Raw genomic sequence first — 115,343 nt, forward strand, 5'->3', positions numbered from 1 at the left:
TGAATATGGAACGGTAATATGATGTGGTAAATCGTCATTGCGAGAAGGCTTTTCAGCCGACGAAGCAATCTTACAACTATCGCTAATGGCGTGTGCATTAAGATTGCTTCGTGCCTCGCAATGACGGACCTTTTTATTAAATCTGTATTGGTAACGGACGATGCGTGGTTGAGATAACGACAACTACTAGAATATTTCTTAAATTTGCAGTCATAAAACCAAAAAACAATGCCTGCAATATCATTTTTTACTGAATCAGTTAGCTATAATCTTCCTCAGAAACTGAAAGTAAAGAAGTGGATTAAAGCTACAATTGAAAAAGAAGGCTTTAAATTGCAGGAACTAAATTTCATTTTTTGTAGCGATGAATATCTTTTAGCCATCAACCAACAATATTTAAACCACGATACCTATACCGATATTATTACTTTCGATAATTCTGAAGAGGAAAAACAGATTGTAAGCGATATTTTCATCAGTATTGAACGTGTTAAAGAAAATGCCAAAACCTTCAAAACAGTGGAATTTGATGAAGTTTGCCGCATTATGATCCATGGAACCCTGCATTTACTGGGTTACAAAGACAAAGGAAAAGCTGCCAAAACCCTGATGACCGAAAAAGAAGATGAATATCTTGGTTATAGAGCGGTAGTTGGATTAGTTTAGCCTACCCTTTTCTTTCCCATGATGTCATTCTGAGGGATAATTTATTTTATAAAAATCAATATAAATGACGGTATTAATCTACGCGTAAAAATCCCTCTATTTACCTTCATTTCGAGCGGAGTGCAACGAAGTCGAGATGACGACTTTTCTATTGGTGTCCTGTCAATGGTAGCGCAGTGAAGAACCCTGAGGCTCTGCGAAGCAAATCTTTTAATTATCGCACCAATTTCATTCTCTAGCTTCTTATTTGAGTTTGCATTCCGTCGTCTGCAGATTCTTCATTGCATTCAGAATGACATAGAATCGCTACAATTTGCTAGTCCAAGTAAATAATACCTATTCCCCGTTATATTTTAATGGCGTTCGTCTAACAGTTAAGGGCGTTCGTCGACAATTAATCTGTACTGGTATAATACACCTGAATTCCCTGCAACATTTTCCGTTAACCAAAGTCTTATATTCAAAAACAACAATTACGTTATGCTGGGATTTATATCCTGGACATTTATCAAGATAAAGTTTAGTTTTAGTTAATGATTGAGACAGCGGCGGAGCGATTCCAGCCGCTGTTTTCTTTTATAGAAACTATTCACTCGTAACAATGAACTACTGAATAGCTAAATTAATGCATCAATATTATGCCATTTTTAACTGGTATTAGCAGTCCTTTAAATTTAGAATATGCCGTTGCAACTAATTTATCCTTACATTTGCACTAATTTTCCTTTATAAATCCGAAATACAAAAAAATTGAGCACACTAATTGCGGCAGAAGGCTTAGGGCATGGTTATCATGACGAATGGCTATTTAAAAATTTAACCTTAGGTATTAACTCTGGTCAGCGCGTGGCGTTGGTTGGAATTAATGGCGCAGGCAAGAGTACACTTTTGAAATTGCTGGCAGAAAGGTTCCCTCCGCTCGAAGGTAAAATTGTAAAAAACAAAGCTGTTAAAATTGGTTTCCTTGATCAGGAGCCACAGTTTACTGAAGGTTTCTCCATCAGTGACCATATATTTTCTTTAGAGAATAAACAACAACAGTTGATTAAGGAATATGAAGAATTAATCGAAAATCCTAATCCAGACGAAAAAACGCTTAACCGTTTATATGAAGAGTTAAGTGAACATAATGCCTGGGAATATGAGCACGAGATTAAAACCATTTTAAACAGGATGGGCATTACTCATCTTCAACAGAAAATATCTACCCTATCTGGTGGACAAAAGAAACGTTTAGCTCTGGCTAAACTTTTAATTGAAGATCCGGAAATTCTTGTGCTTGATGAGCCAACTAACCACTTGGATATTGATACCATTGAATGGCTGGAGAAATTATTAACTACCGGGCAAAAAACGATTTTACTCGTTACGCACGACAGGTACTTTTTGGATAATGTTTGCAATACCATTGTTGAGTTAGATAGAGGTAAGATTTATAACTATAACGGAAATTACGCTTACTTCTTAGAAAAGAAAAGCGAAAGAGAAGCTTTAGACGCGACGGTTTTACATAAGAACCAACAGCTATTAAAGAAAGAATTGGAATGGATGAGGCGCATGCCACAGGCACGTGGAACCAAATCTAACGCCAGAATCAATGCTTTTTATGATTTAGAGGAAAAATCAAAGAAAAAGTCTGATAATCAGAGTATTAACCTCCAAATGAAGATGTCTCGTCAAGGCGGGAAGATCATAGAGGTCGAACACATTGCAAAATCTTTTGATGGACGTCCAATTATAAATGATTTCAGTTATACTTTCAAAAAAGGAGATAGAATTGGTTTAGCAGGAAAAAATGGTACTGGTAAATCCACTTTGCTAAATATCATTACGAGTCAATTAAAGCCAGATGCTGGTAAAGTTGATACTGGGGATACAACTGTTTTTGGTTATTACAAACAAGGTGGTTTAACTTTCGATCCAAAGGAAAGGGTAATTGATATTGTAAAATCGGACGCCGAATACATTAAGATGGCTGACGGTTCAGTAATTACGGCCTCTGCCCTATTAACTCTATTTCTCTTCCCGCCGAAGAAACAACATGGTATGGTTGAGAAATTAAGTGGTGGTGAAAAGAAACGTTTGAACCTGATGAAAGTGCTCATGCAAAATCCGAACTTTTTAATTCTGGATGAACCAACGAACGATCTTGACATAGACACCCTGAACGTTCTTGAAGAATTTTTAGAAAACTTTCCAGGCATATTAATGCTGGTTTCACACGACAGGTACTTGCTCGACAAAATGAGTGATCAACTATTTATCATGGAGGGCGAAGGTGTTGTTAAAATTTATAATGGTAATTATTCAGAGTACCGTTTAAGTTTAGAACAGCCAAAAGCAAAAACAGAAACTAAAAAAGCACCCGCCCCTGCAGCGGAACAAGCACCCGTTAAAGCTGCAAAAAAACTAAGTTTCAAGGAGCAAAAAGAATTAGAAGAGAGCGAAAAAGGCATAGCAGAAACAGAAAAAAAAATAGCATTACTTAATGAAAGTTTAGTTAAAATCGATGCGACCGACTATGTAAAAATCCAGGAAGTTTCCAGCGAAATTAAAACCCTTCAAGGTAAACTTGACGAGTACACCATGCGTTGGCTCGAACTTTCAGAATAAATAATAAAGCAATTCAAACTTAATTTCCACGTTATGTTTCACGTGGAACGTTAATAAAAATTGTAAGTTTATTTGAGTGCAAAATAATACTGGTAGGTCTTTAATTAAGTTCAGACTGACAATGATTAAAAATTATTAAAAGTAAAAGAAGCCCTATGCATGATACTGATCCTATTTCAGCATCTTATAAAAGTTAAAACCAATTGTTCCACGTGGAACAATTAAAGAAATATATTAAAAATGTTTGCAAAATACGATTTGATTGTCGTTGGTGCTGGTCACGCAGGCTGCGAAGCTGCTGCTGCTGCTGCCAATTTAGGATCATCTGTTTTATTAATTACAATGAATATGGGCACCATTGCCCAAATGAGTTGTAACCCTGCTATGGGTGGTGTAGCTAAAGGACAGATTGTTCGCGAGGTGGATGCAATGGGTGGTTACTCAGGTGTCATCTCTGATAAATCGACCATTCAATTTAGAATGCTAAACAAATCTAAGGGTCCTGCTATGTGGAGTCCTAGAGCACAAATTGACAGAATGCGCTTTGCAGAAGAATGGCGTTTAGCATTGGAGCGAACACCTAATCTTGATATATGGCAAGACAGTGTTGTTGGTTTGTTGGTAAGAGAAAATACAGTATATGGTGTTAAGACTTCTTTAGGTATCGAGATAGAAAGTAAAGCAGTAGTACTTACCAATGGAACATTTTTGAATGGTGTAATGCACATCGGAGAAAAGAAATTTGGGGGAGGTAGAACAGCTGAAAGAGCATCAACCGGTATTACCGAACAACTGGTAGAACTAGGTATGGAAGCAGGCAGAATGAAAACTGGTACTCCCCCACGCGTAGATGGAAGAAGTTTGGATTACACTAAAATGGAAGAACAATGGGGTGATGAAAATCCAGGTAAATTCTCCTACACGGATACCGAAGTTTCAACAGATCAACGTTGTTGCTGGATCACTTATACCAATGGAGATGTTCATGAAACTTTAAAAGAAGGTTTCGAAAAATCACCAATGTTCACTGGAAGAATTAAAGGTTTAGGTCCGAGATATTGTCCATCTATTGAAGATAAAATTAATCGTTTTGCTGAGCGCGACAGACATCAGATTTTCGTTGAACCTGAAGGATGGAATACCTGTGAAATTTATGTAAATGGATTTTCAACATCACTTCCGGAAGATGTACAATTTAAAGCACTAAGATTAATACCAGGTTTTGAGCAGGCAAAAATGTTCAGACCCGGTTATGCCATTGAATACGATTTCTTCCCACCTACCCAATTGTCTTTAACATTAGAAACAAAATTGATCAGCAATTTATTTTTAGCCGGACAAATAAATGGAACTACTGGTTATGAAGAGGCGGCTTGCCAAGGTTTCATGGCTGGTATAAATGCACATCAAAAAATCACTGATAAACATGAACTGATCATGAAAAGATCTGACAGTTATATCGGTGTTTTAATTGATGACCTGGTAACGAAAGGAACAGAAGAACCTTATCGCATGTTTACCTCAAGAGCAGAACACCGCTTATTATTGAGGCAAGATAATGCCGATATACGCCTGTCTCCTATCGGACATGAACTGGGTTTAATTTCTGACGAGCGTTTAGAAAAGGTAAACCAGAAAATTGCAAATGCTGATGCTTTGGTCAAGTTTACCAAAAACCAGGGTATAGAAATGAGCGATGCCAATCCAATGCTTGAAAGTTTAGGATCAAGTGTTTTAAATCAAAATGTTAAAATACACAGCCTGGTTGGTAGACCTCATGTTGGTTTGCCCGATCTGATCAAGGTAAGCAAAGCGCTTGCAGAAGCGACAAAAGATTTAGACAATGAGACTATTGAACAAGCCGAAATCAAAATTAAGTATGAAAGCTATTTTGAAAAAGAAAATGAAATTGTAGCGAAGATGCTGAAGATGGAAGACAAAGAAATTAAACCAGATTTCGACTATAATAAAATTGTTTCCATTTCAAAAGAGGCCAGAGAAAAATTATTTAAGATCAAACCACGTACTTTGGGTCAGGCTTCGCGAATTTCTGGCGTTTCACCTTCAGATATATCAGTTTTAATGGTTTATATTAATAAGTAATTGATTATCAATGTTTTAAATAAATTAAAACAGACTTAAAATAAAGCGCTATAAGCTTAAAAAAATATTTTTTAATGTTACGGTTCCAAAAAGTATAAAAATTCGTCAGAACGTTTAAAATATGCCAAATTTAAAAGCTCAATATTTTAACCTTAAAAATTTAGCGGTTGTAACAACCTTGCTCCTATTTTTTGGTTGTGCAAGTATCCAAACACCACAAGGTGGCCCGAAAGATACAAAGCCACCAAAAGTTTTAAGCATGACTCCAAAAAATCAGACGAGGAATTTTAATGCTAAAAAAATTGTGATCGAGTTTGATGAATATTTTAATCTTAAAGATGAGTTTAAAGAATTTTCTATTTCTCCTGATCAGGAAAAACTTCCGGAATTAAAAAAGCGACAAAAAAGATTAGAAATTAACCTTAAGGATTCGTTGGAAAAAAATACGACCTACACCTTAAACTTTGGAAAATCTGTCGCCGATGTTAACGAAGGAAATGTTGTTAAAAATCTGTCTTACGTTTTTTCAACCGGCCCAGAAATTGATTCGTTATCATTAAGTGGTAAGGTAATCAATTCGCTAACTGATGAACCCGAAAAAGAAGCTACCGTATTTATACTACCCATCGAACGCGATACCATTTTCGGAAAAAGACGTCCTTCTATTTACACCACTACAGATAGTGCCGGAATTTATAAACTGAACAACCTAAGAAAGGGCACATATAAAGTGTATGCCATTAAAGAAAGCAGTGGTGGTGGTGATAAAATATACCAGCAGATTTCAGATGAAGTTGGATTTATAAAAGAGCCGGTTATAATTGATAAAAACATTGAGAACATAGATCTGCAGATCTTTAAAGAATTGGCACCAGAATTCCGTGTATTAGACCGGAAACTAAATAATGACGGTAGCATATCGATTATCTTTAATCAGCAGCTTAAAAGCCCTAAAATTACGGTTACCGATCCTCCTGCGGTTGACGTGGGCAAATACGTACACTTCACAAAAAATAATGATACGGCAAAAATATGGTTAAAAGACATGAGTTTTGATTCAGTAAAGGTTGCTATTCAGGATCAAGGCAAGATTTTGCAGACGTTAAATTTTACCAGGGGTAAAAAAGATACTTATACACGCGATGTAACCATAGCAGATAACCTGTTGGGAAGTAAATTAAATCCGTTTCAGCAATTAACGCTTACTTTTCCATTTCCGATGACAGCTGCTGATCCATCCAAGATTACCCTTTTAGAGGATTCTGTAAAAAGAACCAATTTCGAATTGGTAAAAGATAGTGTAGATCAACAGAAATATTACCTGAAATATCCCTGGAAAACTAAAAGAACTTACGACTTAAAACTAGGCGCAGGTGCGTTTACGGCTATATTTAATGCAAAAAATAAAGATTTATCCAAAAAATTTACGCTGGAGAGTTCAGACGCCTACACTACCCTGGTATTAAATGTAACTGTTCCGGATACGTCGAAAAGCTATGTAATTCAATTTCTAAATGAAAAAAAAGATATTATAAAATCTTTTCCGGTCAGTAAAAATACTAAAGTTACTTTTTCTAAATATCCTGCAGGTAAGTATATGCTCAGGGTAATTTACGATCACAATAAAAACGGAATCTGGGATACAGGAAGTGTTAAAGGCGGTTACCAACCCGAAAAAGTTTGGTACTTAAAAGCATTAATGGATTTAAAACCCAATTGGGAACGGGAAGATCCGTTGGTGATACCAGCACCTCCAATTAAGTAAAAAAACCGTCATCTCGACTGAAGCGCAGCGAAATGGAAATATCTACCCATACAGATTTCTCGACTACGTTGCACTCCGCTCTAAATGACGTTTATTACTTGGTAAACCAGCCCGAATACATAACATAGTTATCAGGAAGTTTATTCAACAAAGCCCTTTGCTCATCAGTAATGGGCTTTATTTTTTTTGCAGGCGTACCAGCATATAAATAGCCTGTTTCGCATATGGTATTTTCCAGTACTACAGATCCAGCAGCAATAATACAATACTCTTCTATCATTGCATGGTCCATTACAATAGCGCCCATGCCGATCAACACATTATCCTGAACAGTACAACCATGTACGATTGCATTATGACCGACAGACACTCTATTACCGATGTGTGTAGACGCTTTTAAGTAGGTGGCATGGATTACTGCACCATCTTGTATATTAGATTCATTTCCTATCGTAATCGCATTTACATCGCCTCTAATCACAGCATTAAACCATACTGAACATTTATCACCTATTATTACATCACCAACTATGGTAGCATTCTCTGCAATGAAATTGTCATTTCCAATTTCGGGATATTTATCTTTTACGGGTAGTATTAAAGGCATAATATAATGTAAGATGGTTGATGAAAAATGGACGACGTATTAAAGTCCCCTTAAGGGGATTTACAGGTGTACTAAAAAATAGTATCTACCAATTCCTTAGCATGTTCAGGGTAATCAGTAGTATAATGTAGTCCCCTACTCTCTTTTCTTTGCATGGCAGATTTAATCACCAGATAAGCAGTTTGAATTACATTTCTTAATTCGCAAAGTTTAACCGAAACCTTATTCTTTTTATAAAATTCTTCCGTTTCCTGGTAAATTAAAAACAAACGGCGATGTGCCCTTTCTAAACGGAAATCAGAACGTACAATACCAACATAATCTCCCATAACTTTTTGCAGCTCCCTGAGGTTATGTGTTACCAATACATCTTCATTACTTTGGGTAACCCCTTTAGAGTCCCATTCCGGAATATGATCAGGAATCACATTATTTTTAAAGTTCTCTATAGCATCCTGATAAATGCGGTGTGCAAAAACGGTAGCTTCAAGTAAAGAATTGGAAGCCAATCGGTTAGCACCATGCAAACCAGTTGAAGAACACTCTCCACAGGCATACAAATTTTTAATTGAAGAGCGACCATATTCATCAACCAGGATACCACCACACATATAATGAGATGCAGGAGTAACCGGTATATAATCTTTTGTCATGTCAATCCCTATAGATAAACATTTAGCATATATATTAGGAAAGTGTTTCAGAATATCTTCCTTCTTACGCATCGTAATATCCAGATAAACAAAATCATCGCCTGATTTCTTCATTTCATTGTCTACCGCACGTGCAACAATATCGCGTGGTGCTAAAGATTTACGCTCATCATACTCATGCATAAATTCCTCGCCATTCTTACGTCTTAAAACGCCACCAAAACCCCTCACCGCTTCTGATATTAGGAACGATGGATACTCTCCAGGATGATACAAAGCAGTTGGATGGAACTGAATAAACTCCATATTCCTAACTTTTCCTTTTGCCCGGTAAACCATTGCCATACCATCTCCTGTTGCAATAACCGGATTTGTTGTGGCCGAATACACATGTCCGGCACCACCCGAAGCCATCACAGTCACATTTGCCACAATCTTTTCCACATCGTTAAGCTCTGTGTTAAAGGCATATATACCATAACAGTTAATATCTTCGGTACGTTTATCCACAAACTCACCCAGGTGATGCTGGGTAATTAACTCCAGCGCAAAGTAATGTGTTAATATCTCTATGTTGTTATTCTCATGTATTTCACTTAGCAATACCCGCTCAATCTCATATCCGGTGATATCTTTATAGTGCAAAACACGGTGTTCGGAGTGACCACCTTCTTTAGCTAAATCGTAAAAACCAGCATTGTCTTTATCGAAATTAATACCGTAGTCAATAATCTCCTGAATACGCTGAGGCCCCTCTTTTACAACGATTTCCACAATTTTTTCATCGCATAATCCGTCACCCGCAATCAGTGTATCTTCGATATGTTTTTCAAAAGAATCACCTTTATCCACCACTACTGCAACCCCACCCTGAGCGTATTTTGTATTCGATTCGTCTTCATTCGACTTCGTAACAATTAAAACCTTACCGAACTTTGCAGCTTTAAGTGCAAAACTCAAACCCGCTATACCTGAACCAATTACCAGAAAATCTACTTTTCTCATTAATAAAAACATTTAATTATCCACGATGTTAACAACTAGTTAATAAATGTTAACTCTGTGTCTAAATTATCCTAACAAATAAATTTGAATGTTTAAAGCTACTCTAAAAACACAATTTGCCACAATCTTTTGCGCAATTTTTAAGCAGCTTTATACAAGTAATTAACTTTTTCACCACTTATAAACAATTAACATTCCGGTATTGATAAAAATTGAACCGATTTTCGATAACCCTGAAAATCAAACTTATGATATTATAAAAATGTAATCTAAATGTTAGTAAACGATTAACAACTTATATAAAAGAAAGAATTTTATCAACTTGCCAACATTATTAACACACTAATAAACAAACAAGATTTATTTATTTAAAATAACTTATTAATTATTGAGACGTGGAAAGCTTTATCTTTGACCAACGTCAAAATTCAAAAAAGGAAAATTTTAAAATGAACATAGATGTCTTAGAAGAAATCAACAAAAAAGGTTTCGCAGAAGAAGAAATTGATCCTACACTTGATCTTTTTGCAGAGATTGAGAAATTAAAAAAGGAAAAGAATGCCATCATCCTTGCACATTATTACCAAGAACCTGACATACAGGATATTGCGGACTATATTGGCGATAGTTTAGGCTTATCTCAGGAGGCTGCAAAAACAGATGCAGATGTAATTGTTTTTGCTGGTGTGCATTTTATGGCCGAAACGGCGAAGATTTTATCGCCTAATAAAACGGTTTTATTACCTGATGTAAAGGCAGGTTGCTCATTAGCAGATAGTTGTCCGCCGCATTTATTTAGAAAGTTTAAGGAAAAATATCCGGATCACCTGGTCATCACTTATGTAAACTGCACGGCCGAATTAAAAGCTTTAAGTGATATTGTTTGTACCAGTACGAATGCTGTTCAAATTGTAGAAAGTTTACCTAAAGACCAAAAAATAATATTCGGTCCTGACCGAAATTTAGGCGCTTATGTAGCAAAGAAAACCGGACGCGATTTGGTGTTGTGGAATGGTGCCTGCATGGTACATGAAATTTTCTCACAGGAAAAAATTACAAAACTGAAAGAACGCCATCCGAATGCTAAATTTATTGCGCACCCGGAATGTGAAGAAGTGGTTTTGAAAATGGCTGATTATATTGGTTCAACAACCGGACTTTTAAAATATACGATTACCAATCCCGCTACCGAATTTATTGTAGCTACTGAAAGTGGAATTATCCACCAGATGGAGAAGGCAAATCCAACAAAAACATTTATTCCGGCGCCGCCGAATAACAGCTGTGCCTGCAACGATTGTCCGTACATGAAAAGAAATACTTTAGAAAAACTATATTTATGTATTAAAAATGGTTTGCCAGAAGTAACTGTACCTGAGCATATTATTGAACTTGCCCGTAAACCGATTCAAAGGATGCTGGATATTTCGGCTGAATTGGGGTTGTAACAAGATAAATCGTCATTGCGAGGAGGAACGACGAAGCAATCTTAATGCGTTCGCTGGTAGCGATAGTTGTAAGATTGCTTCGTGCCTCGCAATGACGGAAATAAGTATATGGAAAAAAACAACATTCTTAAAAATTACTCAGGCTTATTATGGCTTTTGGCAGGAATAACTGTTGGAAGCATAGTAGGTTTAATTTTTGGGAAAAGGGTTGAAAGTATAAAGCCATTAGGAGATATATTTTTGAACCTGTTGTTCACTGCTGTTATTCCTTTGGTATTTTTTGCGGTTTCATCTGCCATTGCAAATATAGACAGGACTAAAAAACTGGGGAGATTATTAACCGTAATGGTTTTGGTTTTCCTGGCAACAATACTGATTTCTGCAATTTTAACATTGGCAGCTACATGGCTTTTTCCGATCCATCAACAATTGGGAAGTGCAACAATGCCGACAGAACCTGAAAAAATACAGTCATTTGGCGAGCAAATGACGCAACTTTTAACCGTAAGTGAATTTTTCGAGATCGGAAGCAGGAAAAATATGCTGGCACTGATTATTTTTTCAGTTTTGGTGGGATTTTCTACTTTATACGCGGATAAGGAAGGTGAAGGCTTTAAAAAATTCCTTGTTTCTGGTAATGAAGTGATGAAAAAACTCATTATTTTAATCATGAAACTCGGGCCGATAGGTCTAGGTTCCTATTTTGCCTATCAGGTTGGTGTATTTGGTCCACAGCTTTTTGGAACATACGCAAAAGCTTTAAGTTTGTATTATGGTGTTGGGGCATTCTATTTTATCGTTTTTTTTACTTTATACGCTTTTGTTGCAGGTGGATTTAAAGCTATAAAAGTGTTTTGGAAAAATAATATTGTACCTTCTTTAACTTCTATCGGTACCTGTAGCAGTATTGCCACTATTCCGGCTAATTTAGAAGGGACAACAAAAATGGGAGTGCCTGCTTACATCACCAATGTGACGATTCCTTTGGGATCAACTTTGCATAAAGATGGGTCGAGCATTAGTTCCATTATAAAAATTGCGGTGGTTTTTGCCATTTTCGGTAAAGATTTAGTACATGTGGATACCATTATTTTAGCCTTAGGTATTACGGTTTTGGTGAGTATAGTAGAAGGTGGAATACCAAATGGCGGCTATATTGGAGAATTATTGATGATTTCGGCCTACCAATTGCCACCGGAAGCTTTGCCACCAGCTATGATTATAGGAACTTTGGTTGATCCGATGGCTACTTTGTTGAATGCTACCGGCGATAATGTTGCAGCAATGTTAATTGCCAGGTTTACGGAAGGTAAAAATTGGATGGAAAATAAGGATTTGTCATCCTGACGCAGGAAGGATCTGCTAGCTATGAAACACCAGCTGGCGCAGATAAAGATTCTTCGCTATGCTCAGAATGACAATTGATTTTAAAAAATAAAAATATGGGGCTTCGCCTCTAACTATTGTATATGTTTGAAAATAAAGAGCGTACAGATATTAATGAATTAGGAGAATTTGGGTTAATTAAACACCTGACCACTAATTTCAAAATTAAAAATGATTATTCCGTAAAAGGTGTTGGAGATGATGCAGCCGTTTTAGATGCTAAAGGAAAACAGACTTTAATCTCGACCGATTTATTGTTGGAAGGAATCCATTTCGATTTGGCTTATGTGCCTTTAATGCACCTGGGATATAAAGCAGTGCAGGTAAACTTGAGTGATATTTATGCGATGAACGGAAAGGCAAGCCAGATTACGGTTTCACTGGGTTTGTCGAGCAAATTTCCGCTGGAAGCTGTTGAAGAGATTTACAAGGGAATTGAACTGGCTTGCAACAAATATAACATTGATTTAATCGGTGGCGATACTTCCTCAAGTAAACAAGGTTTGGTTATCAGTATTACCAGTATTGGTTATGCTGATGCAGATAAAGTAGTGTACAGAAATGGCGCTCAGGAACATGATTTATTGTGTGTTTCGGGTGATTTGGGTGGTGCTTATTTAGGGCTGCAAATTTTAGAAAGAGAGAAATTAATTTATCTGGAAAATCCACAGATCCAACCAGATTTAGAAGGTAAAGATTATATCATCGAAAGACAATTGAAACCAGAAGCCAGGATGGATATTGTTGCGCTTTTAGATGAAATGAATATCAAACCAACCTCTATGATCGATGTTTCTGATGGTTTAGCTTCTGAAATTTTGCATTTGGCAGAACAATCTGATAAAGGAATGACCATTTATGAAGAGAAAATTCCTTTAGATCCAATGACTTATGAAACTGCCCGTGAGTTAGGTTTAGATCCAACGGTTTGTGCATTAAGTGGTGGCGAAGATTATGAGTTGTTGTTTACTATCAGTCAGGAAGATTATAAAAAACTGAAACATGATGTAGATATCACCGTAATTGGACATGTTACCGATAAAAACTCGGGCTGCAAAATGGTTTCTAAATCAGAAAAAGTGCATGAGCTAAAAGCCCAGGGCTGGAATGCTTTTAATAAATAGATTTTTGTAAAAAACGATACGTCGTCATCTCGACTGTAGCGTAGCGAAATGGAGAGATCTGCTGATATAGATTTCTCGACTCGTTGCACTCGCTCGAAATGACGACATTGTTCTTTTAAATCCTTTTTTTGGTATAGATTACAGAAATCCGTCGGCTTCGCCTTATAATTATGAAAATTATAAATCTTGCGTTTCGTTAATATCCAAATACTTCGTATCAATCTGTTTAGTAGCTTTTGCACCCAATTTCTTAATCTTTTCTGAAGTATTAGTTAGATTACCTGAACCGACTGATAGTTTATTAATGGCTTTATCATAAGCATCCTGCCCGTTTTTGATGTATTTGCCAATGTTTTCCATGTCGGCAACAAAACCCACAAATTTATCGTACATGCTGCCACTCAAACGGGCAATTTCCATTACGTTGCGGTTCTGGCGTTCCTGTTTCCACATACTGGCAATGGTGCGTAAAGTAGCCAAAAGCGTTGATGGACTCACAATTACTACCCTTCTGTCCCATGCAAAGTTGAAAAGTTCTGCATCTTTTTGAACCGCGATACTGAAAGAAGATTCGATTGGAACAAACAGCAAAACAAAATCCGGAGAATTGATTTTATATAAATCCTGATAGTTTTTAGCAGATAATTCCTGGATGTGATTCTTAATTGAGGCCAGGTGCTGTTTTACATAGCCTTCACGCTCTTCATCGGTGTCTGCTGATACAGAACGCTCATAAGCCACCAAGCTCACCTTAGCGTCAACAACAAGGTGTTTATCATCCGGGAGGTCGATCACCACATCGGGCTGGTAGCGGCTACCTTCTGCGGAGGTATGGGAAGCCTGGATACGGTATTCCTGATCCCTAACTAAACCAGATCGCTCCAGCACCTTTTCCAAAATGATCTCGCCCCAGTTTCCCTGTTTTTTACTGTCGCCTTTTAAAGCTTTGGTTAAATTATTGGCATCTTCCTGGATGAGTTTGCTTTGAGTCTGCAGTTCAGAAATGACACCTTTCAAAATATTCCTTTCGTCAGATTCGGCTTTGTAAACCTTTTCTACTTTATCTTCAAAAGCTTTTATATTTTCTTTTAAAGGATTGAGGATAATATCCAGGTTGGTGCGGTTCTGTTCAATAAATTTGGTGGATTTTTCTTCCAGAATTTTATTGGCAATCAATTCGAAATCTTTATTCAGTTTTTGTTGCGACTGCTCATAACTTAATTTTTGTTCCACTAACTTTTCTTTTTCAGCCAGGTAGAATGATCTGGTGCTTTCCAGCTCACGGTTGGCGTCGGCAAGCCGATCCCGTTCAGCCTGTAATTCATCAATTAAGCGTTGCTGTTCTTCTTTAAGCAAGGCAGTAATGTGATCTTTTTCAGTAGATAAATTAGAAACACGTTCATCAGCTTTCGCTAAACTAATTTTTAAAGCTTCATTTTCACTTTTTATCCGCTCAAAATCTTCTATCGATACAACAGATAGTGCTGCTTGGGGTTTCTTTAGCAATAAAATGACCAGGACAATTAAAATAACAATTAGTAAAGCAATGCCGATAATCTCCATAATGATAAAAATTTTAGCAAAAATGGAGATTTAAAATAGATATACCAAAAAAAATTAGTCAAAATGAATCATAAAAAACGGTAAAATTTTTCTATAATTGGCTATTAGTATTTTATAAATGAACGCTTTAACTGTCCTTATTTCCTGCCCCGATCAAGTTGGTTTGGTTACCAATATTACCCGTGCGCTGGCCGCACATCAACTGAATATTATCGCCATGCGCGAGTTTGTTGATGAAGCAAATAAAGCATTTTTTACAAGGATTGCCTGTAAAGGAAATTTAGAAGATGCGGAAAAATTAAAGGAGAAACTTTTAGAAAATCTTCCTAATGCTGCAGAGGTAAATTTAATTACCAAACAGGAGAAACAGATTGCCGTTCTGGTAACGAAGGAGTACCACTGTTTGGCAGAAATACTGATTAAAAACCAGTTTAAAACTTTAGGTGCCAATGTTAAATGTGTCATTGGCAATTATGAAAGCCTGAGGGATTTTACCGAAAAACTAGGCATTCCTTATTTTTTTGTGGATCATAACAATAAGGATAAAAGTGAATTCGAGGCTGAAGTAAAAACTATTATCAATCGATTTGAGATAGATTATTTGGTGTTAGCTAAATTTATGCGGATTCTTTCAACTGATTTTGTAAAAGACTTTGCTGGTAAAATCATCAATATTCATCATTCCTTTTTACCAGCTTTTATAGGTGCCAATCCCTATCGCCAGGCTTTTGAGCGTGGGGTAAAAATTATCGGGGCTACTGCACATTTTGTTACCGATAACCTGGATGAAGGCCCGATTATTACCCAGCACACCAATCACGTTGACCATAATTTTGGCGTGAAAGAAATGGTAAGGGCAGGTAAAGAAATAGAGAAAAAAGTATTACTGGAGGCTTTGGAACTTATTTTCGAAGACCGCGTTTTTGTAAGTGGTAATAAAACGGTGGTGTTCAAGTAAGTGATAAGCGTTTGTCGGATTGTGAAGCCGCGAAGAGTCGTCATTGCGAGAAGGCTTTTTCAGCCGACGAAGCATTCTTACAAAGATCGCTACTTACAGTTAGCAAGGGGATTGCTTTGTGTGCTTCGTAATGAATACTTTTTTACTCGCTGAGTTAGTGGAGCCTGAAAAATTTGTTAGGCCGGATTTAATTAGAACGAAGATGTAGTGCTTTGGCCTAGCTTGGCAGAAATACAAATTCTACGAAGAAAAATTTTTCTCGTGTTAGATCTCTCCATTCCAATGCGTTCCAGTCGAGATGACGATGTTTTTTAGAAAGATCTTTAACAAAAAACCGAACTCTATGTTCTCTGTGCTTTTTCTCGGTGTTCTCCGTGGTAAAAAATAACTATAATTTTTTCAACAATAAATTCGCCACATCTTCTCCTGTTTGCGAGCCAATAGCAACACCCATGCCGTTACACCTGGTTGCGCAAAATACGTTTGGGCGGATTTCTGCTATGAAAGGTTCCAATACTCTACCAAAAGCCATGATGCCGCTCCAACGGTAATCTATTTCGAAAGTGGTTTTCGGTAAGATTACGGTTTTTAATAGTTTTTCCAAGGCCAGCTGTACGGGTTCGGTTTGTCCGAGTACAGTGGTTTCTTCTGCTTTAAAATCAATGTTGCGGCCGCCACCCAGTAAAATCCGTCCGTTTATATTTCTGAAATAATAATAACCTTTATCGTAATGGAAAGTACCTGCTATCTTTAAATCTTTAATGGGTTTGGTAATTAAAACCTGCCCACGACCCGGAGTAATATCAGCATCAGGTAATAACTCTTTAATAAATGCATTGGTGGTTAATATTAATCTCTTGCAAAAAAAGGTTCCGTTTTTGGTTATTAAATGAGAACCATCTGTTTCCTGAAGCAAACGATCTACCTTGCAGTTATTAAAAATAGAGATCCCGAGTTGTTGTGCATATTGGATTAAAGCAAACATCATTTTGCCGCTGTCTATCTGTGCCTCATATCGGTTTTCTATCAAAGTTTCAATTGATTCGAAACCAAAAGCTTTTATTTTATTATTGCTAATGCAAAAAGCATTGGCTCCAACAATATCATTGATAAGACGATTATAATGTTCAATTTTGGATACACATGTGTCGGCCAAAAAATGGTGTTTATGCTTAAATAATTCGTATCCGCCTAAACATTGGTAATCAATGGTTTTATCGCCCAATAAGTTACGCAGTTTGAGCAGACCTTTCCACCTTCTTTCTATCAGTGAGGTAAGCTGTTCCGGTCCGCAGGTTTCTTCTTGCTCTATGAGTTCAGAAATACTACCAAAGCATGCGAAACCCGCATTTTTTGTACTTGCACCAGCTGGTAAAAGGGCTCGTTCCAGTATCAAAATTTTTAAGGATGGTGCTGATTTTTTAAGGTGGATGGCAGCATTTAAACCCACAATTCCGCTACCAATAATAATGACATCATAATTTAAAAAAGATTCTTTTTCCCAGTATGAAAGATCAATTAACATAATATAAATGTACTGTTTTTTAACACTCAAATAATATGGGAACGCTTTTTGATATAGGCTAAACGAAAAACATACATAAGAAAATGGGAGTTTATTTAATATTAATCATCCCGGTATTATTGCTGAGCATGTTTGTACAATGGCGGTTTAGAAACAAGTTTTCCAAGTATGCCGAGATGCAATTAAGCTCTGGTTTATCGGGCAAGGAAGTAGCAGAAAGAATGCTACATGATAATGGGATATATGACGTGAAAGTGATGAGTACCGAAGGGCAATTAACAGATCATTACAATCCATCAGATAAAACCGTTAATTTAAGTACAGATGTATATTATAGCCGAAGCGTAGCGGCGGCGGCAGTAGCGGCTCACGAATGTGGGCATGCAGTGCAACAGGCGAAATCATATAACTGGTTACAGTTAAGAAGCAGCATGGTGCCGGTAGTAAGCATATCATCTAATCTTTTACAATGGGTATTATTAATTGGAGTATTGTTAATAGGTTTTACCGGAAACCCAATTGTTTTGGCCATTGGTGTAGTAGGTTTAGCATTGGTAACCATATTTAGTATCATTACCTTACCAGTCGAATTTGATGCCAGTAACCGTGCATTGACGTGGCTAAAAAATAACAATGGCGTGATGCAAACACAAGAGGAAAATGCGCAGGCTAAAGACGCGCTCTGGTGGGCAGCCATGACGTATGTAGTAGCAGCTGTTGGTGCATTAGCCAATTTATTATATTACGCATCGATGCTTTTTGGAAGAAGCAGGGATTAAAAAATATCCAATTATGAAAATACAACGCGGCTGGGATTTATATCCCGGCCGTTTTTGGTTATTAAGCTTTTCTCTTTATAATAAATGTTTTTTGGAAAGCAGGTTTTGTGGTTCTTAGGTAGCCTCCGGTCCCGCTCCCGCTTCTGCCGATAGAAAAATATCGGCATCCCGCTTCGATCGGGTTTAAGTGGCACGGTAAGTTGGTACTATTTTGGGTTGCAGGGTGCGGAGGAAGGATTTATACGTAATGCTGTTAAACCTTTGATTATTAGCAGAACCACTGCAATTTAAACCTGATTGCAATGTAAAGCCCGTAAGCGAGGAACGAGTGCGGACTTGAAATGAAAAGCAGGACTAACATTAAAATGAAATGCTGAAATTGCTTTTCTAAAAAATGAATACTGGTTTCGCCCTTTGATTACGCTCAGGGTGACAAAAATAAGGAAATATTAATTTAATTTATAAGGAGCCACCAGCTGAAATTCGGGAATATCGACATCGAATTGTGAACCGTCGATATCACGTTTCATCAAATATCTACCTTTCATGCTGCCCATATCGGTTTTTAAGTTACAACCAGAAACGTACACATGCGTTTCGCCAGGTTGAATGATAGGCTGCAAACCGACAACACCCTCACCTTCTACTTCCCTACGGCTGGAGTTCGAATCGAAAATTAACCATTGACGGCGCATTAACTGCACAGCATAATCAGAAAGGTTGGAAATTTCTACGCGATAAGCGAACATAAAATGCTCGTTGGCCGGATTTGAATATTCTGGCTGGTAAACTGTTTCTACTGAAACTTTAACCCCGTCTGTAATAGCTGTAACCATGATGATAACGAATGTAAGAAAAAACCTTTCAAAAATCAAGCCAGTACTTTAGTGGCATCGTAGTCGGCAAATTTCTCTGCCACTTCTTCTAAAATGCTGTAAATGTTATTGATATCGGGCTCTGCCACCAAACGCATACGGTAAGGTTTAAAATCTGGCAGACCTTTAAAATAGTTTGCATAATGGCGGCGCATTTCGAAAATTCCGGTTTTAGGTCCTTTCCATTCCAGTGATTTATCCAAATGGGTCCGACAAACGTCAATCCTTTCTTCAATAGTTGGTCCGGCAAGGTGTTCGCCGGTTTTGAAGAAGTGTTTTACCTCGCGGAAAATCCATGGGTAACCAATGGCTGCACGACCGATCATAATGCCGTCTACCTCATATTCCATACGCCAGTTGGCCGCTTTTTCTGGACTATCTACATCACCATTGCCAAAAATCGGGATTTTGATGCGTGGATTGCGTTTAATTTCGCGGATAAGCGCCCAATCTGCCTCGCCTTTATATAATTGAGCCCTTGTTCGGCCATGGATGGTAAGTGCCTTGATACCCACATCCTGAAGTCTTTCAGCCACTTCGTAAACATTTTTGGTATTGTCATCCCAGCCTAAGCGGGTTTTCACGGTAACAGGCAAATGCGAAGCTTTAACTACTGCATCAGTCATTTTTACCATTTTATCAATGTCTTGCAGCAAACTGGAGCCTGCGCCTTTGCAAACCACATTTTTTACCGGACAGCCATAATTAATATCCACAAGATCCGGACCTGCGGCAGAAGCAATTTCTGAGGCTTCGCGCATGTGATCGATATCTCCACCAAAAATCTGGATGCCGATCGGTCTTTCGTATTCGAAAATGTCAAGTTTTTGTCTGCTTTTTGCCGCGTCGCGAATTAAGCCTTCCGAAGAAATAAACTCGGTATACATCATGTCAGCCCCGTTTTTTTTGCATACGTAACGGAACGGCGGATCGCTTACATCCTCCATTGGAGCGAGCAATAAGGGGAACTCACCTAAATCTATATTTCCTATCTTAACAGACATTTTCTATCTTCAACGATTAATAAAACATACAAAGGTACAAATAATGAATTTTGTAACACCCATCTGCAAAGGCAGCCACCCACTTTTACAGATATTTTTACTTTGCGTTTACTGGGCCGTCGGTGCGGTAATATGCACATTATTAGGCTTTATAGTAGTTGCAATTGTTTATGGCACCTCTATATTTGGCGAATTTGGATCAATTATGAGTGGCGATCCTAAATTTATCACAGCCTTAAAAATAATCCAGATTTCGAGTTCCATAGGAATGTTTATTTTACCTCCTATTGTTTTAGCATATACAGAAGGACAAAAACCGAATACTTTTTACGGGTTTAACAAACCTAATTTTCTTCCTTTTGTTTTGGTTTTTGCCATTATGGTGGTGAGTATGCCTGTTATGGAATGGGTAGCGGTTGTCAATCAAAAAATGGTACTGCCTGAGTTTTTGAAAGGACTGGAAAACTGGATGAAAATAAAGGAGCAGGAAGCCATGAAAATGACCATTCAACTGATTACGGTGAGGAGTAACTGGGATTTTGTGGTTAACCTGGTGATGATTGCGGTATTGCCTGCTATTGGCGAAGAACTCTTTTTCAGGGCTGGGCTACAAGGTTCGTTGCAAAAAATGTTGGGCAATCATCACATTGCCATTTGGAGTGCAGCCATTATTTTCAGTGCGATCCACTTCCAGTTTTATGGATTTCTGCCGCGCATGCTGCTGGGTGCAGGTTTTGGCTATCTGTATTATTATAGTGGAAGTATCTGGTATGCCATGCTGGCGCACTTTTTAAACAACGCTTATGCAGTTTGTGCTGCTTTTTATATGCAAAAACACCACATGCCTCTTGATAAAGCTGATGAACCGATCGGTTTTCCGTGGTATGGCTATTTAATTAGTGCAATAATTACCATAGCTTTGTTTAAATTTTTTAAAGATAACGCAACACGTGAGCGAAAATTGGGTTAAAGTATATACCACCAGCGATGCCTTTGCGGCAGAGGTATTAAAGCAGGGACTAACAGAAGCTGGCATCCCGGCGGTAACAATAAATAAACAGCTCTCGGCTTATAATATTGGCGAAATAAATGTTTTGGTAAATAAGATCGATTTCGATAAGGCCATAGAATATATCGTTGAAAACGAAATTGAATAACATGTTAAACATCATTCATTTTACATCTCCCATTTTACATTTTTAACATGAAAACTAGGGCAATAACCGCTTTCTTTTTTACCATTGTAATGCTTGGCTCTATCCTTTTGGGGAGTTATACATTTACCCTATTTTACCTTGTTTTAAGTGTTTTATCTTTATTCGAATTTTATAAGTTGATTAAAAATTCTGGCATCAGGCCACACCGGAATATTGGTTTGGTTGCCGGATCTTTGATATTTTTAATGGCTGCAGGTTTACATTACTTAAAATATGATGTGAAATACCTGTTGCTTTGTATTCCTTTGATTTTCTCGGTTTTTATTACCGAACTATATAAGAAAAACAAAATTCCGTTTGCCAATATTTCTTACACTTTTGTGGGTTTTGTTTACGTAACCATCCCTTTTTGTTTTTTTCACGCACTAGGCTTTTTAAAAAATTGGAACGAGTATAACTTTCACTTTCCCCTGGCTTTTTTATTAATGCTTTGGGCAAATGATACGGGGGCCTATCTTTTTGGTGTAAAATACGGTAAACGAAAACTTTTCGAACGCCATTCGCCGAAGAAAAGTTGGGAAGGTTTTTTTGGGGGGATGTTTACCAGCGTGTTGGTTGCTTTTGGCCTTTCATTCTGGTTTACAGAAAGTCCGGCATGGGTATGGGCTGGTATGGCCTTATTAATTGCAAATTTTGGTACACTGGGTGATCTGGTAGAATCGATGCTTAAACGCAGTCTGGATACAAAAGATAGTGGTGGATTATTACCTGGGCATGGCGGTTTGCTAGATCGTTTTGATGGATTGTTATTGGCTGCTCCGGTGGTTTATGCCTATTTGTATCTGATTTTGTATTAAAGGTTTATCTATCATCCTCGTTTGTAACGAGGATGAATGAGATTCACATTTGTAATGTAGTTTTTGTTATTAGCGATACAATCGCTATTCTCGCTAATCCTCGTTATAAACGAGGACTATAATGTGTTCTTATGCTGTAGCCGTTACAACATAATATTCCCTTTCTACCTGCTCGCCTGTTTTGCTTTTTAGCTGTTCGGTTTTTTTAAGGGTATTTTTAATTTTGAAGCCAGCACTTTCCAATAATTCCTGTACTTTTTCTACTTCATAAAGCGTAAAGCCATAAGAAGTAAATGGAAGATTTTGCATAAAGGTTTTATCGGCAAAGCATAAGGCAAGGATGCCGGTTGGTTTTAAAGTGTGCTTAATCTCGTTAAGATATTTACTTGGATTGCCCCAGAAATAGATGGTATTGACGGTAAAAATTTTATCGAACTGATTACTTTCAAAAGGTAGCGTATCACCATCAGTTAGCTCAAAATGGACAATACCTTTATCAACAAAATCCTGATTGATTTTTTCTGCTTCGGCAATAATTGTTTCTGAAATATCGGCGCCATAATATTTTAGATTTTCTGCTTTTGATAATAATTGAGCAATATGCCCACCATTACCATGGCCGATTTCTAAAATGGTATTATTGTTTTGGAGGTTTAATGCATCAATGGCTGAGCTGGTCATTCCAAGATTACTGGCATGCATCATCTCACCTGTTTTAATGCCATGTTCGCCTTCAGGACAACTTAATTGTTTCGCAATATTTTTTAAATCTTCTTCCGAATGTTGATGCTCCATGATCAAATTTAAAGATTTAAACCTGATGATTTTTATACCATCTTAGCTAAAACTTATAACATTATTTGATTACCTGTACCGGTTTTTTGTTTTCATCGATGGCTACAAAAGTAAAATCGCCATGTACGGCCAGTTCCCTTCCTTCGGCATACATCTGCTCAATGTAAATTTCTACATTAACCTTTAAACTGGTATTCCCAACATGGCTTACTTTACCAATAAGCTCTATGATGGTACCCGCTGGGATTGGTTTTTTAAAATCTATCCGATCGCTACTTACCGTTACCATAATCTGACGGCTAAAACGCGTGGCGGTAATAAAAGCAACTTCATCCATTAAATGCATGGCGGTACCGCCAAAAAGCGTATCATAATGGTTGGTTGTATTTGGGAAAACGGCTTTAAAAATACTGGTTTTCGAATTTTCTATTCTTTCTTCTAAGGTCATGGGGTAAATATATGATGAGTAAAAAGCTTTGACAACTTTCTAACCAGAAAGTTGTCAAAGTAAAGATTTGCTTCAGAGAAAATGATCGGCGTCTCCGTGGCAAAAAATGAGGCAAATTAATTTGCCTGAAGATCTGCTGATAGTACTTCTTCCGTTTTACGCATCTCTTTTGCAGCTTCAACCATTTCGATCAATGCTTTTTTTGTTTCGTCCCATCCGCGGGTTTTTAAGCCACAATCAGGGTTTACCCAAAGCTGATCTGAAGGAATAACCGCTTTCGCTTTTTTGAGTAACTGAACCATTTCTTCGCGTTTTGGAACCCTTGGTGAGTGGATATCGTACACACCCGGACCAATTTCGTTTGGATACTTAAAATCGGCAAAAGCATCCAATAACTCCATTTGTGAACGTGAGGTTTCAATGGTGATCACATCAGCGTCCATATCGGCAATATTCTGGATGATATCATTAAACTCAGAATAACACATGTGTGTGTGGATCTGTGTATCGTCTTTTACACCACTAGCCGAAATTTTAAAGGCTTTAACTGCCCAGTTCAGGTATTTTTGCCAATCTGTCTTGCGCAAGGGTAAGCCCTCTCTAATGGCCGGTTCATCAATCTGGATGATTTTAATACCCGCATTTTCCAGGTCGCAAACTTCATCACGGATAGCCAGGGCAATCTGTGCACAAGTTTCTGATCGTGGCTGATCATTCCGCACAAATGACCATTGTAAAATGGTTACCGGACCAGTTAACATACCTTTCATGTATTTCGAAGTAAGCGACTGTGCATAGGCGGTCCACTTCACCGTCATAGGTTCAGGACGCGAAACATCGCCAAAAATGATCGGTGGTTTTACACAGCGCGAGCCATAACTTTGTACCCATCCGTTTTTAGAAAAGGCGAAACCATCCAGTTGCTCACCGAAGTATTCAACCATATCGTTCCGTTCAAACTCACCATGTACGAGTACATCCAGATCGATTTCTTCCTGCCATTTTACCGCGTTTTTGGTTTCCTGGGCAATTAGATTATCATATTCTTCAACAGTAAAAGTTCCGTTTTTAAGCTTAGCTCTCCAGCTTCTTACTTCTGCTGTTTGTGGGAATGATCCAATTGTTGTAGTGGCATAAATGGGTAGATTAAGCTCTTGTTGTTTGATTTTTCTGGCCGAAAAAGGACTCAAACGTTCTGCATCCTGCTCCTTTAAAGCCAAAACGCGCTCTTTTACTGCCGGATTGTGGATGATTTTAGAAACTTTGCGGTTGGCGATCGCAATTTTGTTTTCCTCAAGTTTTTGCAGGGTAGATGCAGGGCTCTCGTTGGTGATCAGTTTTTTTAAGGTAGCTACTTCCGCAATTTTTTGCTTTGCATAGGCCAGCCACTGTTTAATTTCAGCCGATAAATTTTTCTCGTTGGTTTCATTGTCTAAATCAACCGGAGAGTGGATTAATGAGCAGGATGGTGCAATCCACACTTTATCTATTCCTCTTTTTTCTACCACCTGATTAATTATGGATACAGATTTTTCGAAATCATTTTTCCAGATGTTCCTTCCATCTACCAAACCCAAAGAGAGGATGATGTCTTCTTTTAACAACGCTAAAACATCATTTAATTGATTTTCTGCACGCACCAGATCGATATGTAAAACATTAACCGGTAATGAAGTAGTAAGCGCTAAATTATTGCCCAAGCCTTCGAAATAAGTGGCTAAAACAATTTTTAATCTTGGGAAAGCCTTTCTAAGTTCCTTGTAAGCATATTCATAAGCTTTCTTGTCTTTTTCGGTAAGGTCTAAAGTCAAAAATGGTTCATCAAACTGAACATATTCTACATCCAAAGCATCTAAACGGGATAAAATCTCGATATAAACCGGAAGCAGATTTTTGATCAGGTCTATTTTTTCAAAGCCAGTTTCTTTTTCTTTTCCCAGTAAAAGGTAAGAAACCGGACCGATTAGAACAGGTTTGGTGGTAATACCCAATTGTTTTGCCTCGTAAAACTCATCGATAATTTTGGTTGAGAAAAGTTTAAAAGGCTGGTCTTTGTAAAACTCGGGCACAATGTAATGGTAATTGGTATCAAACCATTTGGTCATTTCCATTGCTACCACATCCAATCCCTCTTTCTGATAGCCTCTTGCCATAGCAAAATAGAGATCAAGTTCAGTATTTCCTTTTTTCAGAATCACTTCGTTGTACCTTTTCGGTATTGCCCCAAAGGTTAATGAATGATCAAGAACATGATCATAAAAAGAAAAGTCGTTCGATGGAATGATATCAATTCCAGCTTCTTTTTGAAGGTTCCAATTTTCGTGGCGAATGTTTTTTCCCACCTGAAGTACATTTTTGTACCCAGTTTTATCTGCCCAGTAATTTTCGCAGATTTTCTTTAATTCCCTTTGGCTACCTATTCGCGGATAGCCCAGATTTTGCGTTAGCATCTCTTTTAAAGATTAAGTAAATAAATCGTTTAAAAGCTCAAATCAGTATTTTATACTTTTCTGTTAAAATAAAAAAGGAAAGGTTATGGCACAGCCTGCCCACTCATCAGCAAAAAGCTTAAAGCAAGCATATAAAATTTTAATTTTATTGTGTACAATCAGACCTGACCAATTACTTTATAACGCGAAAGCACCGTCAATTCAATATAGGCAGGTCTCCTGACTTATTCCCGATCTTATCGCCTTCCCATCCCGGTAAAACGGAACAGTGGCATGAATGATAAGACCGTTGTCTTTTTGATAAAGACAGAATTTACAGTTGCGCGACAGCTCGTGATTTGCACACGATTCCCTATTAATCCCGGGTGTAATTCCGGGAACCTGTATCGGTTGATGAAAAATAAAGTTAAGAACTTACATCAAGGCAAATGTATGGATTAGGATTTAAAGATTAAGGTATTTTTGTAAGCATTGATTTTGCCTCCTTCCAATCGATGGTATTTATTTCTTTAACCACAGATGCACACAGATAAACACGGATTTTTTATAAATATTAAGTCTAAAGCATCTTAAATCACTTGTAACAAATTTACAGCAAGCCCTTTTTGGTACAGATTCTCTACTATATTTGATTACCCGACTAAACTTCTTCTTATGATAAAAACCTACTTTAAAGGGCTTTGCATTGCTTTTTTAATGGTAAATAGCTGTGTGGTACTGTCGCAAGAAGTGCCCACGCCAAAATCGCATTTTGGTTTTGATATCGGCGACGATTATCAACTGGCCAATTACACCCAAACAGAAGCCTATTTTAAAAAACTTGCGGTCAGTTCTAATCGGATTAAACTGGTTGATATCGGTAAAACCGAAGAAGGCAGAAGTCAATATATGTTGATTGTTTCTTCTCCTGAAAACCTAAAAAAATTAGACCGCTATAAAGAAATTTCGCAGCAACTGGCTCATGCCGAAATTAGCGCAGAGCAAGCCAAAGTTTTGGCGCAGGAATCTAATATAAAGGACGATATCTGAATGTAAACTTTATTGAGATATGGAACCACTACCCCAAACAATAATGGCTTTTTACTTTGGCCTTACTATAGCCAATTATAAACCGCTTAATTTTGTGTTATGAAAGTAGAAATCTGGTCGGACGTAATGTGTCCGTTTTGCTATATTGGAAAAAGACATTTTGAGCAGGCGATAGAAAAATTGCCCTTCAAAAACGAAATTGAAATAGATTGGAAGAGTTTTCAGCTCAATCCGGAGTATCACAATACCGATAATGAAACAGTGTACGATTACCTTTCGAGAAGTAAAGGAATGCCGGTTGAGCAAGCCAAACAAATGACTAAGCAAGTTGTAGATATGGCTGCAAATGCAGGTTTAACCATTGATTTTGATACCAATATTCCAGCAAATACCTTTAATGCACATCGTTTGATCCATTTGGCAGCAAAACACGGTCTTCAGGATTTAGCGGAAGAAAAACTGTTTGAAGCACATTTTGTAAACAGTAAAAATATCGGCGAAACCGATGTTTTAGTTGATCTTGCTGAAGAAATCGGGTTAAATCGTGCTGAAGCAGAAGAGGTTTTAAAAGGAGATCAATTTAGCGAAGCTGTTCGTTATGATATTTATGAAAGCCAGAATTTAGGTATTAGAGGAGTTCCTTATTTTGTAATGGACCGCAAATATGGGGTTTCCGGTGCTCAGTCTGTTCAGGCTTTTACCGATGCGCTTACCCAGAGTTTTACCGAGTGGAAAGAAACTCAGCCTAAAACCACACTTACCTCATTAAATAAAAATGATGATGCGGTTTGTGATGAGAATGGTTGTGAGATATAGATTTGTTTTACGCTGATCGACGCAGATTTTTTCTGCGAAAATCATTTTGATCTGAGGGGTTCATTATAGAGTAGTCGTCATCTTGATCCGATAGCTATCGGATGGAGCGCAGCGCAATGGAGAGATCTGTCTAGATAGATTTCTCGGCTTCGTTGCACTCCGCTCGAAATGACAGTATATTTTATGGTTTGCCTCCTTTAGTGGGGCATCACCGCTGGTTTTTCAACGGCGTTAACAGATATTCTAATCCATTTACCCGTATTTCAAACATCGTAGCCATTAAATCGCCCAATTTACCCTTCGGGAAACCCTTATCCTTATACCAAAGCAAATAACTTTCTGGGATATTGCAGATCAGGTAACCTTTATATTTTCCGTAAGGCATTTGCATTTTCACTAAATCGAGTAATAGGGTTGGGTCTAACATTTATAATATAAAATCTAAATAATTTTCGTTGTTAATTACAGAAAAGGTGGCTTGAGGATAGTTTTTAGCAAAAAAGCCAGGTATCTTCTTCTTTTGGTTTCCCCATTTGAAATCAGCAGCCAAGATTTCTCCGTTATTAATTTCAATAAGGTCTATTTCCTGCTGGTCATAAGTTCTCCAGAAGTAATAAGTAGAATTTTGCTGTTCGTACTCCATTTTTTTTATGCGCTCACTAAAACAGTAATTTTCCCATAAAATACCCTGATCATTGCGTAATGCTAATAACCTAAAATCATTAACGATTGCATTCCGGATGCCATTATCGTAAAAATACCATTTAGATGATTTTGTAACCTCTTTCCGTAAATTATTGCTGTATCCACCAACTTTATAGATGATAAAAACCTTTGAAAGTAAATCAAGATAACGGTCTACTGTATTTTTGCTAATGCCCAAAGTACGGGAAATTTCATCAATGGAAACTTCCGATCCTACCTGATAAGCAATAAGCTTTAATAATTCCAGCAGTTTCGCGCTATTTTGGATGTTCTCATACATCAAAATGTCTTTTAACAGATATGATTTAACCAGTTCAGTCAAATATTGCGCTTTTTCAGCCAATGAGCTCAAATGAAACAACTCCGGATAAGAACCGAAAATTAATCTTTCTTCAAGGTTTTGGGTAGTTTGCAAGGCATTTTCCTTTTTATCCAATTCAACTTGTGCTATCGGGTAGAGATAATAGGTTAAACTTCTTCCGGTTAAAGGTTCACCTGTTTGGTTCGATAAGTCGAAAGTAGATGACCCACTTGCAATAATGGTGAGGTCTTTGAAAGTATCAATAAGTAACTTTAATATTTTTCCGATTTCGGGGATAACCTGGGCTTCATCAATAATAAGCAGTTTGGCATCACCCAAAACCCTTTTATAATTTGCCGCTGTACGGGTTGACAGCAACACTTGTACATCCTGATCTTCTCCATTTAAAGAAAGATGGTTGATATTGGCATCTTTAATAATGCTTTCTACTAACCAGGTTTTGCCTATCCTCCTTGTGCCGAAAATTAAGATGACCTTATTTTTCCCAATTTTATTGAGGATAATAGGCTTCAAAGATCTTACAATTTGACTTTCCATTTAAGTCAAATATAGTAAAAAACGTTAATTCAGTCAATAGACTGACTCAATTAACGTTAATTCAGTCAACGAACTGACTGAATTAACGTTTTTAGTCGATAAGTTCCAATGTTTCGATTGCTTCTTCAACAGTACTTACATTATCAAAAGCAATCCTTAACGTGTTTTTTACCTCTTTTAAATTACACATACGTGGGTGGTTCTGCGCAAAAGTTAAAATCTTGGTAAAGGTATTCGAATCGAAATAAGCCGATTGTTTATCGCTTAAGAAATATCCGCGTAAACTATTTTTCTTGAAACTGATTTTCTCGAATCCTAGTTTCTTGCCAAACCATTGCAAACGTACTACACTCAACATGGTTTTTACCTGTGGAGGAACTGGCCCGAAACGATCTGCCAGATGTTTTTCAAAAATAGCGAGTTCAGCTTCATTATCTAGTTTAGAAAGCTCTGTATATAAATTGTAACGCTCAGTAATATTGGTGATGTAAGCATCCGGAATGTATAATTCCAGATCGGTGTCTACCTGAGTAAAACCCACAAAAGGACGAGCAGGTTCATTTTCGAATAGGCCTTTAAATTCCGCTTCTTTTAGTTCCTGGATGGCTTCGTCCAAGATCTTGTGGTACATTTCAAAACCAATTTCTGCAATGAAACCACTCTGCTCGGCACCCAATAAATTTCCACTACCGCGGATGTCTAAATCGCGCATGGCCACATTAAAGCCACTGCCAAGATCAGAAAACTCTTCGATTGCGCTTAAACGCTTACGGGCTTCAGAGGTTAAGGTAGATAATGGTGGTGAAAGTAAATAACAGAAAGCCTTTTTATTGCTCCGGCCTACTCTGCCACGCATCTGGTGCAAATCGCTCAAACCAAACATGTGTGCATGGTTGATAATGATGGTATTGGCGTTCGGAATATCTAAACCTGCTTCGATAATGGTAGTGGCCACCAAAACATCTTTTTCGCCATTAATAAAATCGAGCATGACATCTTCCAGTTGATCACCATCTAATTGTCCGTGCGCAATACCAATTCTTGCCTTTGGAACCAGTTTCTGGATCATCCCGCCCAATTGCATCAGGTCATTCACCCGGTTATGGATAAAAAATACCTGTCCGCCACGGTCTAATTCGAACTGAACGGCTTCCTGGATCAATTTATCATTAAAAACATGCAATTCGGTACTTACCGGTTGGCGGTTTGGTGGTGGTGTGCTGATGATAGATAAATCCCTTGCTCCCATTAAAGAAAAATGCAAGGTTCTCGGAATTGGAGTCGCCGTAAGGGTTAAAGTATCAACATTTACCCTAACAGCTTTTAACCTTTCTTTTGCGGTAACGCCAAACTTCTGCTCTTCATCAATAATCATGATGCCGAGATCCTTAAATTTTACATCTTTGCTCAGCAAACGGTGTGTACCGATCAAAATATCAACTTTACCTGCTGCTGCTTCAGCCAAAGTATCTTTAATCTGTTTACTGGTTTTGAAGCGGTTAATGTAATCAACCGTAACCGGAAAATCTTTTAAACGTGAAGAAAAGGTTTTAAAATGCTGTAGGGCTAAAATGGTAGTCGGCACCAATATCGCTGCCTGTTTGCCCTCTGCTACCGCTTTAAATGCTGCGCGTACGGCGATCTCAGTTTTTCCGAAGCCTACATCACCGCAAACCAAACGGTCCATTGGATGTGGCGATTCCATATCCTTTTTCACATCCTGCGTCGCTTTTAACTGATCCGGGGTATCCTCGTAAATAAAAGACGCTTCCAGTTCTGTTTGTAAATAGCTATCTGGCGAAAATGCCGTTCCGGCCTGGGTTTTGCGCAGTGCATAAAGCTTGATCAAATCCCGGGCGATATCTTTAACTTTTTTTTTAGTAGTTTTTTTTAGCTTGTCCCAGGCATCCGTGCCCAGCTTATTCATCTTAGGTACGCCACTTTCCTTGCCGCTGTATTTGGCAATGCGGTTAAGAGAGTTGATGTTTACATAAAGCAGGTCGTTATCTGCATAAATTAAGCGGATCATCTCCTGAGTTTTGCCATTTACCTCAACCTTCTCAAGTCCGGCATATTTGCCGATGCCATGATCAATGTGGGTAACATAATCACCAGATTTCAGTTCCCTTAAATCTTTCAGGGTAATAGCCTGACTTTTCTGATAGCCTTTTTTAAGCTTGTATTTATAGTAACGGTCAAAGATCTGGTGATCGGTGTAAAATGCCGTTTGGATCTGTGGATCAACAAAACCCTCGCGCAACATGCTATTGATTGGCGTAAACTTGGCCGTTTTATCAATATCCTCTAAAATGGCATATAAGCGCTCAATCTGCTTTGGCGAATCGGTAAAAATAAAATTGATAATCCCTGCCTTTTCATTCTCCTTTAGGTTATGGATCAGCAGATTGAAATCCTTATTGAACGATGGCTGTGGTTTGGTTTCAAACTCAAAACGGTTATCTGTTTTATAAAAGAACTGTTTGCCGAATTCTACCAAAGGGAAATCCTGAAGATGATCGCCCAATAATTTCTCATCGCTAAAAGCAAATTTCGGATCAATCCATTCTGGGTTTTTATTCTTATCATCAAGCGAAAGTGCTTTCCAAAGCTCAACCGCTTTTTTATATCCCGCTTTAACAATATCGAGGGTAAACTCAACATCCTTAAACCAAAGCTGGGTGTCCTGATCAATATAATCAAGAATGCTGATGTTACTTTCCGTTAAAAATTTAGCCTGAACGTTGGGCACAATGGTAAGCGACTTAACATCGGCAACTGAAAGCTGACTTTCAATTTCAAAACTTCTGATGCTTTCTACCTCATCGCCAAAAAACTCAATGCGGTAAGGCAAATCAGAAGAGAAAGAAAATATATCTACAATACCCCCACGGATGGAAAATTGGCCCGGTTCGTAAACAAAATCCCTGCGGTCGAAATCGTAATCAATTAAAAACTCGTTGATAAAATCGATGCCCAATTTAGCACCTAAACTAATTTCCAGAGTGTTTTTTTCTAATGCAGAGCGGTCAATCACCTTTTCGGCAATGGCTTCCGGATAAGAAACTACAATTTTTCCGTATTCAGAATCGTGGTTCAGTTCGTTCAATACCTCTGCACGGGCCAATACATTGGCTGTATCTACCTGCGTAAAATCGAAAGATTTGCGGTACGAAGAAGGGAACAATAAAACCTGTTTATCGAGCACGCTTTCCAGGTCCGACTGGAAATAGGCGGCCTCTTCCCTGTCCGGCAAAACGAACATTATGGGTTTGTGTAATAGAAAATAAGAAGAAAGGGCAACAATAGCATCGGCTGAGCCCACCAATCCCTTTAATTGTATCTTTGGGTTTTTGGTCGCATTCAACGCTTTGGTAAATTGAGTTACCCTATCGTCGGTTTTGTATCTGTTTATTAAATCGCGAATGTTCAAGGCACAAAAATAAGCTTATCTTTTAATATTAACCCGCAATTTGTGTAAAGGTTTTTTTAACTATTTTTGGCAGGGTTGCGATGTGAAAATTAAATTGGGATAAGAAATAAGTTCTTGTTGTTAGATTCCATTTCTCGTTTGGTCGAAATATATCCTCCATTCGTCGATTAAGGGCAAATTGATGTAACAAAGGTGGTGTTACAACCTCTAAATTATATAAAAAGTGAAACCATCATGATTTCCAATAACACTAAAAATAAATCATGATAGCTTCATCACCATTGAAAATAAATGATAACTGATGAAATACGTTAAGAGCTTTCCACTAGAACTTTTTTTCTGGATAGCGGCTTTAGTATTACTGGCAACAGCGAATAGCCACGAGCATCATTTTACACTTTGTCCTTTAGCTAATTTAGGTTTTAAGGATTGGTGTCCGGGATGTGGTATAGGCAGGTCAATCAGTCATATTTTACATGGCGAATTTATCGAAAGCTTTTCTGAACACTGGTTTGGGTTTCCGGCACTTTTGACAATAGTTTATAGAATTTACACCTTGATAAAAAATAAAAATAAATTTAAAATTTCAACCACAAATACATAGAAACCATGGATATATTTCAATCACCTCTAATGTCGTTACCAGGTATAACACCAGAGGAATACTCATATTTACAACAAGCAACAACAGGTTTAACTGAAGAGCAGTTGCGTAATTTCCTGATGGTTTACAGCAGCAAAAGAAAAAACCCATCTGACATGTTGATTTTCTGCTTAATCGGGCTATTTGCTGTTCCAGGCTTGCAAAGGTTTATCATCGGACAGATCGGAATGGGTATTTTATACCTTTTAACTGCAGGTTTATGTTTTATCGGATCGATTATTGACGTAGTAAACCACAAAACACTAGCTTTTGAACACAACCAGAAAATGGTTTTCGAAAGCTTGCAGATGGTGAGAATGGGTGGTGGATTTCAACAGGCAGGAAAATTCTAGCAGAATTATTATCTGATATTTAAACCTCGCAGATTTCTGAAACCTGCGAGGTTTTTAATAGTAGAATAACCCTAAGAACCACACGCTTTGTTAAATAAACCTGATAAAGCGTAAAGCCCGGAGCGAGCAACGAGTGAGGACTTGAAGCGATAGCAGGACTTTCACCTCCGAAGCGCACCGCACGCTAATTTCCAAATAACATTTGACCACCTAAGACACTTGAGAACATCTAAGGAAAACGCTTTAACTTATTGCTGTCTCTTTTAGCTTTACAAGTTTTCGAAACCTGCAGGCTTTATTTATATTTATCGAATGAAATTAGCTGAAATTACCAATTATTTAGAAAGCATTGCGCCACTTAATTATCAGGAAGATTATGACAACTCCGGTTTGATTGTGGGCGATCCTAATATGGAAATCCGTGCTGCGCTGGTGGCTTTAGATTGCGTGGAGAAAATTGTAGACGAAGCCATTTCTACAGGCTGTAACCTCATCATTACCCATCATCCGATTGTTTTTAAAGGACTAAAAAAGCTAAACGGCAAAAACTACGTGGAACGTGTAGTGCTGAAAGCCATAAAAAACAATATTGCACTTTATGCCATTCATACCAATTTAGACAGCATCCATACCGGCGTAAATGCGAGGATCTGTGAACGTTTGGGTTTAACAGGCACTAAGGTACTTTCGCCAAAAACCGGACTGTTAAAAAAACTGGTTACTTATTGTCCACAGGCACAGGCTGAACAACTGCGGTCTGCATTGTTTTATGCAGGGGCGGGAAACATTGGCAATTATAGCGAATGCAGTTTCAATGCCGATGGTTTTGGCACCTTTAAAGGTAACGAAGATTCAGACCCTTTTGTGGGTGAAAAAGGTATCCGGCACCGGGAAAATGAAGTAAGGATCGAAATGGTATACCCTACACAGGCCGAGCGCAAAATTTTGCTTGCTTTGTTCGAAAACCATCCTTACGAAGAGGTAGCTTACGATATTTATAAACTCGAAAACAAACATCAACTGGTTGGTTCGGGCATGGTGGGTTGGTTGGAATACGACATGGATGCATACGATTTTTTACACCTGGTAAAAGACAGGATGCAGGCTAAAGTGGTTAGGCATACTGATGTAATTGGCAAAAGGATTAAAAAAGTTGCGGTTTGTGGTGGCTCAGGAAGTTTCCTTTTAAGGGAGGCTATTGCTGCCGGTGCGGATGCTTTTATTACTGCAGATTTTAAATACCACGAGTTTTTCGATGCGGAGGAAAAATTGATCATTGCCGACATCGGACACTTTGAAACTGAACAATTTACCTCAAATTTATTGCTTGAAATTATTCAGAAAAAATTTACTAACTTTGCAATCCGTTTAACGGAGCAAAATACAAACCCCATAAATTACTTGTTTTAATGGAACAAACCGTAGAACAAAAGCTAAAGGCTTTATACGAATTACAAAATATCCACACAAAAATTGATAAGATCCGCCAGGTACGTGGTGAATTACCAATGGAAGTTGCCGATCTTGAGGATGACGTTTTAGGATTAGAAACTAGAATTGCAAAAATCAAAGGTGAACTTGATGATCTTGAAGATTCGATCGTAACCCGTAAAAATACAATTAAAGATGCGCAAGCTGCCATCAAAAGATACGATACTCAATTAAAAGAAGTTAAAAACAACCGTGAATACGATGCTTTAACTAAGGAAATTGAAATTCAAGGTTTAGATATTCAGGTTTCTGAAAAGAAAATTAAAGAACACGGTTTCGAAATCACTTCTAAAACTGAAATCTACGAAGCAGCTAAAGCAGAGTTAGATGGCAGAAAGAAAGATTTGGAAGTTAAAAAAGGCGAATTGGATGTAATTACTGCAGAAACTGAAAAAGAAGAGCAGGATTTACAAAAGAAAGCTGATAAAGCTGAGCCTCAGATCGAAGAGCGTTTATTGGTTGCCTACAAACGTTTACGCAAAAATGCGGTAAATGGTTTAGCGGTAGTAACCATCGATCGCGATTCTTGCTCAGGTTGTTTTAACCAGATTCCACCTCAACGCCAGTTAGATATCCGTCAACGTAAAAAAATTATCGTTTGTGAACACTGCGGTCGTATTTTAGTTGATGAGGCTTTAACACACGAAGTAGCCGAAGGTTAATCCATCACAAAAAAATAATTAAACGTTCCGATCTAATCGGGACGTTTTTTGTTTAGGTCTGTTTTTTTGCTCACACAAAACAACAATAACTTTTTAGCGTTTAATGTAGATATTTGTTAACATGTGAAGCTGTTGCGGCAGCACAGAACCAAACCGAAATAGAATCCCTGATGAATAAAAGCTTCCGTTTTTTTATAACCTCTGCCCTGCTCCTCTCTCCTTTGTTTTCGCTTGCAAACTTCGATTTTAACAACAATTGCCTAAACGCTTACAAGAGCATTTTCGAACTGAAACTCGGTAACGCAAGAGCATATATTTCAACCGAAAAGAAACAGCACCCCAATAATTCTATTATTCCTCTTTTAGAAAATTATGTAGATTATTTTACGGTTTTAACTTCAGAGAGCAAAGCTGATTTTGATCGCTTAAAAGGCAATAAATCTACCCGTTTGGATCAAATAAGTGATGATGATAAAAGTTCGCCATATTACCTGTATGCCCAGGCGGAGATCAATTTGCAATGGGCGCTCATCCGTGGGCGCTTTGGAGAGTATTTTAACGCAGCTATGGAGGTTAAAAAAGCAAACAGTCTTTTGCAGGAGAACAATAAGAAGTTTCCGAATTTTCACTTAAACTTAAAAGGCTTAGGATTGATTAATGCCGTATTGGGTAATCTTCCAGATGGTGCTTTGAAAACGGCGCTTTCAACCTTTGGTATTAAAGGAAATCTGCAGAGTGGGTTAAATATGTTCGAAAAACTAGCCGATAACTTACCAAAGTCATCTTACGAGCCTTTTTATGAAGAAGTAGTGTTTTATTATGCCTATGTATTAACTGATGTGGCACATAGTCCGCACGCCTATGCAAAAACAATGAAATATACAGTAAGAATTGCCGATACCAGTTTATTAAAAAGTTATTTGCAGAGTTATGTGTGCATTAAAAACGGGCATAGCGAAGAAGCCATTGCTATTTTAGCGAAGCGGCCTGAAGGAGGCGTTTATCAGCCTTTTCCTTATTTAGATTATCTGGAGGGGATTGCGCACCTGAACAAACTTGATCTTAATTCAGGGGTGTGTTTTAACCGCTTTTTGCAGACAACCAAGGGTGTTAACTTTGTGAAGGATGCTTACCTCCATTTGGGCTGGATCTCTCTTCTAAAGGGTGATAAAGCAGCTTATACGGCATTTTCAGCTAAAGCAATTAAAAATGGTTATACCTATATGGAAAAAGACAAACAGGCAAAAGCCGAAGCAGCTTCAGGTACGCCAACAGTTGACCTGTTAAAAGCCCGATTATTGTTTGATGGTGGCTATTTAAGCAAGGCCCTGCAGATTCTTGATGATAAGAAGGTTACGGATTATACCAACGATAAAGACAAAACAGAACTGAATTACCGTTTAGGTAGAATTTACGATGATTTAGGGAAAGACGATCAGGCATTAACAGCTTACCAGGAAACAATTAACGAAGGAAAAAACCTGAAGTATTATTTTGCGGCAAATGCTGCGGTGCAGATGGGTAAGGTTTATGAAAGAAGGAAAAATATTGCGAAAGCAAAAGAGGCTTTCAATACTGCTATTGCCATGAAAAATCATGAGTTTGAAAGCAGTATTGAAAGCCAGGCTAGGGCCGGTTTAAAACGGCTGGCAAATTAGAACCGGTGAATAAAAGCATTAATATGCATCCCTGCTCCTACTGAAGCGAAAACAGCTATATCACCAGGTTTAACTTTATAGCCTTTAACTTCACCTTTTAAAACGAGATCCAATAAGGTTGGTACAGTTGCAACCGAGCTGTTCCCCAACCAAGAAATCGTCATTGGAACCAGGTTTTCTGGCACGGTATCTTTACCATATAACTTAAACAAACGTTTCATAATGGCAGTATCCATTTTGCCGTTAGCCTGATGAACAAATACGATATTTATATCTTCAACGCTTAATCCTGCTTTATCAATGGCCTTTTTAATTACCTGAGGTACCTGAACAACTGCAAATTCGTAAAGCTTACGCCCATTCATTTTTAAGTAAAGGTTTCCATTGGTTTCATCAGGATGAGCGCTCTTGCCCATAGTTAATAAATTGCCATAATTTACGGCATGCGTTTCTGTTTTATGTGCCAGTATTCCTCTTTTTTCTTCTGATTCTTCTGCTTCGAAGATTACAGCGCCTGCACCATCTGAAAAGATCATGCTATCACGGTCATGTGGATCGATAATACGGCTTAAGGTTTCTGCACCAATAACCATAACACGTTTCGCATCTCCGCTTTTAATATAGTAATCTGCCTGTATTGCACCCTGAACCCATCCAGGGCAACCAAAAATGATGTCGTAGGCAACGCAGTCTGGATTTTCAATGCCCAGTTGTTGTTTTACCTTTGAAGCTAAAGACGGCAAAATATCAATGCGGTTGCTACCCAAAGGGATATCTCCAAAATTATGACAGAATATAATATAGTCTAAAGTTTCTTTATCAATACCTGCATTTTCAATGGCTTTTTCTGCAGCTTTTGCACCAATGTGATTGCTTAACTGCTCGGCGCAGGCGTAGCGTCTTTCTACGATCTCTGTAATTTCAGAGAATTTATCAATGATCTCTGAATTCTCCTTCTCTAATAGATTTCCATTCTCAAAAAATGTTGAGTTTAAGAATTCATTACCGGAAATAATATTTTGTGGAATATAACTCCCAGTACCGGTAATTACCGTATTTATTGCTTTGCTCATAATTATAATACCGCATACCAAAACGGTATGTAGTATAAAAATATCAATTATATTCGATATTCGAAAATAAATTTAATTTTAGCGCAGCTTATTTTCAAGGGCAAACTTTAATAATCCTGCTTTTCCCGTCACGTTTAGCTTTTGTGCCATATTTTTACGGTGGGTATCAACGGTGTTTAAAGCTATAAATAATTTTTGGGCAATTTGCTGTGAAGAATAGTCTTCGCTGATCAATTTAAGGATTTCCATTTCTCTCGCTGTTAGGTTGTGGCTTTTTTGAAAATGATCTCCATCGTTAAATACCGATGGCTGGACATCAGATTTTATTTTCTGGAAATATTTTTCACCGAGCTGCAAATCTGATATAATTCTAAATAATGTTTCTGCATCGGTATCTTTTTGAACGAAAGCCTTCACCCCTATACTTTCTAATTTTGCTGCTAATTTAACCGTATAGTACATTGATAATACCATAATTTTTACTGAAGGGAATAATTGTCTTACTTTTTCGGCGGCAATTTCTCCATCTAAAACAGGCATATTTAGGTCCAGGATTAAAATATCCGGTATTTGGTGGTTTAAAAGGTGCAGGATTTCCTTTCCGTTTGATGCCATGCCGATTATCTTAAAGTCAGGTTGTTCAGAAAGGATGGCCGATAATCCTTCGGCAAATAGTTTATGATCATCTGCGATCATTAATGTGGTCGGTTTTTGTTCAATTTTGTCCATTATTTCAGCGGGATATCGATAACGATTGTGGTTCCATTTTGATTACTGTCTACCTGAATTTTCCCGTTCAAATAGCTTACCCTCGAGCGTATATTCTGCATACCTAATCCCTTTTTATCCTCTTCCTGACTAAAACCAATACCGTTGTCTTCAGCCATGATATTGATCCTTTCATTAAAAGATAAAATCTGAATAGTCGCTTTTGTTGCGAAAGAGTGTCTGTTGATATTATTTACGAGCTCGTTAACCATACGGTAAATGGTAATTTCCATAGAGCTTTCGATGGGATGTTCTACTTGGTAAACAAATTCGAAAGCAATTTTGCCCGATTGGTTTAAGGCGATGAAGTTTTCTTTCAGGGTTTCAATTAAACCCAGTTGCTCAAAGTTTTTAGGCATTAAATTGTGCGAAATTTCCCTTAAATCGGCACATGCCTTTTCAATCATGCTAATGGTTTGGTCGTAAAATATGCGGTCATTTTCTGTAAGTTTTAAAACTTTGTGCTGAAAAGCGGTGATATTTAGTTTTATAATGGAAAGTGTGCCGCCGAGGTCATCATGAAGATCGCGGGCCAAACGTGTCCGTTCATCTTCCTGTGCATTAAAAATGCCATCGGCCAGGTCTACCTGGTGTTTGCTTTTTTCTTCCAGCAGGATTTCTTTTTCCTTCTTTAAAAAGTTATAGCGTTGTGTTAGTGCAAAAGAAAGGAAAATAATTTCTGCTGTTAAACCTACCACTAAACCATTTGGCTTTAATAAATTAAAGTTGGTGAGTCCTAAAGTGTTAAAAACATAATTAAAAACCCCAAATAACAACATCACGGTTGCAATAAAATAATACCAGCCCAACTTGTAGCCTGATCTTATTCTTTCTACCACACAAATAATAATAATGATTACCGTAAGGAGCGCAAGAAAATTGTTGATGTAAAAAACCGTTTTTTCTAAAATAATAAACGATTTGAAGAGCATAAAAACCGGAATGATCGACATGGCCCAACAGAATCTTTTATAATAGTTTGTAAAGCGGTATAACTTACTGTTTGTGCGATTTTGATTTACAAACAGTTGCATCACCTGGATTAACAGTCCACAGCTCAATGAGGCCATAATTAATCGCATGTAATCCTGGAGACCAGGCAAGTTTGGGTAAAACCATTGAAAGGCCAGGCCCTCTTCTTCCAGGATAAAAATTAGGGTGCAAAAAATGTAAATCGCATAATATAAGTGGATATTATCTCTAACCGAGGCAAACAACAATAGGTTAAAAATCACTGCAAAAACAAAAATGCCTGTGTAAAATCCAAATAAGGTGTGCTGTGGAATTTCTGCCTGAATAATATCAACATCGCGTCCGATAGACATCGGCATATACATATTCTGTCCGCGTTTATCTGCCCACAAATAAAAAGTGGCTTTTTCATGAGGCGAAAGAACTATTGGATAGATGAAGCTCCTGTTACGATAGGGGCGTTGTTTAAAAGGGAAATGATCGCCGGTTAAACCTAGCGGATAAACCTTTCCCCGCTCATCTACTTTAAACAGCTGGAGTTGATTAATGCTTGAGCTCTGCTCCTTAAACATGAGGTGTACAGATTGATTTAAGGTGTTTTTGATATCAAAAGCAACCCAGTAATAAGATTGGGTATAACCTTTACTAAAAACTTTTCCTGCTATTAATGGGGTGAGTTTACCGGCCTGCTTATATTTTATAACAGAATCGATGTTCAGGTTTAAATTTTTGTCCTCATAGAAATACCCATGCTTGCTAATATTGAATTTTTTGGCTGTATCGATTAAAATTGGGTTGCCTTGTTGCGCAAAGCATTGCCCGAATGCAAACAGGAAAAATAAGAATAGGAAAAAAACTTTATTCATTGATGAGAGAATTAGTGGCCTGTGTCGAAACCGATCAATATTTTATAAATATAACACATAAATCAGGTACTAAATATACCGAGTAAAGGGTATATAAACCACTTTGGCTATTGATTACTTTTACATTAAACTAAATGACTAAAAATGAAAAATTTCCTGACGACTATTTTGCTGCTGTTTATATTACAGGTGGCGAATGCACAATCGCATGTTTCGAAGAGTGAATACGCCCGTTACAATTGCAGGTTTGCACCTAAGGGCTGGAATAACGCGGAGGGAAAACTGATGTGCCCTGCCTGTGATAAAGAAAATGAGGATGCCAGGAAAAAGAAAATAGCTGATGATAAAGCAGCTTCTGCTGCACATAATTTAAAAAATGAAAAACTTAAAGCCGAAAATGCAATTGCCTTTAAAAAGAAACAGGCTGAAGTTGCTGCTAAAAATAAGGTAACTGAAGTGCATGTTACGATGGGAAAAGTGCCGGTATCCGGGAATAAAAAACCTGAGTTACCTGTAAAGAAGGGGCCGGTTAAGTTAGGCAAAGATATACAGCTCTATGCAGGTTGGGGAATGGGTATGTTTACCCACAATAGCCGGGCTAATTGTTTTTTAAACGAGAATAAAGATACTGTGCTAAAGAGTAACGATTATTTGGAGGCTTATGCTGTAATGGGCGAAAACAAAAATAATTTTCCAAAGAACATTGGTATAGTGCTTTTAAAGCAAACCAATAAAATATCAAACGGAAGAGAACTGAATATTGCCGATATAGTTGACCTTAAAGGCAAAAGATATTTTAACGACAATACGATAAGTACCATTTTCCACCTGGCTGATGATTATTTTGTGGTGTGCAAAAGTCCGACACTTCCTGAATGGCGCTCTTATGGAAACAATTATACGGGTTATGAAAACGTTGAAATTTACAACTTAAAAACCAAAAAAAGTATAAAACTGGATAAAGATGCTGGCCGATTTGTAAGCATATCCATTTATGTTGGTGGCAGAAAAATGCCGGGCGAACCTGATCTTACACCTTTTCTTTCGCGGGTATATACCAATTATGATGAAGATGTATATTGCCTTGATGCCACTAGAAATATGGTTGTTAGGAAAGTGCTAAAAGCGAACCGGTAGCCGACGCTAAAGTGAAACATATAAAACTGGATATTACAATGAAACATAGAATTATTTTATTGCTCATTTCTATTGTGTTAATTACCAAGGTAAGGGCACAAGATTGTAAGCCGGATTCTACTAAAAGAGAACGCATTACAACAGCTAATATTCCAAACGATTATTCCTGTTATATAGAAATGACCAGAGGTTGGCATAAATATTATGGTTCTGGAGCCTTAATCCATCCCCGGGTAATTATTACTGCAGGGCACAACCTGGCCTATTTTCCATTTGTAAAACGGTTGCCGTTCTTTCTTTTTAGAGGCACAAGAAAAGTCGATTTATATTTCGGATCGATAGATAATAAGACTTTCAAGGCCAAAACATCTTTAAAATTAAAGAAGGGAGAAAACAAATTCTTTAAATCTGCATATTGGATTAATTCTAAAATTAACCGTGACTTTTCAATAATAATTTTACCTGATTCTTCTCTCTTTAAAAAGGTAGGTGGCTGTTATAAATCTATGCCGCTTAAGTCAGATGAATTGCTTGGCGCTGATTTGCACCTTACAGGCTCGCCGGGAGATAAGGATTTATTTGAAATGTGGACGCAGGAAACAAAAAACTTTTCGATTGTTGATGCTTCCTTAAGGTACGATTTGTTCACAATCGTTAGAAATAGCGGTTCGCCAGTATGGGTTAAAAAAGATGGTGCAGTAAGGTTAGCTGGCGTGCATTCGAGGGGTTTTACCGATTGTAATGGAGCAGTTCTAATTAACGCCGAAACCTATGATCAAGTTGTTGAATGGTGCAAGAAATCGGGGATCGTGCTTTAAACACATAAATAAAGTCACTCCTGATTGGATTTAGTTTTTGGTACCAAGACCAATTTGTGGAAAAGCGAATTTGACCGACGGCATACATAGACAAGCCTCCAGGCCTATTACGAGTGGTAGCTAACTAAAATCATCAATTAAAAACACAAAAAGTTCTTTAGGCCCGTGTGCGCCTAAAACCAATGTTTTTTCGATATCGGCAGTTCTGCTAGGGCCTGTAATATTGCTAATCATCGATGGGATCTGATTACCATACTTGTTTTTCAATAACAGAAAAGCGTCTTTAAGATCTAAAACCAACTGACTGGTTTTGGCGATCACAATATGGTGGTGTGGAAAGATGCTGAGCCTTCTTCCTGCAGCACCGCTATTGCTAACCATTACACTTCCGTTACGGGCAACCAATGCTTCGCAAAGGGTAATGCCCACTTCAGCCTGCTCAAAATCCTTATCGGTTTGGTAAAAAGGGAATTCGTATTTGCTTAAAAATTGTTGTAATTCTGGTTCCCAGCAATATATTTTACGCCATTTAAACTTATCGGCTAGCTGCAACATGTTTTCAAAAAAATCGATTCCGTCTTCGCAGAAGATAAAATTACCGGATATAGCCGTAAGCTGTTCGGCAAATAATACCTCCAGCTCATCCGTATTTTTTTTATACAATGCACTTTCTTCTAAATTAGGATATGGGTTTTCGCGCTTCTCTAATAGTGCTTTCCTTATCTTTTTTAGTATTTGTTCTTTTGCTGTCGTATTATCCTTCATATAAAAAAAAGCTACCCTATGATTAAACCAGGGTAGCAAATGTAATAATAGAAATTATTTATTTAAGCCTCAACGGGGGTAATATGTCCCGGTGTGCCACTTTCGCCTTGACTTTCGAATAAACGTTTTCCGAAAATCACTTCTAAATCATCTTTAAATAAAACTTCTTTTTCAATCAGAATATCAGCCAATTGGATCAATTTATCTTTATTTTCTTCCAATAAAGAAATTGCTCTCTGGTATTGACCCTCAATTAATGCCGAAATCTCTTTGTCGATAGTTAAAGCGGTATCTTCTGAATATGGTTTAGAGAAATTATACTCGTTCTGACCAGATGAATCATAATAAGTAATGTTTCCTAATTTTTCGTTCAGGCCATAAATGGTCACCATTGCCCTGGCCTGTTTATTTACTTTTTCTAAATCGCTCAAGGCACCTGTAGAAATGGTATCGAACATCACTTTTTCAGCTGCCCTACCGCCCATAGTTGCACACATTTCATCAAGCATTTGGTGTGGGCGAACAATTAAGCGTTCTTCTGGTAAGTACCAGGCTGCACCTAAGCTCTGTCCACGTGGAACGATAGTAACTTTAACCAATGGCGCCGCATGTTCTAACAACCAGCTTACTGTGGCGTGACCAGCCTCGTGAATCGCAATAGCGCGTTTTTCAGCAGGTGTGATGATTTTGTTTTTCTTTTCTAAACCACCTACAATTCTATCTACAGCATCTAAGAAATCTTGCTTATCAACTGCCGATTTATTTTTCCGGGCAGCAATTAGTGCCGCTTCGTTACAAACATTTGCAATATCTGCGCCTGAGAATCCTGGCGTTTGTTTAGCTAAAAATTCGGTATCAAGCTCTTCTGATTTTTTAAGCGGGGTGATGTGAACTTCGAAAATTTGTTTACGCTCGATAACATCCGGTAAATCAACATAAATCTGTCTGTCAAATCTACCTGCTCTTAATAATGCCTTATCTAAGACATCAGCACGGTTTGTTGCAGCTAAGATAATAACATGTGTATTGGTGCCAAAGCCATCCATTTCAACCAAAAGCTGATTTAAGGTATTTTCGCGTTCGTCATTTCCGCCCATTACACCGTTTTTACCACGGGCACGGCCAATAGCATCAATCTCATCAATAAAGATGATACAAGGAGATTTATCTTTTGCTTGTTTAAACAAGTCGCGAACACGAGATGCGCCTACTCCAACAAACATCTCTACAAAATCAGATCCTGACAGAGAAAAGAACGGAACCTGTGCTTCACCTGCAACTGCTTTAGCCAATAAGGTTTTACCAGTACCGGGCGAACCTACCAATAAGGCACCTTTTGGGATTTTTCCACCCAGATCAGTATATTTTTTAGGGTTTTTAAGGAAATCAACAATTTCCATTACCTCTGTTTTTGCTTCTTCTAAACCTGCAACATCGTTGAAAGTGATATTTACCTGGCTTTCTTTATCAAATAAAGTAGCTTTTGATTTTCCGATACTGAAAATCTGACCGCCACCGCCAGCACCGCCGCCCATTCTGCGCATCATAAAAATCCAGAAACCGATTAAAAGCAATACAGGTAAAATGATGCTTAAAAACCAGCTTGCCAACGGATTGCTGCGGCTGGTTTTCTCTGCAAGAACTCTTGGTTGGTTTGCAGGAAGATCCTTTTGCGAATCGGCAAGTTGTTTATCCAGCCCATCCATCGTTCCGGCATTGAAAAATACAACAGGACTAGCGGCATTATTTACACTAAATGTGCTAGTGCTTTTATATGCATTGTATATTGGTTTTTTTAAGCTATCTTTTTTGATGTACACCTCTACGCGGACCAAATCGTCGGATTTATAAGCAACAACTTTCTGTACGTCACCTTTAAGTAACATCTGTTGTTCAAACTTTTGGTAGGTTACTTCTTTACCGCCATCGGTAGTAAATAAAAACTGTGCTGCAATAATGGCTATGATAATGGCCGCATACACCCAGAAAATATTAAATTTTGATCCTTTTTGTGGTTTTTTAGGGATGTTTGGAATCCTTCTCCCCTGTTTTTCGTTGGTGTTTTGATTATCGTTCATTTGTCTTTGTCAAAATGGTTCTATTAGGTTATGCGCTTTGATAATTTGTGCTTTCTGCATCCCCCCAAAGTTCTTCTATGCCATAAAAGTGGCGCTTTTCTGTTTTAAAAATGTGCACAACCACATCGAAATAATCAAGAATAATCCAATCTGCTGATTCGAAACCTTCTTTATGTCTCGGATCGGCCTGAGTGGCTTTATATATTTCTTTTTCTACACTATCGGCAATAGCTTTTACCTGAGTACCAGAGTTGGCACTTGCTATAATAAAGTAATCAGCCACTGAAGTATGAATATTTCTAAGATCTAACCGCACTATATCTTCTCCTTTTTTCTCTTGTATGCCGTGAACGGCTAACTCTGAAAGGTATGTAGAAAGGGCTACAATTTTCTTTTTTACCATTAAAATGCTTTAATTTTGGAATTACAATATTATAAATTCAACACTTGCAAAATAACACTTTTTCGACACTATTTGTTGGTCAAAATTTAATCAAATTAAAAGAAGTTGATTCTACTAATAACTTTTTAAAAAAGTTGGTGTCAAAATCCGAGCCATTAGCCGAAGGTACTGTAATTATGGCAGACAATCAGTTTGCCGGAAGAGGGCAGCAGGAAAGCATTTGGCAAACCCAGGCAGGTAAAAATATTAGTACAAGTATTTATTTAAAGCCTTCTTTTTTGCCACTAGATAAGCAGTTTTATTTAAATATTGCCGTTAGTTTGGCTGTTAGCGATGCCTTAGCTTGTTTTGTACCGGAGGGGATCAAGGTAAAATGGCCCAATGATATGTATTACCATAATAAGAAATTAGGCGGAATATTAATCGAAAATACACTGACAGGCAATTCTTTTAAATCATCAGTTATTGGCATTGGCTTAAATGTAAATCAATCAGAATTTTCTGAAAGTATCAGTGAGCGTGCGACTTCCGTCATTCAAATTTTACAAAGAGATGTGTCTTTAATGGATATTATGGAGAAAATATTCATTTTTATGGAAAAATACTACTTAATTTTGAGGGCAGGGAAATACAGTATTTTACAAAATGATTACCTTGCGAGGCTATATAACTATCAGGTTTCTGCGTTATATAAATATAACGGCGAGGTTTTTGAAGGAATCATTAAAGGAGTTGAAGACAACGGCAGACTAAACGTTGATACTGAAAAAGGTTTAAAAGTTTTTAACTTTAAAGAAATTGAATTTACACACACAAAATAAACACAAATGAAAAAAATCACCCTGGTGCTTTCGATGGTACTTTTTGCTGTTGCTGGCGCATTCGCTCAAATTGAAAAACCGGTAACATGGGCTTATTCTGCAAAGAAAGTAAGTAAAACCGAAGCTATAATTTATTTAAAGGCCACAATTGATGACAGATGGCATATTTATTCTCAGAATGTGAAAGACGGAGGGCCTGTAAAAACCACGTTTACTTTTACTCCCTCTAAAGACTTCAGTCTTGTAGGTAAAACAATTGAGCCTAAAGCTATTGTTAAATATGAAAGCACTTTTAAAATGAATGTAAGTTATTTTGAAAAAGCGGTAATCTTTCAACAAAAAATTAAACTTAACAAAGCAACTACTGTGGTTAAAGGTGTTGTAGAGTTTATGGTTTGTAACGATAAACAATGTCTTCCGCCAGAAGAAGTTGAGTTTAGTATTCCGGTTAAATAGTTGACATCAAAATATTTGCAAACAGTCCCGGATTTTCGGGACTGTTTCTTTTTAAAGTAAAATCTACGAAGTGTTGTGGTTTAAAAAAAATCGTTTCTAAAATTATTCTTAATTTCACGGATTCAAAACACACACACAAAACACACAAATGAAAAAGGTTTTATTATTGTTGTTAATGGCTACAATGTTTATTGCATTGCCAGCTATTAAGAGTTACTCCCTTGTAACACAAGATACCACAGCAACTGCTCCTCCAGATGATATTGTTTTTACAGAAGTAGGTTCTGCACAGGATAGTGCTGGCAATAAGCAGGTAAAAACGGAAAAAGATACCCTTAAAAAGGATACGGTTAAAAAAGTAGAAAAAGCTACGGTAGCTGGCAAAGATGCGCCAAAACAATCGCTTTGGGTAACCTTTGGTTTAGGCCTTTTGGCCGGTATTGCCGCTTTTTTTCTTCCATGTATTTTTCCGATGGTTCCGCTTACTGTGGGCTTCTTTACCAAAAGAGCCGAAAGCAGGGCAAAAGGAATCAGAAGTGCCATTATTTATGGTTTATCGATCATTGTAATTTATGTAGGTTTAGGCGTAATTATTACCTTGATCTGGGGCGCAAGTGCATTAAATGAAATATCGACCGATGGATTTTTTAATATTTTCATCTTCCTTATTCTGATTGTTTTTGGCGTATCGTTTCTAGGCGCTTTCGAAATTACGCTGCCTAGTTCGTTTGTAAATAAACTGGATGCAAAATCGGATGCTAAAGGTTTAAGCGGAATCTTTTTTATGGCAGCAACCTTGGCGGTAGTTTCCTTTTCTTGTACTGGGCCATTAATTGGAACCTCATTGGTTGCCATTAATACCGATCTGTTAACACCTGTTATCGTTATGTTCGGCTTTTCGTTATCATTGGCGTTAATTTTTACCATGTTTGCTATTTTCCCAAGTTTAATGACGGGGCTACCAAAATCAGGCGGTTGGTTAAACTCAATCAAGGTTTTTCTGGGGTTCTTAGAATTGGGTTTATCATTAAAATTCCTTTCAACAGCAGATTTGGCCTATCACTGGGGAATATTGGACCGTGAGATATTCCTGGCCATCTGGATTGTACTTGCCTTAATTTTGGGTGTTTATTTATTGGGAAAAATTAAGTTTTCTCATGATAGCGAGCTCCCTTATGTTTCAGTGCCAAGATTATTTATTGCAACAGCAACTTTTGTATTTGCCATTTATCTTATTCCGGGCTTATGGGGAGCACCTTTAAAAGCAGTGAGTGCATTGGTGCCGCCTTTATCCACCCAGGATTTTGTAATCGGGCAAGATGGTGGCGGTGGCTCAAGTCCAAGCCAGGCATCTATACATGCTAAAAGGAAATATTCAGAATTCCTGCACATTCCGCATAATATCGACGGGTTCTTCGATTACCAGGAAGCCCTTGCCTATGCTAAAGAGGTAAAAAAACCATTGTTTTTAGATTTCACCGGGCATGGATGTGTAAATTGCAGAGAAATGGAAGCCAGGGTCTGGTCTGACCCAAGAGTGCTTAAAAAATTGAAAGAAGATTATATTGTGGTATCGCTTTATACAGATGATAAAACCAGTTTACCTGAAGCGGAGCAATTTGACTCTAAAATTTTAGGCACAAAAGTGAATACCGTTGGTAAAAAATTCAAACATTTGCAGGCTGAAAGATTTAATACCATTTCGCAACCATATTATGTACTTTTGGGTACTGATGAAAAAGAATTAGTTTCGCCTCCTATTGGAGTAGAATTTGATATAGACAAATATTTGCAATATCTGGATAATGGATTATCAGGATTTGCCAAGAAACAAACAAATGAATAAGATTAAGAATATTGGTGTTTTAACCTCTGGCGGAGATTCGCCAGGCATGAACGCCGCAATTAGGGCCGTAGTTAGGGGCTCTATTTATTATGATATTGAAGTAACAGGATTTATCCGTGGATACGAAGGGCTGATCAACAATGATTTTATCCCTATGGACCGCAAATCTGTAGCGAATATTATCCAGCGCGGAGGAACCATTTTAAAAACTGCACGTAGTGAAGCTTTTAGAACCGTTGAGGGCAGAAAAAAAGCTTATGAAAATCTGAAAGCTAAAGGCATTGATGCTTTAGTGGTAATTGGTGGTGACGGAACATTTACGGGTGCCAATATTTTTTCTAAAGAGTTCGATTTCCCGATTGTAGGTTTACCTGGAACAATTGATAACGATTTGGCAGGTACCGATTTTACCATCGGTTATGATTCTGCCATCAACACTGTTATTGATGCGGTAGATAGGATCAGGGACACGGCTGAATCGCACGATAGATTATTCATCGTGGAAGTGATGGGTCGCGACTCCGGGCTAATTGCTTTAAGAAGTGGAATTGGTGTGGGCGCAGAGGCTATCATGATTCCAGAGGCAAACATGAACGCTGATGATATTTTACATAAATTAGAGCATAGCCGTAAAGATAAAGCCTCGAAAATTATTATTGTTGCTGAAGGCGATGATACAGGCGGTGCATTTAAAGTTGGCGAAATTTTACAGGAAAAATATCCCCATTACGATACCAAGGTTTCAGTTCTGGGGCACATTCAGCGTGGGGGTAAACCTACCTGTATGGACCGGGTGCTGGCGAGCCGTTTAGGTGTTGCTGCTGTAGAAGGGTTAATTAATGGCGAAAGTGGTGTAATGGCCGGCCAGGTAAACCGCGAAATTATCTTTACTCCTTTCGATCATGCCATTAAACACATTAATGCCGAGAAAGTGAGCGCCAAATGGCTTAAACTCATTGATATACTTTCGTTTTAATCGAAAACAAGGATATAAAAAGAAAAGTCTTTCCCGCACCGGAAAGACTTTCTTGTTTTTGCTTAGTTTTCGCAATAAGCAATTTCTTAATCTGCTAAAATAACAGCAGTACCATTGGCACTCACCATGAGCATGCTACCTCCGCTGCCTACAGTTTCATAATCTAAATCTACGCCAACAATTGCATTTGCACCTAATGCGGCTGCGTACTGCTGCATTTCGTTAACAGCTGTATCTTTTCCCTCTCTTAAAACGCGCTCGTAAGAACTCGATCTGCCTCCTACTATATCTGTTATTCCAGCAAATAAATCTTTAAAAATATTTGCGCCAATAATGGTTTCTCCGGTTACTAAACCGATATATTTTATAATTTTTCTGCCCTCAACCGTAGGCGTTGTAGTTACTAACATCGTTTCAGTTTTTTTATCATTAGAACAAATTTTTTAAAAAATGTTACAATTTTCAGAAAAGCTTTGTTAGGTGTTTGTCCCGCTAAATGTAAGGGCGCTAAGTGTTTCTAAAAAATAAATTTATGAAATCTTTGCTGCTTTTGCATCAATATTAAAAATCCTTGTTTATGAACACATCTAAAGCTTTACTCGTCCTCCCATTATTATTGATTGCCTTTTTTGCTCATGCACAAATGCCGGTGTTAAAAGTACAACAAGCCGAAACTGCAGAATAGAAAGAGGCTGTTGGTAAACAGCAAAGAAAAGTAATTGTATTGTCGCTCACAATTGAGAGTCGCGGGGGAAACCTGGTAGGTGAATTTAATTTTTAGGATTATATTGATTAGTTGCATTCATATTATTATAGCAACAAACCCGCTACCTCTTCCCAGGTATTTACACGTTCGTATTCCGTTATGAGCAAATTGTGGGGCGAAGAAAATAATAACGGTCGACCGTTGAAATTTACAAAGTTTTTAATACGGTCATCAATGATGATGTCAACATTCACAATTTTATTTCCGCAAAACATAATGTGCTGCCAATCAATGAAAGGAAAATGTTCGGACATCCAATCGTATTTGTCGATCAATGAGTTGCGGAACTCCATTGCTGCCGAAACAATGTACACATCATATTTTTCCTGTAAGGCTTTAATTACCCTTTGGCTATCTGCAATAACTTCAAGGTCGCGAAAAAAGCCAGGTTCATTGATATATTCGAACCATTTTTGGTTAACATCCTGTGGAACGTGGTGGTAAATCTCGTTTCCTGCGTCAATCTTTAAATCAAGCGGAACATTAAAATCCCGGTTATATAATTTAATAAATTTTCCAACGGCATCGGCAATCACCTCGTCCATATCAATCGCAATTCTTTCCATTCTGTACCTGCAAATATTTTGGCGCAAATATCCTGAAAACAAAGAAATTAAACTATGTTTTTAATTTACAGTATTTTAGTTATCTTTGCAGCCCCGCAGCATGAAGCTCCGGGAACTATGTTGAATACATAAATACAAAAAGAAATGGCAACTAAAATCAGATTGCAAAGATTCGGTAAAAAAGGAAAACCTTTTTTCCACGTTGTGGTAGCAGATTCCCGCTCTCCACGTGATGGTAAATTTATTGAGCGTTTAGGTTCTTACAACCCAAATACCAATCCTGCTACCATCGAAATTAACTTCGAAAAAACTTTAGCTTGGGTTAACAGTGGTGCACAACCAACTGATACTGCTCGTGCTATCCTTTCTTACAAAGGTGTTTTATACAAAAAACACTTAGAAGGTGGTGTTAAAAAAGGAGCTTTAACTCAAGAACAGGCAGATGAAAAATTTGCAGCTTGGTTAGATGCTAAAGCGGGTAAAATTTCTGGTAAAACAGAAGGTTTAGCTACTTCTAAAGCAGATGCGCGTAAAGCAGCATTAGCAGCAGAAGCTAAGAAAAAAGAAGATAAAGCAGCAGCTATCGCAGCTAAAAATGCACCAGTTGCAGAAGAGGTTGTTGAAGAAGAAGCTCCAGCTGTTGAGGCTGAAGCAACTGAAGAAGCTCCTGCAGCAGAAGCTACTAAAGAAGAAGGAGCAGAATAATTTTAATTATTTTGTCTCATAAAATAGCGTTCCGGATATTCGGAACGCTATTTTTTTAACTAAAAATGTCATCCTGAGGCACGAAGGATCTGATAATGATGAAACAGATCCTTCGTGCCTCAGGATGACAATGTAATAATATGAAACACGAAGAAGCATTTTATATAGGTTACGTTACTAAAACGAGGGGTTTAAAGGGAGAAGTTCAGGTATTTTTCGAATTTGATGAATACGAACAACTCGAATTTGATGTGGTATTTGCCGATATGAATGGTAAGCTTGTTCCCTATTTTGTGGCTTCGGCAAAATTACAAGCCAATAAAACTGGTTATTTTAATTTTGATGATGCTGATCATATCGATAAAGTGCAGCCGCTACTAAAAAAGAAACTGTACCTGCCCCTGTCGCAAATGCCAGAACGCGAAGAAGGAGAATTTTTCTATACCGACTTTAAAGGTTATTTAGCAATAGATGAAACTTTGGGTGAACTAGGCGAAATTTTGGAAGTAAACGAATACCCACAACAATTTGTGGCTACAGTGATGTACAAAGAAACCGAAATCTTGTTCCCTTTAAATGAAGATTTTATTGTAGAATACGATGAGGATGAAAAAACACTAACCCTCGATTTACCCGAAGGTTTGCTTGATATTTATCTGGAAAGCTAAAAGGTCAAAAAATATTTTCTGATTTTTTACTGCTCCTAAGTCCGTTTGTAAAATAAAACAATCTTTTAGTAAAATTGATTAAAATATTTAATTCGGGTTTTTAGGTAGCCTATAAGTGCCATATAATCAGGCAAATATGTTTAGTTGACCGCCTTGTCCTTAAAATGACCTGCGTTTTTGAAAAGAGCGTAGAAAAAGTATTTGAGCTAGGAGAAGGTGATTAACAGTATATGTTTTTTGAAGAAAAATTATTAATTTAGATTTCATTCTAATCAAATTAACATGCTCAAAAGAACATTAAAAATCGCCATGGTTTTTCTCGCCGTGCTTACAATCATTTCCTGTAAAACCGTACAACAGGCAAATTTGAAAGAAATTAAACCCTTTGTTGGTATCTGGAACGATACCAGTAATCCGGGGTGCAAAATCGTTTTTAAAGCGGATGGAAGTTTTTACAATATCGCCAAAGAAGGTGGCGTGCAAATCATCACACATAGCGGCACATTTAAAATTTTATCCGGCAACATGTATGTGTTAAATATTTCTGATGCAAGGCCCGATGCTACTTACGATCTTAAAGGCAGGCAATATGCAAACTATTATACCTTTGGCAATGACCAAAAAACGATGAAAGTAAGCGGCGTTGTTGATGGAAGGAGCGGTAGGAAGCCGTTGCAGTGGGCGAGCGATCTGGTAAAGGTTAATACCTTGGATTAATATTTACAAAAATGAGTTGCTATAAGAGCTAAAGTTGATTCTGAACATAGCAAAATTCGACTTCGGGCTAAAGACTTCGGACTAAAGACTTACCTTTGCGTTATGCGTTTCGATATTATAACAGTTCTGCCCGCTTTATTAGAAAGCCCGTTTGCCCATTCTATTTTGCAACGTGCACAAAAAAAAGGCATTGCCGAAATCGTGGTACATAACCTGCGGGATTACGCCACTAATAAACAAAAAAGTGTAGATGATTATCAATATGGCGGAGGAAGCGGTATGGTGATGAGTATCGAACCCTTTGCAGCGTGTATAGAAAAACTTCAGACTGAGCGCGATTACGATGAAATTATTTTCATGAGTCCCGATGGTGTTACTTTAAATCAAAGTACAGCCAACGAGCTTTCTATTAAAAATAACATCATTATTTTATGTGGCCATTACAAAGGCATAGATCAGCGTATACGCGATATCTTTGTGACGAGGGAGATTTCTGTAGGTGATTATGTTTTAAGCGGCGGGGAGCTTCCTGCTGCGATTGTGGTAGATGCTGTGGTGCGTTTAATCCCTGGTGTTTTAAATGATGAGACTTCTGCCCTGTCTGATAGTTTTCAGGGAGAATTGCTTGATGCGCCAGTTTACACACGGCCGGCAGATTGGCGTGGACATAAAGTGCCAGATGTTTTATTAAGTGGCCACGAGGCAAAAGTGAATGAGTGGAGACACGAACAGGCCTTAGAGCGGACTAAAACGCGCCGTCCTGACCTTTTGGAATAGAAGCATTTAACGCAATCGAATGTGGAATTCATAAAGAATGTGGAAAAAATTAAATTAGGTTTTTTTTTATCAAAAATAATCCCTAATATTGCAATCCGATTTTCACGGGATGAAATATCGATTTAATAGCTTAAAATCATGGATTTAGTAAAATTTGTTGAAGAGCAGGCCATCGCGAAAAAAGATTTTCCTGCGTTCAAGTCTGGCGATACAGTGAGCGTACACTATAAAATTCGCGAAGGTAATAAGGAACGTATCCAAATTTACCAAGGTGTTGTGATACAACGTAACAGTGCAGGTGCTAACGAAACCTTTACCGTTCGTAAAATGAGCAACGGTATTGGGGTTGAGCGTATTTTTCCTATCAATTCTCCAAACATTGAGAAGGTAGAAGTAAATAGCTATGGTAAAGTTCGTAGAGCGAAATTGTTCTATTTACGTGCTTTAACTGGTAAAGCTGCTCGTATCAAATCTTTGAGAAAATAATATTCTTTATTATAAGATATAGCCTTCACGATTAATTTCGTGGAGGTTTTTTTGTTTATACCTTTGTTAAATGTTAGATTCTGCTTTTTTCGACCAGGTTTTTTGGGGCAATACTGTAAAAGCCTATTTTCTTTTAGGTGGCATTCTTTTTTTTGGCCTAATATTCAAAAGGATTGTATCAAAACTTTTAAGTAAACTGCTGTTTAGGCTCTTTAAAAATTTCTCTAATCAATCTCATGACGAAGCATTTGTTGGGCTTTTACTTAAGCCGATAGAGGTTTTTATTCTTTTAACTACACTTTATCTTTCCATTAACCAGTTAAAACACCCGTTAGAGGTAGCTGTATTCCATTATAGTAAACTAATCGGTAAGGTTAAAGAATTGATACCGGTAACCATTGGCGATTGTATCGACCGGATATTTTTGTTTGGGATCATCCTATCTGTTTTTTGGATTATTTTAAGGATAATCGATTTCATTAGTCACGTTTGGTTATATAAAGCATCGCTTACTGATAATAAATCTGACGACCAACTGGTGCCCTTTTTAAAAGAGCTGTTGAAAACGGTTGTAATCTTTATTGGTTTTTTTACCCTGCTGGGTTTTGTTTTCGAGGTTAATGTATTGACGCTGATAACCGGATTGGGTATTGGTGGTATTGCTATTGCATTGGCGGCTAAAGAGAGCTTAGAAAACTTAATAGGTTCGTTCACCATCTTTTTAGATAAACCTTTTACCGTTGGCGACCTGGTGAAGGTTGATGGTGTGGAAGGCACTGTAGAAAAGGTTGGTTTCAGAAGCACAAGGATCAGAACTTCCGAAAAAACCATGGCTACCCTACCGAATAGGGGCATGATAGATGGGGTTTTAGAAAATCTTTCATTGAGAAATTCACGTAAAGTATCATTTGTGATTGGACTTACATACGAAACCAGTTCCGATTCGCTAAGAAAAATTATAACCGAAATTGAAAGTTACATCAATAATCATGAGGGTACCAGCGATGATGGAAATGCCTCTTTTAAAAGCTTTGGCGATTCTGGTTTGAATGTTGAAGTTAATTATTTTGTAACGGTACTTAATTATTCCGAATTCCTTAAAATCAGGCAGGAAATCAACCTGGAGATTATGGATATTGTGATCCGTAATAAATCTGATTTCGCTTACCCAACACAACGTTTAATTAGCGACAGGCCCCTTGGCAATGCCACAGAAAAAGAAGTGGGTAATGATGCTACAGATTAGTTCTGATCCCGTGGTTTTTGTCTCCACAAACCACTGCGTAAATTAAAGAAATTGCGATACAGAAGATGTAATGGATAAGGAAAAAAAGTTGCTTTTTTTTGGAAAGCAAAGCCTGTGGAACTATTAAAGTTTGTTCCTGCTATTCACTACAAGTCCTCTCCCGATGAAAAATCGGGATCCGGGCTTTCCGTTGCTATCAGGTTTAAGTGGATTCTTTAGTGTTTCAAAATTCTTTTACTTCCTGCGGTCTGTGTCCTCACATAACACCGCGTTAATCAAGTGGTCGTAAAAACAAAAATCCGGGTTAGCATTAACTAAACCGGATTTTTTATAAACATTATATCCTTAGCTTAAAGTTGCCAATGTGGTGATTCCGCCTTTTACAACCTGGTTAAGTTCTACGTTAACTTTGGTGCCTACGGGAAGAAAAACATCTACCCTTGATCCGAATTTGATAAAACCGAACTGTTCAGTTTGTATCACCTGGTCGCCTTCTTTTACATACCATACAATTCTGCGTGCTAAGGCACCTGCAATTTGACGGAACAATACCGGTGTGCCGTTTTTATGCTCGACAACAGTGGTTGTACGTTCATTTTCGGTAGATGATTTTGGATTCCACGCTGCAAGATATTTTCCCGGGTGATATTTGAAGAATTTTACCACTCCCGAAATTGGATTACGGTTAATGTGAACATTTACTGGCGACATAAAAATCGAAACCTGTAAACGTTTATCTTTAAAATATTCTCCTTCTTCAGTTTCTTCAATTACCACTACTTTACCATCTGCAGGGCAAATAACCAGGTTATCGCCTGAAGAAAAGCTGCGGCTCGGATTGCGGAAAAACTGCAGTACAATAATGAATAATACAGCTGAAAAAATATAAATGAACCAGCGCAGCCAGGTAATATCGTGGTATTTATAATCAACAACCGCGTTGATTACGAAGATAAATAATATGCTTAAGGCAATGGTGGTGTAACCTTCTTTATGTATGGTCATTGTGCTAAAAATTATTGGGCAAAGGTGCAAAAAATATATTAATCCAATCTAAAAATTATGCCCCGGTTGCCCTGTAAATATCAGTAAGGTTTCTGCCAAGTCCGTTATAATCCAGTCCGTAACCTACCACAAACTCGTTAGGAATTTCAAAACCAAGGTATTCCAGCTCTTCAATTTGATATTTTAGCGCACTTGGCTTAAGTAAAAGAGAAGCTACTTTAACCGATGCCGGATTTTTTTCTTTTATCGTTTTTAAAATATGCGTTAAGGTTAAGCCCGTATCAACAATGTCTTCTACAATAACAATATCTCTGCCCTCGATGTTATCCGGCAATCCGATCAGCTCTTTTACATTCCCTGAACTTGCTGTTCCTTCGTAGGAAGCTACACGCATAAAAGCAACTTCGCAAGGCACATTAATCTCTTTGATCAAATCAGCCATAAATAAAAAACTGCCATTCAGCACGCCGATAAATAAGGGGCATTTGCCTTCATAATCAACGTTCATCTGAATGCCCATCAAACGGATTCGTTTGTTTAAGGTATCATTTTCTAAAAATATCTCGAACTCCTTATCCTCTACTTTTATTTTGTGCATGCCGCTATGGGATGGTTAATTGTATAAATGTTAATTGTTTTATCGTTTGGCTGAACTGTGAACTGCCAATTGTCAACTGAAAACGGGCTACTACTGCTGCGCCTTTTCCAATTCTTTTTGTCTTCTTCGTTCTTCCCTGCGCTCCTGCCTCAACTGCTTTTTAGTTTTGGTGGTATCAGCAGGCGCGGTGGTCTGTTTATTTGTCGTAGTGTCTTTTTTAGCTCCACTACCAAAAAGGCGGTCGAAGAAACTTTTATTTTTATCGTGTACAATTACAACCGGTAATCCATCTCCATCATCGTCAAACGCAGAGGTATCAACCACAGCCGTGTCAGGTGCTAAGTAACGACGGAGTCCTTCTCTCAGGCGAACATTATAAAAGCCATAACCAGAGGTATCGCCAGGTGTTAATCCTTTTCTGGCCATAATATTACCCATAAACCTGAAGTAGTTGAACATATAGGGTTTCAGGCTACCATCGGCCATAAATTTATACATAGAAGCTTTCGGTTTAGGTACAATACTGGCCAGGAATAGTCCATCGCCAATAGTTAAATCCGCAGGTTGTTTTCCAAAATAGTATCGTGATGCTTCCCCTATCCCATAAATATTCTGTCCCAATTCCATGATGTTGAAGTATACCTCCAGCATGCGCTGTTTGCTAATCAGGTGGTTATGTTCAATAAGCCAAACAATCAAAATCTCCTCGGCTTTACGGGCCAAAGTTTTCTGACGGCTTAAATAAACATTTTTAACCAGTTGCATACTGATGGTACTACCACCACGCTTAAATTTCTTTTCTTTAAAATTTACGGCGATTGATTTGCGAATCGATTCTTCAACAAAACCATTGTGCGTAAAAAACGAAGGATCTTCCGCAGTTAAAACGGCATTGATAAAATTCTTTGAAATGGCTGATAATGGCGTGAAATTAGGGTTTGATGGTCCAATGGTAATATCACGCATCGGTTTGCCGTATTCGTAAGGTGTATATACAAAAGTATTGTTGATTTTTTGCAGGTTGGTTTTTCCCCACTGCACAATTTTGAAATTAACTGGTGTTAGTGTAGAATTGAAACGCACACTATCAGGCACTTTGGTGTCCAGGTAAAAGTTAAGGTTATATTTAACCTTGCCTTGTACTTTAAGTCCCTCAAGCGATTCGAACAAGCCTTGTGGAAATGCATCTAAAATCCCTTGCGCATCCTGCTCTTCAGCATTTAGCTTTAGCTCATATATTTTATTCTTTCCTAAGGTATATTTAACAAAAGGATGGATCTGTGCATTTTTTAAATAAGCTGTTGAGGTACTGTCCAAAGCAATGTAATTGGGGCCAACTAAAATATCGGCGTCTAGTTTTGCACTTTGGATAATAATATCGTTTGAAGCAATACGGTGTTGATTAATCAACATGTTTTTAACTGACCATGAGCCAGATATCTTATAATCATCGCCACTATATTTGGCATTTTTTAACTCAGTTTGCAAGGTATCGAAGCTAAGCTTGGCATGTAGTTTACTATTGAGGTAGGGCAATTCCAGCTTTTTTCCATCAGCATATGCTATAAAGTTTAACTTTTTACTTCCCGGATTAACATAACCATTAACGTGCCAGGTAGATTCGTTGTTGTTCACTTCAATGGTCGATTTTAAATCGCCGCCATCTATCGTTGCAGTGGTTGCAAAACTCAACCTGGCCGTATCGTGATCATTTAACCTAAAAACCATGTTTTTTACATCCATATCGTCAGGGATTTTATATAAAACCTGATTTAAAATGTTACTGGCTATTTCTGATAAATTGGCTTTCCGGTTGGTTTGAGTGCTGTCTTTTTTCTTCCGTTTTAAGATGAAATCGATATTTGTAGTCGAATCTTTAAGTACGACATTAACAAAACCGTCTTTCAGGTTTACTTCCGAAAGTTTTACGTTACCGAATATTAATGGAAAAAGTTTAACACTAACACTCAGCTCATTAATATTTGAAAGGGTATCGCGCTCTTTAGGAACAACAGTAATATTAGTCATTTTAACCGTGCTGAGTCCGGTGAAACCTACTGATCCGATTTTAACCTCCAGGTCATAATCTTTATTAGCCTTGGCAATTGCTTTAGCGACCATTTTTTTAAGAAGCGCCTCCCTTTTGCTATAAGCTACCGCTCCCAGAGCAATACAAACAACTAAAAAAACACCTAAAACCCAGGCTCCGATTTTTAAATATTTTTTGGGGATCTTAATTTTTGGTATTTGCATATAGTCGTTAAAATGGTTAATTGCTTAAACGTAACAATTAAATGTTTATTTCGTGTTAAAATTACAGTTAAAAAGCCTAAATAAAAGTATTTGTGGCTATGTTTTGTTAATTTTGAATTTAAATTAATACCATGCAGATTAGCCCGCAACAAGTTTTAGATGCGCTTAAAAATGTTGAAGATCCCGATCTTAAAAAAGATCTGGTTACTTTAAACATGATTAAAGATTTACAGATTACAGATAACCTGGTCAATTTTACCTTGGAGCTTACTACACCGGCATGTCCGATGAAGGAGATGCTGAAAAATGCCTGTACAAATGCCATCAAACATTTTGTATCGCAAACGGCAGAGGTGGTGATCAATGTAACTTCAAGGGTTACTCAACCCAGCAATTCATCATCGTTAGATAACATCAAAAACATTATTTTGGTTTCATCTGGAAAAGGGGGAGTTGGTAAATCTACTGTGGCGAGCAATCTGGCAGTTGTATTGGCTAAAGATGGCGCTAAAGTTGGCCTTATCGATGCAGATATTTATGGTCCATCGGTACCAACCATGTTCGATCTGGTTGATGCCAAGCCTGGTGCCGAAGAAACCGCTGATGGTAAAACGAAAATTTTACCAATTGAAAAATACGGGATAAAGTTATTATCCTTGGGTTTTTTTGCAGATCCGGGACAACCCGTGCCATGGCGTGGACCAATGGCATCTAACGCAGTAAAACAATTGTTTAATGATACCAACTGGGGGGAACTGGATTATCTGATCGTAGATCTTCCTCCGGGAACGGGCGATATCCACATCACCATTACGCAAAGTTTCCCAATTTCAGGGGCTGTTGTGGTTACTACACCTCAACAGGTTGCACTGGCTGATACACACAAAGGTTTGGCCATGTTCAGGATGCCGGGAATTAATATCCCGATTTTAGGGGTTATAGAAAACATGTCGTATTTTACACCAGCAGAATTGCCGGAGAACAAATATTATATTTTCGGAAAAGGTGGCGGTACCGAACTTGCAGCGCGTTTTGACGTGCCGTTTTTAGGAGAGATTCCGATTATTCAAAGCATTTCGGAGGCTGGAGATCAGGGGAAACCTGTAGCATTAAATCAAAACCCGTTATTGGATGTTGTATTTGGAGATATTGCCAGTAAAATTGCGCAGCAAATATCCATCAATAACGCGCAAATGGTGAATTGCTAAAAAATTACTATTTTTATAAATTAAAATATATATAATGAATTTAACAGAACAAGTAGAACAGGCATTGGAAACTATCAGGCCGTATTTAAAGGCTGACGGAGGTGATGTTTCTGTTGAAGAAATTACATCTGAAGGAACAGTGAAGCTTAAGCTTTTGGGCAATTGCGGTTCTTGCCCGATGAGTTTCATGACTATGAAATCTGGGATTGAACAAGCGATTATGAAAGCTGTTCCACAGATCACTTCGGTAGTTGCCGTTAACATGGCAGAGCAAGATTAAGCTTTAACACTATTTAACAAGGAAGTTTTATTAATAAAATTACTTTTGTCTTAATGAGATATTGTATTGTCCTGATTTGCTTAATTTTTTCTGTAACCGCTTTTGCGCAACAAAAGCCGGAACAGGATAAACTCATCCAATTTTCAGGAATTATTACCGATATCGACAGTTCAAATGTGATACCTTACGTAACCATCACCAATCTTTCTGCCAAGAGTAAAAGGGTTGGTGCAGATTATAGAGGATATTTTACCTTTATTGTTAATCCTGGCGATACGATCTTGTTTACGGCCATTGGTTACAAGAAGTTTTCAACGGTGATTCCGGAAAGTACACCAGATAGCAAGTATACGATTATGGTTAAATTGAAAGCTAATGTGATCGATTTACCATCGGTGCGTGTTTTCCCATGGGCTACAACAGAAGAATTTACCCGTGAGTTTTTATCGATGAAACTTGCGGATGATGATATGGCCATTGCTAAAAAGAACCTTTCACGTTCGTCAATTGATGGCTTGATTCAAACGCTACCACGTGATGGACAGGAAATCGGCAGTCAGAATTACCGCTATAATTTTGATAGGATGATCAATAAAAACATGGTTCAAACCAATCCACTACTTAATCCTTTCGCCTGGGGTAAGCTGATGCAGCAAATTTTTGATGGTGATAAGAGCCGGACGAATTAGTTTCATCGTGCCGTCATCTCGACTGAAGCGAAGCAAAATGGAGAGATCTATTTAGTTAGATTTAGCTTCGTTGAGCAATCTTGGTTCTAAACTACGTTGCACCCCGCTCAAAATGACGACTGCGGTAATTGCAGAAATAAAAAAGGGAAAACGTTTCCATTTTCCCTCTCACATCTTCCATTTTAAGCCTATCTTTTTTTGCTCTTATTCGGAAACTTCATTTTGTAATCTGTTTTGATATTTCCTTTTGAAATCGCATCCAGTTTGCTTTTAAGCATGGTTTTACGCAATACACTTACTTTATCAGTAAAGAGTTTACCTTCAATATGGTCGTATTCGTGCTGGATTACACGTGCAGGCATTCCATCAACATCATCAGTATGCTCTACCCAGTTTTCGTCGAAATAGGTAATCTTGATATTTGGCTTGCGCATAATGTTTTCGCGGATATCAGGAATACTTAAACAACCTTCGTTAAAACTCCAGGCTTCGCCTGTTTCTTCTAAAATTCTGGCATTGATAAATACTTTTTTATAGCCTGGATTGCCGTCTTCATCTTCTCCGGTATCCACAATAAACAAACGGATCGGTAAACCAATCTGAGGTGCAGCAAGACCCACCCCATTGGCGTAATACATGGTGTCGAACATATCGCTGATTAATTGTTTTAATTCGGGATAATCTTTATCGATATCGGTACCCACCTTTTTTAAAACCGGATCGCCGTAAGCTACTATTGGTAATTTCATTGTATTATATTTTTTCAGACCGCAGTCTGAGCTTGTTAATTGTCGCAAGTTTTGTCATTCTGAATGCAATGAAGAATCTCTAACATGGCAGTTCGGGTGAAAACAAGTTGCTACTGAATTTATTGTAATTGCTTATCGGGATGAGATAATCGTACCTCAGTATGACAGCAATTCTTTACAAAAATAACAATTATTCCTCTATTGGGCAGAAAGTAAAGATATTCAGTTGCTCAATATCTAAAATTTCATGGGTAACATCGGCCATTTGTGTGGTGGTAACGGCATTAATTTTCTCAAAAACGGTTTCTAACGAATCTATTTTATCATGATCGATCAGACTTTTCGCCATAGAAATGATTAAACCGATCCTGTTTTCTTCCCCTAAAGCAATCTGTCCGATAAATTTGTTTTTGGCTTTTTGCAACTGCAGCTCATTTAAAGGTTTCTCTTTAAGTTTCTTGATCTCCTTAAAGATTAAAGAGAGTGCTTTTGTTTGTTTTTCTTTATCTGTTCCGAAATAAATGGAAAAAATACCTGTATCACTCAAAGGCGAAAAATTGGATTCGATGGTATAAGCAATCCCGTATTTCTCCCTGATCTGTAGATTTAAAACAGAGCTCATTCCATTACCACCAAAGTAATTGTTGAGCAGCATTAAAGGAACTTTTTGCGACTGATAGGTAGAATAGGCCTGTGTACCCAAAATACAATGCGCCTGCATAATTGGTTTGTAAATGGTGGTATTGCTCTGCGGAAGTATGCCTGGCTTAATTCTTTTTTTAACCGGATTATTCTCTTCAACATCAGCAAAATACTTGCTTCCTTTATTTACAACGCTGTTTAAAGTATAATTTCCTAAAACAGCCACCACAATTTCGTTGGTGCGATAATTGGCTTTTCTGAAATTGATGACATCCTCACGGCTAAAGTTTTGAACAGATTCTATCGTACCCAAAATATTGTTTCCCAATGCATGCCCGGCGAAAAGCATATCTTCGAAATCATCATTAATAGCTTCTTCCGGCTGATCTAAATAAGATGAAATTTCATCCAGAATTACACCTTTTTCTTTAACCATTTCTTCTTCAGGAAAAGTAGAATGGAAGATAATGTCGTTAAAGAGATCTAAAGTTCTATCTAAATAGGGATTTAAAAAAGAAGCATGTACGCAGGTATATTCTTTAGTCGTATATGCATTTAAGTCTGCCCCAACGCTCTCCAAGCGGTTTAGAATCTGGTTGGTGCTTCGTTTTTCGGTACGCTTAAAGATCAGATGCTCAATAAAATGTGCTAAACCTGCTTTGCTTTCAGGCTCGTCCCGCGATCCTGTATTAACGATAATGCATGCATGAGATATGGCAGAGGCCGCAGGCACATGCAATATGCGTATGCCATTTGGCAAAGTGTGAACATTGTATTCCATTAATGGGCAAAGATAAGGCTAATTGCTTATAAAGACTCGGTATCCGGGTATTGCAATTGTAAGGCGGAAATCAATTTATCTTTAGTTGGTCTTTTTAGGACTAGAAAAGCAAAATTAGCTAGACCAAAAATTAAAAAGAAAGCGTTCTGCGTGATAAAAAAGCCTACGATATTAAAAAGTGCCCCACCTTCTAAAAGTGCTGCGCTGATGATAAATGCACTTTGGTACATGTTGATCTTAGTATCAGCAGTAGCAGATTTATCAATTTTAGAAATTAAATTTCTGTAGAAGAAAATGCTTCCCGAGATGGTAATCAGCCCCGTAATCGGAAATATCGGGTTAAAGGGCGCGGTGGTTTGTGGATTGGCATCAAAAAATATGATTTCGCGGTTAAGGAAAATGGTGACCAACGCGAAGAGTAAAACGCCTGAGCATAGTGCAAGGTGGATGATTTGGAGTGTTTTTAGTTTGGTGTTCATTGTGGGGTGAAATATAATTTATTAATGGTTTAAAAAGATCCGTCATCTCGGCTGCGTTGCACTCCGCTCGAAATGACGGATTTAGGGAAATTTATTTAGTTATTCCCTCTAACGAGAATAAAAATGCCCAGCGTAAGGAAACATCTTTTAAATAATCAAAACGGCCAGAGGCACCGCCATGGCCAAATTCCATGTTGGTTTTAAGCAACAGCACATTTTTGTCAGTTTTTGTGGCCCTTAATTTAGCTACCCATTTTGCCGGTTCGAAATATTGCACCTGGCTATCGTGTAAACCTGTGGTAACCAATATATTTGGGTAAGCTTTTTTCTCTACGTTTTCGTAAGGCGAATAGCTTTTCATATAATTGTAAGCCGCTTTTTGTTTTGGATTTCCCCACTCATCAAATTCGTTTGTGGTAAGTGGAATGCTTTCATCCAGCATAGTATTAATTACATCCACAAAAGGAACATCAGCAATAAGACCGTTCCATAAATCGGGTGCCATGTTGGCTACAGCCCCCATTAATAAACCGCCAGCACTTCCACCATGGGCATATAAATGGCCTTTTGAGGTATATTTCTGATCCATTAAATATTCTCCTGCAGCAATAAAATCGGTGAAGGTGTTTTCCTTTTTCATTAGTTTTCCGTCTTCGTACCATTGACGGCCCATTTCCTGTCCACCACGGATATTGGCGATGGCAAATACAAAGCCTCTATTCAACAAACTCAAACGTGGCGAAGAGAAATAAACATCCGAATTTGAGCCATAAGAACCATAACCATAAAGTAACAGAGGTGATTTTCCATTCTTTTCGAAGCCCTTTTTATAAACCAGGGCAATTGGCACTTTGGTGCCATCTTTAGCAGTGGCAAAAACACGCTCAGTAACATAATCTTTCGGATTATAGCCGCCCAGAACTTCCTGTTGTTTCATTAGTTTCTGGTCTTTTTTTACCAGATCGTAATCGTAGGTAGAGTTTGGAGTAGTTAATGAGGTATAAGCATAACGCAATGTGGTGCTGTTGTATTCGGGATTTGAGCCTACGCCAGCATCATAAACTGGTTCATCAAATTTGATATAATAATCGCTTTTATCTTTTTTAAGCACGCGCAACTCCGTTAATCCGTTTTTACGTTCAGATAAAACAGTAAAATCTTTAAATTCTTCAACACTTTCCAATAAAACATCTGCACGGTGCGGAATCACCTCTTTCCAGTTTTCTTTTTCGGTTTTATCCAGCGGACATTCCATTAAACGGAAATTCTTAGCGTTCCAGTTGGTTAAGATCAAAAATTTGCCATCAACGGGCATTACATTATACAATACATCTTTTGATCGGGCTGCAAAAACTTTAAAAGGACTTTCAGGATGGTCGGCATCTACTATTTTATATTCCGAAGTAAGCGTTCCCTGCGAAGCGATAAAAATATACTTTCCGTTTTTCGATTTGCCTACACCGATATAGTTGGTGTTATCTTTCTCATCGTAAACTACCGCATCTGTTTTGGCATCTGAACCGAGTACATGTTTTTTAATTTTTTCACTCAGTAACGTAACAGGATTTTTTGAGGTGTAAAAGAACGTTTTATTATCATTGGCCCATGCCACCCCACCTTCTGTATTGATAATGGCATCTTTTAACATTTCGCCAGTCTCTAAATTTTTAATGTTAATGGTGTACTGACGGCGCGAAACCTGATCAACACCAAAAGCCAAAAGTTTATTATCGGGACTAACACTAAATCCGGCGGCGCTGTAATAGGAATGGCCTTTTGCCAGCTGATCTACATCCAGCAAGATTTCTTCCGCTGCAGATAAACTTCCTTTTTTACGGCAGTATTTAAAGTATTGCTGTCCATCCTCAGTTCTTGAGTAATAGTAGTAGCCATTTCTAAAAACTGGAACCGATTCGTCTTTTTCTTTGATCCGACCTTTCATTTCCTTAAATAAATCAGCCTGAAATTGATCGGTACCCTTCATCATGGTATCCAGATAAGCATTTTCGGCTTTTAAATAATCGACAACTTTCGTACTGTCTGGTCCTTTTTTAAAGTAATCGATCATCCAATAATAATTATCTACTACGGTATCGCCGTGTATAACTCTTTGGTGCGGAATAATTTCCGCTATGGGCGCCTTTGCGTCAGGCCACGTTATTGCTTTCATTTCTTTCTTTTGAGGGTGATTACAAGCCGTAATTGCACTAAGCAATATAAGGCAGGGTAAGATACATTTCATAGCGGGTTGATTTCGGTTCAATTGCAATTTAATAATTTAGTTCAATAGTTCATTAGCCATTGGTTGATTAGTGGCGTGATGGTTAATTGTAAAAGAGATTGTTTAATTGTTGAATGGTTAGATTGTTATCTTTAAAATGTTGTGGAGGGTTAATCAGTTAATTGTTTAAATCGGTTAATTGACTCCAAACGCTCAACCCAAACTCATTTCCATTTTCGTAAAAATCCATCAAGCCTATAGATAATCATCCGAATTAGAAAAATTGATGTTAAATTGCTACATCCAAACGGTTTGAAATCATAATGAAATTAGGGTACAAAAAGATAGTTGTTAAAGTTGGTTCGAATGTAATTACGCAGGCGAACGGTTTGCCGGATGAGGCAAGGATCAAACACCTTGTAAATCAACTGGCAGATATTAAAAAGCAGGGTATTGAAGTAATTTTGGTTTCTTCAGGTGCGGTGGCATCGGGAAGAAGTTTGATTAAAGTATCAGAAAAACATGATGCTGTAACTACCCGACAACTATTGGCAGCCATTGGTCAGGTTAAACTGATCAATACCTACTCCAATTTCTTTGCATCACATGCTATACAATGTGCGCAGGTTTTGGTTACGAAGGAAGATTTCCGCGACCGGGCACATTATTTAAACATGAAAAACTGTTTGCAGATTTTGCTTCAGAACGAGGTAATTCCTGTGGTGAACGAAAACGATGTAGTTTCGGTTACTGAGCTGATGTTCACCGATAACGATGAACTGGCAGGGTTAATTGCTTCGATGTTAAATGCAGATGCCCTGATTATTCTGTCAAATGTAAACGGCATCTACAACGGTGATCCGAAAGTTGAGGGTTCAGCTGTTATTGAGGAAATTAATGGTTCTGTTGCCAACCTGGCTTCTTTTATACAAACCGGAAAATCGCAGTTTGGCCGGGGTGGAATGATCACAAAATCGACCATGGCACAAAAAGTGGCTAAACTGGGTATAACGGTTCATATTGCCAATGGAACGAAAGACGATGTGCTGACTTCTCTATTAAACAATCAACTGGTGCATACGCGCTTTGTTCCCGAGAAAAGCAAATCAGGCAAGAAAAAATGGATTGCCCATTCCGAAACAGCAGCAACCGGTGTGGTAAAGCTAAACGATGGTGCCAAAACGGTATTAACTTCCGGTAAAGCAACCAGTTTATTGCCCGTAGGAATTATCGAAATCCAAACAGACTTTTTAAAAGGTGATATTATTAAAATTATCGACGAAAAAAATAACCTGATCGGTTTGGGAATAGCAGAATATGGTTCTGATAAAGCCAGAGAAAGAATCGGGCAAAAGAAACAGAAAGCACTGGTGCACTACGATTATTTTTACTCAGCTATTTAAAGGTTTAACCACGGAGCACACAGAGAAAAAATCACAGAGTGGCACAGAGTTGATTAAATTCTCTCTTTTTCCTCGGTGTAAAACTCGGTAACCTCTGTGGTAGAAAAAGAAAAAAATGGATTACAAACAATACTTCGAAAAAGCAAAACAGGCTAGTCGTACTTTGATTAGCCTTGGCAAAGAAAAAACAAATGCCGTTCTAACAGATCTAGCTGAGGCTTTAGTGACCAATGCAGCCGAAATCCTTACTGAAAACGCTAGAGATTTAGCAAAAATGCCTATCGAAGATCCCAAATATGACAGATTAAAATTAAGCGCCGCACGTATCGCAGATATTGCAAACGATCTTAGAAATGTTGCAGGCTTAAACAGTCCATTGGGTAAAATTCTTTCAGATAAAGCGCTGGAAAATCAGCTACACATCCAAAAGGTTAGTGTGCCTTTGGGTGTTGTGGGGGTAATTTATGAAGCGCGGCCAAATGTTACTGCAGATGTGTTTTCGCTTTGTTTTAAAACAGGGAATGTTGCGGTATTAAAAGGTGGCAGCGATGCTGAATTTTCTAATTTGGCGATTGCAAAAGTGATACATCAGGTGTTGGATAATCATAAAATAAATCGTGATGTTTTAACCTTATTGCCTGCAGAGAGAACTGCAACCGAAGCTTTATTAAATGCTCGGGGTTTTGTAGATGTACTGATTCCGAGGGGAAGTCAATCGTTGATTAATTACGTCCGCGAAAACAGTAAAATCCCAGTTATCGAAACCGGAGCAGGCATTGTACATACTTATTTTGATGAATCGGGCGATTTAGAGAAAGGTAAGGCAATTATTTTCAATGCCAAAACAAGAAGGGTAAGTGTATGTAATTCTTTAGATTGTGTGTTAATTAACGAAAATAGACTGAATGATCTACCTGCACTTTTATCCCCTCTTGCAGATGGAAATGTAGAATTATACGCTGATGAGAAAAGCTATGCAATATTAAAATCTTCTTATCCAGCTCACTTACTAAACCTAGCCACGCCTGAACATTTTGGTACAGAGTTTTTATCGTTAAAACTTGCCGTTAAGGTTGTCGCGGATTTAGCAGAAGCATTGAATCACATTGCTGATTATAGCTCGAAACATAGTGAAGCCATTATTTCTGAAGATGCAGAAAATATTGCCCAATTTTTAAATGAAGTAGATGCCGCTGCGGTATATGCCAATGCCTCTACAGGTTTTACCGATGGCGCTCAATTTGGTCTCGGTGCCGAAATCGGTATCAGCACGCAAAAACTTCATGCCCGTGGACCAATGGGTTTGGAAGAATTAACGAGTTATAAATGGGTGGTAAGAGGTGATGGGCAAGTGAGGAGGTAATATTATTGTCATTCTGAGCGCAGCGAAGAATCTTTTTTTGGCTGATAGTTCATGGTTTTTTAGCCACAACGGCCATCAACTATGAGCCAAAGGACCATGGGCTATTAACCCAATGACCAACTGAACTAAAGTTCAAAAACCTCTCCCCTTTCAGGCACCGCCACATTAAAACCTTCTTCCTGCAAGGCCAGCGATAAACTTTGCAGGCTTTTATCTTCACCATGAACAAGAAAAACTTTTTTAGGCTGACCGGTTTGTTTAATTGTTTTTACTAAATCGTTATGGTCGCCGTGGCCGCTTAACAGATCGGTTTGGCGTATGGTGGCGTAAACCATCATCTCCCGGTCTTTAATGCGTACGATGGGTGCTCCGCTTAATAACTTATACCCAAGCGTTCCTTTTGCGCAGTAACCAATAAAAAGGATGGTACAATAATAGTTCTGAATGTTATAATACAGGTGATCCTGAATCCTTCCGCCTTCTAACATGCCGGCAGAGGAAATAATGATACAGGGATCGAAATAATTAGAAACATCTTTACTTTCTTTCATGGTTTGAACGTAAGCCAGGTGCTCAAATTCAAACTCATCACCCATGGTCTGGTAAAAATCTTTTGCCTCCTGATTCACCAGGTTATGGTGTTTGCGGTAAACCTCCGTGGCTTGAATCGCCATTGGGCTGTCTACAAAAATCTGAACAGGTGGCAACAATTTTTTGGTGAATATCTGGTTTAAGGCAAATACCAGCGATTGGGTCCGGCCAATACTAAATGCCGGAATAATCAACCGTCCAGGACTTTTGATACAAGCTTCTGTAATTTCCTGAACCAATCTTTCTTCCAGTGTTTGGTCTTTGGTGTGCATTCTGCCTCCATAAGTGGCTTCGCTTACCAAATAGTCAACCTCTGGTAAGGGTTCTGGATTCACCAATACCGGATAGTTCTCCCTGCCGATATCGCCTGTAAAAGCAATTTTTTTCTCTATACCGTGATCGTTTATGGTTAAAATAGCTGCGGCAGCACCCAGTAAATGTCCAACAGGAACAAAGGTTAAGCTAATACCCCCATTAATCTTAAAAGGTTTATTAAAAGCAATGGTTACAAAACGATCGATCGTATCCATTACATGTTTGTGCAGGTACAACGGTTTTGGACCGCTAAAATTGCCACGTTTTGTACGGGGTTTTCTGCCTGCTTTTCTTAAAAAAAGTTCAACAGAATCGAATAATAATATAGAAGTTAAATCCGCAGTTGGTGGTGTACAAAGTACCTGACCATCAAAACCCAATCGAACCAATGTAGGCAGATTACCTGAGTGATCGATATGCGCATGAGTTAAAATTACCAGGTTTATACTCGCCGGATCGAAAGGGAATTGTTGGTTTTCTTCCTGGTAGGTTTCCTTCTCGTAATCTAATCCGCAATCTATCAGTATTTTATAATGCCCAATTTCGAGCAGGTGCATACTTCCTGTTACTTGTTGTGCTGCGCCCCAAAACGTTAACTTCATCTTCTTATCTATCGCGTAAAATCTTTAGCCGTAAAGTAGTATAAATGATGGGATTTTTAAACAATCATGCGTAATTTTTTAATTATCATTTGCCATAGAGGTCATAGAGAAAGAACACAGCGCACACAGATAGTAATTCCTTTACGATGTTAAATCAGACCTCTACCTTTCCTGAATTTGGTCTTATTTATAGTTGATTAACTTCTCTGAATTTAAGACTCTTTGATATTTCACTTTTTGCCTCTTCCGAAAAATCTTCTAAATCAGCTGTAGTAATGGTTTTATCTACAAGCATAGCAATCACCGTATCAAAAAAACACGAATTTCTCATGCCGTCGTATCTTCTGGCGATGTGTTTATCGAAATTTGTTACAGCCGTGAAAATTTTATAATAATCGGCTTTGTTGTCTTCAGGTTGTTGTGTTTTCCATTGGTCTAAAATTTCAGAAAATGCCTGCATTTCTTTTTTTAGTTCCCGTTGTAAAGCTATCTCGAATAATTTCGGGCAACTTTGTTATCTGCTTTTGAAAAATCCATAATGTAAATTTATGCCATAAAGATAAGAATGTCATTATATGTAACTGGCTTACCCAAAGAAAAGATTTTTTATCTTTGAAGAAAAATATCCACCATGCAAGAACCTTTCGACATCGAAATCGGCCCGGTTAATTATTCAGTTTTTCCGGAAGGAAATGATTCATATACCATTTTTAAAGATGGAAGAGAATATATTCAGATTCAAAAAGACACTTCATCGATCTGGTTGAAAATGGATTATAAAACAGAACTTCCCATTTTTGAGGAAGACGAAGAAGTGAATGCAATTGGCCAGGCAATTGAAAAATACGTACCTGAAGAAGATGATGAAGAAGAGCTATAATAAGCAATCCTCAACAAGGTTTGGCTATACCAGTCCGTGTTGAGGATTTAAATTTAGGCAAGAAGCTTTAATAATTCTTCTGCAACTTTTTCTGATGAGGCTGGATTTTGTCCGGTAATCAATAAGCCATCAACTACAGCATAGGGATTCCAATCAGCTATCTTGCTGTAATGGCCACCATTTTTTATCAACATATCCTCTACCAAGAAAGGCACTACGTTTGTTAATTGTACAGCTTCTTCTTCGGTATTGGTAAACCCGGTTACATTTTTTCCGTTCACCAGGTATTCACCATTTATCTTTACATCCTTAAGCACTCCCGGAGCATGACATACAAAAGCAACAGGCTTTTGGGCGGTATAGAATTCGGTAATGAGCTGTTGTGAAGTTGCGCTTTCTGCTAAATCCCAAAGTGGTCCGTGGCCACCAGGATAGAAAACTGCATCATAATCATCCATCACGATATCGGCCAATGGTGTGGTATTTTTTAATTTGGCCAAAAGAGCAGTGTCTTTATCCATTCTTTTCGTCGTTTCGGTTTGAAAAGAAGGATCTTCACTTTTAGGGTCTATCGGTGGCTGACCACCTTTTGGTGAGGCCAATACAATATCAATACCTTTGTCGGCTAAGGCATAATATGGCGCTGCCAATTCTTCTGACCAAAAACCTGTTTTTAAACCTGTATTTCCTAATTCGTCGTGGCTTGTAAGCACGAATAAAACTTTCTTATTCATATTTTTTATGCTAAGTGTATCACAAAATTAGTGCTGTTGATTAAGATAGCAAAGGACTTCAATCACAAATTTAATGTGAGCAGAATCACACTTTTGTGGAAAGCCTGCTTAAGGTTTCTCTGGAAATGCCCAGATATGCTGCGATTATTGTTTTTGAAACCCTTTGCATCAATTGCGGATACTGTTGAGCGAGTTGTTCAAAGCGCTCTTTCGGGCTTGTGGTTAAAAGTGATAAAATCCTTTGCTGTAAAGCTACATAGCCCAAACTGTTTTTTATCCTGAAAAAATGCTCCATTTTGTGGCTTTCGCGGCAAAGCTGATCTAAATTATCTTTGCTGATGGAGAGTAGTTCGGAGTTTTCCAGGCAGCTGATGTTGGTAATCGATTTAGTATGACCATAAAAAGCCCTGAAATCAGAAAGCCACCAGTTTTCCATGGCAAACTGGATAATATACTCTTTACCATTGGCATCTGTAAATGTGGCCTTTAATAAACCTTTAACTACAAAATAAATGTGATTGACAAATTCGTCTTCCTGGATCAGGTACTGGTGTTTTTTAAGCGTTTTAGGTTTGAAATGTGCTGCTATATGCTCAAACTCCTGATCGGTGAGGGAAACAATTTCTTCGAGGTGTGTTTTTAATTCAAAACTCATGCTATAAATTTAATTAAATAAGCATGAAATTTATTTTTTGATAGAATGATTAAGGGAAAAAAAAAGCCCGACTTACTAATCGGGCCTTGTGTCTTTTAAATGGTTTACCTAGTGCAATTTGCTGTCCAGGTTTGCCCATCTTTCGAAACCAACATTTTAAGGTTACTGGCATCAATACTGATACCGGTTAAACCCGATCCAATACTTACATAACTGTTGTCTCCTGTTTTTTCAAACTTTACACCTGTAATGTCAGGAATGCCGTTACCAAAGTAAAAATTATACGTTTCGCCAACTTTGCTTACGGTTACTTTACCATCGCTACTGTTAGTTGTAGTCTCTCCGCTACGATAGGAAACGGTTCCTTTGTAAGTACCCACGAAGAAATCCCGATCTGCAGGATCAGTATCTTTTTTACATGATACCATTACGGTTAATGCTATTAAAAGCATACTGAAAATTTGAACTGTCTTTTTCATCTCTTTCACTTTTTTAATTTTAAATAGGTCATAAATGTAACAGTGTTATGACAACGACTGTGCCAAAGCGTCGTGCCTATTGGCTGAATAAGGCTTTAAAATATATTAAAATGAAATTATTTTTCAATTTAAAATGTTGTTATACAGTGCTTTGATGAATTTTGAAAAAGAAAGAAAATGAAAGTATTTTAAACGTTGGTCAGGGAGTTGCATTAAAATTTTAACATGGTAAAACTGTTCAGTTTAAAAGAACCTATTCAATTTCGCTATTGATAAAGTCTAACATTTTAACTTTTTATTTTACTCTTGTCTTTTAGCGAATCAGCTAAATATGGTGCTCAGGATGGCTATCGTTTTTGAAAATAGGATTACAAGCAAAAATAATGTTAAGGTACTTTATGTTATTCTTTGGTATAGTTTGATGGACCATTAATATTAACTTTTTCGCCTAAAAAATGAGGTTTTCTACCTATCATCAAGTCGATTGTTGATTTTACAACAGCAAAATACTCTCTAAAGGAAGCGTATTTGAAACCCTGGTATGTTCCCTGGTCAGCAACAAAACCGTAAGACTTAATCCCCAGTTTATCGCCAATATTGATACACCTGTTTAGGTGATATTTTTGCGATACCAGGATCGCAGTATCTATATCGAAAATAAATTTTGATCTGTACAGCGTAGAGTAGCTATCAAAACCAGCGTAATCAAGATAAATTTTATTGGTATCAACACCATGTTCATAGCAGTAAAGTTTCATTACTGTTAATTCGTCGTGTGCATCACTCCCATTATCTCCTGACAACAGAATTTTATCGATTTTATTGTTTTTATAAAGTTTTATGCCAGCATCAAGTCTGTCTTTTAAATATTTACTGGGTTTATTGCCATTTATCCCAGCACCGAAAATAATGGCCACTTTAGTTTTTGGTATATCTTGTTCATTCGAATAAATCGCCGGATTAGTCTGGTGTTTTATGAGCAAGTTTACACTTAATACTACCATAACACCCAAAATAAAGGCATAGAAGAGCAGCTTAATAATTTTTTTGATGTTCATTGTTTATCTCTTTGATCTGTGGTTTTGAATTATTGTTTTTTTAAGATCATGGAAATTTTTTTATCCAGATCTAAATCGTCGGTATCATCGAAAGGTTTGCCAATTTTATATGGTATGTGCTTTTTATTAAGTTTATACAACTGATAATAATTAGTACCTGTTAAACCATAACTCACAATCACTTTGTATTTTTTGTTGTAGCTGGGGTTAACAACATTGTCGAAATCTTTGACCTTGGTTAAGGTATGGTTTTTGGGATTAACAAGGTAAAGATTGTAAAAAGAATTTCCTCCCCTTCCACCTGTATCTTCGAAAATTAACAGATCTTTTATCCCGTCGTTGTTATAGTCTTCGTAAGTGATATTATCAGTAATGTGGCGCATTTCTATGTTTTCTTTCCAAAAGATTTTATCGGTTTTTATGCCTCTTTTACCAAAATAGATATTGGCATGGGATAATTCTCCAGAAAGTTCTTTTTCAGTAGTTAAATGCTGTATAGCGAGTACATAGTCTTTATTTTTAAAAGGATAAATGTATTGCCAAATTCCTGTTGCGGTTGGCTGATTGAATACTTTTTGGGCAAACGAATGACTGGAAATAAATATAAAGCATAGAAAAAATATCCTGTTCATGTTTGGTATCTTGCAATAGATTTATGTTAAATTTCTGAAAGTTTTTCGGCAAGTTCTTCCGTCATTTCATCAAGTGTAAACAATCTGCCCCAATTAAACTTTTTCCATACCGTTTTTGGTTTGTTGGTTTTGTCGCTAAACATATTGCCGCCAGAGGTCTCACTTTTTCTTCGTGTAGAGAAATTAAGGCTGGTAGTGCTTTCTTCTCCTGAAGATCGGCTATAGCCCCCCGTTTTAAAGCCGATTAGTTCCATTTTTTGATTTTGGAACCTGAATGTATAACCGACATTACTCACCCCGTAAGAACCACAGCTTGACCAGTATTGATAACTTAAAATCAGTACTCCGTTTTTTATGCTGATGGCACCAGTTTCCTGTAAAGGATCGGCGAGACAAGTGCTCTCTATGTCATTTTCAGTTGGGATAAAATTGGTGTTTTGAGCCAGTAAGCTGTAATTCCCGGATGTTTTTATAAATACCAAAAGCATACGGGGATTCACATTCAGTGTGTCACGGCCCGTACCGTCATTTTTGATGATATTTTTTGGATTGGTATTCTGAATAATAATCGCTTCATCAGGTAAATGATCTTTATTTAAATCGCCTTTGGCCTGATAAATTACTTTCCATCCTTTTGGAACAAAGGCATTTGCATCAGTGCCTGTTTTTGGGATTTGAGGATGATCTGCCTGTGCATATAGCTGAATAGAAATCAGCGAAAACAGGATGAATAAACTATTTTTCATGGTCGATTTATTTATAATCAATAATAGAAATATTTGTTGTTGGCCGGAAATTTTATTTTAACATCATTTTTGAAGAACCGGCACTTTAGCCTGCCCAGCCATCCCTGTCCAAACTTCTGTAATTAATCGATTCTGCTAAGTGTTCCATTTCTACGTTTTCACTTCCATCTAAATCGGCAATGGTCCGGGCAACTTTCAAAATCCGGTCGTAGGCACGGGCAGAAAGACCTAATTTTTCCATGGCTGATTTCAGGAGAATGTTTCCTTCGTCACTAATCTGACACACTTTGCGAACCATTTTCGGACTCATTTGGGCGTTGCAATGCAGATCTTCTCTATCTGCAAAACGTAGGTCCTGAATTTCCCGCGCTTTAATTACGCGTTCCCTGATAAAGTTGCTTCTTTCTGTTTCTGCAGTAGAGGCTAATTCTGTAAAGTTAACGGGTGTTACTTCTACATGAAGATCTATCCTGTCTAAAAGCGGTCCAGATATTTTACTCAGGTATTTTTGCACCACACCAGGTGCGCAAACACAATCTTTCTCCGGGTGATTGTAAAAACCACAGGGGCAGGGGTTCATTGAGGCCACCAACATAAAGCTGGCTGGATATTCTACCGAAAACCTTGCCCTTGCAATCGCTACTTTTCGGTCCTCTAAAGGTTGACGCATTACCTCTAAAACGGTTCGTTTAAATTCAGGTAGTTCATCTAAAAATAAAACACCATTGTGTGCTAGTGATATTTCTCCGGGTTGTGGATTGATTCCGCCGCCTACCAGGGCGACATCGCTAATCGTATGGTGTGGTGAGCGGTACGGACGGCTTGTCATTAATGCATCGCTTGCAGAGAGTTTTCCGGCAACAGAATGGATTTTCGTGGTTTCTAAAGCTTCGTTTAAATTTAATGGGGGTAATATAGTGGGCAGGCGCTTGGCCAACATCGTTTTGCCTGCACCTGGCGGCCCTATTAAAATAACATTGTGACCGCCTGCAGCCGCAATTTCCAATGCTCTTTTAATATTTTCCTGGCCTTTAACGTCGGCAAAATCGTGTTCATAATTATTGATGTTTTTTAAGAATTCTTCTTTAGTATTCACTTTAACCTGTTCCAGGGCTTCGCTTTTATTAAAGAAAGCAATTACCTGAGCCAGGTTTTCTACGCCATAGGCCACTAGATCGTTTACAATGGCTGCTTCACGAACGTTTTGCTTCGGTAAGATGAATCCTTTAAAACCTTCCTGTTGTGCTTGTATAGCAATTGGTAAAGCTCCTTTTATGGGCTGTATGCTTCCGTCTAAAGAAAGTTCGCCCATAATAAAATAATCTTCTAATTCGTCGGCTGGGATTTGGCCTGAAGCCGCTAAAATGCCGATGGCAATTGGCAGATCGTATGAGGAGCCTTCTTTTTTCATGTCGGCAGGTGCCAGGTTTACCACTATTTTCTGTTTAGGCATGCGAAAACCTGAAACATTAATGGCGCTGGCCACCCTTTGCAAACTTTCTTTTACCGCATTATCGGGCAGGCCTACCATATAGTATTTGGTACCCGCGCTAATATTCACTTCTATTGTTATGGTTAGTGCATTTACGCCATAAACAGCACTCCCGTATGTTTTTACAAGCATTAAATTTTAATTAAAATAAACTCGGATGTAAATTATTCGGGATGAATATTAATTCTAATATACAGATTGTTTGGATAAACATCAAGTTTTAGTGTCTATTAGTTATAAGCGAATTGTTTTCACCAACCGCTGTTAAATAAACCTGATTGGACGAATGCCGATTCCTTCTATCGGCAGCAGGGAAAGCAGGGCTGAAACCCCCTATGGAAAGCTGAACATTCATTTCCAAAACCTATAAAACCTGAGTTCGATTAATAATGTGCTTTAATTTGGGTTATTTGGCGCCTTGCATGAACGGTCGTCACCCTGAACTTGTTTCAGGGTCTTTATAACAAGGCGGTTTAACAGAAAAGATGCTGAATAAATTCAGCATGACGAAACGGCTAGCCAATTCGTCCTAATAAAGTACATTAATTTTTAAACATTAATCGAACTCAGGTTATAAAACAAAAAATCCCGACCATTAATGATCGGGATTTATATTTTCACGAAGAATAAGACCTTACGCCCTCTACCCTAAACCTTTTAAACTACCTGCCAAATGGCATTTTAGGCATACCTTTCATCATCGCCGCTGCGGCTGCAGGGTTAGAAAACTGCTTCATCATTTTACGCATATCTTCAAACTGTTTAATCAGCTTGGTTACTTCTTCTACCTTACTTCCCGAACCTTTTGCAATACGTAAACGGCGACTTTGCTGAATGCTATCCGGGTTTTCTTTCTCAAACGGTGTCATTGAATTGATGATGGCTTCGATTGATTTAAAAGCATCATCCTGGATATCTACATTCTTCATCATTTTGCCCACACCGGGAATCATACCCATCAAATCTTTCATGTTACCCATTTTCTTGATCTGCTGAATCTGGTTGTAGAAATCGTTGAAATCAAATTTGTTCTTACGGATTTTCTTTTGCAATTCTGCAGCTTCTTTCTCATCGAACTGCATTTGTGCACGTTCAACAAGCGAAACCACATCACCCATACCCAAAATACGCGATGCCATACGATCTGGATAGAAAACATCCAGTGCTTCCATTTTCTCGCCGGTACCAATAAATTTAATAGGCTTGTTTACTACCGATTTAATGGAAAGGGCCGCACCACCACGGGTATCACCATCCAGTTTGGTTAAAACAACACCTGTAAAATCTAAACGGTCGTTAAATACTTTGGCTGTATTTACCGCATCCTGACCAGTCATCGAATCCACTACGAATAAAATCTCGTGTGGTTGAGTTTTAGCCTTAACTTCAGATATTTCGTTCATTAAAGATTCGTCGATCGCTAAACGACCTGCGGTATCGATAATGATTACGTTATTTCCATTTTGTTTACCGTGCGCAATACCTTCTAAAGCTATGCCAACAGGGTCGTTTGATGCACGGTTTGCGTAAACTGATACACCAACAGAAGTTCCTAAAACCTCCAATTGATCTACAGCCGCCGGGCGGTACATATCGCCTGCTACCAATAAAGGTTTTTTGCCCTTGCCTTTTAAGTGCAAGGCCAATTTACCTGCAAAAGTAGTTTTACCCGCACCGTTTAAACCTGCAATTAAGATAATGGTAGGGTTTGCTTTAGTATCTAACTCTGTAACTTCGCCACCCATTAAGGCTGCAAGTTCATCGTTCATTATTTTGGTAAGCAGTTGGCCCGGAGAAACGGCAGTAAGTACGTTTTGCCCCAAAGCTTTTTGCCTCACATCATCAGTAAATGTTTTTGCTGTTTTATAGTTAACATCGGCATCTAATAATGCTTTGCGGATTTCTTTCATGGTTTCTGCCACGTTGATTTCCGTAATACTGCCTTGTCCTTTTAATACTTTAAACGCTCTGTCTAGCTTGTCCTGTAAATTATCAAACATCTTTTTTTAAGCTAAAAGCTTTGTGCCAAAGGGCAAAAAGCTACTTGTTTTTAATAAAAGGCAAATGTATCAAATTTTGCTTGTAAATCGCTGCACCTCAAAGTCAAAAATCTTTTTTTGAAAATGAGCAGTTTGGTTTTCATGGGTACTGTACTCCCGCCATTTGCTTCAATCTTTTTGTGCCTCAGCATTACAGCTAAGGTTTGTGAGCGGTGCAACAAAAAGTATTTCCGTTTCTGTCGGGTTTAAGCACAATGGTTTCCTGCCAGGAGGAAAGGAAATAACGGACAAAAATATTGTATTGAATAACAATGAAGTTTAAATCGTTGAGTGACTTAAATTTTATGTTTTTTTCATTTGGTGCAACATTCTGGTTAAGGCATGGTCTTATATCTAACTAACCTAAACGAATGAAACGCTGTATCATCCTTCTTTTTATATTTTCTTTTGCTTTTTCTCAGGCTCAGGATATTTCGAAACAGCGCCAACTGGAAGCGAAAAGAACGCTGCAAAGCCCCAAAATAGATGGTGTTTTAGATGATGAATGTTGGAATAGTGTTCCCATTGCTACTGATTTTATTCAGATCAGGCCAAATCCGGGAAAGATAGAAACCCATGACCGGCGTACCGAAATGAAAGTGCTTTACGACGATGTGGCTGTTTACGTCTATGCGCGGATGTACGATCATCCTGATAGTGTCTCGCACGAATTGGTTTCGAGGGATAATATTGGTAACGCCGATTTTATTTCGATTATTGTTGATCCTTTTTATGATAAAATGAACGGAAACGGGTTTTTCGTTACCGCTGCCGGTGTGCAGTTTGACGCTAAATACTCGCAGGTTGGTGATGAAGATGCAAACTGGAACGCGGTGTGGGAAAGTGCCGTTAAATTGGATGATAAAGGCTGGACCTGTGAAATGAAAATTCCCTATTCGGCCCTTCGTTTTTCCAGTAAAGATATTCAGCGCTGGGGGTTGAACTTTAGCCGCAGGATCCAGCGGAGCAATACGCAAACCTTTTGGAATTTCGTCGACCCGAAAGTAAATGGCTTTATTAACCAGGAAGGTCTTTGGACAGGGATAAAAGATATTAAGCCGCCATTAAGATTATCTTTTTCGCCTTATATTTCGGCTTATGTAAACCATTATCCGGTTAATTTGCCAGGGGTAAAAAACACCACTTCGCGGTTTAATGGCGGGATGGATGTAAAATACGGGATCAACAACAGTTTTACCCTCGATATGACGCTGGTACCCGATTTCGGTCAGGTGCAATCTGATAACCGGATCCTGAACCTTACCCCTTTTGAAGTAAAATTTAACGAAAACCGCCAGTTTTTTACCGAAGGAACAGAGCTTTTTAATAAGGGGGATCTTTTTTATTCGAAACGGATTGGGTCTATTCCGTCCTATTCCGATTATAGTGGCGTGGGCAGCGATAAAATTGTGAAGGATCAGAAGGAAGCTAAGGTGCTGAACGCTACAAAAATATCTGGACGGACGGCGAAAGGCCTGGGTATCGGGATTTTTAATGCGGTTACCAATGGCATGGAAACCGAAGTGGAAGATGCTCAGAGGAACGTGCGTATGGTAGAAACCCAACCGCTTACCAATTACAACATTCTGGTTTTCGATCAGTCGTTAAAAAACAACAGCTCGGCAACATTTATTAATACGAACGTTTTAAGGCAGGGTTCGGCTTATGATGCCAATGTAACTGCTTTACTGTTTAACCTGAACAATAAGGGCAATAAATACTTTGTTAATGGCGCAGGTAAAATGAGCTCTTTACGGGGTAAAGAAACCAATACCGGGTATAGTTATGGGCTTAAGTTTGGTAAACAGAGCGGTAATTTCCTCTGGAGCTATTCTCAGCAATACGCCGATGATAAATTCGATCCGTCTGATTTAGGCTTTTTTACCAATAACAATTTTTTAGATCAGGTGGCGGAATTCCATTATAATGTTTATAAACCCAGCAGTTGGTACAATCAGTTATTAAGTTACTTTAATGTTTTATACTCGCGTAGAGCTACACCAGGCAGCTTCCAAACTTTTTCAGTAGAAGGCGGACCTTATGTTCAATTTAAAAATCTTTGGTCGGCAGAAGTAAACGGGATCTATACCGCTGCAAAAAACGATTTCTACGAATCGAGAAACGGACAGGTATATAAAGCCCCCGAAAGCTATAGTTTCGTGTTGTATGTTAATCCCAATCGTGCAAAAGCTTATAACTTTGGTGGAAATTTCCGTTACAGAGAACAGGAACTTTTTAAGGGCAAAGAATATAATTTTTACTTTTTCCAAAACCTGCGGATAAATGATAAAATTGCTTTTGGTTTAGATCTTAATTTTAACCCGAATTATAATTATGTAAATTGGGTAACGGCACAGGGTGATAAAGCTATTTTCTCTAAATACGACCGCAGAACGGTAGAAAACTCTTTCGATGCCAAATATACTTTTACCAATTTAATGGGATTTACGGTGGTGTTGAGGCACTATTGGAGCGACAGAAGAAATAAAGAATTTTACCTGCTTAAACCCGATGGCAATTTAAGTGACTACACCGGAGCGCCGCTAAATGGATTGGACAGAAATTACAATGTATTTAACATTGACTTAATTTACACCTGGCAGTTCTCGCCCGGCAGCACTTTATCTGTTTCCTATAAAGATGCGGCAGAAACTTACGACACTTATTACACACAGCGTTACAATAAAAACCTGAGCGGAATTTTAAACGCCCCTCAAAATAACAGCCTTTCTGTTAAGGTTTTGTATTATGTAGATTATCTGGACTTTAAGAAAAAAAGGAAAAAGGTTTAAACTCCTTTTCGTCATGCTGAATTTATTTCAGCATCTTTCTTGCAGTTAGGACCCTGAAATAAATTACCTTCGGTGAGCTCGGTTTACTACGTAGCTTTCCGCTGCGCTACAGGTCAGGGTGACGATCACTTTTAGGCTAATAACTAACCTAACGCGCTTTTCCTGGGCTTATGCCAAATTTCTTGCTAAAGGCATTACTGAAATGCTGTACTGAAGAATAACCTAGTTCATCAGAAATGCTTTTGATGTCCTTGCTGCTATCTGCCAGTAGTTCTTTGGCCTTCAGGAGTTTGTAATCACTCAAATAACCAAAAACAGTATTTTTAAAGACTTCTTTAAAGCCATGTTTTAGCTTAAATTCGTTTATGCCTGCGGTTTTGGCCAGTTCGATTAAAGATGGCGGATGATTTGCATTGGCCAGCAGGTATTCCCTGGCATAATAGATTCTTTCTTTATCATAAGCGGATTTTAGGGCCGGTCTTTCAGTCTTTTTAGCCGCTTCTTCAAAAGCCTGGGCCTGTAGTGCCAGCAGTTCCAAACATTTAGACTGAAGAAACAATAATTTTAATCCACCTGTAAAGTTGCAGTTCATAATATCATTAATGCAGCTATGCATGGCCAGGGTAATGGGCAGGTTTTCTGATGAAATTTCTACCGAACGGCTGTTCATGATGTTTTCGGCAAAATTCTTTAACAGGTTGCTGCTTTCGCAGGTTAAATCAATAAAACGTGCTCTTTCGAAATTTACTTCAAAAAATTTATGCGGACCTCCTACATCAAACTCTGCCGTCCCGTCAAAATCAGGACTATAAATAATGTTGTGCTCGTTTGCTTTAATATCCTGGCGTTTATTGGTGAGGTAATTTTCCATAATACCCCCGCCGGTGAGGGCAAAGTGGAGCTCTACCACATCAGGTTCATCAAAAGCTTTGATGCGCAGGCGGCTCTGTTTCACGAGCATATCACCGTAAACAATATAAATACCCGAAAAAGCGATCTCCACAATCTCTGCATCGCCAAAGGGAAAGCTGTATTTGTCCCTTCTTTCGGTTACTAGTGCCTGATTAAATTCGTTATTGTCGAACTTGTTGCCAACAGTATAGTATTTATCGTCACCATCGTAAATGTTTAAGGCCATAAAAATCCTTTTGATATAAACTTTAATCCTTTTGGCATAAAAAGATTCGTTTGTCAGACGATTATTTTTGTTCAAAGTTACTAAACAAAAGAATACGATGGCTAAATTACCTTCATGGCTGGCCGACACAATGGAAAAAGTGATCAGCAATAAAATATATCAAGTAGAAGTTGCAGAAACCAAAATGTTAAGCAGCAACTTAAAGAGCGTTACCTTTAAAGGCGATTTTTTCGATGCTAAATTTATTCCCGGAATGGAGGTACTGTTTCGGGTTAACGCCAACGAGTACAGACATTATACATTATCAGGCTTTGATGAAGCACACGAAACCTGTGAGGTGATTTTTTACCTGAACAGGCAAGGCCCCGGTCATCACCTGGCCGTAAACATTCAAAAAGGAGACCGTTTAAAACTGATTGTAGACCGGGCAAAGGTAAAATACAATGAAGCATCCAATCAGCATTTCTTTTTTGGCGATGAAACCAGCCTTGGTTTGTACGAATCGTTAGGTAAAAAGGTAATTGATGAAGATGTAGAATATTTTGGCGTGTTGGAACTTCAGGAAGAAAACCTGCATTCGGTTAAACACCTTAAATTATTGATCGATACCGTACCATCTGACCTGAACGCCCCTGCTAAAAATGCCATCAACTGGATGGAAAATATGCATCCGCTATGTTGGGAAATGTGGCAAAATGCTACGTTTTATTTAACAGGCAGGGCGAAATCTGTACAACAGTTTAAACGTTACCTAAAACAAAGGGGCGTAAGCTTTAGGCAGATTATTACCATGCCTTACTGGGAAATGGGTAAGGTTGGCGGGTAAACCTACCTTGGGAAGGTAAAACCAAAACCAAGGGCCAGCGTTTGGTTGGCCTGTATTTTATTGGTGCCTGTATCCTTATCGAACAGGATTACGCCAGTTAAACTTGTGTTCATAAAACGATTGATTTTTGCCGTTAATGCAACATCTAACCGGTGATCAATATTGCTCATCTTAAAATCCTGATACGGAATGAACATCTGATAACGTGCTTTAAGATTTGTATTGGTAAATATATCCTTATCAATTGCACTTACAATCTGAAAAGCCAGTTCATTACGTACTTTTTTGCCATAATCTACCCCAAAAACACTTGCTTTTGGTGGATTGGCATTATTAGCCGGGTCAAGAAAAAGCTTTTCGTCCAATACAAAAGTTTGGCGTGCGGTACCGGTACCTATACGGGTAGAAAAATATTTAACCGGTTTATACTCGAAACCGATAGATTCTGTTAAATAACCAGGACCCATAAATTTAGAGATCAGTGTGGCGGTTTCCTGTCCGTTTACCACACTATAAGAATAACCGTTATCGAATTGGGATTCAAAACTTAAGGATCCGAAGAAGAACCAGCTTTTTGATAATTGAAAAGAGGCTTTATTATCCCAAAAAATACGGTCGTTGGTTTTCTTTTGCAGCTGATCTTTGTTCTTTATCTTACCATATTGCAAAACAAGTTCGCTTACATAGCTATAACTATCTTTGTTGTATTCTGCTTTCCAGTTTAACAAACCGCCAACGGCTACCGAGTTGGTACCACCACCTTTCCAGTTGTTACTGAATTGAGCCTGGTTAATGTTGATGCCAATGTTGGTTCTTGTTTTCCAGTAATTAATCTTGGCGTTTACAACCAAGGGCTTAATTTTTACAGGCTCAAAGTTTAATGGCCCTTGCCTGCTTGGCAACGGACTACGTTTTAACTTTATATTCAGGTCTTTAGTATTGATCGGAATAGTATCAATTTCCTGTGCATATAATTTTGTAGAGCAGAAACTTAGAATCAGGACGATGGCAGCTAAACAGTTCTTCATTACCTACAAAGAAAAAGAAAAATTTTAGAGATAAAAAGCATTTAACAAAATGATTGCCAGAACAACAATTAAAGCTAGAGTAGAAGTTGCAGTTTCACATCTTTTTGATCCAACCATACCAATTGCCATTTTTCAGGTAATATAAGTCGGTTTCATAATCGTAAGCCTCTTTCTCAAAAACAATGTTCCGATAGGCGAGATCGTGGTTCTTGTATCTGAAAAGGTTGATCAGATAATTAAGCAGGTATAAGATATAAAAGGGGAATAGGAGTAATTCTAGCTGTTGGCGCAAATGGATTTTCTCGTGGTTAATCATCTCCGGGTCGTTTTTAAGCTTTGCCGATTTTAAAAGAATAAATGGAAAGATTGCCATACCGGCTGCCGGAAGTTTTTTAACGATCAGGATGGGCGCTTTCACAGCTTATCGATTGTTATTTTGGGCAATGCTGGCAATTGTAGTGCCCTGGGATTTAACCTGTAGCTTTTATAAGCATTCCTGATAAAAAGGTTAAAGGAATAATCTGTTGCATCTAATACAAATTGATAGGTAGGGCGATACTGCTGCATAAAATCTGTCAGTTCAGCATCCTTTATACCCAATACCTGGCTAACCAGACTGGCACTGAAACGATAATCGATCAGGTCTTCACGATAATCTTTTTCCAGGATTTTTTGAAGGTGACGGGCATTTCTTCCTTGCTTGCTTAACAGGTTGTAAATGGCATCTATGCCTAAACCAACACCACCGTTGCCTAAATTCAATAAATCTTTACTACTTCCCTTCATGGTTTGGTAGCGGTATTCCTGTACATTTTTTTCGTATTGCTGCTGCGGGCTCAATCTTTTTTGTTGAATTACGACATCACGCAGTCTGATGCCGAGCGATCTGAGTTGAAAATACGCGGCCGTTTGTCCTTTAAAAACAATAGTATCAACACCATAGCCTGATAAAGCTGCAACTAAAGTATCACCAGGTAAAGCAGAGGTGCTAAACTCGCCTTTAGTATTGTTGTATAAACCATCACCCGTACGGATGTTGTAGATATAAACCTTTGCCAAACGTTGCTTGGTTTCTTTATCAATAACTATTCCCTGCACAGGTTTATTCTGTGCATGAAGCCACGTAGAGAAGCCGAAAACAAGTATAAAGGGAATAAAAAATTTCATTAAGCTACAAAACTACAAATATCTTGATGGCTATGTTTGTACTTAACATTATTTAACCTTAAGTGTTTGGCCCAGCTTAATGGCGTCGGTACTCATTTCGTTGAGCATTTTTAACTGATCGACCGTTAAATTAAAACGTTTTGCAATATTGTATAGCGTATCTCCTTTAACAACGGTATAAGTGCCATCGGCAATAATCGGTTTGGCGCCTGCGGGTGGCGTTTCTACTGGTGTAAACTTAGCCTTCTCTTGAGGAATATTCTGATTGATTTCTGAAAAGACACGATCTTCCCGTGCAATCTTCTGCTTTTCGCTTTCTGATTGATCATACTGGTAAAGCTGGTATTTTTCGATGGTGTTGATCAACAGATCAGGATATTTCGGATTGGTTGCATAACCCGCTGTTTTTAATCCCTGTGCCCAGCTTTTGTAATCGTTTTTATCCAATTGAAAAAGAAAACTGTAACGCTTGCGTTTTAAAAAATCAGAATGATCCCTGAAAGATTCGCGGGCATCTTTATACACCCTAAAACAGTCGTTTTTCTGGTCATCATCACGAAAATAATTTTTCCCCTTCCAATCTGATGTGCATTTAATGCCAAAATGATTGTTCGCATACTTTGCCAGATCGCTATTTCCACTGCCAGATTCTAAAATTCCCTGCGCCAAAGTAATACTCGCAGGAATACCGTTTGCATTCATTTCTTCTACTGCTACGCCTTTAAACTCATCAATATAACTTATGGTATTGTAACTTTTGTACGAATTGTTATTGGCTTTGTTGGCCGCTTTTTCGATCTGTTTGTTGTTTTTAGAAAATTTACGTGTACCGCAAGAACTAAAAAGAATAAGGGTTGCTGCGATTAGAAGGTAATGATGGTATGAACGCATATAGGGTTAATTGTTTAATCGGTTAACTGTAAATTAGACTTAGGACTCATGACTACGGACTTAAGACTAAAACTTAATCTTCTGTCCTGGTTTTAAGTTTGCTTTTTTTATTCCGTTTTTCTGCATCAGTTTTTTTACTGTTGTACCTTTCTTTTTGGCAATTATACTTAGGTTATCGCCAGATTTAACGGTGTATATTTTTGCTGTTCTTCTGTTTTTTGCGCGGTGACGAACAGGTGTTGCATACACGGGCTCTTTGTACCCTTCTGGCCGCTCGTCATATTGATAGAGTTCGTATTTTTTAATTAAGCCAATCACCTGGCTGGCCCAGCTTCTGCTACTGGCGTAACCACAGCGACGGATACCGTAAGCCCAACCTTTGTAATCGTACTGATCGTATTTTGCAAAAAGATTGTTAAAAGGCTCGCGGGTTTCCATAATTTCTACAAAATGGCTGTAAGATTCATCCGCATTTAAATAATCGCGGTACGAAGAGCGAATTTCTGCATTGTTGTTAGGTCCTTTTACACCAAAATGGTTATTAAGGTGCTGCGCAATTTTACTGTTTCCTGCTGCCGATTCATGTATGGCAACGGCTAAAATAACGCTTGCCGGAATTTTATGATCATGCATTAAACCCTGCGCGTATGCTACGTGCTCGGCGATATATTCTTCTGTGTCTTGCGCTTTTGCAATAATCCCTGTTAAAAGGAACATACAAAAAGTAAAGATTTTCTTCATTTCTTTTTTGGTTAATAGACCATGGTTTAATGGTTGATAGCTCTGGCTTAGAAGGCCATGAACCATTAACTATGTGCCCATCATCAGTTCTTCCTAATCACAAACAAACCATCCCGAACAGGTAAGATCAGTTTCTCAACCCGTTCATCTTCAGCTATTTTATCATTAAAACTAGTAATATTTCTGGTGTCTTTATCCTGTTTCTCCTGCAGTACTTTTCCACTCCATAATACATTATCCACAATGATAATTCCGCCCGGGCGAACGCGATCAAAAATGAGATCATAATAGGTGCCGTTGTTTTTCTTATCAGCATCGATAAAAACAATGTCGAAAATTTCACCTAAACTTGCTATTGTAGTGGTAGCGTCGCCAAGGATGTAATTAATCTGATCGTTATATGCTGATTTGGCGAAGTTTCGGCGAACCATATCTTCCAGTTCCTCATTAATATCCAGGGTATATAATAGGCCATCTTTTGTTAATCCTTCAGCAAGGCATAAGGTGGCATAACCGGTAAAAGTGCCGATTTCTAAAATCCTTTTCGGGGAAATCATTTTGCTAAGCATGCTCAACACCCGGCCCTGGTAATGACCTGAGAGCATCCGTGGCATTAAAACTTTAAGATTGGTTTCGCGGTCTATCTGTTGAAGCAGTTCGCTTTCAGCCTCGCAATAAGCAATTAGTAAATCCTGTAAATCGTCGTTTATTAGGCTCATTTGTTGGTTATAAACGGTTACTTTCCATAAAATATTGTAAAATGATGGTTGCGGCAATGGTATCAACCCTGTCTTTATCCCTTCTATCCATCTTTTTTAAGCCGCTTTGCATAATGGCCTGGTGGGCCATTTTAGAGGTAAAACGCTCATCAACCCAATGCCTGGGGATATCGGGGAATGATTTTTTCAACAGCGTAGCAAAACCTTTCACATGTTGTGCCGAATCAGATGGAGAACCATCCATTTGTTTAGGGTCGCCAAGCACAAAGGCCTCAACCTGCTCGGTAAGCATGTATTTTTTAACATATTCGATCACATCTTTGGGATGTACTGTATCCAGGCCTGTTGCAATAATCTGCAAGGGATCGGTTACTGCAATGCCGATGCGTTTTGTTCCATAATCAAATGCGAGGATCCTTGCCATAAGTTAAGCGTTGGGTGTTTGGCGCAAAGCGTTTACCACCGTTAAAAAAATAAAAGCCAAAGGTAAGGTTTTTGAAATAATGGATATAAAAAGGGAGATGATATGTCTCGATACATCGTCATCTCGACCGTAGTGGAGAGATCTTTTAAATTTATTTAATAACTTGGTTCAAAGATCTCTCCATTCCGCTGTGCTTCAGTCGAGATGACGATCTTTCTATTTGAATGTGACAAATCCGATTCGAATTAACTTTGATTCAGTCTATTTATGGATGTAAATTAGCATTTCAAAAGTAAGAACGTGATGACGAATGTGTGAATCTCATATCTATTTCTTATTTTGCACCAAATGCAGTTTAAAGAAATCATCGGACAGGAAAGAGTAAAGCAACAACTGGTGCAAACGGTTAAGGAAAACCGCATTAGCCATGCGCAACTATTTTTGTCGCCTGCTGGTTCGGGGGCTTTGCCTTTGGCCATAGCCTATGCGCAATACATCAATTGCCTTAATAAAGGTGAAAATGATAGCTGCGGCGAATGTTCGAGCTGTAGAAAATACGAACGCCTTATCCACCCCGATCTGCATTTCTCCTATCCGTTTTTTGCTTCTGCCAGTGTAAAAACGGCTGTAGATGTGTTGGAAGAATGGCGGGGCATGTTAATGCATGATCCTTATTTTGATATGGATATCTGGCGCTCTAAACTCGATGCAGCCAATAAACAGGCTAATATCAACATTGCCGAATGCCACGATATTATTAAAAAACTAAGTTATAAAGCCTTTGAGGCAGAGACTAAAGTTTTAATTATGTGGTTGCCTGAATATTTGGATAAAGCTGGAAATGCCTTATTGAAATTAATTGAAGAACCGCCTGCAAATACTTTATTTATTTTAATCGCTCAAAGTCAGGATCAGATTTTAACCACTATTTTATCCAGAACACAAATTGTAAAAATTCCGAAGCTTTCATCAGAAGAGGTAACCGGATATTTGTTGAATGCAAGTGGATTAACTGAACATCAGGCTATTGACTATTCCTTTTTGGCTGACGGAAATTTAATTGAAGCCAAGGCGCTGGCAGCAGATACGCAAAGCGACAGTTCTGGTACGTTTACGGCCTGGTTAAGAATGGGATTTGGCAATAAAGTGCCCGATTTGATCGATTTTACCGACGAGGCAGCTAAGTGGGGAAGAGAAAACCAGAAGAATTTTTTAAAATATGGCGTAAATTATTTACGCGAATGCTGTTTAATTTTAAGTGGTGCTGAAGAATTGGTGAAATTACCCCCACTGACCTTTGAAACCGCAAAAAAACTCAGCACACACGTGCTTACCTTGCCTATGGCAGAGGCCATAATTGGCGAACTGGAAAAGGCACATTACCACATTGAAAGAAACGCAAACCCGAAAATTCTGTTTTTAGATGTATCTTTACAATTGGTAAAAATTATCAAGTTTAAAACGCTCCCTGCGGGGACTCAATATATATACAATTAATATGGGATGTGGAAGTTGTTCAACAGGTGGTGGTTGCACCCCTAATGGATGCAAGAGTAATGGCTCATGTGGCACCGGTGGTTGCCAAACAATGGAAGTTCACGATTGGCTGTCTAATTTGGATATGCCTTCTAATTATAAACCTTTTCAGGTTACCGAAATTAAATTTAAAGGCTCACGTAAAGAGTTTTTCCTCAATAACGATAACATTTATCTGGAAATTGGAGAGCTTGTTGCCGTTGAAGGGCCAACCGGTGGTTTTGATGTAGGGCACGTTTCGCTTACTGGCGAACTCGTAAGGATCCAGATGAAACGCCGTAAAACGGCACTCGATCAGGTAACCAAAAAAATCTACCGTAAAGCTACTGAAGCTGATGTAGAGAAATGGAATGCCGCCAAAGGGATGGAATGGGAAACCATGCACAAAGCCCGTAAACTGGCATTGGATCTACGTTTGCAGATGAAAATCAGTGATGTAGATTATCAGGCCGATAAAACCAAAGCGACTTTCTTTTATACGGCTGATGGACGTGTGGATTTCCGCGAACTGATTAAAAAAATGGCCGAGAGTTTCCGTATCCGGATTGAAATGCGCCAAATCGGGATGCGCCAGGAAGCTGGCCGCTTAGGCGGAATTGGCTCTTGCGGTCGCGAATTATGCTGTTCTACCTGGTTAACCAACTTCAAAACCGTATCTACAGCTGCGGCTCGATATCAAAATTTATCATTAAATACTTTAAAGCTTGCGGGGCAGTGCGGTAAATTAAAATGCTGCTTAAACTATGAGCTGGATACCTATCTGGATGCTTTAAAAGATATTCCCGATAGAATTGAAAACCTGGATACTGAGGCTGGTTATGCCCGTCACCAGAAAACCGATATTTTCAAAAAAATCATGTGGTTCAGTTATCAGGGTGATGAAAACTGGATCCCGGTGAAAGCTGTGCGCGTAAAAGAGATCATGGCGATGAACAAGGCAGGTAAAAAAGCGCCTAACTTAAAAGAAGAAGCCGTTCAGATTGCCGCGCCGGTTGTGGTAGAAAAGTCTTTCGATTACGAAAACGTAGTTGGTCAGGATAGTTTAACCCGCCTGGATGAGCGTTCTCGCGGCAAAAATAACCAGAGTAAGAACAACAACCAGAAAAATAACCGCAACAATAACCAAAATAGAAGAGAAAGAGTACCTGCTGGCGATAAGAATGCTGCGCCTAATAAGCAACAGCAACCTCTGCAAGGCGGCCAGAAGAACCAGCAAGGCGGGAAACCACAGCAACAGGCAGTACCAAAACCACAGCATGTTAATGGGCCGAAACCTCAAAATAATAAACCAAAACCACAGCAGCTACAAGCGCAAAAGCCTGTAGTAAAAGCTGAAGGAAATGTAGCTGCAGAGGGTGTTAAGCCAGAACAGAGCAAAAATAAGAATAGAAATAACCGTAGGAAAAATAATAACCGCCGAAACAACAATAATGGCTCAGAAAATAAACCTGCTGCTGAATAAAAAGCTGATAATTTCGATTGGCTTTTTATTAATGGTTACCCTATTTATGGGCTGTATGGCCAGCGTAATCGACAGCAATGTTGAGATTGCCGATCGCCGATGGACTTACCGCAACCATATTTCGACAACATTTGAAATAAAAGACAATACCAAAGCCTATAATATTTACTTCAAGTTTAGGCATACCGCAGATTATAAATATGCCAATATATTTATTCTGGCCCATTTTAAAGACGGTAAAAAGGTAATAACCAGGCGTTATCAGTATAAACTCGCTAAAAATGACGGTGAATGGCTGGGCAGCGGTTCAGGAAATGTATTCAGTTATACCTTACCCATGCTTACCAACTATCATTTTCCAGGAAATGGCAAGTTTGAAATCGAAATTGAGCAGAATATGCGTGATAATCCACTCTTAGAGGTAAGTGATGTTGGTTTGTTTGTTGGTTTAGCACAATAAGTGTTTATTTTCTAGTATGGGAATTAATTTTCGCAATATTTTGATCTTTTGTCTTTAATTATCTACAGAAAAGATGTATTCTTTTAGTATTTTGCTCTTTATCAGCTAGTTGATTTTTAAAATTTTGTAATAAAATTGTTATTATTGTTTATAAACCTATAAACTATGATAAAAATATTATTCAAAAACTCCCTAATCCTCCTCTTATTGTTCGTTTCCAATCATTTGCTTGCCCAAGGCTTAAAGGGTAAGGTTACGGATTCTGCAGGATTAGCTATTCCAGGCGCTACTGTTCAGGTAGTTGGTTCAAAAATTGGAACATCATCTGATGGAAACGGGCTATATGCCTTAAAATTTCCTTCTGCCGGAGCTTATAAAGTCCGGATTTCTTTTACTGGTTATCAAACTTCGGAAGTAGCTGTTCAAATTGATAACACTGTTAAAACGATGGATTTTGCGCTGCAGGATACAAAAGAATTATTAAGTGATGTCGTTGTGGTAGGATCAAGATCGACGCCGAGAACGAACATCGAAAGCGTGGTTCCGGTTGATCTGATTTCAACAAAAGACGTTAAGGTATTTGCGCAGACTGATTTGACGCAGATTTTGAATTTCGTAGCGCCATCTTTTAGCTCTAACCGGCAAACCGTTTCTGATGGTACCGATCACATCGATCCTGCATCTTTACGCGGTTTAGGCCCCGATCAGGTTTTGGTGCTGGTAAACGGAAAACGTAGGCATACCACAGCCCTTGTAAACATTAATGGTACTTTCGGCCGTGGTTCTGTTGGAACGGATTTAAACTCCATTCCTGTTTCAGCGATTGAACGTATTGAGGTGCTACGCGACGGTGCTGCGGCGCAGTATGGTTCGGATGCCATTGCAGGGGTAATCAACATTGTATTAAAAAAGGTAACACCATATAGTTTCTCTACCTCTTTTGGTCAGTCTTCTTCAAATGCCCTCGGCCGCGATTTTAGCGATGGCAGAACTTTTCAGGTTGATTTTAGCAAAGGCTGGGCATTTAAGAACGATAAAGGTTTCATCAATTTTGCGGCCCAATATCTTCAGCGCGGATATACCAACCGTGGCGGTTTAGATACCCGCCCGCTATTGTATTCTGCAAGTCCAACTAAAGGTTCTACAGAAACAGAAGCCGCTTTTCAAGCCCGTTTTGCCAGTTTAAAAGCCGCTGATGATGCCAGGGCGGCTGCAAATGGTTTAGATAGAAACAATATGCGTGTGGGTAATTCCGACTCCAAAAATGGTGGTGGATTTTTAAATGGCCAGTTCAATTTTGGGAAAACTACCCAGTTGTATTATGCCGCAGGTTTTACGCATAAAACAGGAAGTGCGGCGGGTTTTTACCGCTTGCCAACGCAAACTACCCAAATAGATTTGTCGATCTACCCTAATGGATTTTTACCATTTATCGATACCAAAATCAATGATTATTCTTTTTCTGCTGGTTTAAGAGGTAAATTGGGTACATGGGATTATGACCTTAGCAATACCAGCGGCGAAAATACAATAGCGTTTAATATTAACAATACGGTTAATGCTTCCCTGCCCACAGGAACAAGTCCTACTTCATTTTATGCCGGCGAATTGCTATTCAGACAGAACACCAGTAACCTCGATTTAAACAAAAAACACACTTTTGACGGTGGATTTTTAACTTCATTAAACACTGCTTTTGGGGGAGAATTTAGGGTAGATAACTACCAGATCAAAGAAGGCGAGCTTTTATCTTATTCAAATGGCGGAAGATTGATCGGAACGTCGCCTACTGCATCAGGTGCGCAGGTATTTCCGGGTTTTAAACCCAGTAATGCATTAGATAAATCGAGGCACAACGTTGGTGCTTATGCCGATTTTGAAGCTGAATTTGGAACGAGGGTAACTTTAGGTGCTGCGGGCCGTTACGAAAATTACAGTGATTTCGGTTCTAACTTCTCCTATAAATTTACGGGTAAGGTTAAGCTTTTTGGTGATGTTTCCATCCGTGGAGCTTATTCCACTGGATTTAGGGCACCATCTTTACACCAACAATATTTTAATAACGAGAGTACGCAATTTGTAGGTACCAATGCCACACAGGTTTTAACCGTAAATAATGCAAATCCTATTGTTGCCCAGTTTGGTGTTGGCGCATTAAAACCTGAAATTTCTAAATCGGGAAGTTTAGGTTTGGCAGGCAAAATCGCCAAAACCTTTACTTTTACCATCGATGCTTATAACATTGATATCAGCGACCGGATTGTTTTCTCCAGTCAATATGCCCGCGAACGTTCTGCTGGTGTTTTAGTGCCAACCGGTGTGGTGAACCAGATTTTAAATACAGTAGACCCAGCGGCACAGATTAACAGTGTACAGTTTTTTACCAATGCCATTACCACAAATACCGCAGGGATAGATGTGGTGTTAACCAACAGGTTCAATTTGGGGGCAAAAAGTAGCTTAATTTTAAGTGTTGCCGGAAATGTAAATAAAACCGTGGTAAGAGGCATTCAGGGATCCGATAAAATTGAAAGCGATCCTACATTAAAGGCTAAGCTTTTCGATCGTTTGGAACGCTCCCGTTTCGAAAGTTCCGTGCCTAAAAACAAATTAAATATTACCGCAACCTATAATGTAAGTAAATTATCGTTCGTAGCAAGAACAGTCCGTTTTGGAGAGGTTACTTATTTAAACGCCATCGATCCAAATATTCCTGCCAATGGTTTACCAACCCAGTTGGATCAAACTTTTGCCCCTAAATGGGTAACTGATTTCTCTGTAAGTTATGCTGCAAGCAAAACCTGGTCGGTAACCGTAGGGGCAAATAATATTTTCGATGTTTATCCCGATAAATTATATATCGATCCAAGGAATAATGAAAATAACCTTAGCGGTGTTTCTACCAGTAATTATTCAGGTGGATTAGACAATACTTCAAATGGCAGGTTCTTGTATCCAAGGGCTGTTAGCCAGTTTGGTTTTAGTGGTAGGTATGTATATGGCAAAATTGCCTGTACTTTTTAAGGATATTTAAATTAGTCAGCTGTCTCGAATAAATATAATTATTCTAGTGAAAAATTATATTTAGACGTATCGTCATTCCAAACTTGATTGAGAATCTTAATGCTAATGGAAACGCGCATTAAGATTCCCGCATTCGCGAGAATGACGTAAGGTGAATAGAGTTTCGATAAGAATACGATTCAATTCGAGACAGCTTTTTTTCAATATCGAAGACCTACAAATACTGAAGCAAACGCTCCAGTTGCATTCCCCTTGATCCTTTTAACAATACTAAATGATCCTGAACAGGGTTTTCCTGTAAATATGCTGCTGCTTCGACCGGACTTTCGAAAAATGTGCCCTTGAAATTGTCTTTAAATGAATAGAAATCCTTCCCGATAAAAATTAGCTGATCTAAACCACTTTCATTAGCCTGTTTCGCAATAAGTTCATGCTGGCCATGAGATTCTGGCCCAAGCTCAAACATATCGCCCAAAATGGCAGTCTTTTTATTAGCCGATAATACAGCGATATTTTTCAGTGCTGCGGTCATGCTGCTTGGATTGGCGTTGTAAAAATCGCAGATGACTGTATTTTTTTCAGTTTTGGTGAGTTGCGAACGATTGTTTTTTGGTTGATAGTTCGATAAACCAGTATTGATTTCTTCAGGACTCATGTCAAAGAAGTCGCCTATACAGATTGCTGCCAGTATATTTTCAAAATTATAACTGCCTGTTAAGTTGGTTTTTACTGATGATGAAACCTCATGATTGGTCCAGTCTACTTCAATAAAAGGGTCGCTGCTTTTTAATGTACCTTTAATGGTATTGCCGTTCTCTGTCCCGTAATAAATCAGTTTGTTTAATCCTGCAGCAGTGCTCATTTCAAGTAAGTGCGGATTGTCTCTATTGATAAAAGTGTAACCATTGGTTTCTTTTAAATAGGCATAAAGCTCGGCTTTACCCTTTTTTACGCCCTCAAACCCACCGAAGCCATCTAAATGTGCCATGCCTATATTGGTAATAATGCCATGGGTAGGCTGAGCAATGGTACAAAGTAGTTCTATTTCCTTTTGATGGTTTGCGCCCATTTCAATTACCGCAACCTGAACCTCATCGGTAATGGATAAGATAGATAATGGAACACCAATATGATTATTCAGGTTGCCAAAGGTTGCAAAGGTTTTGTATCGTTCGGCTAAAACAGCATTTACCAGTTCTTTGCTCGTGGTTTTTCCATTGCTACCTGTTAAGCCAATAACTGGAATGTTAAGTTGTTTGCGGTGATGGCGAGCGAGGTCTTGCAAAGTGCCTAATACATCTTCTACTAATAAGCATTGGCTGTTCGTTGCATACTTTTCTTCATCTACAACTGCATAAGCTGCTCCCTTTTCAATAGCTTGAGAAGCGAATTCATTGGCATTAAAAAGATCTCCTTTTAAGGCAAAAAAGATACAACCAGGTGTGATGTTTCTTGTATCAGTAGAAATAACAGGGTTTTCTTGATAGTAATCGTATAATCTTTCAGTTGTGATCATGCCTATGGTAAAAAATATGATGTAAAATTAAGCTTTCGCATTAACAAAAAACAAAATTAGTACATTAGGTAAAATTATTACCTATGAAAAGACTCTTAACGTTCTGCCTGATCTCCTTGAATTCCATTTTTTTTGTACATGCCCAGCTAAAATCTCCCGACGATTTTTTAGGTTACCCTCTAGGCTCGCACTTTACCCCACACCATAAAGTAGCTGAGTATTTTAGGCAAACTGCTGCGGCTTCTGCTAAAAACATGAAGCTGATAGAATATGGTAAAACCAATGAGGGCAGGCCGTTAATGGTGGCAGTTATTTCTTCGCCAGAAAACATAACGAAACTGGAACAGGTCAGGAACAACAATTTAATTCTGGCAACCGGTGCCAATAATAATAGTGCTGATTTGACAAGTCAGCCTGCTATACTTTGGTTAAGTTATAATGTGCATGGTAATGAGGCAAACTCTACTGAAACCGCCATGAAGATGCTTTATACCTTAGTTTCGGGTAATAATAAACCTGCCGTTGATTGGTTAAAAAATACAGTTGTAGTGATTGACCCTTGTTTAAACCCAGATGGAAGAGATCGTTATGTGAATTATTTTAATAGTGTGGTAGGTAAAACACCCAATTCCGACCCGTTATCAAGAGAGCATATCGAGCCGTGGCCAGGCGGCAGACCAAACCATTATTATTTCGATTTAAACCGCGACTGGGCCTGGCAAACACAAATTGAGAGCCAGCAAAGGTTGGCCTTATATAACCAATGGATGCCACAGGTACATGTCGATTTTCATGAGCAAAGCTATAATGAACCTTACTATTTTGCGCCAGCGGCAGAGCCTGTTCATCAGGACATTACATCATGGCAAAAAAGTTTCCAGGTGGTGGTAGGTAAAAACAATGCCAAATACTTTGATGCCGAAGGCTGGCAATATTTCACCAAAGAACGTTTCGATCTGCTTTACCCCTCTTATGGCGATACTTATCCTTTATATAATGGATCAATAGGTATGACCTATGAGCAAGGTGGAATCAGAGCCGGATTATCAGTGGTAACCAACGATGGTGATACGTTAACCTTAAAAGACCGTATCGCACATCACTTTACAACAGGAATGTCGACGCTTGAAGTAACTTCCTTAAACCATAATAAATTACTAGCGGAGTACAAAAAGTATTTCCAGCAGGAATTAGCCAGTAGTCCGGGTGTTTATAAAAGTTATATTATAAAAGCGACTAATTTATCACGCTTAAAAAAACTGGCTGAACTGTTAACCAAAAATAAAATCGAATTTGCCTTTGGTGGCGATAAAGTTGGAAGAGGGTACGATTATGATACCCAAAAGGAAGAAAGTTTTACCATTGCCCGCAATGATTTAATCGTTAACATTCAGCAGCCAAGAGCAGTTTTGGCTAACGTTTTATTAGAGCCACAAACCTTTGTAACCGATTCTAATACTTATGATATTACGGCCTGGGCCCTGCCCTATGTGTACGGGTTAAAGGGTTATGCCAGTAAAGAAAGTATTAAAGGGAAATATTCTGCTATTGAAGATCCTAAAATAATCAATAATGAGCTTGACAAACCTTTAGCCTGGTTGTTTAGTTGGGGAACAAGCGAAGATGTTCAGGTTTTAACAGCGTTGCAGAAAGAAAATATAAAAGTGAGGCAGGCTGATCAGCCATTTGCTGTAAATGGTAAAGACTATCCTGCAGGAACCCTAATTGTGTTGAGGGCTGAAAACGAAAGACTGGTAAGAGGAATTAAAGATAAGGTTGCATCTATCTCCAAAACTTTGAACATACCAATACAAGCTGTTAGCAGTGGTTTTGTAGAAAAAGGAAAAGATTTTGGCTCTAATGTTTACCCTTTGTTAAAGCAGCCTAAAATTGCAATTGTGTCTGGTATGGAGGTTTCTTCTCTCGCTTTTGGTGAGGCCTGGTTTTTTCTTGAGCACGATTTAAACCTTTCTCCAAGTATTATTAATGCTAAGGATCTGAATAACCTGGATATTAATAAGGTAAATACCTTGATTTTGCCTGATGGAAGTTACAGCCCTTTTATAGGTGAGGGTTTAAACGCATGGTTAAATAAGGGCGGGAGGTTGATTTTGATGGAAGATGCCATCGAAAGTGTATTAGAGAAAAAAGGTTTTGATATTAAAAAGAAGGAGGCTGTTGTAAAAAAGGATGAAAAGCCAGAGGCAAACAAACTGCTTTTCAAGGATAAAGACAAAGACGATTTCGAAACGGCAATACCTGGTGCAATTTATCGGATCAATCTCGATGCAAGTCACCCTTTTTCTTATGGCCTGGGTAAAGCCTATTATAGCTTAAAAACAGACCGTAAGATCTACGAGCCTTTTGTTAAAGGTTGGAATGTAGGGTTAATTAACGAAAAAAGCTTATTGGCTGGTGTTGTAGGTAAAAAAGCAAGGGAAGAGCTTAAAACTGGTCTTTTAATCGGGGTACAAGATTTCGGACGTGGCCAGGTAGTTTATTTGGCTAACGATCCTCTTTTCAGGAATTTTTGGGAAGGCGGTAAGACACTTTTTGGAAATGTCCTGTTTTGTAGTTATTAGTGCATGCAGCATGTCGCCTGTTTAAATTTTTTTAACAAATATGAATTGCCTTTTGCTGTCACACTGAAGGATAATTTATTTTGTAAAAATCAATATAAATGGACATGAGAATTTTTTAACGGGCTGTAAACTGTGAGGAATCGTCATCCGATAGCTATCGGATGCGAGAAGGCTTTTTCAGCCGTCGAAGCAATCTTACAACGATCGCTACTAGCGTGCGCATTAAGATTGCTTGGTTCCTCGAAATGACGATTTTCTATTGGAGTCTGTCAACGATAGCGTAGTCGATTGCTTTATTAATGTATGGAATGGTCTTCGACTACACTCAGACTAACATGCGAAATAAATTTTATTTAATTTTAAATAGGCTCTTAGTAATGTCCTTTTAGTCAGATTAAGAGCAATCCTGTAAATTATAGAAAGTTTTTAACAACATTTCCTGTCCTGCTGCTATCTTTTTGGAATGTAAGATCAAGAAGTCTATGCAGTAAGTTTCCAATCCCCTCCGGTGATAACAAACGGTATCGGCTATGTTGGCGACATCGGCGTCCAGACTGGAGAAATATCATATCGGTTTCTTTTTGTTCCGTTGTGAAGCTTTGAGGTAGCTGATAATCTCCGCGCAGGCAATGGCTTTTAAACCTAATTACCATTTCTGTTTTGATTCCCTGTTAAACGTTATCTTGTTCAAATTCACACCCGCAGATAACGGCTGATGTGTCACGAAAATAATATCTTCTAAAAGATGCTCTTTAGCTCGGCCTATCCTCGGATCGGTTAGCGATGAAAAATATTTAATTGTAATTTCGATTGGTTTTTTATTGAAGCAAAACCTATTTAAGCTTTTATATAAAACCTTTTTCAACTGATCATCTATTTAGATGCATTTTTCCTGGAGTTTTTTTTGACTTTTCTAATATTGTAGCAGGATTTCTGTTTGATGCGAATAAAGTATCGGTATTTTTTGCCTTTTTTTCTGTTTATTGTTTGAGGTGTATGTGTTTTTGTTTTTATTGGTTAATTTAAATATGTTTTTTCATTGTTTTTTTAATTTTAGTATTTAAAAAATGCATTTTATTTATTTAAATTATATGAATTATTGGTTTTGGTGTGTTTCTTATTGAGTAATTAGTAAAATTATCACTTGTTATTGGTTTTATTGTTAGTTGTTTGGTGTTTTTTTGTTAAAATTTGTTAAAAAAAATTTTTTAACCTGAATTTTAACACTAGATTAGGCGAATCAATAACTAAACTATTTCTTAATTATGAAAAAACTTTTACCGAGTTTGTTCATCTGTATGCTTTTTGCACTATCGGCATTGGCACAGGATCGAACTATTACCGGAACAGTTACGTCTTCAGAAGACAAACTGCCAATCCCTGGAGTAAGTGTGAAAATTCAGGGAGCCACAGGGGGCACCTCAACCAGCGCTGACGGAAAGTTCTCCATTAAAGTCGCATCAGACGCTAAAATTATTGTATTTTCCTCAATCGGGTTTACAACTCAATCCAAACCAATTGGAAGTTCAAATGTAATCAATGCTATTTTGTCTTCAGATGCTAATGCTTTGGATGAAGTTGTGGTAACTGCTTTGGGCCAGGTTAGGAAGAAAAATACCTTGTCTTATGCGGCGCAGCAGGTAAAAGGCGAAGAACTTACGCTAACACGCTCATCAAACGCAGTGTCTGCGCTATCAGGTAAAGTATCTGGTTTGCAGATTATTCAAGGTAATGCAATTGGTGGATCAACCAATGTCGTAATCAGAGGGAGTAAGTCTTTAACAGGAAATAATCAGGCACTATTTGTAGTGGATGGTGTTCCGGTCGACAATTCAAACAATAATTCTACTAACCAGACAACAGGAAGGGGTGGTTACGATTATGGAAATGCGGCAGCGGATATCAATCCTGACGATATTGAATCGGTTAACGTGCTTAAGGGAGCTGCAGCAAGTGCGCTTTATGGCTCGAGAGGGGCGAATGGTGTAATTATGATTACTACAAAAAGCAGGAAGAGTAAAGGTATGGGGATAACGATTAATAGTGGTTTAACCGTCGGAACAATTGACAAATCAACTTTTCCGGAGTATCAAACGGAATATGGTGCCGGGTATTCAAGCGGATACGAAAGCGGAGATGGCTTCTTATTGATTGATGTTCAGGGTAACGGTGTTAAGGAAAAGGTCGTTCCTACTTCTGAAGATGCATCTTATGGGGCTAAATTTGATCCAAACCTGCTTGTATATCAATGGGATGCCTTTGATCCATACTCTCCTAATTATAAGAAAAAAACGCCTTGGGTTGCTGCCGCAAACAATCCATCAACATTTTATGAAACGGCAATTTCTAATAACAATAATATATTATTTAGTGGCGCATCCGATAAAGGGACAATCAAACTGGGTTATACCAGAAGTGATGACCGGGGAACGTTACCTAATAGTAAAATCATTAAAAATATATTGAATTTTGGTTCTACATACCAAATTACCGATCGGTTAACCGCATCGGCACTTGCAAATTACTCAAAAGTTGAGGGTTTGGGTAGATATGGGTCGGGATATAGTGGGTTAAATGTGAACCAAAATTTTAGGCAATGGTATCAAACCAATGTTGATATGATGGCTCAAAAGGATGCTTACTTTAGAAATAAGCAAAATGTTACATGGAATTGGTCTGACCCTTCTACGCCTGAAGGCCTGGTTCCTAAATATACTGATAATTATTATTGGACAAGGTACCAGAATTATCAAAATGATACCAGGAGCAGGATTTTTGGGAATGCGTCTTTAAATTATAAGGCAACTGACTGGCTAAATATTCTCGGACGTGTTTCCTTAGATACTTACAATGAATTTCAGGAAGAAAGGGTTGCCGTAGGAAGTCAGGGAGCAGCTTCTTATGCCCGCACAGACAGGTCTGTAAGCGAAACAAATTTTGACCTTATCGCAAACTTTGATAAAAATGTAACGAAGAACCTTAACTTGAAAGCATTGATTGGTGGTAATATCAGAAAGAATTTATTGAACAGTGTTTTTTCTACCACAAATGGTGGGCTAATTGTACCAGGGCTTTATAGTATTTCTAATTCTGTTGGTGCCGTAGCAGCCCCTGTAGAAAAATATGAGCCTAGAGAAGTTGACGGATTTTTTGGTGGAGCTACCCTGACCTATAATGAATTTTTAACCTTAGATGGTACTTTTAGAAGAGATAAATCTTCTACACTTCCAGGAGTCGGAAATGCATACAATTATTATTCGGTTGCGGGCAGCTGGTTGTTCTCTCAGCAGCTAAAGGATAAGGTTGACTGGATATCATCAGGAAAACTACGTGTAAACTATGCTACAGTTGGAAACGACGCACCTTTTGGTAGTATCAAAAATGTTTATACCTCTCAAAATCTATTTGGATCAAGCATTTTATTTGCATATCCTTTTACTACAAATAATCCTTCATTAAAACCCGAAAAAACAGAAAGCAGTGAGATTGGTTTAGAAATGGCTTTTTTGAATAACCGTATTGGTTTTGATGCTTCATATTACCTGACAAAATCAAAAAATCAAATTATACCAGTTGCGGTTTCTGCTGCAACAGGATTCACCAATACCTATGTTAATGCTGGTGTGATAAGAAATAATGGTGTCGAGGTTTCATTGTATGGTTCTCCAATCAAAACACAAGATTTTTCCTGGAACATTAATATCAATTGGACAAAAAACAACAGTAAGGTTTTGGAATTGTATAATGACAGTAAAAATTTGCAGTTAGGTAGTTTTCAGGCTGGTATAAGTGTTAATGCTACTTTAGGTCAGCCATACGGAACCATTCAGGGCAAGGATTATGTCTATAACGCAAACGGACAAAAAGTTATTGGTGCAGATGGATATTATAAAATAACAACAAGTACAACGAATGTTATCGGTAATATTAATCCAAAATGGATTGGCGGTATTTATAATAGTTTTAAATATAAAAACGTATCCTTAGGATTCTTAATCGACATCCGTTCTGGTGGCAATGTTTGGTCATTAGACCAGTTTTATGCTACCTATACTGGTATTTTGCCAAATACCGTTGGCTTAAACGATCTGGGTAATCCGGTAAGGAATCCGGTAACCAATGGTGGAAATAGCGGAGGCGTTATTTTAGATGGTGTAACAGAAAACGGTCAGGTTAATACTAAACGTGTCGTGATAGATGCCAATTCTCCTACCCTTCCGCAATCCGCATTCTCATACGATGCCAGTTATGTAAAATTAAGAGAAGCTACATTAACCTACTCTTTTCCAAAAGCCATGATTTCAAAATGGGGACCTGTTAAAGGGATTGATCTTTCTGTTTTTGGAAGAAATTTATGGATTATACATAAAAATCTCCCTTATTCAGATCCGGAAGAGAATTTGTCTTCTGGAAATGTGCAAGGGATACAAAGTGGTGCATATCCAACAACCAGGACAATAGGGATAAATGCAAAGCTATCATTCTAATTAAATCTACAATAAAATGAAAAAATCAATCATATTTTTTGCAATGCTCGTTTCTTTTACAGCTTGTAAGAAGAATATTACATCACTTAATATTGATACCAAAAAGCCAACAGAGGTTCCTGCTGCGACTTTGTTTTCATTCGCAACCAAATCTTACAGCGATGTTGTTACGAGTGCTAGTGTTAACAACAACGTTTTCAGATTCACTACAAGTCATTGGGCAATGGTAACGTATCAGGATGAAGCCCAGTACGACTTCGGTACCAGAAATATTCCTCAGGCATGGTGGACTACGATGTATAGGGAAGTACTCCAAAATTTAACTCAATCATCAACCATTATAAAGGCCAATGTTACGTTAAACGCCGGTATAAAATCGAATCAACTGGCAATTATTGATATTATGCAAGTGCTGGCCTTCAGTACTCTGGTTAATACTTTTGGCAATGTGCCTTATAGCCAGTCGCTAGATCAACAAAATCTTTTTCCGAAATATGATGATGCAAAGACGATTTCGTTAGATCTATTAAAAAGGTTAAATACCGACATTGCCCAACTCAACACGGCTAGTGCAGGATTTTCTGCAAGTGAGGACCTTATTTTTCAAGGGGATATTTCAAAATGGATAAAATTTGGTAACTCTTTACGGATGCAACAAGCTTTAATTTTAGCAGATGCAGATAATACAATTGCCAAAACTGCTGTCGAAGCATCAGATGCAGGTGCAATTTCTGCAGATGCGGATAATGCAACTTTTAAATATCTGGCAGGTGCACCAAACCAAAACCCACTTTTTGTTGATATTGTAACAGGTGGGCGTGGTGACTACGTGGCCGCAAAAGATTTGGTAGACAAATTGTTAGTGCTGGCAGACCCTCGTTTGCCACAGTATTTTAGTACCAATGCAAACGGCGATTATGTTGGTGGTATAGTTGGGCAGGTGAATACCATATCTGCTTTTTCTAAACCAGGACCTAAAGTTTATGCTCCTGATGCGCAAACCTTGCTGATGGATTATGTAGAAACTGAATTTAATAGAGCAGAAGCCGCTGAAAGAGGATATGCTGTTAGCGGTAATGCAGAAACGCATTATAATAATGCGATTACGGCATCAATTTTATATTGGGGAGGCACTGCTACAGAAGCATCCACTTATCTGGCAAATCCACTGGTTTCTTATGCAACGGCATCTGGTACCTGGAGAGAAAAAATAGGTGTCCAAAAATGGATCGCTCTTTATAACAGGCCTTTTAATGGCTGGACAGAATTAAGAAGACTGGATTTTCCAAAAATTACTGCACCTGTAGGCGCTAAATCTGGTTTTCCTAACAGGCTTACCTATCCAAGTAATGAACAGCAATTAAATGGCAGTAATTATAGTCAGGCCTCCGGTGCAATTGGAGGAGACATTGTAACCACAAAGTTGTTCTGGGATAAGTTTTAGAAATGGAATGGCGTTTTGACATCAGAAATGCAATTTAAAAGGTTTCGTTATATCACATCTATTTTAGAAACACTTTTCATGATTTTTTTAAGACGCTAAAGGGCTGTCTGATCTTTTCGGACAGCCCCTTGTTTGTTTTGGTGCCCCATGAAGAAAATTCTCCTGCAGCCCATTCTGGATTTGGCTAACATTTTATTAGAACTTTGTGGCAAATTTTTACGCTTATGATATATAATATTAGGCTCCGCCCATGTGTGCGGAATAAATGGTGAAAGAAGATTTCGAAAGCGTAAAACTGGATTTAAATTGGTAAAAGGCATAATAAGAGCTTAAAACCTGGCCTTTCGATGTATAAGATTTCGACCTGGCCCGGTCGTTTATTTGGCTAGCACCCGTCGGTCAGAGACTTGTGCGGGAAGGTGGAAACATGATTTGAGATCTAATTTTTGTTTGTGAGTAGTCATTTTCAATCACTTAAGCCTAAAATAATCACTAAAATAATACAATCTTATCTTTTTGATTACCAGTTAAATACAATTGCTTAAAGTAGGTGTGTTAAAAAATGTTAAAAATGTCTTGACTTGAGTAACAGCAAAGACTAAATTTACCGAACATTTAACTAACCTATTTAAAACGATGAAAAAACTTCTACAGAGTTTGTTCATGCTGATGCTGTGTGCAATTTCCGCGACAGCACAGGAGCGAACAATCACAGGAACGGTTACGGCGCAAGACGACAAACTGCCCATTCCTGGAGTCAGCATTAAAGTACTGGGAACAACATTAGGAACATCTACTGATCCCAGTGGAAAGTACACATTAAAAGTTCCATCTACAGCAAAATCAATAGAATTTTCATCTATTGGTTTTACAACTCAAACACGCGAGATAGGCTCTCAAACCGTGATCAATGTAGCCTTATCATCAGATTCTAAACAACTTGGAGAAGTAGTGGTTACTGCATTAGGGGTTTCTAGGGAAAAGAAAACCCTGGGTTACTCTTCTACACAAGTAGGAACCGATGAAATTAACCGGGGAGCACCAACCAATGCGGTTGCAGGCTTGCAGGGTAAAGTTGCAGGGGTAGATATTTCTACTACTTCAGGTTCTCCGGGTGGATCAAGTAAGGTAATTTTAAGAGGGTTTTCGTCCGTGGGCGGAAATAATCAACCACTTTATGTAATTGATGGGGTTCCAATCAATAACTCAAGGCCGGGCGGAACTTCTGCGCCAGGTACAGTTGGAGATATCTCTGAGAACTACGATTTTGGAAACGGTGCTAATGATATCAATCCAAATGATATTGAAACTATCAGTATCCTTAAAGGTGCGGCAGCAAGTTCATTGTATGGGTCCAGAGCATCAAATGGTGTAATTTTGATCACCACTAAAAAGGGTAAGGCCGGTGCTTTGAAAATTGATCTTAGTTCTTCAGCTTCTTTTACCAATGTTGCTATTGTTCCTAGTATTCAGGATCAATACGGACAAGGTTGGAGCAAACAGAACTGGTTAGCTGAAAACGGGAGCTGGGGGCCGAAGTTGGATGGTATGACCAGGCCCTGGGGACCAATTGTTGACGGCGATCAGGAAACAAAACCATTTGTAGCTGTTAAGGATAACTTTCGTGATGCATTTGATACTGGTCAGGAGTTTAATAACAGTTTAGCGCTTAGTGGTGGTAATGAAACATCTACTTTTCACCTTTCCTATGGTAATATTTATAGTAATGGTATTCTTCCGGGAGCTAACGATACCTATAAACGTAATAACTTCTCGCTTAGCGGATCAACAAAGTACAAGGGGTTAACAGTATCTGGTTCTGCCAATTACGTTGGTAAAAATACCAGGGCAGTTCAAACGGGGCAGGCAGTATCTGGTATCGGATCCTCGTTTTATGAAGATTTATTACAGATTCCTGTAGATTATCCGTTTACAAATTTTAAAGATTACAATAATAAATTCTACAACGTAGATAATTATTTTTCTCCTTTCTCTCAAAATCCATACTACTCCGTTTACGAGAATGGCTCTCGTTTCAAAAGCGACCGCTTTTATGGAAACGTAGATTTAAAATATAAGGCAACAGATTGGTTATCGTTCCAGTTCCAGCAAGGAGCAGATTTAACCAATAACGCGAGTAAGTTTTGGAATGCGAAAAACAACCCTGCTATTGGCAGCTGGGCCGGTGGTGGAAACGATGAAGGTTACACCAGGCAAGAAAGCGTGGGTAATGTAATCGAAGGATCAGAAAGATATTTTGAATACGATTCGAAATTAAATGCCCTTTTTACTAAGAAGTTCGGAAACGATTTTGATATTAATGGCTTAATTGGTGTTAACTATAACGATAGGGGCTACCGTTCAGTATATACTGGCGTAGAGAATTTAGCTATCCCAGGGTTTTATCAGATTAACAATAGTGCAAACGATCCGACCAGTACAAGTGCGGAGAACGAAAGAAGATTGTTTGGCGCATATGCTTCGGCAACACTAGGCTATAAAAATTATGCTTTTTTAACGTTAAATGCCAGAAATGATTGGAGTTCTACACTTCCGGCGGATAACAGAAGTTTCTTTTATCCAGGTGCTAACTTAGCTGTAGTTCTTTCAGACGCATTAGATTTATCTAGCGCTAAAATTAGCTTTTTGAAAGTTAGAGCTGCGGTTGGTCAAACCGGTAGTGATACAGATCCTTACCGTATTTTCAATACTTTATCCCGAACAAGTGCTGCATTAGGCTTTGGTAACATCATCTTCCCGATTGCCGGCGTTCCAGGTTACTCTGTATCCGACATATTAAACAACCCGGATCTTAAACCTGAGATCAGTACCGAAACAGAATTTGGTGGAGAGATCAGATTCTTCAACAACCGTTTAGGTCTGGATGTTTCGTATTATAACCGTGTAACTAAAGATCAGATCATCCCGGTTGTAACTGCACCGTCGTCAGGTGTAACCTCTAGGATTGTAAATTTTGGTAAGATTCGTAACCGTGGGGTGGAAATTGCATTAACAGGTACACCGGTTAAAAATGAGAACTTTACCTGGGATATTGGCTACACCTTTACCAGAAACCGTAACGTGGTACTAGAACTTCCTGATGGATTGGATAAATTGGTATTGAACACAGCATATGATGCTCAGTTTGTGGCAAGAGTTGGCCAGCCATTAGGTGTGCTAGAGGCACCGGTTCCAAAATACGATCCACAAGGAAGGATTGTTGTTGGTAGTAATGGATTCCCATTGCTTGCAGACAATAACGGAAGTTATGGAACCTCACAACGTGATTTCATTATGGGCTTAACCAACTCTTTTAAATTTAAAGAATTTACCTTAGGTTTTACTTTGGATTATCGCAAAGGCGGTGTGTTTTATTCAGGAACAGCAGATTTGCTAAATTTTGTGGGTAATGATATCAAGACCTTATATAACGACAGAAGAACCTTTATTATTCCTAATTCAGTTGTACAGGTTAATAACCCTGGTGGTGGCATAAGTTATGTAGAAAATACAACCCCTATTTCAGAAGGAAACGTAAATGCATTATATTATACCAATAACGGTAAAGCGGTTGCTTATCAAAACAGAATTTTAGATAAAACCTTCTTAAAAGTTAGGGATATTACTTTATCTTACTCATTGCCAAAATCGATAGCTCAAAAAATCAGAGCAGATAGAGCTACGCTAACTGTTTATGGCCGTAACCTGATTACCTGGTTGCCAAAAGAGAACAGGACTATCGATCCAGAGGTTTCTAACTTTGGTAATGATTTAACCAGTGAGTTTGGAGAATTCAGAACAGGACCATCTGTTCGTAATGTTGGTCTTTCTTTAAACTTAACCTTTTAATCGCATCTAAGTATGAAAAATATAATAAGAAAAACGCAAGTTTTAGCTTTTTCAACTTTGTTAATTGTTGCGGGTTGCAAAAAACTCGACATTAACCAAAGTCCGAATAACCCTCCTGTTGAATCTGCTACGGTTGAGACCCTGTTTCCCTCTGCAGTCATTTCAACTGTTTCCAGAACAGGTGGAGACCTTTCAATTATTGGGGGTATATGGGCGCAATATTGGACGCAAAATAATAATTCAAGTCAGTTCCGTACTGTCGATTCTTACGATGTGCAGGCAACATCTAATTTCATTAACGGACCTTACTCTGAATTATTTGCAGGTGCTTTAACCGATTATCAATTGGGTATTACCAAATCGGTTGCTGCACAGGATTGGAGGTATAATCTCATGAATACGGTGATGAAAGCTTATACATACGAGGTATTAGTCGATTTGTTCGATAAAGTTCCTTATTCAGAGGCGCTTAAAGGGGGGGCAAATCTTCAGCCTAAATTTGACGACGGTTATACTATTTATACTTCACTAATTGCTGAAATTGATGCAGCACTTGCCAGAGATTATAAGACAGCGCCGCTTACCGATGCGCAGATTAAAACAGATTTTGTTTTCGGAAAAAAGGGTACATCTGCTAATGTTATGGCGAGTTGGGAAAAATTTGCAAATACATTAAAATTAAAAATGTATTTAAGAATGGTTAATGCCAAACCTGATGAAGCACAAGCCGGAATATTAAAGCTTTACCAGGATGGGGCTAAATTTCTTGATGAAGATGCAAAAGTAGATATATTTACAGATGTGCCTAATAAAAGTAATCCTTTTTATGAGTATAATTTCAGAAGGTTAAATACCCCTGACAACCTGAAAGCGAGTATTACGTTTACTTCTTGGTTAAATCAGAATCAAGATCCACGCGCTGAAGTGTATTATGGAGAACCTAATCCTGTTCCTTCGATTAATCAAGGGGATTATCTTGGTGGTTCAGCACATCCAGAATATAACGATGCCGTTAACGTAGTCGTTAATGCGACAGATGCAGTTCCGCTTATCTCTCTGGATGAAAGTTATTTTATGCAGGCAGAAGCACGTTTGCGCTATTTTGGTGGTGCCGGAGCTGAAAATCTTTATAACGAAGGGGTTAAAACAGCATTTAGTAAACTTGGTCTAGATGGTGCTGCTCTGCTATCAACAACATATGCTTATCCTGCATCAGCTGATAAGGAAGTAAATCTGGAAGCGATTATCGTTCAGAAATGGGCATCCTTATTTGGTTCACATGCTTTAGAGGCTTTCTTTGAGCAGAACAGAACAGGCTATCCTAAAACCAGCACGGTTTATTCAACAGATGCAGGTTATACCCCGGGTCAATTGGTTTATACGCCAAACGGCGTAACAGGTGCAGGCAATTTTCCAAGGAGATTTGTTTATCCTGATTTTGAGAAAAGCAGAAACGCTAATACCCCTGCGCAGGTTCCTATCTATACAAAAGTTTGGTGGGGTAAATAATTGGTTTAACAATAAATAGATATCATGAAAAAGATTAATATAATATTCATTTTTATTGCACTGATTACAGTTGCAATAAGTGCTTGTAAAAAAGATCCGGAACCTGGAGGCACTGCAGTCCAGGATATGGCTGGCGACTGGCACGTTAAAGTAAACGAGACAGGCGCTTATTCTACCTTGTTAACTTTTAATACTTCAGAGAATACACCTAATGTAATGTGGGTACAGGGTACAGGATTAAAATCTGGGGCAACAGTTTTATCTATTAAGGGAAAAACCGGGGTAGATTATCCAAATAAGCTTTTCTCTGGAGCAAACATTGCTAATATAGCTACAACTAGCGGAAGACCAGATAGTTTCTCCATTTTAAATGGAAAAATTATTCCTAATGGTACCAAAGGCCCTGTTTCTAAAAGTCCAACAGATTCGATTTACTTTGAATTAAATGTAAGCGGAACAGTATATAAGGTAAGTGGTTATCATAAAACAGGATTTTTGGAAGATCTTCCTTAAATAATATGTTATTATAAGCTCGTTAATGAGCTTATTATATAAAAGAGATCTCCATTTAGGAGGTCTCTTTTTGTTTGTATCAAGAGTTACGCGGTTTAGATAACAATGATTTTTTGGCACAGTTTTTTTAGATTTGGATAATAGTGCTTACGCCCTATTAAGCGTTAATTTCTGCCTATTTAGGGGTAAAATATGATTGTAATTACCAACAATCTTCAATAGTGTGTAGAAAATTTCCCCAAAAAGGACTTTTTAATCAGACAATATTATTGTCAAAATAAAGTCATTATGCGCTTAATTTGTTAAATTTTGTTAAATTAGTTCTTAGCTATATTATATTAGCGGTTCAAATAAATAATCATTAACTAATTTAAATTTCATGAAAAAACTTCTACAAAGTTTGTTCATACTTTTGTTTCTTGCATCTACTGCAATAGCTCAAGACAGAACAATTACTGGTACAGTTACTTCGCAGGATGACAAATTACCCATCCCAGGTGTAACAGTAAAAGTTAAAGGTGCATCAGCTGGCACCGTAACAGATTCAAATGGTAAATATTCTGTAAGTGTTCCCTCAGGATCAAATATACTCGAATTTAGCTATATTGGATATGTAACTAAAGAGCAGGTGATCTCTGCAAATGCTGTAATTAACATTACTTTATCAGCCGATGCTAAAACACTAACCGATGTTGTTGTTGTTGGTTATGGTACTACAACCAAACAGGCATTTACGGGTTCGGCGAAAACAATTAGTGCTGATCAACTGGGAAATAAACGAGCCTCAAATTTATCACAGGCATTAGCAGGTGAAGTTTCTGGTGTTCGTGTTATTACACAAAGTGGCCAACCAGGTACCGAAGCTAAAGTTCGTATCAGAGGTATCGGTTCTGTATCAGGAAATCGCGATCCCTTGTACGTTGTGGATGGTGTTCCGTTTTATGGAAGTTTAAATTCCGTTAATATCAATGATATAGAATCAACTACGGTTTTAAAAGATGCTGCTGCAACTGCTATTTATGGTTCAAGAGGTTCAAATGGAGTAATACTCATTACGACCAGATCAGGAAGGGGCAAAAGCGCATTTATCGAGGGTGATGTCAATTTCGGTACAAACATGGCTCTATTGCCACGTTACGATGTAATTAAATCTCCTGAGGAATTTATCGGTCTGGCATGGGAAGGTTTATATAATCAAGGTAGAGGTTTAGCGACTCCTTTAACAGATGCTGCAGCTATAACTTATGCAAATGCCAGAATTTTCGGTCCAACAGGTGGTGGTTTACCTGCAGCCTCTAACATTTGGAATTCTACCGGCGCCAACTTAATTGATCCGGCTACAAGGCAGGTAAGATCTGGTATAACCAGGAAATTTGATCCTGAAAACTGGGAAGATTATGCATTTCAAAATTCATCCCGTACAGAAGCAAATGTGAGGATTGGTGGTAGCTCTGATAAAACAAGCTACTTTACTTCATTAGGTTATCTAGATGATATTGGTTATTCCATCAAATCAAACTACAAGCGCTTAAACGCCCGGTTAAATCTAACTCACGAAGTTAAGCCGTGGTTGGTTGGCGGTATGAATTTAGGTTATACAAATTCCAAAAGAAATTTCGGTGGTCAGACATCAGATTCTGGAAGCATTTTCTGGTTTGTAGATAACATTCCTCCAATTTATCCATTATTTTTAAGAGATACGAAAGGTGCCATTGTGCAAGATCCAATCTTCGGTGGTAACCAATATGATTATGGAAATGCAGGTAGAAGATTTGGTTCGTTAACCAATGCAATCGCCGATACACAGTACAACACTGATAGAGATGATAGAAATGAATTAAACGGAAACGTTTCTTTAACAGCAAAAATCATCCCTGGTTTAACTTTCGAGAATACATTTGGATTACAATACTACAATAACGAAAGTGTAAGCAGAACTAATAAATATTATGGATCTGCCGCTTCTCAAGGTGGTTCTATTTATTTAGAAAATACCAGTTTAATGTCTTATAATCTTTTAAATTTAGTAAGATATAAGAAAACTTTCGGAGAAAATAGTTTGGAAGCTTTAGCAGCGCATGAAGTAACTGACTGGAAACTGAAAACATTACAAGCTTCAAGATACAACTTGGTTTTAAATGATTCAGAAGATTTAAATAACGGTACAGTAACCAATCCAAGTAACTCTTACAGTGAGCAATATAAACTGGAAAGTTATTTTGGACAAATTAATTACGATTATCAAAAGAAATATTTCTTATCAGGAAGTTTGAGAAGAGATGGTTCGTCTAGATTTAAAACAAATAGATGGGGAACTTTCGGTTCTGTAGGTGCGGCTTGGTTAGTGTCGAGCGAAGAATTTATGAAATCTCAAAATATCTTCAGTTCCTTGAAATTAAAAGCAAGTTATGGTTTAATTGGCGATCAAGGCGGTGTTGGATACTATCCAGGATATAATACTTTCAATATTGATAACGTGAACGATCAACCAGGTCTTTCTATTGATTTGGTGGGAAATCCGGATTTAACCTGGGAAACTTCTAAAATGTTCCAAACAGGTATTGAATTTAATTTAGGTACTTATTTAACAGGTTCTGTTGATTATTACTTGAAAAATACTGATGATTTGATTTTTGACAGAAGAATAGGTCCATCAAGCGGATATGCTATTGTTAAGGTTAATGGCGGTTCATTGAGGAACCAGGGTTTAGAGTTTGATTTAACTGGCCATATTTTTAAAAAGAAAGATTTTTATTTAGATCTGGGAATTAACGGCGAAATTTTCTCAAACAAAATGACTGCAATGCCAATTGATCCATCAACTGGCTTACAAAAACCAATTGATGTTCAAGGTAACTATGCTTGGTCAGTCGGCCACTCCATTTATGATTTCTATGTACGTAAATATACAGGCGTAGATGCTGCTGATGGAAGATCAACCTGGGAAGCTTATTATTTAGATGCTAATAACAACGGTGTGCCAGATGGTGGTTTGTTAGAAAAT

Annotated in this window: 97 protein-coding genes and 1 riboswitch (2 of these 98 running past the window's edge); of the genes, 51 read left to right on the top strand and 46 right to left on the bottom strand. The window is 38.1% G+C overall.

Annotated features, from left to right (window positions below; genetic code table 11):
• The 5 genes from BCL90_RS17565 to BCL90_RS17585 form a co-directional block, all read left to right on the top strand.
• Positions 1-17, top strand: partial view of a DUF4175 family protein gene (locus BCL90_RS17565; protein WP_121285332.1) — the end only. It extends 3,301 nt beyond the left edge of the window; only the last 17 of its 3,318 coding nucleotides appear in the window; its start codon lies beyond the left edge, outside the window; the stop codon is at positions 15-17.
• 211 nt (positions 18-228) lie between these two features.
• Positions 229-666 (top strand): rRNA maturation RNase YbeY, encoded by a 438-nt coding sequence (gene ybeY / locus BCL90_RS17570; RefSeq protein WP_121285334.1) that lies wholly within the window; start codon positions 229-231, stop codon positions 664-666.
• 750 nt (positions 667-1,416) lie between these two features.
• Positions 1,417-3,279, top strand: coding sequence for an ABC-F family ATP-binding cassette domain-containing protein (locus tag BCL90_RS17575; protein WP_121285336.1), 1,863 nt, complete (start codon positions 1,417-1,419; stop codon positions 3,277-3,279).
• A 240-nt stretch (positions 3,280-3,519) separates the two neighbouring features.
• A complete protein-coding gene (mnmG, locus tag BCL90_RS17580) occupies positions 3,520-5,382 on the top strand; it encodes a tRNA uridine-5-carboxymethylaminomethyl(34) synthesis enzyme MnmG (RefSeq protein ID WP_121285338.1) in 1,863 nt (620 codons plus the stop codon).
• 121 nt (positions 5,383-5,503) lie between these two features.
• The gene (locus BCL90_RS17585; RefSeq protein ID WP_121285340.1) at positions 5,504-7,147 is read left to right on the top strand and encodes an Ig-like domain-containing protein; all 1,644 of its coding nucleotides are present in this window, start codon (positions 5,504-5,506) and stop codon (positions 7,145-7,147) included.
• Positions 7,148-7,241: 94 nt separating this feature from the next.
• On the opposite strand, the gene BCL90_RS17590 is transcribed toward BCL90_RS17585, so the two are convergent.
• Together BCL90_RS17590 and nadB are read right to left on the bottom strand one after the other, a co-directional pair.
• Positions 7,242-7,754: a gamma carbonic anhydrase family protein gene (locus BCL90_RS17590; RefSeq protein WP_121285342.1), complete on the bottom strand. Its 513-nt coding sequence runs from the start codon at positions 7,752-7,754 to the stop codon at positions 7,242-7,244.
• Between the two features lie 71 nt (positions 7,755-7,825).
• Positions 7,826-9,412 carry an L-aspartate oxidase gene (nadB, locus tag BCL90_RS17595; RefSeq protein ID WP_121286180.1) on the bottom strand — a complete coding sequence of 529 codons (1,587 nt, stop codon included), beginning with the start codon at positions 9,410-9,412 and terminating at the stop codon, positions 7,826-7,828.
• A 407-nt stretch (positions 9,413-9,819) separates the two neighbouring features.
• Between nadB and nadA the strand changes: the two genes are divergently transcribed.
• The 3 genes from nadA to thiL all read left to right on the top strand — a co-directional run bounded on the left by nadA (position 9,820) and on the right by thiL (position 13,370).
• Entirely contained in the window at positions 9,820-10,860 is a 1,041-nt protein-coding gene (nadA, locus tag BCL90_RS17600; protein WP_394341713.1) for a quinolinate synthase NadA, read from the top strand.
• Positions 10,861-10,968: 108 nt separating this feature from the next.
• Positions 10,969-12,207 (top strand): dicarboxylate/amino acid:cation symporter, encoded by a 1,239-nt coding sequence (locus BCL90_RS17605; protein ID WP_121285343.1) that lies wholly within the window; start codon positions 10,969-10,971, stop codon positions 12,205-12,207.
• A gap of 122 nt (positions 12,208-12,329) precedes the next feature.
• Positions 12,330-13,370: a thiamine-phosphate kinase gene (gene thiL / locus BCL90_RS17610; protein WP_121285346.1), complete on the top strand. Its 1,041-nt coding sequence runs from the start codon at positions 12,330-12,332 to the stop codon at positions 13,368-13,370.
• Between the two features lie 177 nt (positions 13,371-13,547).
• Here the strand turns inward: thiL and rmuC are convergent, their stop codons facing one another.
• Entirely contained in the window at positions 13,548-14,933 is a 1,386-nt protein-coding gene (rmuC, locus tag BCL90_RS17615) for a DNA recombination protein RmuC (protein ID WP_121285348.1), read from the bottom strand.
• Between the two features lie 118 nt (positions 14,934-15,051).
• On the opposite strand from rmuC, the gene purU reads away from it, so the two are divergent.
• A complete protein-coding gene (purU, locus tag BCL90_RS17620; RefSeq protein WP_121285350.1) occupies positions 15,052-15,891 on the top strand; it encodes a formyltetrahydrofolate deformylase in 840 nt (279 codons plus the stop codon).
• 388 nt (positions 15,892-16,279) lie between these two features.
• On the opposite strand, the gene BCL90_RS17625 is transcribed toward purU, so the two are convergent.
• Complete coding sequence (locus tag BCL90_RS17625) at positions 16,280-17,416, bottom strand: NAD(P)/FAD-dependent oxidoreductase (RefSeq protein ID WP_208529773.1); 1,137 nt, start codon at positions 17,414-17,416, stop codon at positions 16,280-16,282.
• Between the two features lie 83 nt (positions 17,417-17,499).
• Between BCL90_RS17625 and BCL90_RS17630 the strand changes: the two genes are divergently transcribed.
• A complete protein-coding gene (locus BCL90_RS17630) occupies positions 17,500-18,195 on the top strand; it encodes a zinc metallopeptidase (protein WP_121285352.1) in 696 nt (231 codons plus the stop codon).
• A 449-nt stretch (positions 18,196-18,644) separates the two neighbouring features.
• Here BCL90_RS17630 and apaG read toward each other — a convergent pair whose 3' ends face one another.
• Together apaG and dusB are read right to left on the bottom strand one after the other, a co-directional pair.
• Entirely contained in the window at positions 18,645-19,031 is a 387-nt protein-coding gene (gene apaG, locus BCL90_RS17635) for a Co2+/Mg2+ efflux protein ApaG (RefSeq protein WP_121286186.1), read from the bottom strand.
• A gap of 35 nt (positions 19,032-19,066) precedes the next feature.
• On the bottom strand, positions 19,067-20,074 hold the full coding sequence (gene dusB / locus BCL90_RS17640; RefSeq protein WP_121285354.1) for a tRNA dihydrouridine synthase DusB: 1,008 nt from the start codon (positions 20,072-20,074) through the stop codon (positions 19,067-19,069).
• Positions 20,075-20,117: 43 nt separating this feature from the next.
• Here dusB and BCL90_RS17645 point away from each other — a divergent pair, with 43 nt between their 5' ends.
• From BCL90_RS17645 to BCL90_RS17655, 3 genes are read left to right on the top strand one after another with little or no spacing between them, the layout of a single operon-like run.
• Positions 20,118-21,044, top strand: coding sequence for a CPBP family intramembrane glutamic endopeptidase (locus tag BCL90_RS17645; protein WP_121285356.1), 927 nt, complete (start codon positions 20,118-20,120; stop codon positions 21,042-21,044).
• On the top strand, positions 21,025-21,231 hold the full coding sequence (locus BCL90_RS17650; protein ID WP_166792092.1) for a putative signal transducing protein: 207 nt from the start codon (positions 21,025-21,027) through the stop codon (positions 21,229-21,231). The genes BCL90_RS17645 and BCL90_RS17650 overlap by 20 nt, the downstream gene beginning before the upstream one ends.
• A 47-nt stretch (positions 21,232-21,278) precedes the next feature.
• Complete coding sequence (locus BCL90_RS17655) at positions 21,279-22,088, top strand: phosphatidate cytidylyltransferase (RefSeq protein ID WP_121285360.1); 810 nt, start codon at positions 21,279-21,281, stop codon at positions 22,086-22,088.
• 129 nt (positions 22,089-22,217) lie between these two features.
• Here the strand turns inward: BCL90_RS17655 and BCL90_RS17660 are convergent, their stop codons facing one another.
• The 3 genes from BCL90_RS17660 to metE form a co-directional block, all read right to left on the bottom strand.
• On the bottom strand, positions 22,218-22,883 hold the full coding sequence (locus BCL90_RS17660) for a class I SAM-dependent methyltransferase (RefSeq protein WP_121285362.1): 666 nt from the start codon (positions 22,881-22,883) through the stop codon (positions 22,218-22,220).
• A 61-nt stretch (positions 22,884-22,944) separates the two neighbouring features.
• A complete protein-coding gene (locus tag BCL90_RS17665; RefSeq protein WP_121285364.1) occupies positions 22,945-23,331 on the bottom strand; it encodes an acyl-CoA thioesterase in 387 nt (128 codons plus the stop codon).
• A 116-nt stretch (positions 23,332-23,447) separates the two neighbouring features.
• Positions 23,448-25,781, bottom strand: coding sequence for a 5-methyltetrahydropteroyltriglutamate--homocysteine S-methyltransferase (gene metE / locus BCL90_RS17670; protein WP_121285366.1), 2,334 nt, complete (start codon positions 25,779-25,781; stop codon positions 23,448-23,450).
• A 192-nt stretch (positions 25,782-25,973) separates the two neighbouring features.
• Positions 25,974-26,181: riboswitch (cobalamin riboswitch) on the bottom strand.
• Between the two features lie 254 nt (positions 26,182-26,435).
• Between metE and BCL90_RS17675 the strand changes: the two genes are divergently transcribed.
• Both BCL90_RS17675 and BCL90_RS17680 read left to right on the top strand, forming a co-directional pair.
• Entirely contained in the window at positions 26,436-26,810 is a 375-nt protein-coding gene (locus BCL90_RS17675) for a M14 family zinc carboxypeptidase (RefSeq protein WP_121285368.1), read from the top strand.
• Positions 26,811-26,909: 99 nt separating this feature from the next.
• Positions 26,910-27,626 carry a DsbA family oxidoreductase gene (locus BCL90_RS17680; RefSeq protein WP_121285370.1) on the top strand — a complete coding sequence of 239 codons (717 nt, stop codon included), beginning with the start codon at positions 26,910-26,912 and terminating at the stop codon, positions 27,624-27,626.
• Positions 27,627-27,834: 208 nt separating this feature from the next.
• Here the strand turns inward: BCL90_RS17680 and BCL90_RS17685 are convergent, their stop codons facing one another.
• The 3 genes from BCL90_RS17685 to mfd all read right to left on the bottom strand — a co-directional run bounded on the left by BCL90_RS17685 (position 27,835) and on the right by mfd (position 32,620).
• A complete protein-coding gene (locus BCL90_RS17685) occupies positions 27,835-28,053 on the bottom strand; it encodes a DUF3820 family protein (protein WP_025141651.1) in 219 nt (72 codons plus the stop codon).
• Positions 28,054-29,190, bottom strand: a complete 1,137-nt coding sequence (locus tag BCL90_RS17690) for an ATP-binding protein (RefSeq protein WP_121285372.1) — start codon at positions 29,188-29,190, stop codon at positions 28,054-28,056.
• 91 nt (positions 29,191-29,281) lie between these two features.
• Positions 29,282-32,620, bottom strand: coding sequence for a transcription-repair coupling factor (mfd, locus tag BCL90_RS17695; protein WP_121285374.1), 3,339 nt, complete (start codon positions 32,618-32,620; stop codon positions 29,282-29,284).
• Positions 32,621-32,921: 301 nt separating this feature from the next.
• On the opposite strand from mfd, the gene BCL90_RS17700 reads away from it, so the two are divergent.
• The 5 genes from BCL90_RS17700 (at position 32,922) to BCL90_RS17720 (ending at position 37,427) form a co-directional block, all read left to right on the top strand.
• Positions 32,922-33,224 (top strand): DUF2752 domain-containing protein, encoded by a 303-nt coding sequence (locus BCL90_RS17700; RefSeq protein ID WP_121285376.1) that lies wholly within the window; start codon positions 32,922-32,924, stop codon positions 33,222-33,224.
• A 5-nt stretch (positions 33,225-33,229) separates the two neighbouring features.
• A complete protein-coding gene (locus BCL90_RS17705) occupies positions 33,230-33,616 on the top strand; it encodes a TM2 domain-containing protein (RefSeq protein WP_090497432.1) in 387 nt (128 codons plus the stop codon).
• Between the two features lie 312 nt (positions 33,617-33,928).
• Positions 33,929-35,026 (top strand): Nif3-like dinuclear metal center hexameric protein, encoded by a 1,098-nt coding sequence (locus BCL90_RS17710; protein WP_121285378.1) that lies wholly within the window; start codon positions 33,929-33,931, stop codon positions 35,024-35,026.
• Complete coding sequence (locus BCL90_RS17715; RefSeq protein ID WP_121285379.1) at positions 35,026-35,769, top strand: zinc ribbon domain-containing protein; 744 nt, start codon at positions 35,026-35,028, stop codon at positions 35,767-35,769. Before BCL90_RS17710 ends, BCL90_RS17715 begins: the two co-directional genes overlap by 1 nt.
• Before the next feature lie 113 nt (positions 35,770-35,882).
• Positions 35,883-37,427, top strand: coding sequence for a YfgM family protein (locus tag BCL90_RS17720; protein WP_244094979.1), 1,545 nt, complete (start codon positions 35,883-35,885; stop codon positions 37,425-37,427).
• Here the strand turns inward: BCL90_RS17720 and BCL90_RS17725 are convergent.
• The 3 genes from BCL90_RS17725 to BCL90_RS17735 form a co-directional block, all read right to left on the bottom strand.
• On the bottom strand, positions 37,424-38,500 hold the full coding sequence (locus tag BCL90_RS17725) for a 3-oxoacyl-ACP synthase III family protein (RefSeq protein ID WP_121285381.1): 1,077 nt from the start codon (positions 38,498-38,500) through the stop codon (positions 37,424-37,426). The genes BCL90_RS17720 and BCL90_RS17725 overlap by 4 nt on opposite strands.
• 78 nt (positions 38,501-38,578) lie before the next feature.
• Positions 38,579-39,229 (bottom strand): response regulator transcription factor, encoded by a 651-nt coding sequence (locus BCL90_RS17730; RefSeq protein ID WP_121285383.1) that lies wholly within the window; start codon positions 39,227-39,229, stop codon positions 38,579-38,581.
• The gene (locus BCL90_RS17735) at positions 39,229-41,106 is read right to left on the bottom strand and encodes a sensor histidine kinase (RefSeq protein WP_121285385.1); all 1,878 of its coding nucleotides are present in this window, start codon (positions 41,104-41,106) and stop codon (positions 39,229-39,231) included. Before BCL90_RS17735 ends, BCL90_RS17730 begins: the two co-directional genes overlap by 1 nt.
• A gap of 144 nt (positions 41,107-41,250) precedes the next feature.
• On the opposite strand from BCL90_RS17735, the gene BCL90_RS17740 reads away from it, so the two are divergent.
• The gene (locus tag BCL90_RS17740) at positions 41,251-42,243 is read left to right on the top strand and encodes a hypothetical protein (RefSeq protein WP_121285387.1); all 993 of its coding nucleotides are present in this window, start codon (positions 41,251-41,253) and stop codon (positions 42,241-42,243) included.
• Between the two features lie 38 nt (positions 42,244-42,281).
• On the top strand, positions 42,282-43,061 hold the full coding sequence (locus BCL90_RS17745) for a trypsin-like serine peptidase (protein WP_121285389.1): 780 nt from the start codon (positions 42,282-42,284) through the stop codon (positions 43,059-43,061).
• 120 nt (positions 43,062-43,181) lie between these two features.
• Here the strand turns inward: BCL90_RS17745 and BCL90_RS17750 are convergent, their stop codons facing one another.
• From BCL90_RS17750 to rsfS, 3 genes are all read right to left on the bottom strand, one after another.
• Positions 43,182-43,826, bottom strand: a complete 645-nt coding sequence (locus tag BCL90_RS17750) for a LutC/YkgG family protein (RefSeq protein WP_121285391.1) — start codon at positions 43,824-43,826, stop codon at positions 43,182-43,184.
• A gap of 62 nt (positions 43,827-43,888) precedes the next feature.
• A complete protein-coding gene (gene ftsH, locus BCL90_RS17755) occupies positions 43,889-45,904 on the bottom strand; it encodes an ATP-dependent zinc metalloprotease FtsH (RefSeq protein WP_121285393.1) in 2,016 nt (671 codons plus the stop codon).
• Positions 45,905-45,932: 28 nt separating this feature from the next.
• Complete coding sequence (gene rsfS, locus BCL90_RS17760) at positions 45,933-46,307, bottom strand: ribosome silencing factor (RefSeq protein ID WP_057930976.1); 375 nt, start codon at positions 46,305-46,307, stop codon at positions 45,933-45,935.
• Positions 46,308-46,351: 44 nt separating this feature from the next.
• Here rsfS and BCL90_RS17765 point away from each other — a divergent pair, with 44 nt between their 5' ends.
• The 4 genes from BCL90_RS17765 to pfkA all read left to right on the top strand — a co-directional run bounded on the left by BCL90_RS17765 (position 46,352) and on the right by pfkA (position 50,406).
• Positions 46,352-47,128, top strand: coding sequence for a biotin--[acetyl-CoA-carboxylase] ligase (locus BCL90_RS17765; protein ID WP_121285395.1), 777 nt, complete (start codon positions 46,352-46,354; stop codon positions 47,126-47,128).
• A 6-nt stretch (positions 47,129-47,134) separates the two neighbouring features.
• The gene (locus BCL90_RS17770; RefSeq protein ID WP_121285397.1) at positions 47,135-47,584 is read left to right on the top strand and encodes a protein-disulfide reductase DsbD domain-containing protein; all 450 of its coding nucleotides are present in this window, start codon (positions 47,135-47,137) and stop codon (positions 47,582-47,584) included.
• Between the two features lie 148 nt (positions 47,585-47,732).
• Positions 47,733-49,430: a protein-disulfide reductase DsbD family protein gene (locus BCL90_RS17775; RefSeq protein ID WP_121285399.1), complete on the top strand. Its 1,698-nt coding sequence runs from the start codon at positions 47,733-47,735 to the stop codon at positions 49,428-49,430.
• The gene (pfkA, locus tag BCL90_RS17780) at positions 49,423-50,406 is read left to right on the top strand and encodes a 6-phosphofructokinase (protein ID WP_121286192.1); all 984 of its coding nucleotides are present in this window, start codon (positions 49,423-49,425) and stop codon (positions 50,404-50,406) included. The genes BCL90_RS17775 and pfkA overlap by 8 nt, the downstream gene beginning before the upstream one ends.
• An 86-nt stretch (positions 50,407-50,492) precedes the next feature.
• Here the strand turns inward: pfkA and BCL90_RS17785 are convergent, their stop codons facing one another.
• Together BCL90_RS17785 and BCL90_RS17790 are read right to left on the bottom strand one after the other, a co-directional pair.
• Positions 50,493-50,816, bottom strand: coding sequence for a heavy metal-binding domain-containing protein (locus BCL90_RS17785; RefSeq protein WP_090497467.1), 324 nt, complete (start codon positions 50,814-50,816; stop codon positions 50,493-50,495).
• Positions 50,817-51,216: 400 nt separating this feature from the next.
• Positions 51,217-51,738: a 5' nucleotidase, NT5C type gene (locus BCL90_RS17790; RefSeq protein WP_166792091.1), complete on the bottom strand. Its 522-nt coding sequence runs from the start codon at positions 51,736-51,738 to the stop codon at positions 51,217-51,219.
• Between the two features lie 144 nt (positions 51,739-51,882).
• On the opposite strand from BCL90_RS17790, the gene BCL90_RS17795 reads away from it, so the two are divergent.
• The 6 genes from BCL90_RS17795 (at position 51,883) to BCL90_RS17820 (ending at position 56,337) form a co-directional block, all read left to right on the top strand.
• Positions 51,883-52,443, top strand: coding sequence for a 30S ribosomal protein S16 (locus tag BCL90_RS17795; protein WP_121285401.1), 561 nt, complete (start codon positions 51,883-51,885; stop codon positions 52,441-52,443).
• Between the two features lie 140 nt (positions 52,444-52,583).
• Complete coding sequence (gene rimM / locus BCL90_RS17800; protein ID WP_121285403.1) at positions 52,584-53,111, top strand: ribosome maturation factor RimM; 528 nt, start codon at positions 52,584-52,586, stop codon at positions 53,109-53,111.
• Between the two features lie 282 nt (positions 53,112-53,393).
• Entirely contained in the window at positions 53,394-53,828 is a 435-nt protein-coding gene (locus BCL90_RS17805; protein WP_121285405.1) for a hypothetical protein, read from the top strand.
• 102 nt (positions 53,829-53,930) lie between these two features.
• Positions 53,931-54,605 carry a tRNA (guanosine(37)-N1)-methyltransferase TrmD gene (gene trmD / locus BCL90_RS17810; protein WP_121285407.1) on the top strand — a complete coding sequence of 225 codons (675 nt, stop codon included), beginning with the start codon at positions 53,931-53,933 and terminating at the stop codon, positions 54,603-54,605.
• A gap of 138 nt (positions 54,606-54,743) precedes the next feature.
• Positions 54,744-55,091, top strand: a complete 348-nt coding sequence (gene rplS / locus BCL90_RS17815; protein WP_121285409.1) for a 50S ribosomal protein L19 — start codon at positions 54,744-54,746, stop codon at positions 55,089-55,091.
• Between the two features lie 70 nt (positions 55,092-55,161).
• Complete coding sequence (locus BCL90_RS17820; protein WP_121285411.1) at positions 55,162-56,337, top strand: mechanosensitive ion channel family protein; 1,176 nt, start codon at positions 55,162-55,164, stop codon at positions 56,335-56,337.
• 345 nt (positions 56,338-56,682) lie between these two features.
• On the opposite strand, the gene BCL90_RS17825 is transcribed toward BCL90_RS17820, so the two are convergent.
• The 3 genes from BCL90_RS17825 to BCL90_RS17835 form a co-directional block, all read right to left on the bottom strand.
• Positions 56,683-57,342: a phosphatidylserine decarboxylase family protein gene (locus tag BCL90_RS17825; protein WP_121285413.1), complete on the bottom strand. Its 660-nt coding sequence runs from the start codon at positions 57,340-57,342 to the stop codon at positions 56,683-56,685.
• Positions 57,343-57,397: 55 nt separating this feature from the next.
• Positions 57,398-57,940: a hypoxanthine phosphoribosyltransferase gene (hpt, locus tag BCL90_RS17830; RefSeq protein ID WP_121285415.1), complete on the bottom strand. Its 543-nt coding sequence runs from the start codon at positions 57,938-57,940 to the stop codon at positions 57,398-57,400.
• Positions 57,941-58,030: 90 nt separating this feature from the next.
• Positions 58,031-60,193, bottom strand: a complete 2,163-nt coding sequence (locus tag BCL90_RS17835) for a transglycosylase domain-containing protein (RefSeq protein ID WP_121285417.1) — start codon at positions 60,191-60,193, stop codon at positions 58,031-58,033.
• A 131-nt stretch (positions 60,194-60,324) separates the two neighbouring features.
• On the opposite strand from BCL90_RS17835, the gene BCL90_RS17840 reads away from it, so the two are divergent.
• Genes BCL90_RS17840 through BCL90_RS17850 form a run of 3 tightly spaced genes read left to right on the top strand, consistent with a single transcriptional unit; the run spans position 60,325 to position 62,370 of the window.
• A complete protein-coding gene (locus tag BCL90_RS17840) occupies positions 60,325-61,401 on the top strand; it encodes an Mrp/NBP35 family ATP-binding protein (RefSeq protein WP_121285419.1) in 1,077 nt (358 codons plus the stop codon).
• 34 nt (positions 61,402-61,435) lie between these two features.
• Positions 61,436-61,681, top strand: coding sequence for a NifU family protein (locus BCL90_RS17845; protein ID WP_029274884.1), 246 nt, complete (start codon positions 61,436-61,438; stop codon positions 61,679-61,681).
• A 53-nt stretch (positions 61,682-61,734) separates the two neighbouring features.
• Entirely contained in the window at positions 61,735-62,370 is a 636-nt protein-coding gene (locus BCL90_RS17850; RefSeq protein ID WP_121285421.1) for a peptidase associated/transthyretin-like domain-containing protein, read from the top strand.
• A 188-nt stretch (positions 62,371-62,558) separates the two neighbouring features.
• Here BCL90_RS17850 and def read toward each other — a convergent pair whose 3' ends face one another.
• The 4 genes from def to BCL90_RS17870 form a co-directional block, all read right to left on the bottom strand.
• A complete protein-coding gene (def, locus tag BCL90_RS17855) occupies positions 62,559-63,119 on the bottom strand; it encodes a peptide deformylase (protein ID WP_121285423.1) in 561 nt (186 codons plus the stop codon).
• Between the two features lie 190 nt (positions 63,120-63,309).
• Positions 63,310-64,542, bottom strand: coding sequence for a M16 family metallopeptidase (locus BCL90_RS17860; protein ID WP_121285425.1), 1,233 nt, complete (start codon positions 64,540-64,542; stop codon positions 63,310-63,312).
• A gap of 26 nt (positions 64,543-64,568) precedes the next feature.
• Positions 64,569-65,021 (bottom strand): hypothetical protein, encoded by a 453-nt coding sequence (locus BCL90_RS17865; RefSeq protein ID WP_121285427.1) that lies wholly within the window; start codon positions 65,019-65,021, stop codon positions 64,569-64,571.
• 91 nt (positions 65,022-65,112) lie between these two features.
• On the bottom strand, positions 65,113-67,191 hold the full coding sequence (locus BCL90_RS17870) for a S9 family peptidase (protein WP_317126838.1): 2,079 nt from the start codon (positions 67,189-67,191) through the stop codon (positions 65,113-65,115).
• 374 nt (positions 67,192-67,565) lie between these two features.
• Between BCL90_RS17870 and proB the strand changes: the two genes are divergently transcribed.
• Both proB and BCL90_RS17880 read left to right on the top strand, forming a co-directional pair.
• Entirely contained in the window at positions 67,566-68,645 is a 1,080-nt protein-coding gene (proB, locus tag BCL90_RS17875) for a glutamate 5-kinase (protein WP_121285431.1), read from the top strand.
• A gap of 115 nt (positions 68,646-68,760) precedes the next feature.
• Entirely contained in the window at positions 68,761-70,008 is a 1,248-nt protein-coding gene (locus BCL90_RS17880; protein ID WP_121285433.1) for a glutamate-5-semialdehyde dehydrogenase, read from the top strand.
• Positions 70,009-70,133: 125 nt separating this feature from the next.
• Here the strand turns inward: BCL90_RS17880 and BCL90_RS17885 are convergent, their stop codons facing one another.
• On the bottom strand, positions 70,134-71,516 hold the full coding sequence (locus tag BCL90_RS17885; protein ID WP_121285435.1) for an MBL fold metallo-hydrolase RNA specificity domain-containing protein: 1,383 nt from the start codon (positions 71,514-71,516) through the stop codon (positions 70,134-70,136).
• A 187-nt stretch (positions 71,517-71,703) separates the two neighbouring features.
• Positions 71,704-71,976, bottom strand: coding sequence for a hypothetical protein (locus tag BCL90_RS17890; protein ID WP_121285437.1), 273 nt, complete (start codon positions 71,974-71,976; stop codon positions 71,704-71,706).
• A 171-nt stretch (positions 71,977-72,147) separates the two neighbouring features.
• Between BCL90_RS17890 and BCL90_RS17895 the strand changes: the two genes are divergently transcribed.
• Complete coding sequence (locus BCL90_RS17895) at positions 72,148-72,396, top strand: hypothetical protein (RefSeq protein ID WP_121285439.1); 249 nt, start codon at positions 72,148-72,150, stop codon at positions 72,394-72,396.
• 53 nt (positions 72,397-72,449) lie between these two features.
• Here the strand turns inward: BCL90_RS17895 and BCL90_RS17900 are convergent, their stop codons facing one another.
• The 8 genes from BCL90_RS17900 to ffh form a co-directional block, all read right to left on the bottom strand.
• Positions 72,450-73,130, bottom strand: a complete 681-nt coding sequence (locus tag BCL90_RS17900; protein ID WP_121285441.1) for a type 1 glutamine amidotransferase domain-containing protein — start codon at positions 73,128-73,130, stop codon at positions 72,450-72,452.
• Between the two features lie 85 nt (positions 73,131-73,215).
• A complete protein-coding gene (locus BCL90_RS17905; protein WP_121285443.1) occupies positions 73,216-73,785 on the bottom strand; it encodes a Crp/Fnr family transcriptional regulator in 570 nt (189 codons plus the stop codon).
• Positions 73,786-73,889: 104 nt separating this feature from the next.
• Positions 73,890-74,264, bottom strand: coding sequence for a hypothetical protein (locus BCL90_RS17910; protein ID WP_121285445.1), 375 nt, complete (start codon positions 74,262-74,264; stop codon positions 73,890-73,892).
• Between the two features lie 401 nt (positions 74,265-74,665).
• Positions 74,666-75,322 carry a SanA/YdcF family protein gene (locus BCL90_RS17915; RefSeq protein ID WP_208529772.1) on the bottom strand — a complete coding sequence of 219 codons (657 nt, stop codon included), beginning with the start codon at positions 75,320-75,322 and terminating at the stop codon, positions 74,666-74,668.
• A gap of 29 nt (positions 75,323-75,351) precedes the next feature.
• Entirely contained in the window at positions 75,352-75,954 is a 603-nt protein-coding gene (locus BCL90_RS17920) for an XAC2610-related protein (protein WP_121285446.1), read from the bottom strand.
• 26 nt (positions 75,955-75,980) lie between these two features.
• The gene (locus BCL90_RS17925) at positions 75,981-76,700 is read right to left on the bottom strand and encodes a hypothetical protein (protein ID WP_121285448.1); all 720 of its coding nucleotides are present in this window, start codon (positions 76,698-76,700) and stop codon (positions 75,981-75,983) included.
• Positions 76,701-76,785: 85 nt separating this feature from the next.
• Positions 76,786-78,324, bottom strand: a complete 1,539-nt coding sequence (locus tag BCL90_RS17930) for a YifB family Mg chelatase-like AAA ATPase (RefSeq protein WP_121285450.1) — start codon at positions 78,322-78,324, stop codon at positions 76,786-76,788.
• Between the two features lie 530 nt (positions 78,325-78,854).
• Positions 78,855-80,192: a signal recognition particle protein gene (gene ffh / locus BCL90_RS17935; protein WP_121285452.1), complete on the bottom strand. Its 1,338-nt coding sequence runs from the start codon at positions 80,190-80,192 to the stop codon at positions 78,855-78,857.
• Positions 80,193-80,602: 410 nt separating this feature from the next.
• Here ffh and BCL90_RS17940 point away from each other — a divergent pair, with 410 nt between their 5' ends.
• Complete coding sequence (locus tag BCL90_RS17940) at positions 80,603-83,023, top strand: DUF5916 domain-containing protein (RefSeq protein WP_121285454.1); 2,421 nt, start codon at positions 80,603-80,605, stop codon at positions 83,021-83,023.
• A gap of 148 nt (positions 83,024-83,171) precedes the next feature.
• On the opposite strand, the gene BCL90_RS17945 is transcribed toward BCL90_RS17940, so the two are convergent.
• Positions 83,172-84,161 carry a helix-turn-helix domain-containing protein gene (locus BCL90_RS17945; protein WP_134380363.1) on the bottom strand — a complete coding sequence of 330 codons (990 nt, stop codon included), beginning with the start codon at positions 84,159-84,161 and terminating at the stop codon, positions 83,172-83,174.
• A gap of 97 nt (positions 84,162-84,258) precedes the next feature.
• Here BCL90_RS17945 and BCL90_RS17950 point away from each other — a divergent pair, with 97 nt between their 5' ends.
• Positions 84,259-84,987 (top strand): SIP domain-containing protein, encoded by a 729-nt coding sequence (locus tag BCL90_RS17950; RefSeq protein WP_121285458.1) that lies wholly within the window; start codon positions 84,259-84,261, stop codon positions 84,985-84,987.
• Positions 84,988-84,989: 2 nt separating this feature from the next.
• Here BCL90_RS17950 and BCL90_RS17955 read toward each other — a convergent pair whose 3' ends face one another.
• The 7 genes from BCL90_RS17955 to ruvX all read right to left on the bottom strand — a co-directional run bounded on the left by BCL90_RS17955 (position 84,990) and on the right by ruvX (position 89,957).
• Complete coding sequence (locus BCL90_RS17955) at positions 84,990-86,015, bottom strand: DUF3078 domain-containing protein (protein ID WP_121285460.1); 1,026 nt, start codon at positions 86,013-86,015, stop codon at positions 84,990-84,992.
• Between the two features lie 94 nt (positions 86,016-86,109).
• Positions 86,110-86,433 carry a hypothetical protein gene (locus BCL90_RS17960; protein WP_208529771.1) on the bottom strand — a complete coding sequence of 108 codons (324 nt, stop codon included), beginning with the start codon at positions 86,431-86,433 and terminating at the stop codon, positions 86,110-86,112.
• A complete protein-coding gene (locus BCL90_RS17965) occupies positions 86,430-87,182 on the bottom strand; it encodes a hypothetical protein (protein ID WP_121285462.1) in 753 nt (250 codons plus the stop codon). The genes BCL90_RS17960 and BCL90_RS17965 overlap by 4 nt, the downstream gene beginning before the upstream one ends.
• A gap of 48 nt (positions 87,183-87,230) precedes the next feature.
• Positions 87,231-88,073 (bottom strand): glucosaminidase domain-containing protein, encoded by an 843-nt coding sequence (locus BCL90_RS17970; protein ID WP_121285464.1) that lies wholly within the window; start codon positions 88,071-88,073, stop codon positions 87,231-87,233.
• A gap of 66 nt (positions 88,074-88,139) precedes the next feature.
• Positions 88,140-88,814 carry a glucosaminidase domain and LysM peptidoglycan-binding domain-containing protein gene (locus tag BCL90_RS17975; RefSeq protein WP_121286204.1) on the bottom strand — a complete coding sequence of 225 codons (675 nt, stop codon included), beginning with the start codon at positions 88,812-88,814 and terminating at the stop codon, positions 88,140-88,142.
• An 83-nt stretch (positions 88,815-88,897) separates the two neighbouring features.
• Positions 88,898-89,533 (bottom strand): O-methyltransferase, encoded by a 636-nt coding sequence (locus tag BCL90_RS17980; protein WP_121285466.1) that lies wholly within the window; start codon positions 89,531-89,533, stop codon positions 88,898-88,900.
• Positions 89,534-89,540: 7 nt separating this feature from the next.
• Positions 89,541-89,957, bottom strand: a complete 417-nt coding sequence (ruvX, locus tag BCL90_RS17985) for a Holliday junction resolvase RuvX (protein WP_121285468.1) — start codon at positions 89,955-89,957, stop codon at positions 89,541-89,543.
• Positions 89,958-90,305: 348 nt separating this feature from the next.
• Here ruvX and BCL90_RS17990 point away from each other — a divergent pair, with 348 nt between their 5' ends.
• The 4 genes from BCL90_RS17990 to BCL90_RS18005 all read left to right on the top strand — a co-directional run bounded on the left by BCL90_RS17990 (position 90,306) and on the right by BCL90_RS18005 (position 96,439).
• Positions 90,306-91,454 (top strand): DNA polymerase III subunit, encoded by a 1,149-nt coding sequence (locus BCL90_RS17990; RefSeq protein ID WP_121285469.1) that lies wholly within the window; start codon positions 90,306-90,308, stop codon positions 91,452-91,454.
• A 1-nt stretch (position 91,455) separates the two neighbouring features.
• Entirely contained in the window at positions 91,456-92,955 is a 1,500-nt protein-coding gene (locus tag BCL90_RS17995) for a PSP1 domain-containing protein (protein ID WP_121285471.1), read from the top strand.
• The gene (locus BCL90_RS18000) at positions 92,924-93,415 is read left to right on the top strand and encodes a gliding motility lipoprotein GldH (RefSeq protein ID WP_121285473.1); all 492 of its coding nucleotides are present in this window, start codon (positions 92,924-92,926) and stop codon (positions 93,413-93,415) included. The genes BCL90_RS17995 and BCL90_RS18000 overlap by 32 nt, the downstream gene beginning before the upstream one ends.
• A gap of 165 nt (positions 93,416-93,580) precedes the next feature.
• Positions 93,581-96,439: a TonB-dependent receptor gene (locus BCL90_RS18005; RefSeq protein ID WP_121285475.1), complete on the top strand. Its 2,859-nt coding sequence runs from the start codon at positions 93,581-93,583 to the stop codon at positions 96,437-96,439.
• Between the two features lie 214 nt (positions 96,440-96,653).
• On the opposite strand, the gene BCL90_RS18010 is transcribed toward BCL90_RS18005, so the two are convergent.
• Entirely contained in the window at positions 96,654-97,955 is a 1,302-nt protein-coding gene (locus BCL90_RS18010; protein ID WP_208529770.1) for a UDP-N-acetylmuramoyl-tripeptide--D-alanyl-D-alanine ligase, read from the bottom strand.
• 83 nt (positions 97,956-98,038) lie between these two features.
• Here BCL90_RS18010 and BCL90_RS18015 point away from each other — a divergent pair, with 83 nt between their 5' ends.
• The 7 genes from BCL90_RS18015 to BCL90_RS18045 all read left to right on the top strand — a co-directional run.
• On the top strand, positions 98,039-100,537 hold the full coding sequence (locus BCL90_RS18015; RefSeq protein WP_121285477.1) for a M14 family metallopeptidase: 2,499 nt from the start codon (positions 98,039-98,041) through the stop codon (positions 100,535-100,537).
• Between the two features lie 1,265 nt (positions 100,538-101,802).
• Positions 101,803-105,024, top strand: a complete 3,222-nt coding sequence (locus BCL90_RS18020; RefSeq protein ID WP_121285479.1) for a SusC/RagA family TonB-linked outer membrane protein — start codon at positions 101,803-101,805, stop codon at positions 105,022-105,024.
• 16 nt (positions 105,025-105,040) lie between these two features.
• A complete protein-coding gene (locus tag BCL90_RS18025; protein ID WP_121285481.1) occupies positions 105,041-106,468 on the top strand; it encodes a SusD/RagB family nutrient-binding outer membrane lipoprotein in 1,428 nt (475 codons plus the stop codon).
• A gap of 636 nt (positions 106,469-107,104) precedes the next feature.
• A complete protein-coding gene (locus BCL90_RS18030) occupies positions 107,105-110,317 on the top strand; it encodes a SusC/RagA family TonB-linked outer membrane protein (protein WP_121285483.1) in 3,213 nt (1,070 codons plus the stop codon).
• Positions 110,318-110,329: 12 nt separating this feature from the next.
• Positions 110,330-111,826 (top strand): SusD/RagB family nutrient-binding outer membrane lipoprotein, encoded by a 1,497-nt coding sequence (locus tag BCL90_RS18035; protein ID WP_121285485.1) that lies wholly within the window; start codon positions 110,330-110,332, stop codon positions 111,824-111,826.
• A 24-nt stretch (positions 111,827-111,850) separates the two neighbouring features.
• Entirely contained in the window at positions 111,851-112,339 is a 489-nt protein-coding gene (locus tag BCL90_RS18040) for a lipid-binding protein (protein WP_121285487.1), read from the top strand.
• Positions 112,340-112,718: 379 nt separating this feature from the next.
• Positions 112,719-115,343 carry the 5' portion of a SusC/RagA family TonB-linked outer membrane protein gene (locus BCL90_RS18045; protein WP_121285489.1) on the top strand. The gene runs 645 nt beyond the window's last position, so the window shows 2,625 of its 3,270 coding nt (coding positions 1-2,625); its start codon is at positions 112,719-112,721; its stop codon lies beyond the right edge, outside the window.

This window comes from Pedobacter alluvionis, assembly GCF_003664035.1.
Taxonomy (GTDB): Bacteria; Bacteroidota; Bacteroidia; order Sphingobacteriales; family Sphingobacteriaceae; genus Pedobacter; species Pedobacter alluvionis.

Bases quoted from the DNA above. Each gene is read 5' to 3' on its own strand.
- ybeY (WP_121285334.1), top strand. From the start codon at position 229: ATGCCTGCAATATCATTTTTTACTGAATCAGTTAGCTATAATCTTCCT.
- mnmG (WP_121285338.1), top strand. From the start codon at position 3,520: ATGTTTGCAAAATACGATTTGATTGTCGTTGGTGCTGGTCACGCAGGC.
- BCL90_RS17585 (WP_121285340.1), top strand. From the start codon at position 5,504: ATGCCAAATTTAAAAGCTCAATATTTTAACCTTAAAAATTTAGCGGTT.
- BCL90_RS17590 (WP_121285342.1), bottom strand. From the start codon at position 7,754: ATGCCTTTAATACTACCCGTAAAAGATAAATATCCCGAAATTGGAAAT.
- nadB (WP_121286180.1), bottom strand. From the start codon at position 9,412: ATGAGAAAAGTAGATTTTCTGGTAATTGGTTCAGGTATAGCGGGTTTG.
- BCL90_RS17605 (WP_121285343.1), top strand. From the start codon at position 10,969: ATGGAAAAAAACAACATTCTTAAAAATTACTCAGGCTTATTATGGCTT.
- thiL (WP_121285346.1), top strand. From the start codon at position 12,330: ATGTTTGAAAATAAAGAGCGTACAGATATTAATGAATTAGGAGAATTT.
- rmuC (WP_121285348.1), bottom strand. From the start codon at position 14,933: ATGGAGATTATCGGCATTGCTTTACTAATTGTTATTTTAATTGTCCTG.
- purU (WP_121285350.1), top strand. From the start codon at position 15,052: ATGAACGCTTTAACTGTCCTTATTTCCTGCCCCGATCAAGTTGGTTTG.
- BCL90_RS17625 (WP_208529773.1), bottom strand. From the start codon at position 17,416: ATGTTAATTGATCTTTCATACTGGGAAAAAGAATCTTTTTTAAATTAT.
- BCL90_RS17630 (WP_121285352.1), top strand. From the start codon at position 17,500: ATGGGAGTTTATTTAATATTAATCATCCCGGTATTATTGCTGAGCATG.
- apaG (WP_121286186.1), bottom strand. From the start codon at position 19,031: ATGGTTACAGCTATTACAGACGGGGTTAAAGTTTCAGTAGAAACAGTT.
- dusB (WP_121285354.1), bottom strand. From the start codon at position 20,074: ATGTCTGTTAAGATAGGAAATATAGATTTAGGTGAGTTCCCCTTATTG.
- BCL90_RS17645 (WP_121285356.1), top strand. From the start codon at position 20,118: ATGAATTTTGTAACACCCATCTGCAAAGGCAGCCACCCACTTTTACAG.
- BCL90_RS17655 (WP_121285360.1), top strand. From the start codon at position 21,279: ATGAAAACTAGGGCAATAACCGCTTTCTTTTTTACCATTGTAATGCTT.
- BCL90_RS17660 (WP_121285362.1), bottom strand. From the start codon at position 22,883: ATGGAGCATCAACATTCGGAAGAAGATTTAAAAAATATTGCGAAACAA.
- BCL90_RS17665 (WP_121285364.1), bottom strand. From the start codon at position 23,331: ATGACCTTAGAAGAAAGAATAGAAAATTCGAAAACCAGTATTTTTAAA.
- metE (WP_121285366.1), bottom strand. From the start codon at position 25,781: ATGCTAACGCAAAATCTGGGCTATCCGCGAATAGGTAGCCAAAGGGAA.
- BCL90_RS17675 (WP_121285368.1), top strand. From the start codon at position 26,436: ATGATAAAAACCTACTTTAAAGGGCTTTGCATTGCTTTTTTAATGGTA.
- BCL90_RS17680 (WP_121285370.1), top strand. From the start codon at position 26,910: ATGAAAGTAGAAATCTGGTCGGACGTAATGTGTCCGTTTTGCTATATT.
- BCL90_RS17685 (WP_025141651.1), bottom strand. From the start codon at position 28,053: ATGTTAGACCCAACCCTATTACTCGATTTAGTGAAAATGCAAATGCCT.
- BCL90_RS17690 (WP_121285372.1), bottom strand. From the start codon at position 29,190: ATGGAAAGTCAAATTGTAAGATCTTTGAAGCCTATTATCCTCAATAAA.
- BCL90_RS17700 (WP_121285376.1), top strand. From the start codon at position 32,922: ATGAAATACGTTAAGAGCTTTCCACTAGAACTTTTTTTCTGGATAGCG.
- BCL90_RS17705 (WP_090497432.1), top strand. From the start codon at position 33,230: ATGGATATATTTCAATCACCTCTAATGTCGTTACCAGGTATAACACCA.
- BCL90_RS17710 (WP_121285378.1), top strand. From the start codon at position 33,929: ATGAAATTAGCTGAAATTACCAATTATTTAGAAAGCATTGCGCCACTT.
- BCL90_RS17715 (WP_121285379.1), top strand. From the start codon at position 35,026: ATGGAACAAACCGTAGAACAAAAGCTAAAGGCTTTATACGAATTACAA.
- BCL90_RS17725 (WP_121285381.1), bottom strand. From the start codon at position 38,500: ATGAGCAAAGCAATAAATACGGTAATTACCGGTACTGGGAGTTATATT.
- BCL90_RS17730 (WP_121285383.1), bottom strand. From the start codon at position 39,229: ATGGACAAAATTGAACAAAAACCGACCACATTAATGATCGCAGATGAT.
- BCL90_RS17735 (WP_121285385.1), bottom strand. From the start codon at position 41,106: ATGAATAAAGTTTTTTTCCTATTCTTATTTTTCCTGTTTGCATTCGGG.
- BCL90_RS17740 (WP_121285387.1), top strand. From the start codon at position 41,251: ATGAAAAATTTCCTGACGACTATTTTGCTGCTGTTTATATTACAGGTG.
- BCL90_RS17745 (WP_121285389.1), top strand. From the start codon at position 42,282: ATGAAACATAGAATTATTTTATTGCTCATTTCTATTGTGTTAATTACC.
- BCL90_RS17750 (WP_121285391.1), bottom strand. From the start codon at position 43,826: ATGAAGGATAATACGACAGCAAAAGAACAAATACTAAAAAAGATAAGG.
- ftsH (WP_121285393.1), bottom strand. From the start codon at position 45,904: ATGAACGATAATCAAAACACCAACGAAAAACAGGGGAGAAGGATTCCA.
- rsfS (WP_057930976.1), bottom strand. From the start codon at position 46,307: ATGGTAAAAAAGAAAATTGTAGCCCTTTCTACATACCTTTCAGAGTTA.
- BCL90_RS17770 (WP_121285397.1), top strand. From the start codon at position 47,135: ATGAAAAAAATCACCCTGGTGCTTTCGATGGTACTTTTTGCTGTTGCT.
- BCL90_RS17775 (WP_121285399.1), top strand. From the start codon at position 47,733: ATGAAAAAGGTTTTATTATTGTTGTTAATGGCTACAATGTTTATTGCA.
- pfkA (WP_121286192.1), top strand. From the start codon at position 49,423: ATGAATAAGATTAAGAATATTGGTGTTTTAACCTCTGGCGGAGATTCG.
- BCL90_RS17785 (WP_090497467.1), bottom strand. From the start codon at position 50,816: ATGTTAGTAACTACAACGCCTACGGTTGAGGGCAGAAAAATTATAAAA.
- BCL90_RS17790 (WP_166792091.1), bottom strand. From the start codon at position 51,738: ATGGAAAGAATTGCGATTGATATGGACGAGGTGATTGCCGATGCCGTT.
- BCL90_RS17795 (WP_121285401.1), top strand. From the start codon at position 51,883: ATGGCAACTAAAATCAGATTGCAAAGATTCGGTAAAAAAGGAAAACCT.
- rimM (WP_121285403.1), top strand. From the start codon at position 52,584: ATGAAACACGAAGAAGCATTTTATATAGGTTACGTTACTAAAACGAGG.
- BCL90_RS17805 (WP_121285405.1), top strand. From the start codon at position 53,394: ATGCTCAAAAGAACATTAAAAATCGCCATGGTTTTTCTCGCCGTGCTT.
- trmD (WP_121285407.1), top strand. From the start codon at position 53,931: ATGCGTTTCGATATTATAACAGTTCTGCCCGCTTTATTAGAAAGCCCG.
- rplS (WP_121285409.1), top strand. From the start codon at position 54,744: ATGGATTTAGTAAAATTTGTTGAAGAGCAGGCCATCGCGAAAAAAGAT.
- BCL90_RS17820 (WP_121285411.1), top strand. From the start codon at position 55,162: ATGTTAGATTCTGCTTTTTTCGACCAGGTTTTTTGGGGCAATACTGTA.
- BCL90_RS17825 (WP_121285413.1), bottom strand. From the start codon at position 57,342: ATGACCATACATAAAGAAGGTTACACCACCATTGCCTTAAGCATATTA.
- hpt (WP_121285415.1), bottom strand. From the start codon at position 57,940: ATGCACAAAATAAAAGTAGAGGATAAGGAGTTCGAGATATTTTTAGAA.
- BCL90_RS17835 (WP_121285417.1), bottom strand. From the start codon at position 60,193: ATGCAAATACCAAAAATTAAGATCCCCAAAAAATATTTAAAAATCGGA.
- BCL90_RS17840 (WP_121285419.1), top strand. From the start codon at position 60,325: ATGCAGATTAGCCCGCAACAAGTTTTAGATGCGCTTAAAAATGTTGAA.
- BCL90_RS17845 (WP_029274884.1), top strand. From the start codon at position 61,436: ATGAATTTAACAGAACAAGTAGAACAGGCATTGGAAACTATCAGGCCG.
- BCL90_RS17850 (WP_121285421.1), top strand. From the start codon at position 61,735: ATGAGATATTGTATTGTCCTGATTTGCTTAATTTTTTCTGTAACCGCT.
- def (WP_121285423.1), bottom strand. From the start codon at position 63,119: ATGAAATTACCAATAGTAGCTTACGGCGATCCGGTTTTAAAAAAGGTG.
- BCL90_RS17860 (WP_121285425.1), bottom strand. From the start codon at position 64,542: ATGGAATACAATGTTCACACTTTGCCAAATGGCATACGCATATTGCAT.
- BCL90_RS17865 (WP_121285427.1), bottom strand. From the start codon at position 65,021: ATGAACACCAAACTAAAAACACTCCAAATCATCCACCTTGCACTATGC.
- BCL90_RS17870 (WP_317126838.1), bottom strand. From the start codon at position 67,191: ATGAAAGCAATAACGTGGCCTGACGCAAAGGCGCCCATAGCGGAAATT.
- proB (WP_121285431.1), top strand. From the start codon at position 67,566: ATGAAATTAGGGTACAAAAAGATAGTTGTTAAAGTTGGTTCGAATGTA.
- BCL90_RS17880 (WP_121285433.1), top strand. From the start codon at position 68,761: ATGGATTACAAACAATACTTCGAAAAAGCAAAACAGGCTAGTCGTACT.
- BCL90_RS17885 (WP_121285435.1), bottom strand. From the start codon at position 71,516: ATGAAGTTAACGTTTTGGGGCGCAGCACAACAAGTAACAGGAAGTATG.
- BCL90_RS17890 (WP_121285437.1), bottom strand. From the start codon at position 71,976: ATGCAGGCATTTTCTGAAATTTTAGACCAATGGAAAACACAACAACCT.
- BCL90_RS17895 (WP_121285439.1), top strand. From the start codon at position 72,148: ATGCAAGAACCTTTCGACATCGAAATCGGCCCGGTTAATTATTCAGTT.
- BCL90_RS17900 (WP_121285441.1), bottom strand. From the start codon at position 73,130: ATGAATAAGAAAGTTTTATTCGTGCTTACAAGCCACGACGAATTAGGA.
- BCL90_RS17905 (WP_121285443.1), bottom strand. From the start codon at position 73,785: ATGAGTTTTGAATTAAAAACACACCTCGAAGAAATTGTTTCCCTCACC.
- BCL90_RS17910 (WP_121285445.1), bottom strand. From the start codon at position 74,264: ATGAAAAAGACAGTTCAAATTTTCAGTATGCTTTTAATAGCATTAACC.
- BCL90_RS17915 (WP_208529772.1), bottom strand. From the start codon at position 75,322: ATGAACATCAAAAAAATTATTAAGCTGCTCTTCTATGCCTTTATTTTG.
- BCL90_RS17920 (WP_121285446.1), bottom strand. From the start codon at position 75,954: ATGAACAGGATATTTTTTCTATGCTTTATATTTATTTCCAGTCATTCG.
- BCL90_RS17925 (WP_121285448.1), bottom strand. From the start codon at position 76,700: ATGAAAAATAGTTTATTCATCCTGTTTTCGCTGATTTCTATTCAGCTA.
- BCL90_RS17930 (WP_121285450.1), bottom strand. From the start codon at position 78,324: ATGCTTGTAAAAACATACGGGAGTGCTGTTTATGGCGTAAATGCACTA.
- ffh (WP_121285452.1), bottom strand. From the start codon at position 80,192: ATGTTTGATAATTTACAGGACAAGCTAGACAGAGCGTTTAAAGTATTA.
- BCL90_RS17940 (WP_121285454.1), top strand. From the start codon at position 80,603: ATGAAACGCTGTATCATCCTTCTTTTTATATTTTCTTTTGCTTTTTCT.
- BCL90_RS17945 (WP_134380363.1), bottom strand. From the start codon at position 84,161: ATGGCCTTAAACATTTACGATGGTGACGATAAATACTATACTGTTGGC.
- BCL90_RS17950 (WP_121285458.1), top strand. From the start codon at position 84,259: ATGGCTAAATTACCTTCATGGCTGGCCGACACAATGGAAAAAGTGATC.
- BCL90_RS17955 (WP_121285460.1), bottom strand. From the start codon at position 86,015: ATGAAGAACTGTTTAGCTGCCATCGTCCTGATTCTAAGTTTCTGCTCT.
- BCL90_RS17965 (WP_121285462.1), bottom strand. From the start codon at position 87,182: ATGAAATTTTTTATTCCCTTTATACTTGTTTTCGGCTTCTCTACGTGG.
- BCL90_RS17970 (WP_121285464.1), bottom strand. From the start codon at position 88,073: ATGCGTTCATACCATCATTACCTTCTAATCGCAGCAACCCTTATTCTT.
- BCL90_RS17975 (WP_121286204.1), bottom strand. From the start codon at position 88,814: ATGAAGAAAATCTTTACTTTTTGTATGTTCCTTTTAACAGGGATTATT.
- BCL90_RS17980 (WP_121285466.1), bottom strand. From the start codon at position 89,533: ATGAGCCTAATAAACGACGATTTACAGGATTTACTAATTGCTTATTGC.
- ruvX (WP_121285468.1), bottom strand. From the start codon at position 89,957: ATGGCAAGGATCCTCGCATTTGATTATGGAACAAAACGCATCGGCATT.
- BCL90_RS17990 (WP_121285469.1), top strand. From the start codon at position 90,306: ATGCAGTTTAAAGAAATCATCGGACAGGAAAGAGTAAAGCAACAACTG.
- BCL90_RS17995 (WP_121285471.1), top strand. From the start codon at position 91,456: ATGGGATGTGGAAGTTGTTCAACAGGTGGTGGTTGCACCCCTAATGGA.
- BCL90_RS18000 (WP_121285473.1), top strand. From the start codon at position 92,924: ATGGCTCAGAAAATAAACCTGCTGCTGAATAAAAAGCTGATAATTTCG.
- BCL90_RS18005 (WP_121285475.1), top strand. From the start codon at position 93,581: ATGATAAAAATATTATTCAAAAACTCCCTAATCCTCCTCTTATTGTTC.
- BCL90_RS18010 (WP_208529770.1), bottom strand. From the start codon at position 97,955: ATGATCACAACTGAAAGATTATACGATTACTATCAAGAAAACCCTGTT.
- BCL90_RS18015 (WP_121285477.1), top strand. From the start codon at position 98,039: ATGAAAAGACTCTTAACGTTCTGCCTGATCTCCTTGAATTCCATTTTT.
- BCL90_RS18020 (WP_121285479.1), top strand. From the start codon at position 101,803: ATGAAAAAACTTTTACCGAGTTTGTTCATCTGTATGCTTTTTGCACTA.
- BCL90_RS18025 (WP_121285481.1), top strand. From the start codon at position 105,041: ATGAAAAAATCAATCATATTTTTTGCAATGCTCGTTTCTTTTACAGCT.
- BCL90_RS18030 (WP_121285483.1), top strand. From the start codon at position 107,105: ATGAAAAAACTTCTACAGAGTTTGTTCATGCTGATGCTGTGTGCAATT.
- BCL90_RS18035 (WP_121285485.1), top strand. From the start codon at position 110,330: ATGAAAAATATAATAAGAAAAACGCAAGTTTTAGCTTTTTCAACTTTG.
- BCL90_RS18040 (WP_121285487.1), top strand. From the start codon at position 111,851: ATGAAAAAGATTAATATAATATTCATTTTTATTGCACTGATTACAGTT.